At 65.3% G+C, this 104048-nt stretch carries 106 protein-coding genes and 1 pseudogene; 50 read left to right on the top strand and 57 right to left on the bottom strand.

Annotated features, from left to right (window positions below):
• Nucleotides 1-665 precede the first annotated feature (665 nt).
• The 6 genes from AB4118_RS28255 to AB4118_RS28230 form a co-directional block, all read right to left on the bottom strand.
• The gene (locus tag AB4118_RS28255) at nt 666-1508 is read right to left on the bottom strand and encodes an FkbM family methyltransferase (RefSeq protein WP_441492869.1); all 843 of its coding nucleotides are present in this window, start codon (nt 1506-1508) and stop codon (nt 666-668) included.
• Between the two features lie 95 nt (nt 1509-1603).
• Nucleotides 1604-1789: a hypothetical protein gene (locus AB4118_RS28250; RefSeq protein ID WP_441492868.1), complete on the bottom strand. Its 186-nt coding sequence runs from the start codon at nt 1787-1789 to the stop codon at nt 1604-1606.
• Nucleotides 1774-2211, bottom strand: coding sequence for a hypothetical protein (locus AB4118_RS28245; protein WP_441492867.1), 438 nt, complete (start codon nt 2209-2211; stop codon nt 1774-1776). Before AB4118_RS28245 ends, AB4118_RS28250 begins: the two co-directional genes overlap by 16 nt.
• Nucleotides 2208-3263, bottom strand: a complete 1056-nt coding sequence (locus AB4118_RS28240; protein WP_441492866.1) for a hypothetical protein — start codon at nt 3261-3263, stop codon at nt 2208-2210. Before AB4118_RS28240 ends, AB4118_RS28245 begins: the two co-directional genes overlap by 4 nt.
• Before the next feature lie 14 nt (nt 3264-3277).
• Nucleotides 3278-3622 (bottom strand): hypothetical protein, encoded by a 345-nt coding sequence (locus tag AB4118_RS28235; RefSeq protein ID WP_441492865.1) that lies wholly within the window; start codon nt 3620-3622, stop codon nt 3278-3280.
• A 10-nt stretch (nt 3623-3632) separates the two neighbouring features.
• Nucleotides 3633-4601 (bottom strand): hypothetical protein, encoded by a 969-nt coding sequence (locus AB4118_RS28230; RefSeq protein ID WP_441492864.1) that lies wholly within the window; start codon nt 4599-4601, stop codon nt 3633-3635.
• A 203-nt stretch (nt 4602-4804) separates the two neighbouring features.
• Here AB4118_RS28230 and AB4118_RS28225 point away from each other — a divergent pair.
• Together AB4118_RS28225 and AB4118_RS28220 are read left to right on the top strand one after the other, a co-directional pair.
• Nucleotides 4805-5014: pseudogene (locus tag AB4118_RS28225) on the top strand (helix-turn-helix domain-containing protein); the annotation flags it as partial.
• 130 nt (nt 5015-5144) lie between these two features.
• The gene (locus AB4118_RS28220) at nt 5145-5423 is read left to right on the top strand and encodes a hypothetical protein (protein WP_441492863.1); all 279 of its coding nucleotides are present in this window, start codon (nt 5145-5147) and stop codon (nt 5421-5423) included.
• Nucleotides 5424-5453: 30 nt separating this feature from the next.
• On the opposite strand, the gene AB4118_RS28215 is transcribed toward AB4118_RS28220, so the two are convergent.
• Nucleotides 5454-5834: an ACT domain-containing protein gene (locus tag AB4118_RS28215; protein WP_441492862.1), complete on the bottom strand. Its 381-nt coding sequence runs from the start codon at nt 5832-5834 to the stop codon at nt 5454-5456.
• Here AB4118_RS28215 and AB4118_RS28210 point away from each other — a divergent pair.
• Nucleotides 5833-5985: a hypothetical protein gene (locus tag AB4118_RS28210; RefSeq protein ID WP_441492861.1), complete on the top strand. Its 153-nt coding sequence runs from the start codon at nt 5833-5835 to the stop codon at nt 5983-5985. The genes AB4118_RS28215 and AB4118_RS28210 overlap by 2 nt on opposite strands.
• 335 nt (nt 5986-6320) lie before the next feature.
• Here AB4118_RS28210 and AB4118_RS28205 read toward each other — a convergent pair whose 3' ends face one another.
• From AB4118_RS28205 to AB4118_RS28160, 10 genes are all read right to left on the bottom strand, one after another.
• Nucleotides 6321-6473: a hypothetical protein gene (locus AB4118_RS28205; protein WP_441492860.1), complete on the bottom strand. Its 153-nt coding sequence runs from the start codon at nt 6471-6473 to the stop codon at nt 6321-6323.
• 558 nt (nt 6474-7031) lie between these two features.
• Nucleotides 7032-7496, bottom strand: coding sequence for a YaaW family protein (locus AB4118_RS28200; protein ID WP_441492859.1), 465 nt, complete (start codon nt 7494-7496; stop codon nt 7032-7034).
• Nucleotides 7484-8368 carry a hypothetical protein gene (locus tag AB4118_RS28195; protein WP_441492858.1) on the bottom strand — a complete coding sequence of 295 codons (885 nt, stop codon included), beginning with the start codon at nt 8366-8368 and terminating at the stop codon, nt 7484-7486. Before AB4118_RS28195 ends, AB4118_RS28200 begins: the two co-directional genes overlap by 13 nt.
• A complete protein-coding gene (locus tag AB4118_RS28190; RefSeq protein WP_441492857.1) occupies nt 8368-9540 on the bottom strand; it encodes a cell wall hydrolase in 1173 nt (390 codons plus the stop codon). Before AB4118_RS28190 ends, AB4118_RS28195 begins: the two co-directional genes overlap by 1 nt.
• Nucleotides 9541-9543: 3 nt before the next feature.
• Complete coding sequence (locus tag AB4118_RS28185) at nt 9544-10203, bottom strand: hypothetical protein (protein ID WP_441492856.1); 660 nt, start codon at nt 10201-10203, stop codon at nt 9544-9546.
• A gap of 45 nt (nt 10204-10248) precedes the next feature.
• Complete coding sequence (locus AB4118_RS28180) at nt 10249-10524, bottom strand: hypothetical protein (protein ID WP_113517398.1); 276 nt, start codon at nt 10522-10524, stop codon at nt 10249-10251.
• The gene (locus AB4118_RS28175; RefSeq protein ID WP_441492855.1) at nt 10524-11939 is read right to left on the bottom strand and encodes a hypothetical protein; all 1416 of its coding nucleotides are present in this window, start codon (nt 11937-11939) and stop codon (nt 10524-10526) included. The genes AB4118_RS28180 and AB4118_RS28175 overlap by 1 nt, the downstream gene beginning before the upstream one ends.
• Complete coding sequence (locus AB4118_RS28170) at nt 11939-12331, bottom strand: hypothetical protein (RefSeq protein ID WP_441492854.1); 393 nt, start codon at nt 12329-12331, stop codon at nt 11939-11941. Before AB4118_RS28170 ends, AB4118_RS28175 begins: the two co-directional genes overlap by 1 nt.
• A 73-nt stretch (nt 12332-12404) precedes the next feature.
• Nucleotides 12405-13664: a P22 phage major capsid protein family protein gene (locus tag AB4118_RS28165; protein ID WP_441492853.1), complete on the bottom strand. Its 1260-nt coding sequence runs from the start codon at nt 13662-13664 to the stop codon at nt 12405-12407.
• Nucleotides 13665-13676: 12 nt separating this feature from the next.
• Nucleotides 13677-14552, bottom strand: coding sequence for a hypothetical protein (locus AB4118_RS28160; protein ID WP_441492852.1), 876 nt, complete (start codon nt 14550-14552; stop codon nt 13677-13679).
• 231 nt (nt 14553-14783) lie between these two features.
• Between AB4118_RS28160 and AB4118_RS28155 the strand changes: the two genes are divergently transcribed.
• From AB4118_RS28155 to AB4118_RS28145, 3 genes are all read left to right on the top strand, one after another.
• Nucleotides 14784-15032: a hypothetical protein gene (locus tag AB4118_RS28155; RefSeq protein ID WP_441492851.1), complete on the top strand. Its 249-nt coding sequence runs from the start codon at nt 14784-14786 to the stop codon at nt 15030-15032.
• A gap of 194 nt (nt 15033-15226) precedes the next feature.
• Complete coding sequence (locus AB4118_RS28150; protein ID WP_441492850.1) at nt 15227-15658, top strand: hypothetical protein; 432 nt, start codon at nt 15227-15229, stop codon at nt 15656-15658.
• 149 nt (nt 15659-15807) lie between these two features.
• Entirely contained in the window at nt 15808-16506 is a 699-nt protein-coding gene (locus tag AB4118_RS28145; protein ID WP_441492849.1) for a DJ-1/PfpI family protein, read from the top strand.
• Between the two features lie 379 nt (nt 16507-16885).
• Here AB4118_RS28145 and AB4118_RS28140 read toward each other — a convergent pair whose 3' ends face one another.
• Entirely contained in the window at nt 16886-17350 is a 465-nt protein-coding gene (locus AB4118_RS28140; protein WP_441492848.1) for a GNAT family N-acetyltransferase, read from the bottom strand.
• A 283-nt stretch (nt 17351-17633) separates the two neighbouring features.
• Between AB4118_RS28140 and AB4118_RS28135 the strand changes: the two genes are divergently transcribed.
• A complete protein-coding gene (locus AB4118_RS28135; protein ID WP_441492847.1) occupies nt 17634-18131 on the top strand; it encodes a GNAT family N-acetyltransferase in 498 nt (165 codons plus the stop codon).
• Between the two features lie 341 nt (nt 18132-18472).
• On the opposite strand, the gene AB4118_RS28130 is transcribed toward AB4118_RS28135, so the two are convergent.
• From AB4118_RS28130 to AB4118_RS28085, 10 genes are all read right to left on the bottom strand, one after another.
• Nucleotides 18473-19051, bottom strand: coding sequence for a cytochrome P460 family protein (locus AB4118_RS28130; RefSeq protein WP_441492846.1), 579 nt, complete (start codon nt 19049-19051; stop codon nt 18473-18475).
• A gap of 868 nt (nt 19052-19919) precedes the next feature.
• Complete coding sequence (locus AB4118_RS28125) at nt 19920-20459, bottom strand: ATP-binding protein (RefSeq protein ID WP_441492845.1); 540 nt, start codon at nt 20457-20459, stop codon at nt 19920-19922.
• The gene (locus AB4118_RS28120) at nt 20456-21982 is read right to left on the bottom strand and encodes a GNAT family N-acetyltransferase (RefSeq protein WP_441492844.1); all 1527 of its coding nucleotides are present in this window, start codon (nt 21980-21982) and stop codon (nt 20456-20458) included. Before AB4118_RS28120 ends, AB4118_RS28125 begins: the two co-directional genes overlap by 4 nt.
• Entirely contained in the window at nt 21957-22748 is a 792-nt protein-coding gene (locus AB4118_RS28115) for a helix-turn-helix domain-containing protein (RefSeq protein WP_441492843.1), read from the bottom strand. Before AB4118_RS28115 ends, AB4118_RS28120 begins: the two co-directional genes overlap by 26 nt.
• Nucleotides 22749-23216: 468 nt before the next feature.
• Nucleotides 23217-23717, bottom strand: coding sequence for a hypothetical protein (locus AB4118_RS28110; protein WP_441492842.1), 501 nt, complete (start codon nt 23715-23717; stop codon nt 23217-23219).
• Between the two features lie 135 nt (nt 23718-23852).
• A complete protein-coding gene (locus AB4118_RS28105; protein ID WP_441492841.1) occupies nt 23853-26141 on the bottom strand; it encodes a portal protein in 2289 nt (762 codons plus the stop codon).
• Complete coding sequence (locus AB4118_RS28100; protein WP_441492840.1) at nt 26138-27448, bottom strand: PBSX family phage terminase large subunit; 1311 nt, start codon at nt 27446-27448, stop codon at nt 26138-26140. Before AB4118_RS28100 ends, AB4118_RS28105 begins: the two co-directional genes overlap by 4 nt.
• A complete protein-coding gene (locus AB4118_RS28095) occupies nt 27411-27881 on the bottom strand; it encodes a terminase small subunit-like protein (protein WP_441492839.1) in 471 nt (156 codons plus the stop codon). The genes AB4118_RS28100 and AB4118_RS28095 overlap by 38 nt, the downstream gene beginning before the upstream one ends.
• A gap of 662 nt (nt 27882-28543) precedes the next feature.
• Entirely contained in the window at nt 28544-28780 is a 237-nt protein-coding gene (locus tag AB4118_RS28090; protein ID WP_441492838.1) for a hypothetical protein, read from the bottom strand.
• Between the two features lie 236 nt (nt 28781-29016).
• The gene (locus AB4118_RS28085) at nt 29017-29319 is read right to left on the bottom strand and encodes a hypothetical protein (RefSeq protein WP_441492837.1); all 303 of its coding nucleotides are present in this window, start codon (nt 29317-29319) and stop codon (nt 29017-29019) included.
• Between the two features lie 263 nt (nt 29320-29582).
• Between AB4118_RS28085 and AB4118_RS28080 the strand changes: the two genes are divergently transcribed.
• From AB4118_RS28080 to AB4118_RS28070, 3 genes are all read left to right on the top strand, one after another.
• Nucleotides 29583-30680, top strand: coding sequence for a YeiH family protein (locus AB4118_RS28080; protein ID WP_441492836.1), 1098 nt, complete (start codon nt 29583-29585; stop codon nt 30678-30680).
• A 41-nt stretch (nt 30681-30721) separates the two neighbouring features.
• Nucleotides 30722-31435 carry a substrate-binding domain-containing protein gene (locus tag AB4118_RS28075; RefSeq protein WP_441492835.1) on the top strand — a complete coding sequence of 238 codons (714 nt, stop codon included), beginning with the start codon at nt 30722-30724 and terminating at the stop codon, nt 31433-31435.
• Between the two features lie 897 nt (nt 31436-32332).
• A complete protein-coding gene (locus tag AB4118_RS28070; protein WP_441492834.1) occupies nt 32333-35161 on the top strand; it encodes an autotransporter outer membrane beta-barrel domain-containing protein in 2829 nt (942 codons plus the stop codon).
• A 222-nt stretch (nt 35162-35383) separates the two neighbouring features.
• On the opposite strand, the gene AB4118_RS28065 is transcribed toward AB4118_RS28070, so the two are convergent.
• Entirely contained in the window at nt 35384-37075 is a 1692-nt protein-coding gene (locus AB4118_RS28065) for an FAD-dependent oxidoreductase (RefSeq protein ID WP_441492833.1), read from the bottom strand.
• Nucleotides 37076-37873: 798 nt separating this feature from the next.
• Nucleotides 37874-39064 carry a cupin domain-containing protein gene (locus AB4118_RS28060; protein WP_441492832.1) on the bottom strand — a complete coding sequence of 397 codons (1191 nt, stop codon included), beginning with the start codon at nt 39062-39064 and terminating at the stop codon, nt 37874-37876.
• A 201-nt stretch (nt 39065-39265) separates the two neighbouring features.
• On the opposite strand from AB4118_RS28060, the gene AB4118_RS28055 reads away from it, so the two are divergent.
• Complete coding sequence (locus AB4118_RS28055) at nt 39266-39421, top strand: hypothetical protein (RefSeq protein ID WP_441492831.1); 156 nt, start codon at nt 39266-39268, stop codon at nt 39419-39421.
• A gap of 148 nt (nt 39422-39569) precedes the next feature.
• Here the strand turns inward: AB4118_RS28055 and AB4118_RS28050 are convergent, their stop codons facing one another.
• The gene (locus tag AB4118_RS28050; protein WP_441492872.1) at nt 39570-40457 is read right to left on the bottom strand and encodes a LysR family transcriptional regulator; all 888 of its coding nucleotides are present in this window, start codon (nt 40455-40457) and stop codon (nt 39570-39572) included.
• Nucleotides 40458-40588: 131 nt separating this feature from the next.
• Between AB4118_RS28050 and AB4118_RS28045 the strand changes: the two genes are divergently transcribed.
• The 5 genes from AB4118_RS28045 to AB4118_RS28025 all read left to right on the top strand — a co-directional run bounded on the left by AB4118_RS28045 (nt 40589) and on the right by AB4118_RS28025 (nt 43441).
• The gene (locus tag AB4118_RS28045) at nt 40589-40942 is read left to right on the top strand and encodes an antibiotic biosynthesis monooxygenase (RefSeq protein ID WP_441492830.1); all 354 of its coding nucleotides are present in this window, start codon (nt 40589-40591) and stop codon (nt 40940-40942) included.
• Between the two features lie 465 nt (nt 40943-41407).
• Nucleotides 41408-42256, top strand: a complete 849-nt coding sequence (gene dapF / locus AB4118_RS28040) for a diaminopimelate epimerase (protein ID WP_441492829.1) — start codon at nt 41408-41410, stop codon at nt 42254-42256.
• Between the two features lie 204 nt (nt 42257-42460).
• On the top strand, nt 42461-42718 hold the full coding sequence (locus tag AB4118_RS28035) for a helix-turn-helix domain-containing protein (protein ID WP_441492828.1): 258 nt from the start codon (nt 42461-42463) through the stop codon (nt 42716-42718).
• A 147-nt stretch (nt 42719-42865) separates the two neighbouring features.
• A complete protein-coding gene (locus tag AB4118_RS28030; RefSeq protein WP_441492827.1) occupies nt 42866-43156 on the top strand; it encodes a type II toxin-antitoxin system RelE/ParE family toxin in 291 nt (96 codons plus the stop codon).
• Nucleotides 43157-43159: 3 nt separating this feature from the next.
• Nucleotides 43160-43441 carry an addiction module antidote protein gene (locus AB4118_RS28025; protein ID WP_441492826.1) on the top strand — a complete coding sequence of 94 codons (282 nt, stop codon included), beginning with the start codon at nt 43160-43162 and terminating at the stop codon, nt 43439-43441.
• A 183-nt stretch (nt 43442-43624) separates the two neighbouring features.
• On the opposite strand, the gene AB4118_RS28020 is transcribed toward AB4118_RS28025, so the two are convergent.
• The 4 genes from AB4118_RS28020 to AB4118_RS28005 form a co-directional block, all read right to left on the bottom strand.
• Nucleotides 43625-44152 carry a hypothetical protein gene (locus AB4118_RS28020; protein WP_441492825.1) on the bottom strand — a complete coding sequence of 176 codons (528 nt, stop codon included), beginning with the start codon at nt 44150-44152 and terminating at the stop codon, nt 43625-43627.
• Nucleotides 44153-44247: 95 nt separating this feature from the next.
• Nucleotides 44248-45123, bottom strand: a complete 876-nt coding sequence (locus AB4118_RS28015; protein WP_441492824.1) for a YdaU family protein — start codon at nt 45121-45123, stop codon at nt 44248-44250.
• Nucleotides 45120-45743, bottom strand: coding sequence for a helix-turn-helix domain-containing protein (locus AB4118_RS28010; protein WP_441492823.1), 624 nt, complete (start codon nt 45741-45743; stop codon nt 45120-45122). The genes AB4118_RS28015 and AB4118_RS28010 overlap by 4 nt, the downstream gene beginning before the upstream one ends.
• Nucleotides 45740-46111, bottom strand: coding sequence for a hypothetical protein (locus tag AB4118_RS28005; protein ID WP_441492822.1), 372 nt, complete (start codon nt 46109-46111; stop codon nt 45740-45742). Before AB4118_RS28005 ends, AB4118_RS28010 begins: the two co-directional genes overlap by 4 nt.
• A 130-nt stretch (nt 46112-46241) precedes the next feature.
• On the opposite strand from AB4118_RS28005, the gene AB4118_RS28000 reads away from it, so the two are divergent.
• Nucleotides 46242-46925, top strand: coding sequence for a helix-turn-helix domain-containing protein (locus tag AB4118_RS28000; RefSeq protein ID WP_441492821.1), 684 nt, complete (start codon nt 46242-46244; stop codon nt 46923-46925).
• Between the two features lie 156 nt (nt 46926-47081).
• Here AB4118_RS28000 and AB4118_RS27995 read toward each other — a convergent pair whose 3' ends face one another.
• Nucleotides 47082-47510 carry a peroxiredoxin gene (locus AB4118_RS27995; RefSeq protein WP_441492871.1) on the bottom strand — a complete coding sequence of 143 codons (429 nt, stop codon included), beginning with the start codon at nt 47508-47510 and terminating at the stop codon, nt 47082-47084.
• A 346-nt stretch (nt 47511-47856) separates the two neighbouring features.
• Complete coding sequence (locus AB4118_RS27990; protein WP_441492820.1) at nt 47857-49602, bottom strand: putative bifunctional diguanylate cyclase/phosphodiesterase; 1746 nt, start codon at nt 49600-49602, stop codon at nt 47857-47859.
• Nucleotides 49603-49714: 112 nt separating this feature from the next.
• Here AB4118_RS27990 and AB4118_RS27985 point away from each other — a divergent pair, with 112 nt between their 5' ends.
• Nucleotides 49715-50698 carry an AraC-like ligand-binding domain-containing protein gene (locus AB4118_RS27985; RefSeq protein ID WP_441492819.1) on the top strand — a complete coding sequence of 328 codons (984 nt, stop codon included), beginning with the start codon at nt 49715-49717 and terminating at the stop codon, nt 50696-50698.
• A gap of 587 nt (nt 50699-51285) precedes the next feature.
• Here AB4118_RS27985 and AB4118_RS27980 read toward each other — a convergent pair.
• The gene (locus AB4118_RS27980) at nt 51286-51960 is read right to left on the bottom strand and encodes a hypothetical protein (protein WP_441492818.1); all 675 of its coding nucleotides are present in this window, start codon (nt 51958-51960) and stop codon (nt 51286-51288) included.
• A gap of 277 nt (nt 51961-52237) precedes the next feature.
• On the opposite strand from AB4118_RS27980, the gene AB4118_RS27975 reads away from it, so the two are divergent.
• From AB4118_RS27975 to AB4118_RS27960, 4 genes are read left to right on the top strand one after another with little or no spacing between them, the layout of a single operon-like run.
• Nucleotides 52238-52855 carry a lysophospholipid acyltransferase family protein gene (locus AB4118_RS27975; RefSeq protein WP_441492817.1) on the top strand — a complete coding sequence of 206 codons (618 nt, stop codon included), beginning with the start codon at nt 52238-52240 and terminating at the stop codon, nt 52853-52855.
• Nucleotides 52852-53802 (top strand): phosphatidate cytidylyltransferase, encoded by a 951-nt coding sequence (locus AB4118_RS27970; protein ID WP_441492816.1) that lies wholly within the window; start codon nt 52852-52854, stop codon nt 53800-53802. Before AB4118_RS27975 ends, AB4118_RS27970 begins: the two co-directional genes overlap by 4 nt.
• Complete coding sequence (locus AB4118_RS27965) at nt 53799-54188, top strand: hypothetical protein (RefSeq protein WP_441492815.1); 390 nt, start codon at nt 53799-53801, stop codon at nt 54186-54188. The genes AB4118_RS27970 and AB4118_RS27965 overlap by 4 nt, the downstream gene beginning before the upstream one ends.
• Nucleotides 54189-54191: 3 nt before the next feature.
• Nucleotides 54192-54833, top strand: coding sequence for a CDP-alcohol phosphatidyltransferase family protein (locus AB4118_RS27960; RefSeq protein ID WP_441492814.1), 642 nt, complete (start codon nt 54192-54194; stop codon nt 54831-54833).
• A gap of 131 nt (nt 54834-54964) precedes the next feature.
• Here AB4118_RS27960 and AB4118_RS27955 read toward each other — a convergent pair whose 3' ends face one another.
• Both AB4118_RS27955 and AB4118_RS27950 read right to left on the bottom strand, forming a co-directional pair.
• Complete coding sequence (locus tag AB4118_RS27955; protein ID WP_441492813.1) at nt 54965-56170, bottom strand: ABC transporter substrate-binding protein; 1206 nt, start codon at nt 56168-56170, stop codon at nt 54965-54967.
• A gap of 52 nt (nt 56171-56222) precedes the next feature.
• On the bottom strand, nt 56223-57167 hold the full coding sequence (locus AB4118_RS27950) for an alpha/beta fold hydrolase (RefSeq protein WP_441492812.1): 945 nt from the start codon (nt 57165-57167) through the stop codon (nt 56223-56225).
• Nucleotides 57168-57262: 95 nt separating this feature from the next.
• Between AB4118_RS27950 and AB4118_RS27945 the strand changes: the two genes are divergently transcribed.
• From AB4118_RS27945 to AB4118_RS27925, 5 genes are all read left to right on the top strand, one after another.
• A complete protein-coding gene (locus tag AB4118_RS27945; protein WP_441492811.1) occupies nt 57263-57799 on the top strand; it encodes a MarR family winged helix-turn-helix transcriptional regulator in 537 nt (178 codons plus the stop codon).
• A gap of 137 nt (nt 57800-57936) precedes the next feature.
• Nucleotides 57937-58572, top strand: a complete 636-nt coding sequence (maiA, locus tag AB4118_RS27940) for a maleylacetoacetate isomerase (RefSeq protein WP_441492810.1) — start codon at nt 57937-57939, stop codon at nt 58570-58572.
• A 155-nt stretch (nt 58573-58727) separates the two neighbouring features.
• The gene (locus AB4118_RS27935) at nt 58728-58979 is read left to right on the top strand and encodes a hypothetical protein (RefSeq protein ID WP_441492809.1); all 252 of its coding nucleotides are present in this window, start codon (nt 58728-58730) and stop codon (nt 58977-58979) included.
• Nucleotides 58980-59168: 189 nt separating this feature from the next.
• Nucleotides 59169-59885 (top strand): response regulator, encoded by a 717-nt coding sequence (locus AB4118_RS27930; protein WP_465248504.1) that lies wholly within the window; start codon nt 59169-59171, stop codon nt 59883-59885.
• On the top strand, nt 59882-61225 hold the full coding sequence (locus AB4118_RS27925; protein WP_441492807.1) for an ATP-binding protein: 1344 nt from the start codon (nt 59882-59884) through the stop codon (nt 61223-61225). Before AB4118_RS27930 ends, AB4118_RS27925 begins: the two co-directional genes overlap by 4 nt.
• A gap of 83 nt (nt 61226-61308) precedes the next feature.
• Here AB4118_RS27925 and AB4118_RS27920 read toward each other — a convergent pair whose 3' ends face one another.
• Together AB4118_RS27920 and AB4118_RS27915 are read right to left on the bottom strand one after the other, a co-directional pair.
• The gene (locus AB4118_RS27920; RefSeq protein ID WP_441492806.1) at nt 61309-61641 is read right to left on the bottom strand and encodes a YciI family protein; all 333 of its coding nucleotides are present in this window, start codon (nt 61639-61641) and stop codon (nt 61309-61311) included.
• Between the two features lie 123 nt (nt 61642-61764).
• The gene (locus AB4118_RS27915; RefSeq protein WP_441492805.1) at nt 61765-61944 is read right to left on the bottom strand and encodes a hypothetical protein; all 180 of its coding nucleotides are present in this window, start codon (nt 61942-61944) and stop codon (nt 61765-61767) included.
• A gap of 618 nt (nt 61945-62562) precedes the next feature.
• Between AB4118_RS27915 and AB4118_RS27910 the strand changes: the two genes are divergently transcribed.
• From AB4118_RS27910 to AB4118_RS27895, 4 genes are all read left to right on the top strand, one after another.
• Nucleotides 62563-67167, top strand: a complete 4605-nt coding sequence (locus tag AB4118_RS27910; RefSeq protein WP_441492804.1) for an autotransporter-associated beta strand repeat-containing protein — start codon at nt 62563-62565, stop codon at nt 67165-67167.
• A gap of 245 nt (nt 67168-67412) precedes the next feature.
• Nucleotides 67413-67970 carry a dihydrofolate reductase family protein gene (locus AB4118_RS27905; protein ID WP_441492803.1) on the top strand — a complete coding sequence of 186 codons (558 nt, stop codon included), beginning with the start codon at nt 67413-67415 and terminating at the stop codon, nt 67968-67970.
• A gap of 280 nt (nt 67971-68250) precedes the next feature.
• Nucleotides 68251-69015 carry an alpha/beta fold hydrolase gene (locus AB4118_RS27900; RefSeq protein ID WP_441492802.1) on the top strand — a complete coding sequence of 255 codons (765 nt, stop codon included), beginning with the start codon at nt 68251-68253 and terminating at the stop codon, nt 69013-69015.
• A 197-nt stretch (nt 69016-69212) separates the two neighbouring features.
• Nucleotides 69213-69656 (top strand): SRPBCC family protein, encoded by a 444-nt coding sequence (locus AB4118_RS27895; RefSeq protein WP_441492801.1) that lies wholly within the window; start codon nt 69213-69215, stop codon nt 69654-69656.
• 410 nt (nt 69657-70066) lie between these two features.
• Here the strand turns inward: AB4118_RS27895 and AB4118_RS27890 are convergent, their stop codons facing one another.
• Nucleotides 70067-70708, bottom strand: coding sequence for a dihydrofolate reductase family protein (locus tag AB4118_RS27890; protein WP_043240173.1), 642 nt, complete (start codon nt 70706-70708; stop codon nt 70067-70069).
• A gap of 108 nt (nt 70709-70816) precedes the next feature.
• Between AB4118_RS27890 and AB4118_RS27885 the strand changes: the two genes are divergently transcribed.
• The 3 genes from AB4118_RS27885 to AB4118_RS27875 all read left to right on the top strand — a co-directional run bounded on the left by AB4118_RS27885 (nt 70817) and on the right by AB4118_RS27875 (nt 72267).
• Nucleotides 70817-71167 (top strand): ArsR/SmtB family transcription factor, encoded by a 351-nt coding sequence (locus tag AB4118_RS27885; protein WP_441480415.1) that lies wholly within the window; start codon nt 70817-70819, stop codon nt 71165-71167.
• Nucleotides 71151-71630 (top strand): SRPBCC family protein, encoded by a 480-nt coding sequence (locus tag AB4118_RS27880; RefSeq protein ID WP_441492800.1) that lies wholly within the window; start codon nt 71151-71153, stop codon nt 71628-71630. The genes AB4118_RS27885 and AB4118_RS27880 overlap by 17 nt, the downstream gene beginning before the upstream one ends.
• A 184-nt stretch (nt 71631-71814) precedes the next feature.
• On the top strand, nt 71815-72267 hold the full coding sequence (locus tag AB4118_RS27875) for a GNAT family N-acetyltransferase (RefSeq protein ID WP_441492799.1): 453 nt from the start codon (nt 71815-71817) through the stop codon (nt 72265-72267).
• A gap of 136 nt (nt 72268-72403) precedes the next feature.
• Here the strand turns inward: AB4118_RS27875 and AB4118_RS27870 are convergent, their stop codons facing one another.
• Nucleotides 72404-73273, bottom strand: a complete 870-nt coding sequence (locus AB4118_RS27870) for a dienelactone hydrolase family protein (RefSeq protein ID WP_441492798.1) — start codon at nt 73271-73273, stop codon at nt 72404-72406.
• Nucleotides 73274-74057: 784 nt separating this feature from the next.
• Here AB4118_RS27870 and AB4118_RS27865 point away from each other — a divergent pair.
• From AB4118_RS27865 to AB4118_RS27855, 3 genes are read left to right on the top strand one after another with little or no spacing between them, the layout of a single operon-like run.
• Entirely contained in the window at nt 74058-74798 is a 741-nt protein-coding gene (locus AB4118_RS27865; protein WP_441492797.1) for an ATP-binding cassette domain-containing protein, read from the top strand.
• Nucleotides 74799-74818: 20 nt separating this feature from the next.
• Nucleotides 74819-75844 (top strand): ABC transporter permease, encoded by a 1026-nt coding sequence (locus AB4118_RS27860; protein WP_441492796.1) that lies wholly within the window; start codon nt 74819-74821, stop codon nt 75842-75844.
• 39 nt (nt 75845-75883) lie between these two features.
• A complete protein-coding gene (locus AB4118_RS27855) occupies nt 75884-76897 on the top strand; it encodes a sugar-binding protein (RefSeq protein WP_441492795.1) in 1014 nt (337 codons plus the stop codon).
• Nucleotides 76898-77065: 168 nt separating this feature from the next.
• Here the strand turns inward: AB4118_RS27855 and AB4118_RS27850 are convergent, their stop codons facing one another.
• The 4 genes from AB4118_RS27850 to AB4118_RS27835 all read right to left on the bottom strand — a co-directional run bounded on the left by AB4118_RS27850 (nt 77066) and on the right by AB4118_RS27835 (nt 79914).
• The gene (locus AB4118_RS27850; RefSeq protein WP_441492794.1) at nt 77066-77788 is read right to left on the bottom strand and encodes a class I SAM-dependent methyltransferase; all 723 of its coding nucleotides are present in this window, start codon (nt 77786-77788) and stop codon (nt 77066-77068) included.
• A gap of 447 nt (nt 77789-78235) precedes the next feature.
• Nucleotides 78236-78433, bottom strand: coding sequence for a hypothetical protein (locus tag AB4118_RS27845; protein WP_441492793.1), 198 nt, complete (start codon nt 78431-78433; stop codon nt 78236-78238).
• Nucleotides 78434-78658: 225 nt separating this feature from the next.
• Complete coding sequence (locus AB4118_RS27840; RefSeq protein WP_441492792.1) at nt 78659-78814, bottom strand: manganese efflux pump; 156 nt, start codon at nt 78812-78814, stop codon at nt 78659-78661.
• 833 nt (nt 78815-79647) lie between these two features.
• The gene (locus AB4118_RS27835; RefSeq protein ID WP_441492791.1) at nt 79648-79914 is read right to left on the bottom strand and encodes a hypothetical protein; all 267 of its coding nucleotides are present in this window, start codon (nt 79912-79914) and stop codon (nt 79648-79650) included.
• A 159-nt stretch (nt 79915-80073) separates the two neighbouring features.
• Between AB4118_RS27835 and AB4118_RS27830 the strand changes: the two genes are divergently transcribed.
• On the top strand, nt 80074-80361 hold the full coding sequence (locus AB4118_RS27830) for a DUF6894 family protein (RefSeq protein WP_441492790.1): 288 nt from the start codon (nt 80074-80076) through the stop codon (nt 80359-80361).
• Nucleotides 80362-80479: 118 nt separating this feature from the next.
• Here the strand turns inward: AB4118_RS27830 and AB4118_RS27825 are convergent, their stop codons facing one another.
• The 8 genes from AB4118_RS27825 to AB4118_RS27790 form a co-directional block, all read right to left on the bottom strand.
• A complete protein-coding gene (locus AB4118_RS27825; protein ID WP_441492870.1) occupies nt 80480-80719 on the bottom strand; it encodes a DUF982 domain-containing protein in 240 nt (79 codons plus the stop codon).
• A 215-nt stretch (nt 80720-80934) separates the two neighbouring features.
• Entirely contained in the window at nt 80935-82779 is a 1845-nt protein-coding gene (edd, locus tag AB4118_RS27820; protein ID WP_441492789.1) for a phosphogluconate dehydratase, read from the bottom strand.
• Between the two features lie 498 nt (nt 82780-83277).
• Nucleotides 83278-84357, bottom strand: coding sequence for a hypothetical protein (locus AB4118_RS27815; protein WP_441492788.1), 1080 nt, complete (start codon nt 84355-84357; stop codon nt 83278-83280).
• A gap of 1 nt (nt 84358) precedes the next feature.
• Nucleotides 84359-85894, bottom strand: coding sequence for a class I adenylate-forming enzyme family protein (locus AB4118_RS27810; RefSeq protein ID WP_441492787.1), 1536 nt, complete (start codon nt 85892-85894; stop codon nt 84359-84361).
• Nucleotides 85895-85916: 22 nt separating this feature from the next.
• On the bottom strand, nt 85917-87671 hold the full coding sequence (locus tag AB4118_RS27805) for an ABC transporter permease subunit (RefSeq protein ID WP_441492786.1): 1755 nt from the start codon (nt 87669-87671) through the stop codon (nt 85917-85919).
• Nucleotides 87668-88726, bottom strand: coding sequence for an ABC transporter ATP-binding protein (locus AB4118_RS27800; RefSeq protein ID WP_441492785.1), 1059 nt, complete (start codon nt 88724-88726; stop codon nt 87668-87670). Before AB4118_RS27800 ends, AB4118_RS27805 begins: the two co-directional genes overlap by 4 nt.
• A 22-nt stretch (nt 88727-88748) precedes the next feature.
• Nucleotides 88749-89816: an ABC transporter substrate-binding protein gene (locus tag AB4118_RS27795; protein ID WP_441492784.1), complete on the bottom strand. Its 1068-nt coding sequence runs from the start codon at nt 89814-89816 to the stop codon at nt 88749-88751.
• An 88-nt stretch (nt 89817-89904) separates the two neighbouring features.
• Nucleotides 89905-90678 carry an enoyl-CoA hydratase/isomerase family protein gene (locus AB4118_RS27790; protein WP_441492783.1) on the bottom strand — a complete coding sequence of 258 codons (774 nt, stop codon included), beginning with the start codon at nt 90676-90678 and terminating at the stop codon, nt 89905-89907.
• A 121-nt stretch (nt 90679-90799) separates the two neighbouring features.
• On the opposite strand from AB4118_RS27790, the gene AB4118_RS27785 reads away from it, so the two are divergent.
• From AB4118_RS27785 to AB4118_RS27770, 4 genes are all read left to right on the top strand, one after another.
• On the top strand, nt 90800-91624 hold the full coding sequence (locus tag AB4118_RS27785) for an IclR family transcriptional regulator (RefSeq protein WP_441492782.1): 825 nt from the start codon (nt 90800-90802) through the stop codon (nt 91622-91624).
• An 88-nt stretch (nt 91625-91712) separates the two neighbouring features.
• On the top strand, nt 91713-92027 hold the full coding sequence (locus tag AB4118_RS27780; RefSeq protein ID WP_441492781.1) for a (2Fe-2S)-binding protein: 315 nt from the start codon (nt 91713-91715) through the stop codon (nt 92025-92027).
• The gene (locus AB4118_RS27775) at nt 92020-93384 is read left to right on the top strand and encodes an FAD/NAD(P)-dependent oxidoreductase (protein WP_441492780.1); all 1365 of its coding nucleotides are present in this window, start codon (nt 92020-92022) and stop codon (nt 93382-93384) included. The genes AB4118_RS27780 and AB4118_RS27775 overlap by 8 nt, the downstream gene beginning before the upstream one ends.
• The gene (locus tag AB4118_RS27770) at nt 93381-94535 is read left to right on the top strand and encodes an NAD(P)/FAD-dependent oxidoreductase (protein WP_441492779.1); all 1155 of its coding nucleotides are present in this window, start codon (nt 93381-93383) and stop codon (nt 94533-94535) included. The genes AB4118_RS27775 and AB4118_RS27770 overlap by 4 nt, the downstream gene beginning before the upstream one ends.
• 540 nt (nt 94536-95075) lie before the next feature.
• Here AB4118_RS27770 and AB4118_RS27765 read toward each other — a convergent pair.
• Nucleotides 95076-95792: a GntR family transcriptional regulator gene (locus tag AB4118_RS27765; RefSeq protein WP_441492778.1), complete on the bottom strand. Its 717-nt coding sequence runs from the start codon at nt 95790-95792 to the stop codon at nt 95076-95078.
• A 194-nt stretch (nt 95793-95986) separates the two neighbouring features.
• Between AB4118_RS27765 and AB4118_RS27760 the strand changes: the two genes are divergently transcribed.
• The 8 genes from AB4118_RS27760 (at nt 95987) to AB4118_RS27725 (ending at nt 103634) form a co-directional block, all read left to right on the top strand.
• Nucleotides 95987-96769, top strand: coding sequence for a citryl-CoA lyase (locus tag AB4118_RS27760; protein WP_441492777.1), 783 nt, complete (start codon nt 95987-95989; stop codon nt 96767-96769).
• 15 nt (nt 96770-96784) lie between these two features.
• Nucleotides 96785-98119, top strand: coding sequence for a phenylacetate--CoA ligase family protein (locus tag AB4118_RS27755; RefSeq protein WP_441492776.1), 1335 nt, complete (start codon nt 96785-96787; stop codon nt 98117-98119).
• Between the two features lie 27 nt (nt 98120-98146).
• On the top strand, nt 98147-99025 hold the full coding sequence (locus tag AB4118_RS27750; protein ID WP_441492775.1) for a branched-chain amino acid ABC transporter permease: 879 nt from the start codon (nt 98147-98149) through the stop codon (nt 99023-99025).
• Nucleotides 99022-99987, top strand: coding sequence for a branched-chain amino acid ABC transporter permease (locus tag AB4118_RS27745; protein WP_441492774.1), 966 nt, complete (start codon nt 99022-99024; stop codon nt 99985-99987). The genes AB4118_RS27750 and AB4118_RS27745 overlap by 4 nt, the downstream gene beginning before the upstream one ends.
• Nucleotides 99984-100712, top strand: a complete 729-nt coding sequence (locus AB4118_RS27740; protein ID WP_441492773.1) for an ABC transporter ATP-binding protein — start codon at nt 99984-99986, stop codon at nt 100710-100712. Before AB4118_RS27745 ends, AB4118_RS27740 begins: the two co-directional genes overlap by 4 nt.
• Entirely contained in the window at nt 100709-101431 is a 723-nt protein-coding gene (locus tag AB4118_RS27735; protein ID WP_441492772.1) for an ABC transporter ATP-binding protein, read from the top strand. The genes AB4118_RS27740 and AB4118_RS27735 overlap by 4 nt, the downstream gene beginning before the upstream one ends.
• Before the next feature lie 61 nt (nt 101432-101492).
• A complete protein-coding gene (locus AB4118_RS27730) occupies nt 101493-102680 on the top strand; it encodes an ABC transporter substrate-binding protein (RefSeq protein WP_441492771.1) in 1188 nt (395 codons plus the stop codon).
• 84 nt (nt 102681-102764) lie between these two features.
• Nucleotides 102765-103634, top strand: coding sequence for an isocitrate lyase/PEP mutase family protein (locus tag AB4118_RS27725; RefSeq protein ID WP_441492770.1), 870 nt, complete (start codon nt 102765-102767; stop codon nt 103632-103634).
• Nucleotides 103635-104048 lie beyond the last annotated feature (414 nt).

Here is a 104048-nt window from a genome sequence, read left to right as displayed (position 1 = left end):
GCCTTGCCGCATCCGCCGTCTTGCGAACGAACCCGGTCACGTCGTGGCTCTGTTTCGGGCAATGGAAACGCTCGATGAGCCTCCTGCCCACCGCGGCTAGATCCTCGCGAACGCCTGCGGAGAAGCTTGGATAAGCGCCCTCACATCCGGGTTGGAATTGAGGAACGCCACCAGCTTGTCGACGGGGTCAGCCTGCGGCGGCGGGGGTGGCGGCACATAGGCGGCCGGCGCACGGGGTCCATGCAGCAGCTCCAAAGAAAAAGGGCCGTCGGTTAGGGCGCCCCTGGCGGGGGGCGGTATGGTGTTTGACAGGGGCTCCACCCTGTGGTCGACGCTCCCAAGCGTCGATCGCGACGAGCTAACCGGATCAAGCGGATGTGGGTGAGCCGACTGGATCGCCTACGAGGGGTCGCAGCGCTCGCCGTTGTGTTTTCCCACCTCGCCGCGGGCTTCAGGCCTCGATTGTGGTTCGGGGCCTGATGCGCTTCGTGCGACACATGTAATAATTCAGAGATCGGAAGACTTTGAAGCCAATCCGAATGTCATAAACAAGGTTTCAGCAGAGATAGGTCATCGACTGGCAATGAGAAGTGGCTCTCGCAAGCTCGATAACGGCCCAGGAAATCATGTGATATTCAAGCGCGTTTCGCGATAGGAACGACAATCTAGACCCGGGCGACGATGTTTCGGCTCATTCCACGGGGCATACCCCCGACAATCTGCTTCAGGCTCTTTCCTATCGGTCGCCCAGACTCAGTGTAATAACTGTATCCGAGATTATCGAAGAATGACGTGTAGCGGTCGATATCACCGCCGCGCTCAATGAGCTCGAACGGCATCAATTCCATAATGAAGACAGGTTTGTGACGCTCAAGGAAACCATTGCTACCGTCAAGAACCTGCATCTCGAAGCCATCGACATCGAGCTTCACGACGTCCACTCTCTCAATTCCGTGCGCYTGTGCCGCCGAGCTTAGAGTGCTGCTAACAGCATCCTTGCTGGTCATTAGCTGGCCGAGATGCTGGTCATGTAGGCTCGTCGTTTCGTCAGCCACCAGGGGCCAGCTCGAGTAGATTTCCGTTGGCCGATCATCTGAGTCGTTCGCCGTCACAAACTGGTTAAGCGCAACAATTCGGCCGGCAAGATCAGGGTTGAGTTCTATATTAGCCATGAGCTTGCGGAACGCATAACTAGTCGGTTCGAAGGCGAACACTTTTCCAGAGGGGCCAGCAGCCTTGGCCAATGTGAGCGTATGCGCACCCACATTTGCGCCAATATCCAAAACCGTATCGCCCTCCTTGACAATCCGGGCGATCGCCTGGCGTGTCATAGGCTCGAAGCTTCTCAGAAGATAAATCGAAAAGTCGATCCCTTCGTTAAGGTTGAGCTGATAGCGAACTCCATGCCGTTCGCAAACGAGGTCGTCGCTCTTGCCAAGCATAGACCGAATTTTACTTACGGCCCGATAAGCATTACGAGCAAGGAAAATCTTATGGGCCGTCTTCATGCTTAGCGCCACCAATGCTACGGGAGTTCGAGACTGTCACCGACAGCCATGCTAGCGTAACGTGGTATGTACGCTCGCTCAGATTGTGTCCAGCATCAATTCGCCAGCGGGTTTTGACTCGATATTGGGGCCGCGATGTCCTGATTGGAGGCGAAGACGGCCGCCAGCTTCTCGACCGGCGATAGCGCCGGCACGACGACCGACTCCTGCCAGCCCTCCTCCGCCATGACGGCTTCGACGGCCGCGATCTGCGCCTCCGGCACGGTCAGGGCGCCGGCCATGCGATCGCTGGCAGTTCAAAAATGATGGCCGCGACGCTCGGCAGCGGACGCTGCCCGCCCTCTACCTTCGCGAGTTCGGTATAGGCGTGAGCCCATACGGCATCACGCCAGGCGACAAACGCGGCCGCCTGGGCCGCCCATTCGGGAACGGTTGAATTGACGTAGGATGCGCAGGTTATCCCGCTGTCGTAACTGCGCTGCTGCGCCGTCGCGTCAACATGCGCCTGGATCGCGGCGCGGTAGGTATCTACCGTTACAGGCGGTGGCTCGAACGCCAAGGGCTCTCCCCATTCATGAACCGCCACCCAAAGATCCGGAGTGTCGGCTTGGGACGTAAGAACAGCAGCGGCCTCCTCAGTCATGGCCACCGCCGCGGTGTGCTCTTGATTGGCGTACTGCGCGGATAGAATTGTGTACGTCATCCCTTGATCTCCTCAGCCACGAGAACGGCCGCCGACGTTCCGTTGAAGTACGGGGTGCCAACCGAGCCGTTTAGCGCGCAAGTACCGCCATTCGGGCCGACGCGAATTCGATAGGTGTGGGAGCTCGTATCGCCCGGCGTGTACTCGTAGACGAGCCCGGTGAACGTGAGCGAGTTAGCTACGTTGACGTAGACGCCGATAGCCCCGACCGCGTTCACGCCGCTGTCGATAAAGAGTGCGGCCGTTACGACTGTCGTCAAGACGGCACTGGAGACCTGGCCGTTCCACCGGATCCGGATTTTGCTTAACGCGGACGATGGCGTGATCGTCACCGTTTGGATTTCAGTCCCTTCGGTGTTTTGCGGGATCGTGTTGTCGATGGGGATCGTCCCAGTCACCGTCGCGTTTGAGGTGTAGGCCGAGGTCACGCTATTGATGATCGAGCCTGTCGATGCAACCGCGGACGACGAAAGCTGACCGCCCGAGAGCGTCAGGCCGGCGCCGATAGAGATCTCTTCGGTATCGCCGCTGCCTGCCGTCGTGCGCCCAAGCAACCGGGATGTGGCAATATTCTGCATCTTGGCGAAGGTGACGGCGTCGTTGGCGATGTCTGCGGTCGCGACACCGGTCGACACGATGGAACTCAGCCTGATGCTCATCGGCTGGTAGAACAGGTTGGCGTCGCCATAGGTGACGAGCGAGGTCGGCCCGCCGCCGCCAATGGTCCGCTTGACGAAGCTGTTCGCGTCAATCTGCTCGACGGCGCCCAGGGAGGTGTCGAGCGTCGCAAGCGAGTCGATCTTCTGCGGCCGGTTCCGGATGTTGGTCCAATCGGTCGAGCCGGTCGGAAGATCGGCAAGGAGCGTGCGGACGAAGGCGCCGGTCGTCTGGTTCTGCAGCACGATGGCGTAAGTCCCCAGCGCCGGGGCCGCTTCCGCTCCAACGGGCCGATAGTCGGCCGTGAACAGATAGGTTCCCGCCGTCTGCGTGACGGCGACAGGCGCGGTCGCCTGCACCTGGGCAGGGAAGCGGGGCAGGATGCGCAAGCGCATGGCGGGACGTGGCATTAGCGAAAGCCTCCCTCGAGCACGGGCAGATCAGCGATGACGGGCTCTCCGACGAAGCCCGTGACGCTGTCGGTGAAGCGGATATTGACGGTGTAGGAGCCGGCGCAGAGGCCGCGCATGGATGCCGCCGGGAATGCGAACTCGAAACCGGCCGGGGTCAGGGCAAGCTTGCCGTCTGAGGTCGAGCCAGACAGGCGCCGGCAGCCGTTCTCGTCGGCGACTTCCATTTCGATCAGATAGGTTGCGAGCGGCCAGGCGGTTCCGGTGTCGTCATCGGTGACGGAGATGGCTTCCGCCCAGTCCGCAGCGTTTGGCGCTGGCTCGAAGGTGCCGAGATAATTCATCGTGACGCCCTCACAGCTTCAGATGCCAGGTGACGAGCCCGAAGCCCGGCATGGTGTTGAAGGCAGCGCTCGATCCCAGCGGATTGCCTGTGAAGGTCAAAGGAGAGCTGAAGGTCACCGGGAGGCTCGCCGAAAACAGGCCTTGCGCCGCAGTGGTGCCAGCGCCACCCGGCGTGATGGAGATCGAGCCGGCGCCCACGACCGCCGTGATATTGTTGAGCGACCCTGAAACGGTGCCAGTCGGCGCCACCGCCGGCAGATTCGCCTGGACAAGGGTGTTGTAGGCGCGGCCGCCATAGGCGCCGGGCGTCGCCCCGTTGCCCTGGTCGAAGGTGGCGCCCGCCAGCCGGTTGGCTGTTGAATTGCCCATCGTGTCGAGGCCGAAGGGAGCGCGGCCGCGCCAGTCAGGCAGGCCGAGCGTCTTGCCCGCGGCATAGTCGACTGCGCCGCTGACCCCGCGCCCGCCAGCGACCGGGCAAACGATGTTGTCCAGCCGGCTCCACAGCCAGATATAGAGCGCCTCTGTGTCCGCATTCGCGCGCTCCGTCGCGCCTGACGCAGCATTGCCGATGGTCAGCGCATTGAGCCGAACGAAGCCCGAGATCTGCCCCGGCTCGAACGACCATTTCGGGTCGCCGGTCTTGAAGCGCTCGCTGTCGGGCACCGTGCCGCCGCCACCGGACGAGGCCGGCGCCGGGTTGGCGATGCCGTCATCATTCCAGAGCAGCACGCCGGCTGCGGAGCGCACCTCCTCCTTGTAGTTCCGATACGGGAGATAGACCCGCGGCCACCTGCCATAGGCATCCGAGGCGATGAAATCGGGAGAGGCCGGGAGAGGCACCGAGAGCGCATCGTCGGCATAGGCAATGAGCGGCGTGGTCGTGCCCGCGAGGAAGAAGCGCAATTGCGCGCCGGCGACCGCATTGCCGTTGAGATCGAGCACCGTCTGTCGCGACAGGGGCCATGAAAAGGCTGCCATTTGGCATGTCTCCAAAAGAAAAAGCCGCCCCGGGAAGGAGCGGCCTGCGTGTTGGTTGCGAGACGATCGCTCGGGATGAGGACCTGGTGTTCACGTGGCTGTCGTTGGCGGCCGGCCAGATCAACGAGGCCGGTTTGGCTGATTGGCTCCGCCCTCGGTTGGTCTACGAGACGACAGAGACCTCAGTCACCAGCGCCCCGTGAGCCCCCGACCCGATCGAAACGATCAAGCAATGGATGGCGATGAGGGGCCTGAGCCAGAAGGATCTGGCCGAGCTCATCGGGTCTCGGTCCCGGGCCTCGGAAATTCTCAATCGCAAGCGCGCATTGACCCTGGACATGGTCTTCACATTAAACCGGGAATGGCACATTCCGGCCGAGGCCCTGGTCGCCCCCTATCACCTTGCGGCCTGAGCAGCCCTGCTCGCCTGGCTCGCTGACTGCTCCAACACTCGTATGGTCAGCACACCATGCACGAACAGCCGCATTCCCGGCCAAGAAATGCCGTGGACGGACGACGCTCGATCCGGCAGTTTGCCGCGCGATGACAGAGATCACGCCACCAAGAATTCTCGAGCACGACCCGCACGAGAAGCGGCTGGAGCCAATAACGCCTGCGCGGCGGCTGCTGTGCGGCGTGGTGGGCGGCGCCCTGCTGATCGCGGCCGTCTCCATGCTCGGCCTTGCAGCTGCAGGCGCGCCCGCTCGGGGGTTTTTCTTCCTGGGTGGGGTGTGGTGTGGTTTTGGCGCAGCCGTGCTTCTCGGCTCGGCGCTGTTTCCGCGCTTCACGCTGGCCCGCAAACCAGTCGACAGCCGCGGATAGAACGCGCGCGACCCGCCACGCCGGGCGCCGTCAGAGCAAAGCATGCCCGGCGCGTAGCAGAAGCGTTCGCGCCCTGTCGCGATCCGCCCGCTTCACCAAGAGATGGTCGCCGTCGAAGGTCGAGACCACAAAGATGCCGACGCCCTCTGTCGAGAGCGGCGCGATGACCGAGAGGACGATGCCGGTCTGACCGAAGGCGAAGGGTCCGATGAACTTGAACGCGATCCAGCCCTCGTCGGTCTGCACCCCATCGGGAATGCGCTCGCGCAGGCAGGCAATCGACAGCTCGTCCTCCGTCCGGCTGATGCTGACGAAGCCCGCGCCATCCGCCCAGGCGGGAATGGCGCAGTCCTGGTGCAGGCGCGCGATCGCGTAATGGCCTGCGAGCTCTCTCAGCGAAATCGGTGTCATGATGGATCTTCCAGGCAACAAAAAACCTGCCGGGCAAAGGCTGGCAGGTCATGGCTCGCTTCGGGACGGGGTGATCGACCAGGTCAGGGTCGTCGTCGCCGGAGAGCCGCGCCATGCCGCGCAAGCGCAGCGCGTCGACGTCGCGAGATGAGTGTCGGGAATGAGCCAGCCATGGGCCCAGGCTGCCGCGAGCCGCATGGCCTGTCAATTGCGGGCATCGGATCCGACGCCGGCCGCCTTTGCCGTGGACTTGCGCATGCCCCTGCGGCAGGATCGGGAAAACCGGGGGGGTTAAATGACAGCTGGCAACACAGCCGAAAGGCACGCGCACAATCGCGCATTCGCGACACCGCGCCTTGTCCTGGACAGCGCGGGCGATTACGCCATGGCCCGTTCCCACCGATGAACCGAAGCGCACCGCTCACTCCTGTCGCCGACACCCCGACAACGACAATGCAGCCCAAGCCAAAGCCTCGGGCCAAGCGGTCATGGGCGAGAATCGGCTGCCTGCTCGGTTTTGTTCTTGGGGTCGTTTCGCTCGACAACAACATACTCGGAATGGCTGCGCTGTTCGCGCTCGGCACCGCCGACGATGTCGGGCTGGCGTGAGAGCGAGGGGAAAGCCGAAGGACTCGACATCCGTCAGACTTTCCGTGACTTCACAGGCAGCACCGCCATAGCGGCTCCGCATGCAGAAAGCCGGCCGTGAGGGGCGGCCTGGCGTGGAGGGAAGAAGCTCGATCAGCCGGATATCTGGCAGCGAATGCAGCAGGCGGCTACTCTGGCGTCAGGCAGGATTCGGCTGGAGGCTCGCAGGATGAAAGAACAGCCCGATTGGAGTCGGTATTCCGACCGACAGCTCCAAGAGGCGATCGCGTCGAACGTGTTTCTGACTGTCGCGTCGCTCAGATCCATCTACTATGGTCTGATAATGCTGAATACTGGCATATTTGGTCTGGCAGTGCGCCATTTTGGCTGGAGAGAATTTCTCTCCGCATCATGGCAGTGACACTCCTCATAAGGACGCCGGGCTAGAGATGAAGATTGCTTGGGCATTGACGGGGTATGACCGCGCCGCCGTCTGCAGGGCCATCGAGGTGAAGCGAGCGGACCCTGGCCAGCACCGGGCGCCGTGAGAGGGGCGATTGTCGGCCCCGGCCTGATCGGGCTCGGAATCGATCCCGAACGGGGCGAAGGCTAGATCACACCCTCTCTGATCCGCCGCAGCCAGAACTCTTCATTGCTTTCATTCTGGCCCTGGACCCCCAGTCGAAGAGCGGTTCCGGCTCCCAGTGCGGTCATCGCTTGCGAACCCAACATGCTGCTGGGTTGCCTGGGCGCCGCCGCCTTGGCTTCTGCATGGAGCGGGCTGCGCTGCCGCGTCGCCTCGTCGACCTTACCCACCGCTCGCCGGGAGAGAGCATTCTGCGCAACGCGCGCAAGGCCCCCAACGGCAGGCAAACCCGCCCCGAGGGCCGCACCGAGGGGCCCGCCGAGCGACGCGCCCTGGATAGCACCAACCACCGACACCCCAGCCGCATTACGGCCGCTCAGGAGATCGCTGACAGACCGCAGGCCGTTGCGAAGGCCGCGTCCCGATACGACTTGCTCCAGGAGTGCGATTTCGCCGGGTGTGAACGGCTTTTTCCTCATCGGGTCCATGAGGACATCGTAAATTCTCTGGCGGTTGACCACATCGAGGCTGGGACCGGACGTGTCGATGGCACTGCGAAGGTCGGGGCGCTCTTTGACGCCGGTAATGGCATCGGATCGCTTGTGAGCAGCCCTGTTCGCAAGGGCTGTCTCAAGTTCCTTTGCGGCGCGACCAGCAGGCCCGGACCTAACCCCTTCGGATCGGCCGCCATGATGTACTGGTCAATCTCATTGATCAGTTTGGAGGCTGCATCTTTCTCCTGCGCGTTGCGGGTCGCTGCGCGGCGCGCTGCTTTCTTTGCGGCTTCAAGGGCGGCAATCCCCACAAAGCTTCCTTCTGGCGGATAATCGAATTTCCGCAGAATGCCGTGGGTTATGGGAGCAGCTTCGGCAAAAAGGCCTTCCTCCTCCAGAGCCCCCCTGACGCGGCCGATCATCTTCGACACGGACGGCGTCGTGTAATCGACACCCATGTCTTCCACGGCCTTGAAGCCCTGATCCGCAGCTGCCCTCAACTTCTTCGACGTGGGTGCGCGCACTTTCGGCGGGGCAGATCCCAAACGGCCCGCCCGAATGCCCGGAGGGACCGGTGCGGCGAGGGTCGCCATCTCCAGAACCCGCTCAAACCCCTCCTCCGTGCTGAGGTCGAGTTTACCCGAAAGCGCATCGCCAGTCGTTGTGATTTGGCGCTTCAATCCACCAATGAGGCCCGCATTGCTATCGAATCTGAGGCGGCCGTCCTCGCCAGCGCTGAAGGGCAGGATTGCGCCGGTAAAAGCCTTCGAGGGCGCTCCAGCAGGCCTCGCCTGGAGGCTTCCCCCCTCTTCCGGGGCTGCTTGCTGCTGATCTTGCGAGCCGTATTTGTCCCAAGGTCCTGCCATCAGTCCACCCTCTCCCAGTTCTCGGGGCTAGACGGATCGCCGCCCCTGAAGCGATAGCCTTCCTGCAGATCCCCAGGATGAGGCACGGGCGGCGGCGCATTGCCACCACCGTGTCCGCGGCCGGCCAACTCCTCCCTGATCATGGTCCTGTAGCTGTCAGGCACGCGCGGATTGTTCAGGAAGGCTTGCAGCGTTTCCTCCGGCACACCCGCATAGACGCCGCCACCGCCGGTCGGCGCGGCTTGAACCGGCGGCCCCTCGCCCCCGCCCTGCGCGATGATGGTCGCCGCGCTTGGCGCTGGCGCCCCGCCGCCCGGCCCGTAGCCATGGGCGAAGAAGCGATGATTGCCGAGGTCGGTGCCGGTTCCGTCGTCCCAGCGCGGCACCGGGCGACGCAGAGCCGCCTGCGCCTTCGGGGCGTAGAAATGCGTCGCGCCGCCGGTCGGATCGAGCCCCTGCTCGATGACGGGCGCCACCGTGCCGGCGATCTGGTCGAAGCGCCGCTGCGGGATGGCCTCCATGCGCGCGCGGGCGTCCGGATCGCCCCAGGGCTCGAACTGCCAGTTGCGCCCGTCATTCTGCTGCGTGATCTGCTCGGGCGTGAACCCAGCCTGGTTGGCGCGGTTGCGGATGACGGCGGCGACCGCGCGTTGCCCCTCGGGGCTTTCGCGGTCCGCCTCGCCATAAACAGTCCTGACGATGGCGTCCCGGTCGGCGTCGGTCGTGACCATGCCGGTTGCGCGCTCGAGGCGGGCCTCATCCTCCGGGGTCAAGGCGACGTGGGCGCCCTGCCTCAGTGCCGGCCCCCGCGCCGTTGCAGCAACACCAGCGTTTGCATGGCTGCCGAGATAGGCGTTCGCCCTGCCCGCCACGCGCTGCGGGGCTTGCCTGACTTTCCCACCGAGGCCCATCACCGTGGCCCCGTCTGAAATCGCGCCAAGCGCCATAAGGCCCCTGCCGACCCTGTCATAGTCGGGATTATCCGCGGTGAGGCGCCCCAGCAGCTCCTGCTTCTTCGTCTCAACCTGCTGCTTTTGGGCCGTTTCCTGCAGCTTGCGGCCGGCCTCGAGCCCGCTGGTGAACTGCTCGCCGATTTTGCCCGCGAGCGTGCCGAGCTGCCCGTAATCGGTCTGGCGCTGGCTGATCTGGAGCGGCATGATCTGGAATGCCATGGCTCAGCCCTTCTTGGGGGAGAGGATGTTGGTGAACAGGCCGCCGGCGCCGAAGCCGCCGCCCAGCGCCGTGCCGGCGAGACCTGCGACGCTCCCGAGCGCTCCCAGCATCATCTGCTGGTTCGCCGCCTTGGCCTGGTCGCCGGCCTTGAACGCGTCGGTGCCCAGCCCGACGATGCTTTTCGTGGTGTTGTCCATGATGGAGCCGCGATTGCCGTAATAGTCGCTCGCGGCGGCGGCCTGCTGGCCGTACACGCCCGCCTGCCCGCCAATGCCCTGCTGGTACATGCCGAGATAGGGCCGCAGCGCCTGGCGCTCGGCGCCCAGCGTATTGCTGGCGAGCCCGCTGGCGAAGGACATGGCGTCCGTGTCGGTATTGCCCGAGTTCAGCATGCCTTGGGCCGCGCGCGTGCGCTGCAGCGCCTGCAGGCCCTGGTCCAGGTTGAACTGGTAGCCGCCCGAGCCCTCCAGCGCCTTCTTGATATCCGCCCCGCTGCCCAGCGTCAGGGCGTTGTAGCGCTCGAGCCCCTGCTGCCCCTGCCCCGTCATGCCCGCATAAACATTGCCGGCCTGCCCGAGATAGCCTTTTGCCGCGTCATAGCCCTTGTCCAACTCGCCCAGGACGCGCCCCTGGCCGTCGTTGAGCATATCGGCGCCCCACATCGCGGCGTTTCTTGCGCCTTTCGCAGATGCCATGGCGATTTCTCCTCAGTTCAGCAGAACGCTTTTCAGGGTCCCGCCATCGTTGACGTAGAGGCGCACGGTGCCGGCGCCGGTGTTCTTCCAGATGCGGATGTCGCCGGCCGGGATATCGGCTGCGCCCGGCGCGCCCGGGCTCGTCGTCAGGCTGGTCGCCGCGATGCGGTCGTTCAGCGCCGCGAGCAGCGCGGCGAGGAAAATGAAATAGAGCGGGTTCAGGACCGCGGTTCCGGGCTGCAGCACGGGCGTGTCGGAGCCCGGCAGCCCTTTCGTCGCTTGCGTCATCAGCTTGCTCCCGGCTGGACGGAAAGCTCGCCGCCAAACAGCGAGAACGCGACCGGGTCCGAGATCTCGACGGCGATCTGGATGCCCTTGGCGCTCGCCATGCCCAACCGGTTGACCGAGACGACGCGGGTGAACTGCCCCTGCCGGCCGATTTCGCGCCGCACCGGGCTGCCGAAGCTGACGCCGCCATCGCGGCTCCAGGCGATCGCGCAATGCGGGTTGGTGGCGATCGGGTCCGGCCCATCGGCCTCGCCGACGCCCGCCATGATGTCGAGCACCAGCCGCGAGGGAAACGCCCGGACCGGAAAGCCGCTCATCGTGGCGGAGACGACCCTGGCGACCAGCGGGTCGCCGAATTCGAGGTGATGATCGGGGTCGATCACCCCGAATTTTCCGGAGGCCGCGTCGCCGATCACCCATTTGCCGAAGCATTTGACGGAAGCGCAGGCGCGCCAGCGGCTCGCGCCATAGCTCGCCCGCTCCACCCATGAGCCCGTCGTGATGTCGCAGCACCAGGTCCAGTCCGGCGCACTCAGCGCCCAGACCGCGTGGCCCTCATGGGCGTAGACCATGGCGCGCAGCCTCGACATGTCCTCCAGTCGCTCGAGCGCCTTCTGGACGGAGGGCGTCGAGACCGCCTCGGCCACGAGCCCGTTGATGCGGTAGATGACGTTGTCGTTGCCGGCGAAGACGATGGTGTTCGACCATTCGCTTTCATGGCCCGCGACCGCGTCCGCACTGGCGAGTCCACGCGGGATGGTTTCCAGCTTCGAGAACGGAAAACCCACCGGATTGCCGTTGTTCTGCCAGGCCTCGATCGTCTGGGACCCGAAGGCGAACAGATAGCGGCCAATCGAAATGACCCTCAGCAGGCCATCGGGCTTGCTCTCCGCGAAGGCGGTATCGAGCGTGTTGATCGCGGTGTCGTTCAGGCCCGTCGTCCGCATCCGGGCATTGCCGTAACTGAAGCAGAAATAGCCATCGAACGACGTCACCGAATTCGGCGAGCCGATATCCGCATCGGGATAGGAGGAGGCGCCGGTCGTCATGCTGATGACGAAGGCGGTCGAATCCGTGACCGCAACGATATCGGGCGTCGGCGCCTTGTTATTCCTGGCGAAATAGACCGTCTTGGAGCCCGCGAAGGCCCCGATATCGCGGATGATATAGGCGCCGCCCGACCGGGTGATGGTGTAGAGCCGGTCGTCCAGCGCAGCCAGCACCACGCCGTTGATCTCGATCATGCCGCGGCAATGAGAATGCGCCGTCGTCTCGATGATGGCGCGGATGCCGGCGGCGCCGCTGATCCTGGTGCGGCCATCGCCCAGCGTCTCCACGGAGGCGTTGATCAGCCGGCCGCCGCTTTCGGCAAGCCGGCCTGGCGCCGAACTGCGGGGGAACGGAACGGCGACCATCAGCCGGACATCCGCGTCAGCGCGCCGGTGCGGCGCGGGCGGAACAGGCTGTCGAGACGCAAGCCCCGCGACGGGCTGCGGTTGACCCGGCCGATCAGGCGCAGCCTGTCCTCGGCCTCGTCGGCGCCGGCCTTGATCGCGCCGTCGCTGCCTAAGCCGAAGCGCGGCGCAATCCGGCGCGCCAGCACGCAGGCGAGATGGTCAAAGATCTCGTCATCGATCTCCTCGCCGACCGGCTGGAGAATGACATTGCGCGCCAGCAGCTCGGCAAAGGCCGTGTCCATGCGCGCGAGCACGGTCTGGCGATCCTCCGCCGATGGCGGCTCGTTGACGCCGACGCGCTGGATCTCCTCCAGCACCGCCTGCACCAGCTCATCGCGGCTCTTGCTCATGATCTGCGGCCCTCCATGGAAAAAGGGGCGGCCCGGAGAGCCGCCCCTGTGATTGTCGCGATACGCCCGTGGCTTACGCGGTGCCGTTCAGGCGGACTGCGAGGTTCGGACTCACCGGGGTCACGCCGTAGAGCACGTCGAAACGCCAGGTGCTGATATCGTCGGTGATGCCGTAGCCGGAGACGACGCGCACCGAGATGCCATCCTCGTTGATCCGCGCCTTGAAGGCCGCGCCCTCCGGCATCTCCATCGGGACGACCGCGAGATGGAAGGCGTCCTTGTGAAAGATCATCGGCTGGCGATAACCGGTGCCGCCGGTTCCCACGACGGTGATCGGGGCATTGTCGGCGGGCGCCGCGCTCACCGTCTTGTAGGGGCCCGACGTGATGATCGGCGGCGAGATCGTCAGCGCCGCCGGGCCGGTCGAGGCGCCGGAATCGGCATCGGCCCGCACCACGAACTGACGCAGGAAGGGCAGGACGTCGCCATCGACCGGGTTGACCGCAAAAACCCCGGCAATGGTGATGATGTCGCCCGCCTTGAGGATGCCGGTGGTGGAGTTGGTCCAGCCATCGGTGTTCAGGGTCTGGGTATAGCTCGCCTTTGAGGCCGCGTAGCTCACGGCCTGGCCGGCGCCCTGGACCAGCGGCGTGCCGGTCGCGACCCCGACCAGATGCGTCTTGACGTTCTGCGACATGTAGACGTCGGACCCATCCAGCATCGGCAGCCGCGCCTTCTGCAGGGCGTTCCGCGAGACGGCGGTGTCGTAGTAGTTGTTGAAGGCGCCCTTCAGCCCGGCATCATCGGCGGGGCTGAGCAGGCCGTAGCGCGCATCCATCGGCACTGCGAGCTCGTTCAGGCGCTCGGTGCCCTTGAGATAGTCCGGGTAGCTGTCGATCGTCAGGCCCGGCGTGCCGACATGGTTCGGGACATGGCGATAGAGCCCTGCGAGATCGGAATCGATCCGGTTGGCGAAGGCATGCATCAGCGGCTTGATCTTCTCCTCGCCGATGCGCCTGGCGCCCTTCGGGCCCGACAGGAACAGGGTCAGCTCCTTCGAGGTGAAGGACAGGCCCTTGTTCAGCTGGGTGTCGACGACGACATCCATCGTCGCCTCCTCGGCCTCGGCGACCGAGAGCGTCGCGCCCTCGCCCGGAATGAAGTTTTCCGGCCGCTTGACGCGCACCTTGTCGCCCTTCTTCCAGCCGTCGACATCGGAGGCGAACTCGCCCTCATGGACGCGAGAAACGAGATTGCCGAGCACCAGCGCATTCTTGAGCTGGTACTGCGCTTCCCGGACGATGATGTCCTGGACCTTCAGATCATTGGCCATTGCGGCTTTTCCTTATGAATTGCGCCAGCGCTCGTAGTCGCTCATCGACCTGCCGAGGCGGGCTGCGGGGGACGCGCTGCCCCGGACCGCCGAGAGCGGGGGGCCAGCGCGGGTGGCATTGGTTTTGGGGAGCAGAACCCGGCCCTCGATGCGGCCGATCTCGCGTGCCGCCGCGAGCGGCGACATCGCGTTGATCCGGCCGCACAGCTTGGGGTTCTGGGCGAGGTTATAGGCGACCAGCGGGGCCTTTTCGCCGGCATCCAGGATGAGACGCTTGACCAGGTCGGTGGTCACAAAGGAGGGCTGGGTCACCACCGCCTTGAAGTCGGGGATGGTCCTGGCGACCTCCTCGCACTGCTCGACATAGTCGTCGAGCCTCTCGGAGATGCGCGCCTGTTCCGTGTGGTGGTGCTGCTCGACGCTCTCCAGCACCTGGCGCGAAACCTGCCGCCTGTCGGCCTCATAGGCGGTCATGGCGCGCTCATAGGCGAACCAGTCCCCGCCATAATCGGCCTCGCGCGGCGGCTCCCCGACCTTTCGGGCGACCGCGGCCTCAAAGCCGGCCTGATCCTGCACGGCTGCAGCAGCCGACCCGGATTTCAGCACGGCAAGCTCGGCCTGCAAGCGCTCGTTCTGCCGTCTCAGGCGTTCGGACCGCGATTTTTTGCGCGGCCGGTTCTCGGTATCGTTCTCCTGGGCGTTCTCCTGGCCTTCCTCGCCGTTCCCTTGGCCCTCGTCGTCATCACCCTCGCCCGCCTCGCCATCCGGCAGGGCGGCTTCAGACGATTGCGCCTCGGGCCCCGCCCCTGGACGGGCGGCCTTGTCCCAGGTCTCCGACAGCGCGCTATCCGCGGCCTCCGGGGCAGCCTGGTTGAAATCCTCGCTCATGCTCTGCTCATGAAAAATGCCGCCCGGTCAGGGGCGGCGCGGTCATCGCGGCGGCCTCCGCATCATGCGAAGACCTGCCCGAAGCTTCGGGAACGGCGGGGGGCTGCCCTGCGGTTCAGGAATGGAAAGGCCGCCGGCCATACGAGATGAGGCGAAGCCGTCTCATCCACTCGGTCGTTGCGGCAGGTTCCTCAAAGTGTTCAGCTGATCACTCACGAGGGAGACGGAGCGATGCACGAAGATGACGCTGACGTCCTGGCAGACCTGAGCAGCAGCCAGATCCTGATCGTCACAACCCTGATCGACCTGTTGATCGACAAGGGTCTTGTTCAACGCGGCGAGGTCGTGGCCCGCTACGACCAGCTCCTGGCGAATAGCAAGGGCAACGCGGCCAGCATCTCGGTGCTCCAGCCCATCGTCAGCGTGCTGAGCTATCTCGCCCATGACGACACGCGAGGGCTCTCGAAACCGTCCCATTGAGCAACGCGCGCGAACTGCGGCAGTTCTGGTCTCCCCGGCGAGGTGCCAGAGACCCGGCGGGACAATCAGCTCGCGCCCCAGCGCGGGCATTGGGCAGCCAAGCCGTCACCCCTCGGATTTTTGGGGCTTTTGTGTAGTCTGCAACCATGGCTCGTAGTGAACAGACCGCCTCGCTTGCTCGAACGATTCCTGTCTTGGCCTTCCTGGGCAGTGCTCTCGTTTTTGTCTTCGCGTTGAACCTGTTCCTTGAAGAGGCTCGATGGCGGCGGAATTCCAAAAGCCTGCCCCAGATCGAAGCGCGTGTCCTGGCGATACGTTCGGCAAGATTCGGTGCCTATGCCGACCTGCAATATGAAGTGCAAAATGGGCAGGGGCGGCAATCTTGCCGTGCGGAGGTTCGCTTAGGTCCCGAAGCTTGGCGGGTTCGAGCGGGGCGCAAGGTCGGCATTGTCACGAGAACCGATCCGTGCGCCGCGCCCATTGTTGTTAAGGCACCCGCTCCGATCCTGGGCGAATTCCTGTTCTGCCTTGCGGCATTCGTTCTGCTGGTCCGGCAGGCTGGCAAGTGGATGCTTTTCGAACGAAAAAGGCGCGACTGGTCCAACCCTGGCGTCAATGTCAGCTAGCCGCTTTCTCGGGCATTCGCAGCATGGCGCACCTTGCCCTCCGCCGCCCAAGAGAGCAGCTGCCCGCGTGGCGGGTCAGCTCGCGGCCCATGGCACGCGGCGCGCCACACGCTATAAGTGCGGCCCAGTTCGCCAGCGGGGATCACGAGATGCAGATTGGTTTGGTTCTCTTTCCAAAATTGACGCAGCTCGACCTGACGGGCCCGGCCGAAGTGTTTTTCCGCATGCCCGGGGCCAAGGTTCATCTGCTTTGGAAAACCCTGGAGCCGGTTACCTCCGACCGCGGCCTGTCCATTCTGCCGACGATGCGCTTTGACGATTGCACCGCGCTCGATCTGATTTGCGTGCCCGGCGGCCCCGGCCAGATCGAGCTGATGAGCGACGATGAGACCCTTGGCTTTCTCAGGCGGATCGCAGCCGGCTGTCAGCTGGTGACCTCAGTCTGCACCGGTTCGCTGGTGCTCGGCGCGGCCGGCCTGCTCGCTGGCTATCGGGCAACCTCGCACTGGTCCTCGATCGACCAGCTTGCCTTGCTGGGGGCCATCCCGGTCGCGGAGCGTGTCGTGAAGGACCGGAACCGCATCACCGGCGCGGGCGTCACGTCGGGAATCGATTTTGCGCTCACCGTCGTGGCCGATCTCCTGGGAGAGGACATCGCCCGGGAGATCCAGCTGCAGATGGAATATGACCCAAAGCCTCCCTTCGACGGCGGCTCGCCGCGTTCGGCCTCAGCCGCGCTGGTCGAGGCGACGCGCCAGAAGATCGCGCCCTTCATCGACCGGCGGCGGGTCGCGACCGAACACGCCGCCGCGCGCCTGCGCGAGAGAGCGGAGGGTTCGGTCCGCTGACCACGGGACATAAGCTGCGGCGGGCGCCTCGTTTCCTACGCCAGGGAGAGATCTCCTCCCCGTCTGGAACCTTGCCCCGCCTCAGCGCCCCCGTCGCGCAATCTCCCGGGCCACATCCAGCCACAGCTTCGTGGCCCGTTTGTCACCGCGCTGACGGGCAAGCAGTGCGATCTGCTGTGCGGTCTCGAAGGCAGAAGGGCCTGCCCGCTTGATCAGCGCGCCGGCTTCCTGCCTGACCAGTTTATGGCGATCGGCGAAAATCGCAGAGCCTGGGCGAGGAGAAGTGCCTCAAGGGGCCATATTCCGGTGAGGCCTGCAAGGGCATCCGATGAACCACGATCACGCGAACGGGCTCCATTTGCGTGTCCTTTAAGCCGGCTTATGACCCATCCCGATCCTGCGGCTCCGTCAGGCTCCGCTCCATGACGATCGTGCGTTCCTCGCCATGATAGCTGTCGCGAACCGCCGTGAAGCCGAGCCTGGCATAGAACGGCTCGGCTGTGACGGAGGACGGAACGGCCAGGACTGCGACGCCCCTGTAGCGGGCGGTCCGTTCGATCTCTTCGATCAAACGCTTACCGACCCCCTGGCCCTGAACGTCCGGGCGCACGAAGACGCTCCGCACGACCCGCCCATCCAGGCTCGCCGTGCCGACGAGCTGCTCTGCGGCCATGGCAACAAACATCGTTCGCCTGGCCATCAACTCCGACACGGCAGCGGGGCTGAAGCTTTTCTCCACCCGTTCAATGATGTCCGGGGAATAATCCCTGGCATTGGTCTCGCGCAGCGCGGCGAGGATCACGGCGCTGATTGCGCCGGCATCGTCGGCTCGCGCAGAACGCACCTGGATTCTCATCACTCGCCTCAGCCGAACACGGGAGGGCCAGACCTAGCAGCCGATCCGGCAGACGCCAACGGCTGCCTTCGCCACGACCGAGACACTCACAGCGCCGGACTGCTTGTCTCCTGCCAATCGAGAAGCCGGAATACGGGCGTGCGGTCATCGTGGCGGCATCTCCGCCATCGGTCGCGGCGGACACAGGCTCGCCCCTCCCCACCCTTCCCTCTGGTCGTCGCTTACGGCTCTACTCTGCCCGAGACATGCTGGCCTGAGGCTGAGGACTGAGATGAGTGTCGAATTACGCGATGCCGCCGCGAGCGATCTCGCCGGCTGTCACCGCTGCCTTGATGACGTCGCCCGCGAGGGCCGCTGGCTCTCGCGCCTGAGCGCGCCGCCGATCGAGCGCTACGCGGATTTCATCGCCGGCCTGCGCGAGGCCAACGCGCCTCAGCTCGTGGCGGTCGATGACGACGTGGTCGGCTGGTGCGACATTGCCCCGGACGCCTCGCCCGTTCGCGCCCATGTCGGCAGCCTCGGCATGGGCCTGCTCGCCAGCCATCGCGGCTTTGGCCTCGGCCGGCGCCTGCTCACGCTCGCGCTCGACCGGGCGCGGCAGCGCGGGCTGGAGCGCGTCACACTGTCGGTGCTCCACGACAACGAGCCGGCGCGCGCCCTCTATGAGCGGCTTGGCTTCCAGATCGAAGGACGGCGCCGACGCGACTGGAAACGCGACGGCGTCTATCGCGACAGCATCCTGATGGCGCTGGATCTCGGGGCGCCCTAAAGCATCGGCCCGAAAAGTGGATTGCGGTTTTCGGAAAAGCCGATGCAATCACAAAAGGTTAGATCATCGGACCGGATACGATTTCCTGTCCGATGATCTAGTGGCCGCTCTCCCCTTGTGTTCCTGTGACGCCGCCTCATGAAGGAGCAGACATCGAACCAGGCCCTGGTAAGCAACCGGCCCGGACAAGCTCTGCCCGGTTCCGACCTCCGCCGACGCCCGCCGCTGCGCCGGTCGTCACCGCTGCCTGGCGACATGGCCCGGAAGGCAGCCACGGCGCGCATGATCCCGCGTCCTCGGCTATCGCTGAGCCTGATCGGGCCCATTCACCCTTCCGCCCCTCACCGCTTGCCGTAGTTCGTGAAAACGTAATCCCGTGCTTTCACGCCCGTGTGGCAGGAGAAGCCGCACTTGGCGTCGTTCCCCTGCGGCGGCTGGTCGGTCAGGGTGCCCGGCGTGAACGTGTTGGCCGCGGCGTCATGGTTGAACACGGCCCATCCCCATCCGCCGCTATCTGAAAACCTGGTGCTGTCCTTCACCATGAAGTCGACGTCATGGAGGGCGCCCGGCACCGTCGTGTCCGGGAAATACTGGTTCTTTGCCGGGTTCCAGTGAATCTTCGCCATCTTGGCGCCATCGGGGAAAGCTTTGCCGTTCCCGGGAATGCCGGCCAGGTAGGCCTCGATCATTACGGGATTGGCGAGGATCACGGCGACCAGCCTGTCATTCTGACTGGTGGCGACGACCTGCCAGCTTTCGTATCCCCTGAACTCGGAGAACGCGAGCCCACCCGGCACGCTCAGCGTGTACTTGTCCTGTTGGGCGAGCGCCATGCCACCCAGGACGGCGAGCGCCACGCCAAAGGCGATGGCGCAAGCGGCCGGCAGTTTGCGGGAAGGCGAGCGAGGCTGTTCAGACATGGCTCCCTCCTGATGAAGGCGCTCGGAGCGATGCGCCCGTCGCACCATACCATGCCTGCCGTCATCAGCTTGCCTCGACCCGGCCGCGCCTCGGCCGCCGCCCGCTGGACCGAGGCCCGACTCGCGGCAGCGCGCCCTCTACGAACGGCTCGGCGTCCAGATCAAAGGACGGCACCGGCGCGACTGGCAGCGCCATGGCGTCTGCCGTGAGGGCATCCTGATGGCGCTGAATCTCGGGGCTGCCCAGCAACCGGGTCTGCCCCCCTGACCGTTGGATAGACCGATCTGTGTTGCGCCCTCTATGATTGGCAACTCAGTGCCGCCGAGGGCTCATCGTGCACGTCCAAGCCTCCCAATGGCGGGCCTCGTTCATCCTCACCGCCCTGGCTTTTATTGGGCTGTTCCTCATACTCGTGGGGAGCGCAGCCATTGTATTTTCGGAGATGGCGCCTGCGTGGCGGCGCCTGGCGGCTCCGTTCGGCGGCGTCCTGAAATTCGGAAGCTTATCCGTGTCGCTGCTGCGGGATATTCCCCTCCTGACGGCGAGGCGGAGGCGAGCACCAGGGGCACGGAGAAGCATGGGCGTGCTCTACGCCGCCACTGCAGCGGTAAGCGGCCTGAATGTCGTGTTCGGTTGGCTCCTGCTCTAGGCGGGGCCTATCGAACAACACGATGCCTGCGCGAAGCGGACAGAACTGCAGGGCCCGCCCTGCGGTTTCTCCGGTTGACGATGCCGCCCACCTGCTTTCGAGGGGCAAGTTCAAACCGACCTTCGCCGCATGGCCCGCTCCAATGCAAACCTATAGGACAATTGCCCGTTCCGCCGCTTCCAGCCGAATGCTAATCGCACCTGAAAGCCGCTGCGATTTTAACTGACCAGGTCTATCAGGTGGTCGGCGGCCCCATCAGCGATGATAGCGAAGGAGCAGGCAATTTCGCTGGCTATGCGCTGTGCAACGGCCTGCGCGAATATTTGATGAGCCTCCAGGGTTTTGACATCTCGAGCCGGACGCTCCCTTGCCAGGTCTTCTTGCCGCCGCTCAACAATCGATTGGGGATCGGCAACGAGATAGCAGATCGCATCCAGGCCGAGCGACGCAAACACGAAGGCGGGAATCTCGACGAGTCCGTCGCGACCATCGATGACGCTGTGCCCGTCGAAGACAATTGGAAGCGTGGTGGCCTCCGCCTCTCGCCGGAAGGCCGCAATCATCAGCGCCTGGTTGTCGATCACCGCTCCCGTGCGCAGGGTCTCCGAGCTGTCGGGGCACCGCTCGCGATGCGCCTGCTCGGCCTTGATCAGAGCACTCGCTTGAAGATGGAGTAGCGGCACGCTCTCGCGCACCTTAGCGATAAGCGTGGACTTGCCGGCTCCTGATAAACCGAGAAGCGCGATGCGGCAGCTCATGTCGCAAAACCAAATGAGCCCTGCCCGAGTACTGACAGCTGCTGGACGGGTTTCAAGCTCTTGATCGACTGCGGCGGATGGCTTGCGAAAACCTTGCTGCGCTGAAGCGCGGCGAGCGGCATGGGGGGCTCAAGATGCGCTGCGAGCAGGAAGTTGATCACCTTCACGGGTCGCATTTCGGTCGCGTGCATCCCTCTGAGCTGCGTGTCGCTGTAGACGGAACGCCCGCCGGCGAGGCGGCGCAGCTCCTGTGTCGAATGCGCAAGCTTCATCTCCTCAAACACGCCGACCGTGGTGATAGCTTGAGAAGGGAGCGCATCAGACTTGCCCTTATAGAAGAATAGCAACGCTCCCGGCTGGGAGATGTGCGCCGCCGCTCGGCACAGATACACCTTGCGGATCGTGTTACCGGGTGTGAGGAAGCCGGTATCGTTGAACAGGCTTAACTGACTGCGATCAGCCAACTCCGGGAAGAGTATCTCGTGGAACTCCTCCTGGATTGGGATCGCGTAAGCGGCAACTCCGTTGCCGGTCGCGAAGCGGGGATAGTGATTGCGGGCGAGATCGAACAACGAGACCCCGTCGGCAGGCTCTAGGCGGCCGCGGCCCAGCTCCTTTTCGTACACCATCTCGCCGTTCGCGTTGTCGTGAGTATGACGGAAGCCATAATATCCGAGCAGAGAGATGAGTGTCTCTTGTGTAGAGAAGGTCGTCAGATAGACCACGTCGTGCTTGTTCGACTGTGCATACCAAAGCACCTGCTTGAGCAGCAGCTCGCCTAATTTCACGCCCCGACTCTCGGGACGGACCTTGAACGTACAAATCTTGAGGATCTTATCTCCGGGGAGCGATGCGTCCGTGTCACCCGGCTTCTCGTCCTTCCGCACGACGAGGCCCGCGACCCGGTTCTCGTCCATGACGACCCAGCACTTCCGCATCGGCTTGACGCACTTCTCGCGCCACCAGGCATCGAAGCCAGGATAGTCGCTGCGCAGGCTCGCGAAAATTGGATCGTCCTGCGAAATGGTGTTGGCTTCCATCTCCACGACCGCCGGGAAGACGACGGCGACCGCCTCGTAGGTGGTGCGCAGGAACGAGACCGCGTCAGCGACATAGAGGACTCGTGCGCCGAATGTAGACGAGATCCGCTCGGCACGTTCGTGCAGACCTTGGTCCTCGGTGACTAGGAAGTCCGCGACGCCGATCTCGAGGGCGTGGAGCAGCGTGGCGTCGACGAGGTCATTCGGGCGGCGAATTCGCCCGAACTTGGCCTCCAGGACCGCCTGCTCAATGCCTGCCATTTTCTTGATAACGGGAAATTTTTGAATTTTGCTCAGCGAGACGCGGCGCCGGCCTTCGTTCTTGTCCCGCTTGATGTCGTCTATCGCAGCCGCATGCACATAGATGCCGACGCTGTGCCGCGCCGCCAGTTGCTGCAGGGAGGCGAAGTCCGGGGCTACTTCAGCATGATCCTCAAGTCCGATGAAGACATTTGTATCAATGAGAAACCTCGGCGCACTCATAACGGAGGGCATCCCGCATCTTTGGCGTCGCGTAGAGGAAGGACTGTGGCGGCTCGAAGCTAAATCGATCTCGCAACTCGCTGAGCTCCAAAAGGCGCCGTAGAGGGCGGGCGTGCCTCAGTTCGATCGCGTACCCAACCTCGCTGCCCGCAAAATAAGCATCAAATTCCTTTTGGGCAATGCAGGCCCGCTCGGCAAATATCTGCCAGATGTCCTGCGGGGTCCGGCGATGCACCACGCCGATCTCGGCGATGCCGGACAGCGCGCGGGTCGGACTTGTCTCATAGATGAGCGCGGTAGTTCCGGCGGGAACGGACATCGGAAAACGCCGGCGCAACTCGACAGTCTTCTCGCCGCTGATGATCTTCCGGCTGTACTCTGGCTTGATGCTGAAAACGACGTCGCGATGAGGCGGGAGCCGGTCCTCGTAAAAAATGGGGAGCACCAGCTGATTCTCGTCGATCTGCTCGAAGCAGAAATCAGCCTCGCGCAGATTGGTCACCATTGCAGCGGCGTCGGAGAAGTGGGCATCGATCCGCAGCGTCGCCCCCATAGCGCCGAGATATTCGCGCAGTGTCGAGACGTGGAGATCCTTGCGGCCCTCGAGCCGAGTGATAGCGGACTGTCCGACCTTAAGACGCTCAGCAACCTGTGCTTGGGTGAGGCCGGCAAGCTTGCGAATCTGTCGCAGGCGCTGACCGATGTGCGCATCCACGGTGTCGGAGCGGTCTGGAAGCGGTTCGAACACTTTGCCAACAACTTTCATCCTGCCCTCGTACTCCCGCGGAGCTTCCGATTGTAATATGACACTGAGATCATATTCCTCCAAGGAATTTGTGCACTGCGGGAGGGGCGCGACCGAGGCGACCCATGTCGATTGACCGCTTGAACTATCTCGTACCTAAGCTAACCGACAGCGCCCCTGATCTATTCCTCATTCCCCTATGGTCGACGACATCTCGGCGCATCTCCAATGAGGCGACAGGAACACTCGCTCTTTGGACTGGCCCCAATGTCTACCCCTGGTACGATCAGGACCCAAACGCGACTTTGGGAGTCACTACCGTCGCATCCACGTTGCGCCAACGCCTGCCTGATGCGGCTAGAATCGCGGGCCAAGCCCCTGCAGTTCCGCCATTGAAGAGCCCGCTTCGCCGGGCGACGGCTGGTTGATCGGCATCAGTACCGCCATCGGTTCAGAACCCGGTTCATTTTCAGCTGCTTTGACGCCCACCTAGACCGCCACTCCCGTCACCGAGCGAGCGGGAACAACCCTCGCACTGACGATAATGGCATCGACAACCGCTGTGGTACCAGGCTCGCTCGTGCCGGCTGCTTTCATGTACTTTTGCTGGAAATCCAGCAAAATCCAGCCCCCCAGGAACATCCCCATAGACCGCCCAGCAACGCGAAACGCGACATCGCCCGGCATATCGGAGAATTTGGCGTAACCTGTGAGCGGACTTTCGCTAGCTCGCTTGTAGTCAGCATCCCAGTCGTAACTTCGATCGAACCGAATTGCCCCAACGCTGATCTTGGGCCCGCCGGACGCAAAGCACATGAGCAAATTTACACCGAAAATCAGGTCGGCCTCCGCATGTCCGCGGGCAACCATTTCTGCCGCCGCCTCTTGAGCAAGCTCATCGGCAGCGTCTGCTATCCACTGGTGTTCCGCACGCTTGTACGGGCGCCCGAACTGCCGCCTTACCTCATGAACATCCTGCAGCGCAGCCATTGCACAACCCCTTGGCACTCCTGTCATCCATCCACTCGATCAGCAGGGCAGTCCAGGGCTGGATGATGGGTCTTCGCCGCCGCCTTTGCTGCGGCCCAACGGGCTTGATACGTATACAGAAGCCGCCCGAAGCGGTCAGACCTGCGGTGAACCCTGCGCTTCAGCCATTGACGACACCGCCTCGGCGGGCGGCGGTCGGTCCATCGGCATCACGTCCGCCATCGGCTCGGTAAAGGGCTCAGGCTCCGGCCCAGCCATCGACCCACCAAAACCCTGCGCCTCCCCCGGCCCCGCCTGCAGCGCCTGCACGATCTCCCCAACCACGCCCTGCAGCTCGACGATCGCCTGCGCCATACCCGCAAGCGCCGGGTCAGGCTGCGGCTCAGCCGCCTGCTCCCTCGCCCCACGCGCCAGCATCTGCGCGACCTGCGCAGCTTCCAGCGCGAGCTCGGCCTTGCCGGCTTCAGCCTGCTTGCGGCGGGCTTCGGCCTGCTTGGCCACCAGCTCCGCCTCCAACCTCGCCATTTCCATCTGCCGGGCCGCCTCTTGCCCGGGGTCGGGCGGTGGCGGCGTCATCGCTTGCGGCGCCGGCTTGCCCGCCTTCTGCGCCTTCAGCGCGCGGATCTCGGGTGGCAGCACGGTTTCCAGGCGCTCGCCGATCTCGTCGGCGAGATGCCAGTCCTGAGCTTTGGCGACGAGGTCGAGGATCAGCGGCGCGGTCTGCGGCGCCGCCTGGATGAAGGCCGTCATGCCGTCGCGGACCTCCTCGCGCTTGGTCGCATAGCTCGGCCCCATCTGCAGCGCGACATCATAGGCCCCGGTCGTCACATCGTTCGAGAGCCGCGGCGTCATGCCGTCGGCCGCGACGCCGCCGAGCTGGTTGATCCGGATCTCCTGCGTCTTGCCATCCTCACCGATGATCCGCAGCACGCGGGCCGTGTCGTAGATCTTGGGTATCAGGTCGACCAGGATCTTGCCGGTATGGCGGATCGCGCGGGCCCAGTTGTCGATATAGACGTAAGTGCCCGTGTCGCCCTCGCGCTGGCGCGCCAGGATCGCCCTGCCGCTGGTCTCGTTGGAGCGCGCGCCGAGCGAAGAATTGTAGATGCCGATGACCGACTGCATGTCGCGCGCCGCCCGCTCGATGCCCTCGGCAATGCCCTGCGACGACACCGCCGGCTGCACGCGCTGCGGCGGGATGCTGCCATTGGCGCCATCGGGCGTATAGGGCAGATAGGCGTGGTTGCGGCGGTTCGCCGTCTCCCAGACATCCTGGTACTGCTCAAAATTCTTCTCGGTGCCGATGAAGGGCGCCTTGGGCTGCAGCGCCGTCACCTCGGTCTGCGCCGAAGACAGGTAATTGTAGCTGCGCTGCGGGTCCTTTGCGAAACGCACCACGCCATGGCGCATGATGCGCCGGCCGATGCGGACCTCCTCGCCGATCACCGGGACGATCGGGATATGCGAGCCCGGCCAGAGCTCCGGCCCCTCGACCACCTCATGGGCGGTGACGAGCGAGCGATGGAGCCTGTAAGACTCGCGCTTCTCGACGCGAACGCCACTCGCCTTCAAGGCCTCGGCGCGGGCCACGTCCCCGGAGACATCCTCGATCGCGCCGTCGTCGAGCAGCGCCAGCGTCTTCCTGACCGGCGTCTTGCACCAGTATTCGCCGACGCGGATCGTATCAGTTGCGATCCAGTCGCCGCGCGTCGCACCTCCCGCCCCTGACGGCGCGAAATCGGTGATCGTTGCGTCGGGGTAAAGCGCCTTGAATTTTTCGCGCGACATGTCGAAGGGCACGAGGCATTTCACCGCGTCCTCGCGCGTCGGCAGCACGGCGTCGATATCGAACATCACGCCGAGCGCATCCTCGATCGGCGCGATGCGGATTTCCTGGTTGAAGGTGCTCTCGCCGGCATATTCTGTCTTCACGCGCCAGGCGCCGATGCCGCAGGTGACCTGGCTGTCGGCGCCTTGAAAATAGACGCCGGGCGCATCGGAGCGGTTCTCGATATAGCGGATCACGCCCGCGAGCGCGTCGGCCTTCTCCTCGTCGCCATGGTCGTCTACCGGGATGACCTTGATCGCCGGCCGCATCTGCCGCATGTCGCCGGTGACCTGGCGGACATATTGCGGGATCTGGTTGATGGTCTGGACCGGACGGCCTTCCTCGATGCGCGCGGCCTCGATCTCGGGAGGCCACTGGTTGCCGGCGCGGAACTCGAGATCGTCATAGCCGGCCTCGATATTGGCCCGCTCGCGCTCCATCCAGTCGTCATAGACCTTTAGCGCATCGCGCACGATTTTGGCCTTGTCGTCGGCTGCCGTCAGCTCGGCGCCCTTGTCGTCGATGGCCATCGCGTCGCCGTCTTGCTGATCACTGTCCCGGCCGATCCCGGCCTCATTCCTGGCTGTCATGTTCATGCTGCCATCCATCCGCCGGGCTTGCCGGCGAGCCTGAGCTTGCGCTCGCGTTTCGCCATCCGCGGCTCCTCGTAGACGACGCAGGCGAGCCCAAAAGCGTCGGCCGCGTGCGAGGCCCAGTCATGTTCGGGGCCGAGATCGATATCGCGCGCCTCGTGCTTGCGGGCGTGATAGGCGCCGAGCGCCTCGAGCCCGGCCGTGGTCGTCGCCTCGTTGATCCAGATCACCGGAAACAGGCGCCGTGCCGCCTCGATGCGCTGCATCGCTGCCCCCTTGCCCTGGTTCGGCACGACGGTGACCTCGAAGCCGGCTTCCCTGAGCGCGCTTTCGTAGGAGACGTCGTAGACCTTGTCGTTGCTCGCCCCGTCATGGGGCAGGATGCAGAGCGCGCTGCCGTAACCATTCGCGCGCAGCCAGGTGACATGGCTGGCGAGCGGCTGGCCCTGCGCCTCGTAATAGTTCAGCACGCGGATTTCGCGGCCGACGAATTGCATGATCCAGATGGCGCAGGCATCGGCCTTGGCGCCGGTGCCGCCAATGTCCCAGATCGCGCGGATCGTCATCAGCGGGTCGGGGCCGACCGCGCCGAGCCTGCCCTGGCTGCGCATCTCGGCGAGCTGCGTCGCGTAATAGGCTCCGACCGAGATGCTGGCATAGCCGCCCTCCCAGATATGGTCGTATTGCTCGGCATTGTCGCGGCGGCAGTCCTGCCGTTCCCGTTCAAGCACGCTCGGAAACCATGGGTTGTGCCTCCAATTGGCCTGGACGACGACGGCGCCGGTCGGCGGGCTCGCGCCGCGCAACAGTTGGTCGATCGGGTCCTGGCGCCGGCGCGGGTTCCAGCCGCACCAGATCTCGGAGTCTTCCGCACGGAGCGTCGGGCGCAGCAGGCTCAGCGACCGGGCCGAGATCGTCTGCGCCTCCTCGATCCAGGCGCGCTTAAAACCTTCCAGCGATTTGATCGATTCCGCCGTGTGGTCCTGCATGCCCTGGAAGATGATGGCGCCGTCGCCCGGCGTCTGGATCGTGTCGCGAAAGATTTTGAAGCCCTCGGCCGGCCCGAGCCCGAATTCCGCGAGTTTGGTCTCGATCAGGCGTTTTGCGCTCTGTTTCAGCGTCTTCTGCACCTCGCGGATGCAGACTGAAAGCAGCCCGCGCTCGCGCAAGCTGTCCTCGACCAGCAGGCCGGCGAAGAAATGCGATTTGCCGGAGCCGCGCCCGCCATGGGCGCCCTTGTAGCGCGCCGGCTCCAGCAGCGGGGCAAAGACCCTAGCTGTCGGAATCTCCAGTTGGGTCGACGATGACACGGCGAATGGCCTCGATGCGGGCGCCCTCCGCGCCGGGGGCAGCGGCGGGCGGCGGCTTGTCGCTGTATTTCTGCGGCTGGAGCCTTGCGGCCATCCATTTGCGGGTTTCGATCTGCAGCTTGCGCTGGTCGGCGCTCTTGACGGCCTCAGAGCCTGCCTTGCCGGCCTTCACCGCCTCGGCCTCGGCCGGCATGTCGGAAATCTCGAGGATCTCGTCGAACAGCGTATCGGCCCGGAACTCGCGCGCCCTGGCATATTGCCCGCGAAAACCCTCATGGGCCTCCAGCCAGCGGAAGACCGTGCCGGTTGCCGGCATGCCGGCCTCCGCGCAGATCGCGCGCAGGCTCTGGCCATCGGCAATGCGCTCGCAGATCAGGTCCGCAAGCTTTTGGGTGAACAGGCAGGAGCGCGCCATCGCAGCGGGTCCGGACATGAAAAACCCCGCTCGGGGCGCGGGGCGGGAGCCTTACGAGCCGGCTGGCGGCGCGAGCGCCTGCGTGGATATTCACATGGCGTTGTTGTCGAGCGGCCTGGCCAAGAGTGAATATATGTCTGTGCGCCACTTTGCTGTGGATGCCGTAGAGAGATACTCGACTCGTACTTGAGTGACGTAAGAGGATGCCTTGTCGCAGATTGCGGTAGGGGAACGATATGGGATTTAGATACGAAGACCTCGATGAGGAAACTCGACGGTTTATGGTCGAGGAAATCGAGATGGATATCGCGACCGATAAGATTTACCGCAGCTCGCATCTCGGCCAGCGGGCACAAGGGAGTTGGCCCGACTACATAACCGAAGCAGCACGATCGGGTTCGGACGTTTCATTGGCGCGACAATTGCGCGTACCGGGCACTTTGAATCAGACAACGCAGCGGAAACTTGCCACGGGTAGGATCATTCCCGCCAAAGTCCCCCATAACGCTGCAGAAGTTCTGGCCGAAAGCGAGTTCAATCGGTACTTTGCACGTGGGCTCAGCCGCAGAGCGATTGAAAGCGGAATCCCCCGCCTACAAGTCTATCGCGCGAAAGAGGTGGCGAGTCCCCGCCGCGAGTCCGAGGAGAAGATCGGCCTTCTAGTTGAGCCAGGGACCTTGTTAATCGACTTGCGTGGCAGCAATGGCGTCGAGCCTGCGCTCGGCATCCCACCCGGTCCTGGCTCCGGCATCAGCGTAAGAATTCCCAAGAATTAACGTGCTATCGCCGGCCAGCGAGTAGTCGAACGCGAAATCATCGAACTCCATCCGGTAAATCTGCGGTTCCCCTGCAAACGCGAAGCCATAGCGCCGACCGAGCGAAGACAAATCGCGCAAGAAGGCATCAATCTCCGACATTGGACTCTCCAGCAGGAAGAACATCGGCGGGCCCTTCAATCGGACCGAGCAGCTCGTCGAGCGCAACTTGGCAAAGAGGATTGAATCAAAAGCGCCCGGCCATCTCTGGCCCGGGCGCAAATCACCACCTTGAATAAAGGCATAGCATGCACAAAAAACGCATGTAAACCCCCTATGTGCGATTTTTGTGTATAGCCTTCGACCTGAGCCAACGGAGCGCTGCCGGGCGCCTCCACTCACGCCGGCGGCGTGGCGTAGCCGCGCCTGGCCATGCAGTCGTCATAGACCGCCTTCACGGCGTCGCTCCGGCGGGCGGTCGCCTGGTCTGCGCCGGCGCCCCTCGCCCCACTGACCGGTTTCGCCGCCGCCGTGTTGGATTCGCGGATGCAGGCGGCGGCGTCCCTGTTCGCCAGCGCCTCGAGCGTCGCATTGCCGGCGCCCGGCCGGACAGCGGTGCGCTGCGGCCCCGGCGAAGCGTCGCTCGCGGCCTGGCACCCGGCGAGTGCGAGCGAGACGATGATTGCGGCATGGCGAAGCATGAAACCCTTCCTCCTGCGCCGGTCAGAGCATAGGCCGCAGAGGCTTTCAACCGGCGCCCTGGTTCGCTGGCCTCGTCATCCCTGCGGCTGCGCGCGCTATTGCGGCGGGCGCGTCTCCGAGAAGCGCGCGGATGGCCTGCGCGGCCCGAAAGGAGCCCGCGGTAGGAATGATCGATCGGATCGATCGAAACAAGACAAACAACATGTTGGATTGCTTTAATGAAAAAGCCCAGACACGGCGCATCGAACTGCCAGGTGCCGCCATGACGCTGCAAATCCACGATCAAACGAGCTCAACCGGCCGGATCCCCGGCAGCCTGAAGCGCCTTGGACCTGGCCTTCTGCTCTGCCTGGCCGTGTCGGGGGCTGCTCTCGCCGTCGAGCATCTGGAGACCGCCTTCTTCCAGCGCGCCTGGCTCGAGGCGCTCGTCCTGGCCATTCTCTTGGGAACCCTGGTCCGGTCGCTCTGGAGCCCCGCCAGAAGCTGGCGCGCCGGCATCTCGTTCTCGGCGAAGACGCTGCTGGAGGTCGCGGTCGTGCTGCTCGGGGCTTCGCTGAGCGCCGCCACGATCGCCACCGCCGGCGCACCGCTTCTGCTTGGCATCGCCGCCGTGGTCTTCGTCGCGATCGGGCTGAGCTACGGCATCGGCCGCCTGCTCGGACTGCCGCAGCGCATGGCCATCCTCGTCGCCTGCGGCAATTCGATCTGCGGAAATTCAGCCATCGCGGCCACCGCGCCGGTCATCGGCGCCGATGGCGAGGATGTCGCCGCCTCGATTGCGTTTACCGCGGTGCTCGGGGTCGCCGTCGTGCTGTGCCTGCCGCTCCTGATCCCGGCGCTCGGCCTCAGCGTCCACCAGTTCGGAATCCTGTCGGGCCTGACGGTCTATGCCGTGCCCCAGGTCATTGCGGCGACGGCGCCAGCCGGCCAGGCGGCAATCCAGATCGGGACCCTGGTCAAGCTGGTGCGCGTGCTGATGCTCGGCCCCGTCATCCTCGTACTCTCGCTGCTGTCTGGCCGGCTGCGCGCGGAAACGGACGCGCCGGCACCTCACGTGACGGCTGGCGATCGCCCTGCCCCGCACAGGATCGCGCCGCATCATATCGTGCCCTGGTTCATCCTCGGCTTCCTGGTGCTGGCGGCGCTGCGCTCGGCCGGGCTGATTCCGGCGGTCCTGCTTGCGCCACTCGCCACCATCGCGAACCTGCTAACCATTGTCTCGATGGCGGCGCTCGGGCTCGGCGTAGACATCCGCTCCGTCGCCAGGGCCGGCCCCCGCGTCGCAGCCGCCGTCATCCTCTCGCTGCTGGCGCTCGCGGCGATCTCGCTTGGCCTCATCCACCTGATCGGGGTGCCGTGAGGCGCCGGTTCTCGGGCCCCGACCATGGAAAGGACTGCCCCATGACCAGCCTCAGCCGCCGCGACATGGCCCTGATGACAGCCGCGCTCGCGCTTTCGCTCGCCACCCCCGCCCGTGCCGCCGCCGCGTTCGGCAAGGCCGAGGGCGTCGCGGTGCAGGTCGAATCCGGGCTGCTTCCAGCCTGGAAGGAGCAGGCCGCGAAGGACGCCGACATGATCTTCAGCGGCTCCGAGGTGATGATGTCGGATTTCATCGAAGCCCTGCCGGATATCGACGCCGCCACCGTGCAGCCGCTTTATCTGCGCCCGTCGGCGATCCTGGTGCGGCCCGGCAATCCCAGGGGGATCGGCGGCGTCAGGGACCTGCTCACCCCCGGGCACCGCATCCTCGTCGTCAACGGCGCCGGCCAGCAGGGGCTGTTGGAGGATGTCGCCGGCCGGCTCGGACGCATCGCCGATGTCAGGGCCCTCCGGGCGAATATCGCCCGCGTCGCGAAGAACAGCGCCGACGCCAGGACATCCTGGAGTGACGACGCCTCGCTCGACGCCTGGCTGATCTGGTCGATCTGGCAGGTGGCGAACCCGGCGCTGGCCGATATCGTCGCGGTCGAACGGGAGCTGCGCATCTCCCGCGACACCGGCATCGCGCTGACGAAGCGCGGACAAGCGCGCCCCGAAACCAGGCGCTTCGCCGCGTTTCTTGCCTCGACCGAGGGCGAACGCATCTTCTCCAGATGGGGCTGGATGCAGGCGTAGATCACGCTGCGTTTGGATGAAATCGCCCAAACGCAGAAAACGTGATCGGCTCTCATAGTCTGGAGCATGCTCGATGCGAAAAACCGTTGCCACTTTTTCGCGGCATACTCCGGGGCGCCAGGGCCGAGCGTCGGACAGCGTTCCCCAGGGATCTGCAACCTGCCAACCCGCACCACAGCCCGGGCGCCGCCCGAGTCAAGCCGGGCCCAGGCGCTCCGCGCGTTTTCGCTACCTGGCTCATCGCCCGCTGCAGGCATTCCGGCAAGATCTGCGCGGTGCCCGGCCTCGACCCAACCGAGGCATTCGAAGGCATCTGGCGACCGGAGCTGGCCCCTTGCTGACATCTAGAGTGTCTGCTTCCGGGCAGTTCGCTGAGGCCCGCGATCGAGCTGCCGATGCTGTCCTTATCTGCCGTTCGGAATGACGGTTTATGGCCGGCGCCGGGATCCAAATCCAGCCGCAGCCTGCGCCGTACCAACATCTCCAAACCCCGCCCGCCAGGGCGCGGAAGGAAGCGAGCTGGGTTGGCCGGCGGCGCGGAGGCGAGCGATGGCAAAATCCGTGAAGGCTCTGATCACGGGCCGCATGTACCGCACTGATGGATAGACCAGGAAAGCTCCTGCCGACTTGATGCTGTAGCCGGGCAGCAAGCGAACCAGACGCCCTGCGACGGAGGCGGACCTCAGTCACGGCCGCCCGACACCCGATAGGGCTCGTCACCAGGGCCCTCCCGCTGACGGGCTCGCCCCATCGCCAATAGACAAGTTCATTGCCGAATCGTTGGCCGCAATGGCTTACTCTGGGTCATCCGCATCAATCCGGACTATGGGGCTGACTATCTCTATGCTTGCCGACCTGACTGTCCCGACGCCGAGCCCGTCGCCCCTTCGCTGCGCTTTGACACGCTCCACCGCTCTCGTCGCGGTCTCGTCTCTCGTCTTGATGCTGGCGGCCGGGCCCGGCTGGGCCGACGGTGGCGCTGGTGGGATCGGTGGTGCGGGCGGCACGGACTCTCTTACCAGCGCCGGCGGAGCTGGCGGCGACAATAATAGTGGCCAAGGTGGCGGTGGCGGTGGCGGTGGGGCCGGCCTGACGACCGGTGGCTCAGGCGGCAGTTCGGCCTTCGGCGGCGCTGGTGGCGGCGGCGGCACCCATGGGTATCTTGGCCCCGGCCTGGTAAGCTCAAGCTGGGGCGTCCATGGCGGGCAAGGTCAGGCTTCGCCCTGGATCCACGGCGGCGGCGGTGGCGGCGGCGCGGGCGGCACAGCCGCAATCGTCACCGGCAGCGGGACGTGGACCCAATCGAACACCGGCACTCTCATAGGCGGCAATGGCGGTGCGGGTGGTCGGTCCACGAATGGGTACGGCGGTGCTGGAGGCAGCGGCGGTGCCGCGCTCTACTTCACATCCACCGGCGCCAAAACCATTTTCATTGGCTCCTCTGCCGTGGTGACCGGAGGCAATGGCGGGATTGGCGGCCTTGGGGGAACGGCTAATGGCTCGCACGGCGTGGGCGGCGCCGCCATCGTCGGCAGCAATCTGTCCATCATCCTTGGCTCCAATTCTAATGTTAGTGGCGGCCTCAATGGTTCCGGCACCGTGCGCGCCAACGCTATCACCTTCACCGGCGGCACAAACGCTCTGACCCTGAACAGCTCAACGACGTTGAGAGGCGATATCGAACTCGCGGGCTCGCTTGTCCTCGACAGCCCCACCGACGTCACCCTATCCAGCGCCATCAAGGGCTCAGGCAGTGTCTCCAAGGTCGGCACGTCCGTACTCACGCTGACCGGCGCCAACACCTATACCGGCGGCACGACGGTCGAGGCCGGCACGTTGCGATGGGACAGATTTAGTCGCGGCCCCGTCCAATCCACGGCCTATACCGTGAACGGCGGCACGCTCGATCTCGGCGGCCATGGCCTGACAGCCTCCTCGTTCTCCGGCACGGGGGGCACTGTCGCCCTGGGCAGCGGCAGGCTGACCGTCGACCAGTCGATCAACACCAGCTACGCGGGCGTCATCTCAGGCACCGGTGACCTGATGAAGACCGGCAGCGGCACGCTGACGCTCTCGGGCGCCCACACCTACTCAGGCGGAACCGGGGTCTACGGCGGCAGGCTGGAGGTAAACGGCTCGCTCGCCAATGCGGTGATCGTGTCAGGCGGGGAGCTTGGAGGCACCGGCACGGTCGGCCAGACCATCATCAGCGGCGGCACGCTCGCGCCCGGCAACCCGATCGGCACGCTCAACGTCAACGGCGTCCTGAGGCTCGGCTCGCGCTCGACCTATGCGGTGGAAGTCTCGTCATCTGACGCAAGCCGGGTCAATGTTTCCGCCTCGGCCCATCTCGACGGCGGCAAGGTCAACGCGCGCTTCGCTCCCGGCACCTATGTCTCGAAGCAGTACACCATCCTCCAGTCGAGCGGCGGTATCTATGGCCAATTCGTCAGCCAGACCAACACTAACCTGCCCGCCGGCTTCAAGGCGGCCCTGAGCTATGGCTCTCAAAACGTCTATCTCAATCTGACGTTGGCCATGGCGCCACCACCCGGCACCAGCTTCACTTCCAACCAAAGTGGCGTCGCCAACGCAGTCGAGAGCTATTTTGACAGCAACGGCAGTATCCCGCTGGAACTCGGCGGCCTGACGCCTGAGGGGCTGACGCACGCGTCGGGCGAGCCGGCGACCGGAACGCAGACCGCCACGAATGGCGCGATGACCCAGTTCATGGGCACGCTGGTCGATGCCTCGCCCGAAGGCCGCGGCGTCTCGATCGCGCCCGCGCCCGGCAGCTTCGCCTCCTATGCCGCCTATGGCTCCGGCAAGGCCGCCGCTAGCAAGGACACCGACCTGCCGACGCGCAAGCTCGCGCTGACCGCCGATCCCGATGCCTGGCGCTGGAGCGTCTGGGGCAGCGGCTTCGGCGGCGCCCAGTTCACCGGCGCCGATGCGAGCGCCGGCACCGCCGCCAACACCAACCGCGTCTATGGCGCCGCCGTCGGCGCCGACTACAAGCTGACGCCCTCGACCATCGCCGGCTTCGCGCTGGCCGGCGGCGCCACCAGCTTCAACACCTATGGGCTCGGCTCCGGCAAATCCGACCTGTTCCAGGCCGGCCTTTTCCTGCGCCAGCATTTCGGGCAGGGCTATCTCTCGGCTGCTCTGGCCTATGGCTGGCAGGACGTCACCACCGATCGCAGCGTCGGCGGCGATCGTCTCGAGGCCAAGTTCGACGTCAACAGCTGGTCGGGCCGGCTCGAGGCCGGACATCGCTTCGCGCTCGGCCCCACGGCGCTGACCCCTTACGCCGCGGCGCAGTTCACCATGATCGCGCTGCCGAACTATGCCGAGACGGCGCCGGCCGGCACCAGCCTCTTCGCGCTGTCCTACGCGTCCCGCGACGTCACCTCGACGCGCAGCGAGCTCGGCCTGCGGGCGGATGCCAGCTTCAGCCTCGTCGGGCTACCGTTGGCGCTGCGCGGCGCGCTCGCCTGGGTCCACAACTTCGATACCGCCACCACCGCCATCGCCAGCTTCCAATCGCTGCCGGGCGCGACCTTCCTGGTCAGCGGCGCGGCGCTCGACCGCAACGCCCTGCGCACCAGCGCCACCGCCGAGCTCGACCTCAGGAACGGCCTCTCCATCGCCGCCACCTTCGACGGCGAGTTCGGCGAGAACAGCAGGAGCCTCGGCGGCAAGGGCGCGATCCGATACAGGTGGTAAGCGGGGCCGCAGGACCAGACCGGAAAGCGGAAATTCCAGCCCGCCAGGGACGGGACGCCGGCCGTCATGCACGGCGCTCCGTAGGTCTGTTTTTTCGGCAATCAGCCAATGTCCGCTTCTGGCGCACTTCAGTCCCGCCCCTCGAAGGCTTTCAAGATTCCGCTGAACGGAGCATGCACCTCAGCGTAGCTGGCCCTGGGGTGTTGTAGAGGTCACGTTCCATCAAGCTTGCGGCACCGCATTCAATGCGGGTCCGACGTTCCGTGTCAGGACGGAATGGATCTGCGCGATGACGGCGGCACCTTCGCCAACGGCGGCGGCGACCCGCTTGGTCGAGCCGGCACGCACGTCTCCGACGGCAAAGATGCCTGGGCAACTGGTTTCGAGCGGCAGCCGCCCGCCGTCACCGGCGCGCTCCCCCGTGAGGACGAAGCCCGTTCCGTCGAGCGCCACACAGCCGTCGAGCCAGTGCGTATTGGGATCGGCACCGATGAACAGGAAGAGGTGGCGCGACGTGCACTCCCGGATCGCACCAGTCCGGCTGTCCCGAAACGTCGTCCCGGTCAGGCCTGTCGCCCGGTCGCCGTGCAAATCGGCAATCTCGCTGCCCACATGCAGCTCGACATTGGGCAACGCCGCGATTCGATCGATCAGGTACCGGGACATGGTCTGCTCAAGGGGGCGGCGCACCACCAAGTGCAGATGCCTGACCTGCGGTGCGAGATAGGCAACCGCCTGGCCCGCGGAGTTTCCTCCGCCGACGAGGACGACGTCCTCGCCGGCACAAAGTCGCGCCTCGACGGGCGATGCCCAGTAGGAAACGCCGGCCCCCTCCAGCTCGTCGATATTGGGAATGTCGGGCTGCCGGTAGCGCGCTCCCGAAGCGATCACGATGGTGCGCGACCGCGCAGTGCCACCGTTGCTGAGCTCGAGGGTGAACGGGGCTTCCGCACCCGCTCCGTTACAGCGGAGCAATTCGACGGTCAGCGGAATGGCGAGCTCGGCGCCGAACTTCGCCGCCTGATTGAAGGCCCGCCCCGCGAGGGCCTGTCCGGAGATGCCGGTCGGAAAGCCGAGATAGTTTTCGATCCGGGCGGATGCGCCCGCCTGGCCGCCGAAGGCGCGGCTGTCCAGGACCAGGACAGACAACCCTTCGGATGCGCCATAGACGGCAGTGGCAAGCCCGGCCGGCCCGGCCCCGATGACCGCCACGTCATGGACAATCTTCGGATCGAGATCAGGTGTGATGCCGAGACAGGACGCGGCATCCGCATTGCTCGGGCTTCTGAGCAATGTGCCGTTCGGGCAGATCATCAGCGGCAGATCTTCGGGGGCGACGCCGAGCCGTTCGACCAGTTCGCGACCCTCTGCCTCGCATGCGGCAATGACCGTGTGAGGGTAGCCGTTGCGGGTGAGAAACCCCGACAACCCGACGATGTCGGGATCATCCCGGCGTCCGATCAGGATCGACCCTGCGCCGCCGGTCTGCCCCTCCTCGATCAGCATGACGCGCCGGAGGATAAAGGCGCGCATGATCGTTTCACCGACATCCGCCGATCCAATGACAAGCGCACGGAGATGCGGCGCATCAAAGGGTATCGCGACCGCGCCAGTGTCACCCGCCACGACCGACATGAGGGATGGACGACCCGAGAGCTGATTGGTCTCGCCGGTGAACTGACCGGGACCGTAGGTGGTGACCACCGACGACTGGCCGGCTGCGCTACGCCGGATCGCGTCAGCCGAGCCATCGAGGATCAGCCAAGAGGGGGCGTTGCGGGCGCCGATTTCATAGACGACGTCACGAGGGTCGAAGCGGCGCGGTGCACCGCTCGCGAAGCGACGCGCCGTCGCGATCTGAAGGGCGGACAGTGTCGGAAAAATCTGCTCTCGCCGAGCCTCGCCGATTGCCATGGGGTGACCTCCGTATCGGGCCTTTGCCACTTCTCGTGCGCGACACCATCCGACCAGATTAGGAGCTTGACCGCAATCACGCGGGCGCGAGCTGAGGCGCCTTCGGAAACGTTGACGGAAAGGGAATTTGCTCAGCTACGAAGTATCATGAGGCGCCTCTCAGAGGGCGGCCCGCGCGCGCTGAAACTCGCGAAATACTATGCAGGCAAGGATCGGCGAAGCGCGCCAAGGTCCGCTTTCCGGCAGAAGGCCAGAGTCCGCTCTTGGGGCGATGAAGACACCTGGGCAGCGCTCCATGAACACCCACTTTCCACCCAGGTCAGCCGGTCAGCTCAGGCGGCTGTTTCGCGGCGGCGGCGCGCCAAGAACAGGCCTTCGTCCCGCTCCAGAATCCGGCATTCCAGCCAACCAGCGCCCCGCGAAGCGGACGTCCCAGACGTCAGCCATGGGGCTGCAGCCCTCGGTCGCTGATCGGCACGGCGCCGGGACGGCGCGCCGGGCAACGCCCGCGAAAGGGAAAAGCCGATAAAAGGAAAGGCTTCTTACAGATGGTGCTGGAACTGGTTTAACGCCGGAACCGAGCGTGCGAACGCGAAAGGTGTTTCCGTCAGGGTGGCTTCGGAGCCGGACGCGTCAGACGGGAGGCGAAGAGCGGCCTGCCCCTGCCCTGCCCGGGGGCGGCGCTGGTTCGCTGTCTCGTGACCCCTGTCGTGGCTCTCGCTCCTGGGGGCCGGCGAGCGCGAGCCATGATCGGCAGCTTGCGGGTTCAGGACCCTCGCGGCGGGAGCGCCGCGCCGCTCAGCGCTGCGTCAGCCTTGTGATCGTTGCCGCGGGAACCCCGGGGAAGTTGTTGGCCAGGAGATAACGCGGGCTGGACTGCACCCATTTGTCGAGGTCGATCTCCTCGAATTTGCCATTGTCCCAGGTCTGCACGATCTCGAGATCGTCGTCGCCGACATTCTTGACCGCGTGCCCGAAGCCCTGCGGGATATAGGCGACGTCGCCCGGTTTGAACTCGGCCACCTTGCCGCGCCCGCCCGAGCCGAAGAGCGCCACCTGGCCCTTGCCGCGCAGGTAGTAGTGCCACTCGTTCGCGTTCACGTTCCAGTGCAGCTTGCGCATGGCGCCCGGCTTGATGGTCATCACGCCGCCGGACATGGCCTTCGAGACGGGCCATTCGTCGACCGTCGCAAGACGGAAGGTGCCACCGTCGAAGTCGCGCACCGCCCGGTTGTCGTGCAGCAGGGCGAACTTATGCGTCGAATCCTTCGGCCAGGGAGCATCGAGCGCCTCCGACGCCGGCAGCACGGCGCCCGCCTGGATATAGGTCTCGCCCTTGGGAAAGGCGTCGAACGCATCCTTCGGCACGCCGAAATTGAGCGCCAGAAAATCCTTGGGCGTCACGTCGATCCAGTCCGTGATCGAGAAGGTGCCGTGCTCGGAAAAGGCGCCATTGTCGAAGGACAGGATGAAGTGGCAGGGCTTGTCGCCGATGGTCTGGATCGCGTGGCCATGGCCCTTCGGGAAGAACCAGAGGTCGCCCGGCCCGAAATTATTGATCTCGCTCGCTCCCGACGGGTCGAGAACCACCGTCTGGCAGCGGCCATCGATGACATAGGCCCATTCGGCGGCGATCGCGTGCCAGTGCAGCTCGCGCGAGGCGCCGGGCTCGAGGAACATGTGCACGCCGGCAATCCCCTTGCTGATCGGGAACTGGTGGACGGTTGCCTCCTTCGCCCAGCCACCGGACGTCACCTTGGGCGTGTTGCCGTCGAGCGAGAAGCGGAAATCGGGCATCTCGCTGATGTCCTTGGGATCGTGATAGGCGACCTTGTCGCCCGGAGGCAGCTCGACGGCCTGCCGCCCATATCCTCCATCCCCCGCTTTGAACGACGTCAGGCGAGCCTGCGCCTCCGCAGCGATCGTTGTCGTCAGGAGCCCTCCCGCAGCGGTCGCTGCGAGCATCTGTCGACGTGAAATGGAATCCATGACGTCTCTCCTGTGGTTCCAGCGGGCTGTCCGCCGGCCGGCCTGTTCCCCCCCGTTTCCGCGCCGTTCCGCGCCCCGAAATTCTATCATGCCGGCGGCTTCCGGCATCATCTCTCCGGATGATGCGGGCTCATCCAGGCCGGCCGGGAGCGGCCCGGCACAGGGGCCTCGGACGCCGGTGCGGGCCTCTGCGTCACGGCCATGGCCCAGCCAAGCCGCGGCGGCGCGGCAGGATCGCGGGCGGCGGATGAAGACGATGCGGCGCTGGTCGGGGGCGGTGGCCATGCGATGCCCTGGCATTGGCAGGATTGCCTGATGTTCATGCTGCCGAGCCGGGGAACCATCACGTTCAGGTGAGCGCTAGCCCAGTCGCTCCCGATTGATGAATTCGCGGCCTGACGCATCAACTCAGCCGCAGCCGAAGCTGATCCCCGCGGCACGTGCCCTCGCCTGCTGGCGCCTGTGCCGGTCTCCGTCGCACTCGCATCAGGTTCGGAGATTGCCGTCAGGGGCGAAACAGATTCTCCGCCATGAAGGTGACGAGCGCCTGAATTTTTGGGGAGAGCTGGCGGCTGGAGGGCCACAGGATGCGGAACTCACCGATATCCTCGACATGCTCGGCCAGGACGGAAACGAGTTTTCCCTCGGCGATCTGCTTCCCCACCGTGAAGAGCGGCAGGCAGGCCACGCCGAGCCCGGCCTCGGCCATGCTGATCAGGGGCTCCAGCGTGCTGGCCATGGATGAGATCGGCAGATCGAGTTTTGCCGCATCCGCGTCGTCGCGCAACGGCCAGCGCTCCAGCTTGCCGGATGAGGGATATTTGTGGTGCAGGCAGGTATGCGCCGACAGGTCCTGCGGCTTTAGCGGGGTGCCGAAGCGGGCGAAATAGTCGCTCGATCCAACGATGCGATGCGAGAATTTGCCGAGCGTCCGCATCATCAGGCGGCTATCGCTGATCTCGCCCGTGCGCACCACCACGTCAAACCCCTCCTCGATCACATCGACCAGGCGATCGGTGAAATCGAGGTCGATCGTGACCTCCGGAAAGGCCTGCATGAACTTTGTGATCGTCGGCATGAAGAGCATGCCGGCGAGCGGCAGGCTGACCCGAAGCCTGCCGCGGGGGGCCGCCATGCTCTGCGACAGCTCCTGCTCCGCCGCCTCCAGCTCACCAAAGATCCGCCGGCAGCGCTCCAGGAACATGGCGCCCTCGGCCGTGATCGCGATGCTGCGGGTGTTGCGGTGAAAGAGACGGACGCCGAGGCGCTTCTCCAGACGGGCGATCGTCTTGCCGATGGCCGAGGCCGACACGCCCAGCGCCTCTCCGGCGCGGACGAAGCTGCGCGTCTCGGCGGTGACGACGAACGCATTCAACGCACCGATGGTCTCCACGATCGCCGCCTCCATTGCGGACATCGATGTCCGTTATCTCCGGAGGCATAGCCCATTTTTTCCGCTCTGTGTCGCCGTCTATCTCGGGCGTCGGCGGGATAGTCCGCCGGCCCTTCCCGATCGGAGATCCCATGACCGATACCCCAAAGGCCGAATTCGCCATCGCTCCGCAGCCCACCGTCTTCGTCGTCAACGTCATCCACGCGCATCCCGGCAAGCAGGAGGAGGCCTTCAGGATCATCCAGGATGTCGTGCACTATGTCGCAGAGCGAAAGGAGGGGTTCCTCTGGAGCAACCTGTCGAAGAGCACGGACGGCAAGACCGTCGTGAACATCGAGGCGATCCGCGACGAGAACAATGTCGGCGAATTCTTTTCCGATCCGGTCTTCGCCGAAAAATTCAAGCAGCTGGACACCGTCTCGAAGAGCGAATTTCACATCTACAGGGTTTCCGACCTTGTGCTTCCCGGTCAGCCCGTTGGCTAAAATGACCGGGGCTCTTCCGATCAGGGCTCCCTGGTCGGAAGATGTTCACCCGCGACGGAGCATTGAAAGCCGAGATCGGTGAATGGAGACCGGCGCATCGCGCATGGGAGACTTCAGGCGGGGTTGCAGAGTTGCGAGACCGGAACGCGGAAGCGCCCGCTCATTCCTGGCGCGGGCGCAAATCACCCGCGCCGGTCCAACGTCCTGGGCCTCGTCGCCGGCGGTTATCTTGTGCGGGTCGGCAGCCACGCCCGCGCTCTGCCGGCAGCAAAGGAGAGACCAGCGCCCATTCATCCTGCGCCAAACCGATCCGCTCGCCCAAGGCTTCCGCCAGGACGACGCGTTGAATCGACATGTCAGCCGTGCGTCAAGACGCGCCGTTATTGCCTTGGGCAGGCAGCCCACGTTCAATGCCGGGGTCTGGGCAGCGCATGGCTGCACCGTCGGATTTGACTGGGAAAGCGCATGACTCTCAGCTTCGTCAAGATGCATGCCAACGGTGATGACTTTGTCGTCGTCGATGCACGCACGAGCCCCAATCCGGTTGATGCCGATATCGCGAGATTCCTTGGCGACCGGAACCGCGGCGTCGGCTTCAACCAACTGGCGGTGGTGCTTCCCTGCGACGATGCCGCCGCGCGTCTCATCTTCTGGAATCCAGACGGCACGACCTTGGGTGCGTGTGGCAGTGCAACGCGCGGCGTCGCTCACCTGATGATGAAGGAGGCCGCGAGCCAGGAAACGACCTTGCGCACCGAGCGAGGCGTGTTGCGCTGCCTGTCGACACAGGACGGGCCTATCAGCGTCGATATGGGCGCACCTCAGCTCGATTGGCGCGACATTCCCCTCGCCGAGCCTTGCGACACATTGCGGTTGCCGCTCGATGGCGAGCCTGCCGCTTGCAGCATGGGCAATCCGCACTGCACGTTTTTCGTTGATGATCTCTCGGCGATCGACCCTTGGTCGGCAGGGCCGCAGATCGAACACCACCCTCTGTTTCCTGAAAAAACCAACGTCCATTTCGTTCAAGTGCTGGACCGGAAGCGCATAAGGCTGCGCATTTGGGAGCGAGGCGGAGGCGTGCCGGCGGGATCAGGATCTTGCTCGTGCGGCGCGGCCGTGGCGGCCATCCGCCGTGGACTTGTCGACGAGGAAGTCGAGGTCATCTGTGATGGTGGAAGCGTGGGTGTTTCCTGGAAGGCTGGAAGCGGCGTGTGGCTGACGGGCAGGGTCGCGACCGTTTTCCGTGGCGAAATCGCGCTCCCAGGCAAATCCATGCATCGTCAGGACGGCAGCTTTGTCGACAAGGCCTAGCTCAGGCTGCGTTCGGGCGAGATCGTCCGAACGCAGAAAACCTGCTCGACTCCGATAGTTTAGAGCGTCTTCGTCGAAACAGGACGCAAGGCACGTTTGATCGCCTGACCGGTCGCCGGTTTTTTCGTATGCTCCTTCAGCCGGGCGGTCGCCTCCCCGGCTGCAGCGCTGCCCGGAATCTGCCGCCCCAAGCGAGGTTGCCCGATGACCCGTGCCGAGTTCGCCGCTCTTCGCCAGGCCTGCGGGTTGAGCCAGGACGACCTTGCCCTGGAGTTCGGCCTGAGCCCGGAAGCCGTGCAGGAGATCGAGACGGGGGCCGATGGGGAGGAGGTCAACACCCTTCACGCCCTGGCGATGGAACGCGTTTCGCTCCAATGCGCCGTCTGCAGGGAAAACCCCACGGTGGCGGCCGCCTCGGTGCGCTCCGACGCGCTCGACCTCGCCTGGATGATCCGGGGCTGAACCGCGAAAGCGCCCGGCCATCGCTGGTCCGGGCGCAGCTCGCCGCCGCCATGATCCTGTCGGGTCGCTCGCCTCGCTCGCGGCGGGACTGCAGGCTCTGTTTCCCGATCCGTTGACGCTCATCGCTTCGTAACTTATAAGTTACGAATGTTCGAAGTCCGCCAGACCAGGATCTTCTCCAGCTGGCTCGGGGCCTTGCGCGACACCAACACTCAGCTGCGAATTGCGACGCGCATCCAACGGATGGAGGACGGCAATTTTGGCGACGTCAAGCCGGTCGGCGAAGGCGTCAGCGAAATGCGGATCAGCTATGGGCCGGGGTACCGCGTCTATTTCATCCAGCAGGGCAGGACGATCGTTGTCCTGCTGTGCGGCGGCGACAAGAGCAGCCAATCGGCGGATATCGCCAAGGCAAAGCGCATGGCACAGGAGGCCTGAGACATGCCCCTAGAAACGACCCGCTTCGACATCCAGGAGCATCTCAAGACCCCTGAGCAGCAGCTCGCCTATATCGAGGCCGCCCTCGAGGAGGATGACCCCGCGTTTCTTGCCAAGGCCCTTGGCGAGGTCGCGAGGGCGCGCGGCATGACCCAGGTGGCGAAGGATGCGGGCGTGACGCGCGAAGCCCTGTATCGCGCGCTCAGCGAGAAGGGAGACCCTCGCCTTTCAACCCTGATGGGCGTGATGAAGGCGCTCGGGTTGAAGCTGCGGGTTGCAGCGTGAACGGAACCGGCAAGGCCGGCGCGATGCCGGCTTGCCCCGTAAACCTGTCGGGGATGGTTGTGGGCTGAAGCAGACGCCAGCGGGACGCGTCTGCGAGGGGCGGCAGCATCCTCGTTGTACCTGAAACGAAGAAGCGCCCGGCCATCGCTGGTCCGGGCGCTATCGCCATCACAAATTACGGCATCAGCTCAAGCGCAGCCGATGCGCGATCACGTTCAGCGCGCAGCGGAAAATGCCCATGGTCGCGTGGTCGGTGATGTCGCGGTCGAGCACGCAGACCCGCATCAGGATGGCGTTGCCGTCATGGTGCAGGCCGGAATCGGCCAGCGCGTCCTGCAGCTCGCGATACTCCGAGCGGATTTTGGCGACTGTCTCGACGTCGAGTTCAGGCCCCTCGCCTGTCGTGCCCGCGACCAGCTCGGCGACCATGCTCGGCAGCTTTGGGAGGCTGTCGGTGATGTGGCGATGATAGCGCACGAAGCGGCGCGTCACCGTCTCGGCCGCCTCGAACTGGCGCCGGTCGATCATCCCGCCCAGAAACATCCGGCCAAAGGCATAGCCGGCCATCGGCGAGGCATTCCCCTTGCGGTGCGGCTGCGCCAGCGCCACCGCCATGATCTTCTCGGGGCGCTCGCCCCGCTCGGCATTCCTGATCCGGCCATTGCGGTAGCGGCCGACATCCGTGCGGGGTTTGCGTCCTGCGCGTGCCATCGTCTCGTCTTTCTCTGCTGGGGTTTGCTCTGCTGGGGTTTGGGGGCTTGGTGCGGCCCGTGCGGCGACGCCCGCCGGCGGGTTTTGTGTCTCGGTCATGCTGTTGGCTCGCTTGCTTGCGGGGTGGTCGGGGGAAGCCGGCTGGGCACGGTCCAGCAGCCGGTCCTGTCGGTCGGAAGCGGCCTGCCGCCCCTCGCCTGCCGCCAGGCATCCCAGGCCTCGGGATCGTCGATCGGCGAGATCCGGACGCCGGCCCCGGCATCGCTCCCGGACTGGCCCGGCTGGGCTGCAAGCGCGAGCCCGGCATTGACGCCCCATTCCGGCGCAAAACCCTGCCAGCCCCGCAGGATCATCAGGTCGGCGGCCCGGTCCGGCTCGGCGGCCAGGGCGAGCTGGCTCGCCAGCAGCTTGGCCGCATGCAGCGTCAGCGGCTTTTTCAGCGTCCGGCGATGGGCGATGACGGCCTGAGCCTGCTCCGGCGAGAGCACGGCGCCGAACGCAGCCTCGATCTCCCGGTGCTCAGGGAGCGCCCTGGCGCGCCCAGTCCTCTTGGGGACTGGGGGTGATTGTTTATGTGATTGTGATTGTGATTGTGATTGGCATGCCTCCGGCATATGCCCCGGCAGTGCTCCGGCATCTGCCCCGGCATCTGCCGCAGCATGGACCTGCCAGCGCTTGACGGCCTTGGCCCGTGCCTTCCCGCTGACATCGGCGGCGGCCTTCAGCTCCGCATCGATGCGCTTATGGACCCAGCCCTCGGCGAAGAGGTCGGCCAGCGTGTCACAGCTCGCGCCCCATTCCGCCGGAGACATCCGGGCGATGCGGGCAAGCCGGCGGTCCTCGGTGGGGAGCCCGCCATTTTGCCAGTAATGCATGATCAGCAGGAGATAGCCGCCATGCTCGGCCGCGCTGAGATGGCCGGTATCGGCGAGATAATCGGCGACATAGAGCGGCATCCAGGCCCGGCTCATCGCCTACCTCCGCGCTCGGGCGCCCGCTTCACAGGTTTCTTGCCCTCGGTCCGAGCAACGGGAACCCCGCCATAGCCCCGCACATCCGCGCCGCGGCGCTGATTGGTGACGCGAATGGCGTGAAGAATGGTGGTGTGGTCGCGGTGGAACAGCCGCCCGATCTCGGAGAGCGACAATTCGGTCTCATCAGCCACCCGCCAGATCGCGAGCCGTCGCGCCCCGGCAATGCGGGCGACGCGCTGCTCGCCTTTGAGCGCATCGATGGCGATGCCGGTCTCGGCAGCGACGGCCGCGATGATCGCGCCGGCCTGCATCTTCCCGCGCAGCGGCGTGCTGGCATGGTGCAGACGGTATTGCTTGCGCACCACGGCCCAGGGCACGGCGCCGGGCCGGGCCTCGTCCTGCGACTTACCCGCCTCGCTGGTGACGGCCTCGCAGGCGCCTGTCGTGGGCTTTGCGCGGGTTTCGCGCTCCGGCCGTGCGGCCACCACGACCGGCGCCGGCTCCTCCGGCTTGGCCGCCTGTTTCCACGGCAGGGCCTGCCTGGCGCGATAGGCTGCCAGCATCTCTTCGGCGCTGCCATACTCCCTGGCATAGCCCTTGATCGGGAGAGCGGTCATCGGTGCCCCCTGTCCAGCGGGAAAGCCAGTTGCGCCTCGCATGGCGGGCGAAACCGGGCGATGCGGCCAGGCTGCGCACGGGTGCAGGGCGCCGCGGGCTCCGGCGGCGTAGAGGGCACGCCGTCGGCCGGCCAGAGATCGGGCCGCCAATGCTGGCGCGAAACGCCGGTCGCGGCCTCGAGCCGAAGCGCCATCCAGGGCGAGACTGAAGCGGCGCGCTTGGCCTTGTTAATCGCCACCTGCGAACAGCCGACGGCAGCCGCGAGCCTGGCTTCGGAACCGGCCCGGTCGATCTCACGACGCAGGAGATCGCGCGGCGGGATGAGATCGGCAGGCGTGGTGGAGACGACGGGCGTCGCTGGCGCCACCGGCGTGGCTGGGAGGGTTGAGGTTGGGTGAGCGGCTGGGTTCATGCCGCATATTGATAACTTAAGTTATGATTAGTCAATCACAAAAGTTATCGAGACGTTCTCGATATCCTAAGTTATTGATTGCCCTATGGAACTCGGCCCGCTCATCAAGGATGCCCGCAATTCGCTTGGCTGGTCCCAGGCCGAGCTGGCGCGGCGCATCGGCGTCTCCCAGGTCGCGATCAAGAAGATCGAGGACGGCCAGACGCGGCGCTCGAAGCATCTGACCAGCGTGCTGGCGGCCGTCGGGCTGAAGCACCTGATCCTGGACGGCGCCCTGATGGCGGGCGATGACGAGCCCGAGCCCAATGCCGCGATCGCCGGCCAGCCGGAGCTTTTGAAGCCGCTCGGCGGCGCGCGCGACCTGCCCGTGATGGGCACGGCGGTCGGCGGCAGCGAGGAGGACGGCGATTTCCGGCTGAACGGCGATGTGCTGGAGCGCACGACGCGGCCGCCGGCGCTGGCCGGGCGCAAGCGCGCCTTCGCGGTCAACCTGATCACCAACAGCATGTACCCGCTCTACCGCGCGGGAAAGAAGATCTATGCCGACGAGGACGGCCGCCGCCCCGAGATCGGCGACGAGGTTTTGCTCGAGCTCTATTCCGACGAGGATGGCGAGCCGGGCCCCGTCTACGTCAAGACCCTGGTCTCCCGCGGCGCAAAGACGATCGTCGTCTCCCAATACAACCCGCCGAAGGAACTCCGCTTCGACGCCATGCGGGTGAAGCAGATGCTGCGGATCATTCCCTATGACGAGCTGCTGGGGGTTTAGGTTCGGGTGGCCCTGCAGCCGGAGCGACGTGGCTTCCTGCTCCTGGCCTTTGCCGTTGGAGTGTTCCCGATCGCGCAACAAGCGGCCCCATGCAAGACCCGGAAGCAGACGTTGCCAAAGGTCTCGCCTGACTTCGGTTCCCGCCCCAAAGCGAAACTAAACCTGATGCTCTGACAGCCATTCAAGCGTGTCTTCCGCACTCTTTTCGGGCCTGGTTACCGGATGCAAGACGTGTTCGATCGCTCCGTCCTTGACGACCAAGGTCAACCGCTCAATGAGGCGCATTCCGTCCGCGACGAAAGTTGGAAGCGACAGCGCATCCGTCAACTGGAAGTCCTCATCGCTCAGCACTTCAAAGGGTAGGTGCAGACGTGTCGCCATCTCTTGCTGATAGGAGGTTGCTTGGGTGCTGAGACCGAACACGGTCGCTCCAGCGCGAGCCATATCGTCATGATGGTCACGAAATGCGCAGGCCTGCGGGGTACAGCCTCGAGCGCCGGGAATGACATCCCAGCCAGTAGGCGCAGGCGTCCCCGGTTCACTCGTCCGAGGGTAACAATAGATCACCGTGCGTCCTCCAGGCAGTTACGCCAGATCGACCTTTCGTCCCGTTGTTGAACGCAGAGCGACCGCGGGCATCCGAATGCCGACCAGACGAGAGCTTAGGGACATTGATTGCCTCGGTCAGATTTTGATCCTGGCCGATTCCATCGCATGCCGGATGTCCGATTCCCACCGAGACATAGGCGGCGCGTCATCGCTATTTCCGGAGTCGACCCAATACGGACATTCGCGGCGCACTGTCCGAAAGTCGAGGTGTGGCCACCAGAATGTCCGCTTCCGGGCGGTCGGTTTGGGCGCGAGGCCAACGCGAAGGGCTGGCCCTTCTCGGACTCTGCCCTCTGGCAGCTCGGCTCGAATCGAGTTGCGCTCATGCCACCGTTTGCGCGACGACTTCCGCGAAGGCCTCCGGATCGATCGCCTTGCCGAACAGGAAACCCTGGCCAAAGTGGCATCCCAAATCTCTCAGCCGCGCGCATTCCTCGTGCGTCTCTATGCCTTCTGCGACGATCTGGAAGCCCAGTTCATCGGAGAGACGAACAATCGCTTCGACGATAATCGTTTTCGATCGGCTTTGCCCAAGGCTGCGGATGAAGCTGCGATCGATTTTGAGTTCGGTGATGGGAAACTCCTCCAAATAGCGCAGATTGGCGTAGCCGGTTCCGAAATCATCGATCGAGAGGCCAACGCCGAGCTTTCGCAGTCGGGTCATGATGGCTATCATCGCGGGCGAGGTCTCCGCCATCTTGCTTTCCGTGAGTTCAAGCGTGATCCAGCGAGGATCGACGCCGCTCGCCGAAATAATCTCGTTCACGAATGAAGGCATATCGCGATGTCTGAACTCGATGGCTGACACATTGATTGAGAGATTGAGCGCACGGCTACGCCCCTGATTTATCCGGGCGGCGAAGTCTGCCGCAGCGCGTAGCCCGCGCCTGCTGATCTCGAGGATAAGCCCCGTGTCCTCGGCATGGGCGATGAAGCTACCCGGCAGTTGCGTGCCGAACAGGCCGTGACGCCAGCGTAGCAAGGCCTCGGCCCCCGCAATGGCCCCTGTCGAGAGATCAATCTTGGGTTGATATTGAAATCCGAACTCGTCGTTTGCCAGCGCCTGTTGCATCTCGCTAGTCATCCGGATGCGATTGCGGCTGCGCATCTCATCCTCGGCTTTGAACTCGGACACCTCAAGAAAATTGCTGGACTTGGAACGTCGCAGGGCTAAGTCGGCCTGGTGCATCAACTTCGTCGTGTCCAAAGTCGAAACGCCGACGACGAAGCCAATGGCAAAGCGAATGTTGATTGTCGCTCCCGACACGAGAAAGTCTGACGCCAAAGCGGAGCGGATCAAATTGATCGTCTCTAGCGTGTTATTCGGGTGCCCTAGCGGCTGCGCGATCGCGAATTCATTGCATCCCGTTCGTGAAATGATGGCGAAGCCCACGCTCCGTATGCGTTCGGCAATCTGCGCCAACACCTCATCGCCGGCATCGTAACCATAGCCCGAGTTGATGTCATGAAATCCCGCAACATCGAGCTTGGTGACAAGGATCGGCTCGGATTTCTCTCTTGCGAGGCGAGTAAGTTCGTCCGCGAATGCATCGCGGTTGAGCGCGCCGGTCAAAAGATCGATGCGTGCACTGTGCTCGACGCGATCCAACGCGCGCTTACGCACTGTTACGTCGCGCATCAACCCTAGGTAATGGGTTGGTTGACCATTATAAAAATTGATTGGCGTAAGCCTAAGTTCATTCCAGAACATTTCTCCATCTTTGCGATAATTACGAAATGTTGCGCAAACACTAATACGATTATCGATCGCCGTACGCAGATATTCGATTTCTGCCTGGAGGCGGTCTCCTCCTTGAAGGTAGCGACAATTTTTCCCAATTACTTCGTTCTTTGTATACCCAGTTATGCGCTCAAACGCTGGGTCAACATATATCAGTGGGCAATCCCTATCGGTCAGATCGCCAACGAGTATCCCATCTCTCGACAGGTCGAGGAGGCTATTTAGATCCACTTTGTAGGTGAGTTGATCATGCTCACCGTCGCGCTGGTCACGCGACAATACCGGAAGTATTAGATCGCCAAAATCGGATTTGTAGATTTTATCCATATTGGAGCCATCGCCATGTTTGTGATTTCATGAACCTTATTCGACTCATGCGTCTGGTGATCGGCTGGGTGGGCACTGATGATCGGCCGTGCTTCCAGGCTGGGAGGCTGAAATGAAGTTGGTATTCTCGACGGCGGACGTTCCGCGTCGCGACCGGTTCGACTACTGGCACAGCGTCGCCTGCCAGAACGTGACCCATCACGATTCCAGGCCGCGCTGCCGGCCGGAATTTCATGCGGAGCTTCGGTCGGGCGCCCTCGCCGACCTCGGCTTCGTCGAATTCAGCAATGCGGCGATGGCCGTGGTTCACAGTGCCGCCCACGCCGCGAATGCGAATTCTGATGAGATCCTGATCTGTCGCCAAGCAGCAGGTCGGTTGATGCTGGAGCAAGAGGGTAGGGATGCCTTGCTTGACCCAGGTGACATGACGCTCCTCGATCCATGCTTGCCCTATACGGGGGAGTTCTCTGCCGGCTCTCAACTGCTGGTGGTCAAAGTACCGAGGCAGCAGTTGGAAGCGCGCATAGGCCCCATACGGGCGGCGGCTGCCCGCACCCTTCGGCCGGTTGAGGCTGAGATCGGATTGACCTCGGCATTTTTGGCAGCGCTGCCGACGTTCCTTGACCGCCTAAGCCCAGTGGCGGAAGAAACCGTCAGGAGCCAGACACTGGATTTGATCGCGCTGTCGCTGGGAAAAGTCGGCGGAGAACAAGCGCAGCGCGCTTCGTCGGCTCGTTCGCTGGTCCGCCTGAAAGTACGCGCCGCGATTGAAGCGCGCCTGCATGAACCGCAGATCGATCTGGGATCGGTCGCAGCTGCGGCCGGTGTGAGCTTGCGCTACGCCAATGCCGCGCTGGCAGATGAAAACACGTCGATCTCGCGGGTCGTCCAGGAGAGGCGGCTGGCGCGCTGTAGGAAAGCCCTCGAAGACCCTGCACAATCACACCGGACAGTGAGTGATATCGCTTACAGCTGGGGGTTCTCGGACATGACCCATTTCGGCCGGAAATTCAGGGCAGCGTTTGGCCGGTTGCCGAGCGAATATCGCCGCTCGTTGAGCGAGGCACGTCAGTCGAAGACAACCGACGTTACGTGATGCGCGCCATCGCCCCCTGCGAAAAACCGGCCGCTGTTCTGGAAAACGGTGCAACCGCGTTTTTGCACGGCCTCTGTCGTGAGGGGCCCTGTCGTTGACGCTTGGACGATGTCAGGTTTTGGGCAGGCACCGCATGTCCGAAGTTGGGCGCAATGACGACACTCGATCGGCTCCCCATCAACTTCAGCAAACCACCCATCTCGGTCGTTGCGCTCGCATCGCAGCGGCCCGTCAACCTCGCGCCAGCTACGGACGCCGGATGATCATCCGGAAGCGGAGGCTCGCCGCTCCATGCTGAGCCCGCACGGTTCGGGCCATCTCCGATTCATTGGGAACGCGCGGCCTGAGCCGACACCAGCCACTGCGCAAACGCCAGGTCGACGAAGGAGGCTGGCAGAGCCGCGATGCCATTTCGACGTCCCACCTTGCCTTCGTTCTCATGGCGTGGCCGTGGCTCGGGCCTGGCTTGCGCCGCCGAGGAGCGGCCGCTCGGCTGGTCAGCCTGTCGCCATCAGCCCGCGCGAGGCCGGCCGCAACGTCGGAGCGATCCGATCGCCTCGCCAGGCTGGCGGCCCTCCGAGCGCCACTCAACCTGCCAGCATGCAATCCGCCAGGCTGTAGCAGTGGCTCGCCTGGTAGGCGTTCCGACCTCGGTTCATGTGCGTCACATTGAAGGTTCGAATGGCAGCCAGGACGCGGCGCGCCGCAAGGAAACTGCGGATCGAGGCGGAGCCCCGCACATTGATGCCGAACATGTCCGCGCCACGCGGGACGAAATAGCTGACATCGTCTGGCGTCGTGACGCAGTGTTCGAGGAAAAATTCGTCCACATGGCCCTGTGCGGGAGATTGGTCCGTGGCGAAATCCGAAAGATGCACCAAAAATCTCGCACGGATGCCCTCGCCGTCCGCATAGAGCGTGAAAAGCTCCATCCAGCTCGCGTTGACGCGGACCAGCGGCTTGTCGGATGTCGACGGCAGACAAGACACCGACCAGTAGCGACGCTCGGTCTTGCGCGGGATGGGGATGCAGTTCTGGCCGTAGAGCCTGAGAATCTCCAGAACGTCCTGTGCCTGCGGGCGACGAAGCAGCTTTTGAAATCGCGTGACGTGCTTGAACCGCAGTTCGAGGGAATCCGAGCGCTCGTCGGCGTCGCGCAAGTCGGCCGTGCCCTCGATCCAATTGCGCTGCTCCTCGAGATCCAGAAACTGGCGCAGACCCGTGGTGCCGCGGCGAGGAGTCTTGCTCACGTCAGGTGCCATGCGGGATCCATCCGTGCCGGCATTGCAGGGGATTTTGCCAGATCATGGATCAGGCTCCGGACAATCCATGACGGTAGCCGACGTCGGCACGAATCCCGAAGCAATCGCGCGGCTTCCTGATTGCGCCCAACCCTGTGGTGAGATGTCCCTTCGCGGGCCTTGGCGAGCGCGCGGCAGCTCCGCCCGATCGAAGCCGGCCGTCGACAGGGGCGCGATTGAGCGCTACGTCAGCACGAAGACGTGGTTGGGAATTGAGATGCGCGGAGCTGGGATAAGCTTGGCAGGCACGCTCATTCTGCTGTTTGCCCGCTTCCTGACCGCGGTCCGCGGACAATGGCACGGCGTGGCGCCGACCGACGAGCAGCGGATCTACTTCGCCAACCACGCGAGCCATGGCGATTTCGTCCTGATCTGGACGGTGCTGCCGCGCCGCCTGCGCCTGGCGAGCCGGCCGGTCGCCGGGAGCGACTACTGGCTGAAAAGCCGCCTTCGGCGCTTCATCGGCTGCGATGTCTTCAACGCCGTCCTGATCGACCGCGAGCGTCCGAGCCGGACGAACGACCCGATCAGCCAGATGACGGATGCGCTCGATGCCGGCTCCTCCCTGATCGTCTTCCCGGAAGGCACGCGCAACAGCACCCCTGCCCCGCTCCTGCCCTTCAAGAGCGGGCTCTTCCACCTGGCGCGCGCCCGGCCGGAGATCGTCCTCGTGCCGGTATGGATCGACAATCTCAACCGCGTCATGCCGAAGGGCGAGTTCGTGCCGATACCCCTGATCTGCACGGTCACCTTCGGGGCCGCGCTCCAGATCGCCCAGGGCGAGACCAAAAGGGATTTTTTGGCGCGGGCGGAAACGGCCCTGCTCGCCCTCTCTCCGAAGGCCGGCGCGCCATGACGATGCCGCATCCCGATCTGGTGGCCGTGCTCGCCGGCCTGCTCTGCGTGCTCGTCGTCGCCTCGGCGATCGGCTACGTGCTGGAGCGCAGGCTGTCGCCCGATGGCTCGCATGCCGTGATCGAGAACCTGAACCACCGGATCCGTGCCTGGTGGGTCATGATCGTGCTGATGGGGCTGGCGCTGATCGGCGGCAAGGCCGGCGTGACCTTGCTCTTCGCCTTCTGTTCTTTCGCGGCCTTCCGTGAATTCATCACGCTGACCACCACGCACCGCGCCGACCACTGGGCGCTGGCCGTTGCCTTCTTCGTCGTGCTGCCGCTGCAATATTATCTCATCTGGATCGACTGGTACGGCCTCTTCTCGATCCTGATCCCGGTCTACGCCTTCCTGCTGATGCCGATTATCGCCGCGCTGCGCGGTGATACCGACGATTTTCTCGTGCGCATCGCCGAAGTGCAGTGGGCGCTGATGATCTGCGTCTTCTGCACGTCGCATGTGCCGGCGCTGCTGAGCCTCGACATTCCCGGCTTCGAGGAGCGCAACGTGCTCCTGATCGCCTATCTCGTCATCGTCGTGCAGATGAGCGATGTCCTGCAATATGTCTGGGGCAAACTTCTCGGCCGCACCAGGATCGCGCCGAACCTGTCGCCTTCGAAGACGGTCGAGGGTTTTGTTGGCGGCGGGCTCAGCGCGGTGGCCGTGGGCGCGGCCCTGTCCTGGATGACACCGTTCACGCTGCTCCAGGCGGCGTTCCTGTCGCTCGTCATCGTCCTGATGGGCTTCTTCGGCGGGCTCGTCATGTCGGCGATCAAGCGCGATCGCGGCGTCAAGGATTGGGGCCACCTGATCGCCGGCCATGGCGGGTTCATCGACCGGCTCGATTCCGTGGTGTTCTCGGCTCCGATCTTCTTTCATCTGGTCCGCTGGGGGTGGTCGACCACATGACCCTCCCCGTCACCAGCCTGATGCGAAGCAGCCTCGTGCATATCGCCTTCGCCTTCGTCGCGATGGGGAGCTGGGCGGCTTTCGCCAACCGCGCCCATCCGATGCCGGCGCCGCTCCAGGCCGGGTTGATCCAGGGCGCGCTGTCGGCGCTCATCACGCTGCTCCTGAAACGCGGCATCGAGGAACTGGCCAGGCGCTTCTCCGGCCTCGCGGCCCTCCTGGCGCCGCCCCTGATCGCCGGGCTTGTCTCCGCGAGCCTGCTCACCGTGATCCATACGCTTGGTGGCACGCCGGAAATCGCCAGGACGATCGCGGTGCCGTGGACCGTCGCGACCAGCTATGCGGCGCTCTACAATGTCTCGCTCTGGCGCAGCAGGAAGGCCTGAACCGTGGCGCAGGACGATAATCGCCGCCCGCTCGCGAGCCGGGATTCGGGCTGGGCCCGCTCGATCGCGCGCAGGCTGAGCGCGGCTGCGATCACGCCGAACCAGATCTCGATGGCGAGCATGGCGATGGCGGCCTTTGCCGGCGCCGGCTTCTGGCGTGCGGGCCTGGCGGATACCGGGTTGCGCGCAGCCCTGCTCCTGGCGGCTGCCCTGTTCTGCCAGCTCAGGCTGCTCTGCAACCTCTTCGACGGCATGGTGGCGATCGAAGGCGGCAAGCAGGCCCCCGACGGACCGTTCTGGAACGAGTTCCCGGATCGCGTCGCCGATATCCTCATTCTCGTCGGCGCCGGCTACGGGGCCGGCGTACCGGCCCTGGGCTGGGCGGCGGCCGCCCTCGCGGTGCTGACCGCCTACACGCGCGAGCTCGGTCGCGCGTGTAGGCTGCCGGCCGATTTCTCGGGCCCGATGGCCAAGCAGCACCGCATGGCGGTGATCACCGCGGCGGCCGTGCTGTCCCTGCTCGAGCCGCTTTGGCGCGGCCATAACGAGGTCCTGGTCTTCGCTCTCTGGCTCATCGCGGCTGGCGCTGCCGTGACCACGCTGCGGCGGGCTGCAAATGTGGTCCGGGCCTTGCGCGCGCGCTGAGCGCGCTCAGGATCTCGCTCGACGCCCTCCCCGACATTCCCCGACGACCGAAGCGGGACGATACCGGCTGGTAAGGCCCGTGCATCGTCTCCATTACAATGGAGGTACCTTCAGTCGCCGGGCCGCCGCAGCTATTTCGGAAGCAGCGGGCACTTGCTCTGGGAGAGCGGCCAGACGGTTTCTTCCGGCGCAATCGTTCGCACGATCTCGAAATAATCCCACGGCCCCTTGGAATCCGCCGGCTTCTTGACACGGGCGAGATACATCTCGCGCAGCACGCGGCCATCTGCGCGGATCGTCGCCCCCTTCGTGAAAGCGTCGTTGATCGGCATCGCCTTCATCGCGGCGGCGACCTTGTCGGGATCGTCGGTGCCGGCCTCGTTGATGGCCTTGAGGTAATGCCGGACGGAGCCGTAGACGCCGGCATGCAGCATCGAGGGCATCATCCCGGTCCGCTCCATGAACTGCTTCGACCAGGCGCGCGAGGCGTCATCGATGTCCCAGTAGGACGCCGTGGTCAGATACGTGCCCTGCGTCGCCTTCAGCCCCAGGCTGTGGACGTCCTGCAGGAAAAAGATCAATGCCGCGAGAGACTGGCCTTGCTCGGCCAGACCGAACTCGCCGGCCTGCTTGATGGCATTGACCGTGTCGTTGCCGGCGTTGGCGATGCCGATCACCTTCGCGCCGGAGGCCTGGGCCCGGAGCAGGAACGAGGAGAAATCGGCATTGTTCAGGGGATGACGAACCGCGCCGAGCACCTTGCCGCCATTGGCCTCGACCACGTCGGTCGCGTCCTTCTGCAGCTGATGACCGAAGGCGTAGTCGGAGGCCAGCATGAACCAGGTGTTGCCCCCGGCCTTGACGACCGCCGACGCAGTGCCGCGCGAGACGGCATAGGTGTCATAGGTCCAGTGGAAACCGTAAGGCGAGCATTGCTCGTTGGTCAGCGCCGTCGTCCCGGCACCCGAATACATCACGATGCGCTTCTTCTCCCGTGCCAGCGATTGCACCGCCAGCGCCACCGCCGAGTTCGGCACGTCGACGATCGCATCGACCTTGTCGATGTCGAACCACTGCCGCGCGACCGTGGTGCCGACATCCGCCTTGTGCTGATGGTCGGCCGTGACGATCTGGATCGGCTTGCCGAGGACGGTTCCGCCGAACTCCTTGACCGCCATCTCGGCCGCGACGACCGAGCCTTTGCCGGTGATATCGGCCGTCACTCCGGCCATGTCGGTCAGGACGCCGATCTTGACGACATCGTCGCTCACCTGCGCCTCGGCGGCGGTCGTGCAGGCGAATGCGGTCAGGGCTCCGGCCAGTAGCAGCGTCTTCATGAGTGTCCTCCCAGGACTGGTCCGCTTGCTGCGGTTCGCTTGAAACAGGGGTTCAGAGTTCCCGGCCGGCCAGCCAGAGAAGCAGCCGGTCCGCGATGGCGTCGCTGTTGTCCTCGATCATCGGCATGTGGCCGTTGCCGGAGATGCCCTCGTCCGGCAGCCACAGGAACTCCGCCCCCAGATAGCGGGCGGTCGCCTCGTCGATCGCGCGCGGATGGCGTGGATCGTGATCACCGGTGACGATCAGGATCGGCGTCCGGGCCAGCGCGGCCGGGTCCGCGATCTGCAAGCCGCGCCCGCCGATGTTGAAGCGCTCGTTGAACAGCCGCGCGCTCTCCGGGACAATCGAGAGCCGATACTGCTCGAAGGCCTGACGCGGAAAGCGCGGAGCGTTGGCCCAGAAGCTCCGCATGAACGCCTCGCCGACCACGACCGGCCTGTCCTCGGGCAGCATCACAGGGCAGCCCAGGCTGACATCGTCCCTGAGCTTCGCAATCGCTTCCGGGTCGTCGGGCAGCACGGGGAGGATGTTGGCCGGCGCGCCCGGCGCAACGCCGATCACGGCCGCGACCGCGCCAGGGGCCCGCTCCGCGATCCACCACGCCATCGGCCCGCTGGCGGAGTGGACCAGGAGGACGGCCGGCCCCACCATCTCCACAAGGGCGAGAATGGATTGCGCGATCTCGCGGGTCGACAGGGTCGCCAGATTCCCGCACGCCGGCGAGCGGCCGTGGCCGGGCCAGTCCACCACGAAAACGTCGCGCCCCACTGCCGCGAAGCGGGTCGCCCAGCCCTGGCGCCCGTCCGGCGTCGCGAGATAGCACTGGCCGGTGTGACAGCCGCCATGGACCATGACGACGGGCAAGCGCCTGGGCCCGGCTATCGCGGCGATATGGTCGACATAGATCGGCAGCGATCCGGTTGCAGCGAAGAATGCTCGCCCGAACGACACGCCTGTCGCGGTGGGGCGAGCGCTGGCGGGAACCGGGATATCCATGCGATCCTCCCCCGGGACTGGGCGGCATCGCCAAGTCCTCTCATTGCCCGGAATGCTACGACTGCGATGTCATGACAGCAACAAAAAAGTCTCATATGAGACGAAATTCAGAAGCGACGGACCTGGAAGCGACGGACCTGGACGTGGCCGGGGTGGGTAGCGAGGAGGGCCTGCGCGCGATGCTCGGAGGCACCGAGATACCAACGGCCTACAGGATCGGTTACATCCTGAACTTCTACCGCGAGCCGTCATTCCGGCGGATCGAGGCCGAATTCGGCCTGACGCGCCCCGAGATCGTGATCCTGCTGGCGCTGCATTCCCGCGAAGGCATCACCGCTGCCGAGTTCTGCGAATTCTCGGGTCATCTCAAGGCGGGCGTCAGCCGTGCGGCCATCGCGCTGGAGAAGAAGGGGCTGATCCGACGTCTGACCGATGAAGCCGACAGCCGACGTCAGCGGCTCTTCCTGACCGATCCCGGCCGAGCCCTGTATCAGCGCTACATTCCGGCGTTGAAACTTCGCGAGGCGGCGATGCTGTCCTGCCTGTCCAAACCAGAACGAAGACAACTCGATCAGCTGCTCGACAAGCTCGCCGCCCATGTGCCGGACTGGGGTTCGCTTTCGGAGCTATAGCGTCCCCCGTTACCGCCAGCTTTTGCGACGATCGCAACGCGGTCATCCTCAAAGTCCTGGGCAGGCACAGCGGGCTCGCATCACTTGGGTTTCAATGGCGGCCCGGCCGTCGTAGTTCCGCGTCGAGGGGAGGCAGGATGAAACTCTATACCTATTGGCGGTCCACCTCGTCATACCGCGTTCGCATTGCGCTCGCGCTCAAGGGGCTGGAGGTCACGCCGCGCTTCGTTCATCTCGTCCGGAACGGCGGAGAGCAACATGGCGCGAGCTATCGCGCGCTCAACCCGCAAGGCCGGTTGCCGGCACTGGAACTCGACGACGGCACCATCCTGACCCAATCGCCCGCCATCATCGAATATCTCGAGGAGACCTGTCCGGCTCCGGCGCTCCTCCCGCGCGACCCGGTCTTGCGTGCGAAGGTCCGGGCCGTCGCAGCGATCATCGGCTGTGACATTCATCCCCTCCACAACGTCGCGCCGCTGTCCTATCTCAGGCAGAATCTTGGGCAGGCCGAACCGGAGGTTGCGGCCTGGATCGCCACCTGGATCGGACAGGGGCTCGGCGCCGTCGAGGCGCTGATTGGCGACGAGGGTTATTGCTTCGGCCCCCTGCCCGGCCTGGCGGATATCTACCTGCTGCCCCAGCTCTACGCAGCGCGGCGTTTCCAGGTGCCGATCGACCATTGCACGCGCATCCTGCGGGTCGAGCGATTGTGCAACGAGCACCCTGCCTTCAGGAGTGCCCACCCGTCGATGCAGGGCGATGCCGAGTAGCTGGCCCGACATATCGTCAAGGCGCCAGTTCCGCCCTGCGCCAGATGCGGAGGATGCGCTCAGGGATACAAACGGAAACACTCCAGCAACATCCGTTCGGCACTGGGGCCACAAACGCGACCTATCCGGCAGGCTCACGCAACGTCGGAGCGCCTATGCCGGATATCCCTTCACCCTTGCGGCCGGGCTCGTCGCTGAGGCGCGCCCTGGGGGTCCTCGCCGCAGCAGCCATGTGGATCAGCGTGGTGCTCTTGCGCATCTTCGGGGCCGACACCGCCGACACTGCCTCGGCCTGCAGTCGCATGGTCTATCGCGATCCGGTGACGGGGCGGGAGCAAGCGATCGGCGCAGTCCGGATCGCTGCGGACGGCACGATCAGATGTCGCGATCTCGCCTATCGGCCTTAGATCATCGGTCCGGATATCGTATCCGGTCCGATGATCTAACCAACCGTGATTGCATCGGCTTTGCCCCGAAAACCGCAATCCACTTTTCCGGCCGATGCTTCGGCCCTGCCGACGCTTTAGCCACGATGACGGCTGCATGGGCCCCGCGCCTCCGATATGCTCGCAGCGGTTGAAACCTGGAAACCTGACGTGAGCGCATCGGCGCATATCCTGATCGTCGAGGACGATCGCGAGATCAGCACGCTGGTCGCGCGCTACCTCGCGCAGAACGGCATGCGGACCTCGACCGCGCGCGACGGGCGCGAGATGGACCGGATTCTGCGGGACGGCAGGTTCGACCTGATCGTGCTCGATCTCAATCTGCCCGGTGAGGACGGGTTCTCGATCTGCCGGCGGCTATGCCTGACGACGCAGCTGCCGATCATCATGCTCACCGCCCGCAGCGAGGATATCGACAGGATCATCGGCCTCGAAATGGGGGCCGACGATTATCTCGGCAAACCGTTCAACCCGCGCGAGCTCCTGGCCCGCATCCGGGCGGTGCTGCGACGACGGGGCGGCGGACAGGCCGATCCGGACGAGCTTCCCGGCTCGTTTGCCTTCGCGGGCTGGACGCTGAACGCCAATAACCGCGAGCTGACCAATCCCGACAATGTCCGAGTCGCTGTCACCGGCGCCGAGTTCGATCTGCTGCGGGTGTTCTGCGAGCGGCCCGGGCGCGTGCTCGCGCGCGATGCCCTGCTCGATCTGACGCAGGGGCGCCCCGCCACCCCGTTCGAGCGCAGCATCGATATCCTGATCAGCCGCCTGCGCCAGAAGATCGAGCGCGAGCCGCGCGAGCCCGAGCTGATCAAGACGATCCGCTCGGGCGGATATCTCTTCACGCCCGCCGTCGCCCGGCAATGATCCGCCCGTTTCGCCTGCCCGCGCGGATCGGCAGCCAGATCGCGCTGCTCGTGATCGGCGTCATCGGCCTGCTCTATTTCGTTCTCTCCGTCGCCCTGGTCTGGCAGGCGCCCCGCGGCAGACCGGGCCCGCCCGCCTATGAGAGCGTGGCGACGATCGCGAAGCTGCTGGCCCGGACGCCGCCTGAGCTGCGCCAGATGGTCGTCGAGACCGCGAACACGGCCGACCGGCGCTACCGGTTCACGCTATCGGCCAAGGACCCCGCCCCCTTGCCAGCGCAGCCGCATCCCTTCGCCGCGGAGGGCATGGCGCAGCGCCTGGGCGAGGGTTTTGCGGTGCAGCCGAACCCGGTGCCTGACGGGGACAGGCCGCCGCAAGGCTATGCGATCCGGCTTCCCGACGGCACGGGCCTCGATGTCGAGATCGCGCCCGGTGGAATGGGGACACCGCCACCGCGCCCCATCTCCATTCTGGTGGTCGCCACGATCATCGTGCTCGGGCTCAATATCGGCGCGCTGACGCTCTGGGCCTCGCGGGGCATCACGGCGCCGCTCGCGCGCTTCGCCTCGGCTGCCGAGGAGTTTTCGATCGACCGCGATCCCTCGCCGCTGCCTGAGGAAGGGCCCCTCGAAGTCCGCACCGCCGCGCGCGCCCTCAACCGCTTGAGGGACCGTATCCATGCGCTGTTTGCCGACCGCACGCGCATGCTGGCGGCGATAAGCCACGACCTCAGGACGCCGATCACGCGCATGCGCCTGCGCGTCGAGTTCATCGAGGACCACGTCCTGCGCGCTCAGTTCACCCGCGATCTGGAGCATATGGGCACCATGGTGCAGGGCGCGCTGTCCTATCTGCGCGATGTCGACCGGCGCCAGAAGCGCGGTGCTGTCGACCTTTCGAGCCTGCTCCAGACCGTCGCGGACGAGTTCAGCGATATCGGCAAATCGACGCGCTATGAGGGGCCGCGACGGCTCGTCGCGACAGGCGATGCCCAGCAGCTGGAGCGCGCCGTGACCAATCTCGTCGAGAACGCGGTGCGCCATGGCACGCAGGTGATCATCCGCCTTCGCGACGAACCCGATGCCCTCCTGATCGAGGTGGCCGACGATGGCCCCGGTATTCCGGAAGCCGATCGATTGCGCCTGCTCGAACCCTTCATGCGCGGCGACGAAGCCCGCGGGCGGATCGATTCAGAAGGGTTTGGCCTCGGCCTCGCCATCACCCGGTCGATCGCGGCCGCCCATGATGGCGAGCTCAGCCTGCACGACAACCAGCCGCGCGGCCTCTTGGCCCGGATCAGCCTGCCGCGCCAGGCCACTGCGGCTCCTGAGAGCGCCTGAGCGCTTACACCTTTGCCCGGCCGTGCCGCGACTATCCCGTGGAACCGAACGGGACAGTCATGGCTGCAGCGCGACGTGCCGTTTCATGAGCGCTGCTCGAGCGGCCACACCTCAACGACACCATGGGCCACGGCGCAGGGCGTTCGTGAAACCATAGCGATGGCCTCGGCCAGATCGGCGGCTTCGATGATGGCAAACCCCGCCACCGGCAATGACGACGTCATGAATGGGCCATTGGCCGTTTCAACCTGGGCAGCGTCGGGATTGCGCACCTGCACGGGAGCGCCCGCGATACCCATCAACACTCCGCCCTTCCGCAGCGTCGCATCATGGGCGTGGGCGGCGTCTCGAACGGCCACCGGGGTACGGTCGTAGCCCTCACGGTCTCCATACCCGATCGTCACGAATGTCGGCACGGGTCGCCTCCTCCAACGGGCCAAAGCATCGGCCGCAAGAGCGGATTGCGGATCTCGGGGGAAAGCCGATGCAAGCAGGAAGGGTTGGATCACCGGACGCGATACGATGTCCGGTCCGCTGGTCTAGCGGAGCTTGGCGATCCCGATGCCATCCTGTTTCGCGCGGTCCTTGATGGATTCTTCGCTGCGCGTCATCGCCTTCGAAATCGCCTTCAGGGCCATGCCCTTCCTGGCGAGCAGCTTCAGCTTCTCCAGTTCCTCATGGGTCCAGGGTTGGCGATGCCGTTCAAATCTCTCGGCCACGATCTGCTCCTGCTTCGCCGGGACATCTCCCGTATTCGCGCCCACTATAGCAGTGATGGCGAGGAATTTGGCCCCACGTGTCGATGGAAGCCGAGCCCATCCGGCCGCTCGGCGTTAGAAGTTGGGTCTCCGCCCGAAAGCAGACCTCTGCGCCGCCGCGCGTCACTGCCGGAAGCGACCCATCTGAAACATTCGCGATGTCTGCTTCCGAGCACGCCGGCACACTGTATGGCTGCGCGGGCGACTAGACGCATGGGGTTCTGCAATGGCTGCTTTTCTGGGAGGCGTGATAGCTGAGGGTTCGTCCGTCCTCGTTGCTGAATCGCCGCGGGGCGCGACAATGCCGCAAGGTCAGAAAGCAGGTGCATCACGATCTTAAATCGCTAAACTGCACGGGTTGCGTCGCGGGCTAATGGCGACGGCCTATGCCTACCGTGAGAGCCTATGATCTCCTGCCTACGCCGCGCCCTGCGCGAGACGACATCCTTCACCGCCCCATCCGTGCTCGCAACCGGCGTCATCGCTGCGGGGCTGTGGCATAAAATGATGCCTTCGAGGAGCCGTGACGTCGCCGCCAATACGCTATCGCGTTGGCGGGGTGCGCTGGTGGACACAACGATGGTGAGCGGTCTGGCGCTCGCCGTCGCTGCCACGCCTGTGATGGCCCCCGGCACGGCGCATGCGGCGGACTGGCTGGGCAGCAGCGGAAACTTCAACCTCGGTTCGAACTGGGCTGGCGGTACCGTGCCTACGGATACGGCGACCTTCACGAACAGCCCGACGGCAGAGCGAAATGTCACCGCGTCCGGCGGTTCGCTCACGCTGCTCGAGTACAACAACAACGCGCTCGCCTACACGCTGTCGACAGCCCCCGGCTCGGCTCTGTATGTCACCAACGTCACCAATAATTCGACCTTCGAGCAGACGCTGTTTGCAGGAGCGGCGGGCGGGTTCATCATCTCGGGCACGGTTACCGGCCCGATGGCGCTCATTGCGGATTCAGACGGCGCGATGCAGTTCGGCGCCGGGAGCTCGGCGGCGGGCTCGCGATTTATTGGCCAGGGCGGATTTCTGAATTTGGCCATGGGCGCCGGTGATACGCTGTCGATCGGTTCGATCGAAGGCACCGGGATCATACGACCCGGGGGGGCGGCACCAACTCTGTCGGTTGGCGGCCTGAATTCGGACACCGCCTATGCCGGCGTGATCCAGGGTCCGGTCAGCCTCACCAAGGTCGGTACCGGCGGCCTGACCCTGTCCGGTGCGAACATCTATACGGGTTTGACGACGGTTTCGGCGGGCACGCTCACGGTCTCCAACGCCAGTGGCCTCGGCGCGGTTTCCGGCGGAACGACGGTCGCCTCGGGTGCGACGCTCGCCTTGACGGGCGGTATCACCGTCGGCGCCGAGGCTCTGACGCTTTCGGGGACTGGCGTGTCGGGGGGCGGCGCTCTCACCAGCTTGAATTCTGGCGCGAACGCCTTCCAGGGCGCGATCTCCCTTGCGGCATCCAGCAGCATCAATGTCCAGAACCTGAGCTCGCTGAATCTTTCGGGCGGCATCACTGGATCCAACACGGATCTGACGCTTGGCGGCTCCAGCAACAATGGCGGCACCATCCGTGGCGTGATCGCCATCGGCTCCGGCTCGATCACGAAGTCCGGCTCCCAATGGACCCTGGCAGGCGCCAACACCTATTCCGGCCTCACTACCGTGAATTCGGGCAGCCTGTTCGTGACAAACAGTCTCGGTCTCGGCTCGACGGCGAACGGAACGGTGGTGGCATCGGGCGCGTCCCTTATACTCGGCGGCAGCGTCAACATCGTCGGGGAGGCGCTCACGCTCTCGGGCAGCGGCACAGGTGGTTTCGGCGCCCTGCAAGCGGGCGGTGGTACGAACACCTATGGCGGAGACATCACTCTCGCCGCCGACAGCCAGATCAACGCCGGCCTTTTGACCTTTCCAAGTACGTTGACCGTCTCCGGCGGCATTACCGGCTCGGGCCAAAACCTGACCCTCGCCGGCCCGGGGACAGGGACCGCATCCGGGGTGATCGCTACGGGGACAGGCGGGCTGACGAAGATAGATGCAGGCACCTGGACGCTCACCGGCGCCAACACCTATACCGGCGCAACCACGATCAACGGGGGCACGCTGATCGTGAACGGCTCGCTGGCTTCGTCCAGCGTGAGCGTCGGCAGCGGCACGACGCTTGGCGGTTCGGGTTCGATCGCGGGAGCGGTGACGGTCGCCTCCGGTGGAACGCTGTCGGCCGGCAACAGCCCGGGCACGCTCACGGTAGGATCGCTGGCGCTGAATGCCGGCTCGAACACCGTGTTCGAACTCGGCACCCCTGGAGTCGCGGGCGGCGCGACCAACGACCACATCATCATCAACGGCAGCGGGGCGGCCGGCAACCTGACGCTCGGCGGCACGCTCACGGCCAATGTCGCTTCGGCCGGCTATTATCGCCTGTTCGACGTCACCGGCGGCGGCACGATCAGCGGCAGCTTCTCGTCGCTTGCCCTGACCGCGCCCAGCGTCGCGGGCGCGACCGGGACGGTCTACAGCATGCCTGCCGGCCTGCCGCCGCAAGTCAATCTTGCCGTGCTCGGGGCCGGCCAGATCCTGCAGTTCTGGGACGGCGCCGACCAGACCGGCAACGGTGCCGTCGATGGCGGCACGGGCACCTGGAACGGCGGCAACACCAACTGGGCGGTGGCGCCGGGCGAGGTGGGCTTCAATGCCCCGTGGCTGAGCTCGGTCGGCGTGTTCCAGGGCATAGCCGGCACGGTGACGGTGTCCGGCACGCAAAACTTCGACACGCTGCAGTTCACCAGCGACGGCTATCTGCTGACCGGAGGTTCTCTCGGCCTCGGCGTCGCCGGTGGCGGCACGATCAACACGGCAGCCGGCGTCACCGCTTCGATCGGCTCGGCCATCATCGATGGCGTCGGGACCAGCCTGACCAAGGTCGGTGCCGGCACGCTGGCGCTGTCCGGCGCCAACAGCTATTCCGGCGGCACGCTGCTCAACGCCGGCACCCTCGCCGTCGGATCGGCGAGCGCGCTCGGCACAGGCACGCTGCAGATGGCGAGCGGGACGACGCTTCGTGCCAACGCCCCTGCTCTCACGCTGGCCAACGCCGTGGCGTTGTCGAGCGGCACCGCCTTCGTCGATACCGGTTCGTTGGATTTTGGCCTGGCCGGCGTCATCAGCGGCGGGGGCACGCTCTCCAAGACGGGCGCCGGGGTCCTGACGCTGTCGGGGACCAACACCTACTCCGGCGCCACCTGGATCCAGCAAGGCACGCTACGGATGGGCGGGGTGGGCGTCCTGCCGAACCAGACGGCGGTGCAGATTTCGGCCGGGGCGGTCTTCGATCTCAACGGCATCGCCCAGACGGTCGGCTCGCTGTCCGGCACGGGCGACGTGCTCCTGGGTGGCACGACGCTGACCGCCGGAGGCAACAACAGCAGCACGACCTTCTCCGGCACGATCTCGGGCGCGGGCTCGCTGCTCAAGACCGGTACCGGCACGCTGACGCTGAACGGAACCAACACCTACACGAGCGTGACCCAGGTGTTCGGTGGCAGCCTCGTCGTCGACGGCTCGGTCGCGACGCCGGTGATCGTGCATGCGGGTGCGACGCTCGCTGGCTCCGGCTCGGTCGGCGCGACCACGATCGGCGGCACGCTTTCGCCGGGCAATTCGCCGGGGACGCTGACCGTCAACGGCAGCCTCGTGATGGGCGTCGCCTCGACCTATATCGCCGAGGTGCAAGGCACTGTCGCGGACCGGGTCAACGTCACCGGCACGGCCTCGCTGGCGGGTACGCTGCGGATCGTGCCGCTCGGCGGCGCCTACAGCTTCTCCGCACCCTACACGCTGCTCTCGGCAGCGGGCGGGCTCGGCGGCACGCGCTTCGGCCCGGTCGACACGACCGGCTCCTTCGGCGACGGTGTCACCACTGCGGTGAGCTACACCGGCAACGACGTGCTGCTGACGCTGACGCCGAAGCCGCTGGCGCCAATCGTGACGCCGACGCTCGGCGTCACAGCGCCGCGCAACGCCGCCTCGGTCGCTTCGGCCATCGACAGTGCCGTGGCCAATGGCGTCGACCCGTCCGCGCTGTTCGGGATCTACAACCTGCCGGCGGCGGCGATCCCGGCGGCTGTGAACTCGCTCTCGGGCGAGGTCCATACGGCGGCGCCCGCGATGGCGCATGTCGCTTCAGACCAATTCCTGCGCACCATGCTGGACGGCTCGGGCAGCGGCCGGCTCTCAGGAGCGCCCGGCGGCCCTGCCGGCGTGGCCGGCTTCACAGCCGACCTGCCATCGAGGCAGGATGGGCCGGGACGCCCGACCTTCGATCCGGCGCGCTTCACGCTCTGGGGCGCGACTTTCGGCTCGACCGGACGAACCGACGGCGACCGGGTCGTGGGTTCGGCCAACCGCAACCTCTCCGATGCGCATGTCGCGGTCGGCGCCGACATCCGGCTGGGCTCCAGCACGGTCATGGGCGCCGCAGTCGCGGGTGGCCAGTCGCGTGCCTCGCTCTCGGGCGGGCTCGGCAAGGCGCAGGCCGATGTCTTCCAGGCGGGTCTCTACGGCCGCACCACGCTTGGCTCCGTCAACCTCGCCGGCGCGCTCGGCTATGCCCGGCTCGACACCGACACCAGCCGCGCCATCCCGGCGCTGGGCCGCACCGGCGTGGCCGCCTCCTATGCGACGCAGGCCTGGTCCGGCCGGATCGAGGCGAGCCTGCCGGTGGCCGGCTGGGGTGGCCTGACGCTCTCGCCGCTCGCCGCCTTCCAGGCGGTGCGGGCGAACAGTCCGGCTGCGGTCGAGCGCGACGGGATGGGCGCGACCGCCGGCATGCTGACGCTGCCGCGGCGCACCGACATCACCAGCCGCAGCGAGCTCGGCCTGCAGCTCGACGCCAACCTGATCGCGGGCGCATCTCCCGTCACCGGCTTCGTCCGCGCCGCCTGGGCGCATTACTACCAGCGCGACGCCGACCTCACCGCCGCGCTCAACGGCCTGCCCGGCGCGAGCTTCGCGGTGAGCGGTGCCAGGCCCGACCGCAATGCGGCGCTGCTCGCGGCGGGAGCCGATATCAAGCTCAGCCAAACCGTCAGCCTCGGCATGCGCGTCGACTCGGAGCTGTCCGGGAACACGCAACGTGTCGGCGGCACTGCCCAGCTCAGGATGAATTTCTAAGAAACCCGCGACGGCGCCAGCGCCGATCGAGCGGCCGAGACGCGGCCGCTCGATGGTGTCCAGATGATCGCTTCGACGCCACGCAATGTCAGCTATCGGCACGTCGCCGAACGGCCGCTCCCCACCCATCTCAGACGTTGCTGGCGGGCCGCCGCCACTACCGGAATCGCCCTATAGCGGAAGTTCACCATCAACCGCGAGCAATAGCCCTACGTCTTTTCGAGCGGATGGCTTAGGCTCGTCGCATGGGACTCTTGACCTTCAGCATCAACGTCACCCTGGACGGCTGCGTCGACCACCAGGAGGGAATTGCCGACGACGAGACGCACGCCTTCTTCACCCGCCTTATGGACGAGGGCGGGGCGATGCTGTGGGGCCGCGTCACCTACGAGATGATGGAGAGCCACTGGCCGGCGGTCGCCCGCGGCGACGTGGAGGCGCCGCCGGCGATACGCGAGTGGGCGGTCAAGCTGGACGCTAAGCCGAAATACGTGGTGTCGTCGACGCGAAAGGCCTTCCCGTGGACCAACAGCCACCACATCGCCGGCGACCTGCGCACGGGCGTGCAGAGGCTCAAGGACGCGACCCCGGCCGGCGTGCTCCTCTGTAGCGGCAAGCTCGCGACCGAGCTGGACCGGCTGGATCTGATCGACGAGTACAAGGTCCTCGTCCATCCCAGGATCGCCGGCCACGGCCCAACCCTCTACCAGAGCGGGCTGCCCAGCACGCGACGGCTCGAGCTGATCTCGGCCACGCCGCTCCGCAGCGGCGCCGTCGCTATGCACTATCGGCGCGAGCGCTGACTCAGAGCAGCCTCTAGGCGCCCATATACGTCCGCAGTTGATCTCCAACCTGGGCCATTGTCGTCGGCTTGATCCGGCCCAGCTTCTCCGCGTGGCCTGCCTCGATCGTCGCGATTTTGCATGGGCGAATGACCGATGGGGCCGGCAACCCGACCTCGCCATAAGTCAGGCCCAGCGACACGTCCCGGGCACCCCTTCCGTCGGGTTTCCAGATCATGCTGACATGGTGCGGCGGCGCAGCGGGTTAGCGGAGCTGCCCTGGCATGTGATGGAGCGGGCGGTGAAGGCTTTCTGGGCGAAGATGGCGTCCGCCAATATCCTGTATCAGGACATTCCGGGGGCCGGCACGCCCCTGGTATTCATCCACGGTCTCGGCTGCGCTTCATCCTGTGACTATCCGCGCGTGATCGCGGATACGGCCTTGGCCGGGCGCCGGGCGATACTCGTCGATCTGCTCGGCTCCGGCTTCAGCGAAAGGCCGGCAGACTTCTGCTATTCCATCGAAGGCCATGCTCGCTCGGTTGCCGGGCTCATAGGGAGCGTCTGCGAGGGGCCGGTCAGCCTCTTCGGTCACAGCATGGGAGGGGCAGTGGCCATCACCCTGGCTGCATTGCTCGGGGCGAGGGTCGAAGCGCTCGTGCTTGGCGAACCGAATCTGGAGCCGGGCGGCGGCGTCTTCAGCAAGGCAATCGCCGAGATGTCCGAGGTCGAATTCGCCGCGCGCGGCCATGCGGCGACCGTCGCGGCTGCAAGGGCGGTCGGCAATACGGTCTGGGCTGCCTCATTGGCCATCAGCGCCCCGTTCGCGGCCCACCGGGAAGCAGCATCGCTGATCGCCGGATGCAAGCCGACATGGCGCGAGATGCTCGCCAGCCTGACCATGCGAAAAACACTCCTCGTCGGAGAGCACTCGCTGCCGGCCCCCGAATTTGATGGCTTGGCGGATGAGGGATGCGGCGTCGCGATCGTGCCCCAGGCGGGCCATTCGATGGCGTGGGACAATCCGGGCGGGCTCGCCGAGGCGATCGGCAAGGCGACAGGCTGAGCCTTCATTCGCCGGGCAGCGCGGCGACCTTCGGAAAGGTCTTCGCAAAGGGCTTGCAGGCATCCCGGTGCTCTGGATTTTTCTAAGATGCGCTGTCGAATTCTCACCAGCCCGTTCGTCGTAGATGTGTCGAGCGTGAAGGACCGCCCGCCAGGAGAGAACCGAGCACCTTAAGACCGAACCAGAAGGAGAGATCCATGCCGAGCACCATCCGACTGCACCGCGTCATCGCCGCCAGGCCCGAGAAGCTCTACCGCGCGTTCCTCGAACCGGACGCGATTGCGAGCTGGCTTCCCCCTTACGGCTTCACCTGCACCGTCCATGAGCTCGATGCGAACGTCGGTGGCAACCACCGGATGTCGTTCCGGAATTTTACCACGGGGCACAGCCACGCCTTCGGCGGAACCTATCTGGAGCTCGTTCCCGGTCAGCGCCTCGTCTACACCGACAGGTTCGACGACCCGAACCTGCCGGGCGAGATGAAGGTCACGGTGATCTTGAAGGCCGTGTCCGTCGGCACCGAGGTGAGTATCGAGCAAGAGGGCGTGCCGGACGTGATCCCCACTGAAGCCTGCTATCTCGGCTGGCAGGAATCCCTGCGCAAGCTCGCGAAACTCGCCGAGCCCGAGATCAACCAGTAGCAAACGCGGTGCCGGAACGGCTCCGGGACGATCGCTCGCCCTGCGCCCGATCCGGCCTCGCCGCAGCGAGCGTCGGATGGTTCGGCCCCCCTGCCCCCGCGAACGGTATCGGTGCGCCGCTACGAGCGCGCCCTCCCAGGCGAACTGATCCATCTCGAGATCAGGACGTTCAATCGGTTCACCCCACCCTTTGAAGCGGAATGAGGTAGCAAAGACCACCATCCGCTCCTGGCCCGCCGGGCCACTGCCAATGACCGGACGTTCCGAAGGTCGCAGGAGGGTGGAAACCGGTCGGTCTGCTTTCGGTTATGGAACCAGGAAAAGTGGACATTGGGCGAGGGCAGAAACGGGAAGGCAGTCATCGACCAAGTTTGGACAGTCCATGATGGCCGTAAGCCACAGGCTGGCGGCTAGCGCTGGAACGTGAGGTGGACAGTGCCGCTCTCGGCCGTTTCCGACTTGACGGTGTAGCCGGCTTCCAACCCGCGTAACTCGTCCCAGAGGCGTATGCCCCGCCCCAGCAGAATTGGGGTAATGGCTACATGCAGGCGGTCGACAAGCCCGGCCTTCAGATAGTCGCGAACCATGGTTGGTCCGCCACCTATCCGCACATCCTTGCCGTTTGCGGCTGTCACGGCCTGCTGCAGCGCATCAACCGGGTCCGCCGCGAGGAAGTGGAACGTGGTGCCTCCAGCCATCTCGATGGAGGGCCGTCGCTTGTGCGTCAGGACGAAGACCGGGCAGCCGAATGGCGGCTCATCGCCCCACCACCCCTTCCAGTTCGGATCGTCGGGAAAGTTGTGCAGCCCGAACTTGCCGGCGCCCATGATTTCCGCGCCGATGTTGTCGAAGTAGTCCTTTGCATACGCATCGTCCATGCCGGTGGTGCCTTTGCCGCTGGTGTCCTTGAACACACGTTCCCGGAACGTCCTCGTCGCGACATAAGCGCCGACCAGGCGCGACCAGTCCTGGCCGAACGGATTGTCTGGCGTCTGGTCCGTCGTTGTTGCGAAGCCATCGAGCGAGATAACAAGGTCGACACGAACTGCCATTGGTGCACTCCCAAACACTAAGGTACTCACCTTCGTATTCGCAGCCAAACACTAAGGCAAGTGCCTTTTTATTATTGACCGGCACGGCCGGCCGCCTTACCGAGCTATATGCCCTACCACTCGACCCCCCTCGACCTCGCCTTTCACGCCCTCAGCGACCCGACCCGCCGCGCGGTGGTGTCGCGGCTGGTCGAGGGCGAGCTGCCGGTGACCGCACTGGCCGAGCCTTTCGACATGGCGCTGCCCTCCTTCGCCCAGCATCTCAAGGTGTTGGAGGATTGCGGATTGATCGCCAGCGAGAAGCGCGGGCGCAGCCGCTGGTGCCGGCTGGAGCGGGCGCGCTTCGCCGAGGCGGCAGACTGGATGGAAGCGGAGCGCCGACGCTGGGCCGAGCGGCTCGACCGGCTGGAAACTTATTTGGACAAGGCGGAAGAGAACGACGATGGAAAAGCTGTTTGAGACCTGGTCGCTCGACCGTGAGATCGTGCTGGTCAAGGTGCTGAAGCACCCGCGCAATAAGGTCTTCGCCGCCTGGATGGACCCGGAAGCGCTGGCGCAGTGGTACGGCCCGGCTGGCCTCAACATCGAGAACCACAAGGCCGATATCCGCGAAGGCGGGGAATGGCGCTTCGACATGGTGGGCGTGTTCGAGGGCCMAAAGCAGCGCTTCCCCAATCTCATGCGCTTCCTGAAGATCGTGCCGAACGAGCTGATCGTGGTGGACTATGGTACCCCGGACGCCAACGACCCGGAGCGCTTCTACATGACGGTTACCTTCGATGAGCAGACCGACGGCAAGACCGTGCTGACCATGCGCCAGCTTCACCCAAGCCGCGAACGTCGCCAGGTGGTCGTCGGTTTCGGCGCGGTGGAGTATGGGCTGCAGACGCTGGACGGTCTCGCCACGTGGCTGGATGGTTGAACGCTGATCATCTGGAGGGTTGGCGGTCGCCGCGCCATAGTGCCCATAAACGACCGCTTCCAGGACTTTGCGGTCCACTGCGAACGTCCGCAACGGGTCGAATTTGCCCCTTCGGTCTTGTTTAGGAAGCTGACATTCGATCAGGCGAGATGGGAAGCGGTAGTCCACATGCTAATCTTGTTCGATGGACGACGCCCTCATTCGCGTTGCCAGCGATGCTGACTGGCGAGTCTACCACGCTATCCGCGGCGCGGTTCTGTGGGAGGAACGGGGTCTAAGCGGCTACGACGATGCCCGCCCGGAAGAGCGACTGCCCCATCACCATCCCCTGCTGCTGAAGTTCAAGGGGCAGGGAGCCGGTACAACAAGGCTCGATGATCTACGCGATGGAACGGGTATCGTCAGGCTCGTTGCCATCACTGCCGCCATTCGCGGACAGGGCCACGGTCGAATCTTGAACGCGATGGTGGAAGGATACGCGCACAGGCTCGGAATAAGTGTCCTGTTCGTAAACGCGGCTTCGGATGCTGAAGGGTTCTATGCCGCGACGGGGTGGAAACGCTTCGAGGGCCATCCACCGCGGCTGCTTGAACACGCCAACAACTGCGTCCCAATGCAGAAGACGATCATCCGCTAAGGGGCAAAATCGACCCAAGCCGGGCTCGCTGGTTTTTGCGACCGAAGACCGCTTTGAAGGAGGCGATCCAAAGCATCGGCCCGAAAAGTGGATTGCGGTTTTCGGGACGAAGCCGATGCAAACACAGAAGGCTGGATCATCGGACCGGATCCGATATCCGGTCCGATGATCCAGCCAATTCCTGCTCGAGAAATTCGCGAAGTTCAGATGTCGCGCGCCTGCTCGCCGCCTCGTCGAATTTGCTCCAGTGCCCGTAGATCTGACGCGGCTCTGCGAAAATCGGGAAATTGAATGAGTGGTACACGCCGGGGAACACGGTGAGGCTCAGTCCGGCGGGCCCCCCGACCTGGCGCCGGGCGGCGGCTTCACAGTCAGATGCGAGGGTCCAATCGTCCCTGTCGCCGATGAGAATGAGTGTCGGGATGACCAAGGGCTCGGTCAGGATCTCGCAAGGCGGGTAATAGGTTGCAGCCGCCTTGAACCTGAGTTCGTCGGGCATCTCATAGAGCGTCTTATGCGTTTGCATCGCAATCCTGAGCGCGACCCCGCCTCCATGCGAATAGCCCAGGACGGCGATCCGCGCTGGATCAACGAAGGGAAGCCTTGAGAGGTAGAACAGCGCACCAAACGCATCTTCGACCCGGGGCGCCCTATCGCGCCTTTCGGGCACGCAGGCGTCTTCAATGCCTCGTGGGGTGAAACTGTCCGGCACCAGCACGACATAACCCCAATCGCGGATTGCTTCGGCCTCCCGTCGATGGGACGTGCTCAATCCGCCGCAGCCATGCAGCAAAACAACCGCCGGGTGCCGGCCTTCCCCGATAGGTTTGGAAAGATATCCGCTGATCACGACCGCAGGATCATTCTCGCCGCTGTCTCCGCGAGCTTTGGCACGCGCTTTCTGGAAATCGCTCAGGCGATAGGTCATCGAGGGGAATTGAACGACCTGTTCAGCGTGCGAATGTGTCGTCAGCCCAAGAAGGAGCATCGCCAGGGTGGAGAGCATGGCTCGCTTTGGCGACGAAGGCATTTGCGAACCTCCCAGCGTTCAACCTGTCACGTCGAAAGAGATGCAACGATAGCCGATCGGCGTCACCGTCGCCCGTCATGACCGACCACGGCTCCAGCTCCAAAGCCCATGCCTGCCGCGATCTCGGCCTGCGCCAGATTCCTCCGGCTTCCGCGAGCGCCTGAGCGCATATAACCTTCAACCTGCGCGCGCCCCCTACCCCTCTGAATGGCCCGGCGAAGGGTTGTCGCGACGATGACGACCAGCTCCAAACCCGGCTCCGGCTCGACCGGGAATCCGACACGCTCCGCGAGGATGAGCCAAAGATCGGAAGGGCGGCCGCGCGTGAATGACGAAGCCGTTTATTGAGCGTAGGATCGTGTTCGAAGCCTTCCGCCGAGAACGCGTTTCGAGGAAAAGGGCATGGGGCACGGCAGACGTCCTCGTTGGCGCGCTTATGACAATAGCGGCGCAGGCGGATCTCTGCGCGATCAGCGCAGTGCGCGCCGACATCTACCTCTTTCGAATATTCGGACCCGCGAATTCGGCATCGGTCCGGAAATGCAATCAATTTTCGAATTAAATTGTTGCAACGACACGCCAACCACTGACCTGAGACGCATCATCAAGTTTTAAATTCCTTATTGATACATAATATCTGTCCTTGGTGGAATTTTGACCATCATAAATTGCAGCAGCTGAAACAAAGGACTTGAGTGACTGCAGCTTGAGCCAGTGCCCGAAGCAGAGGCACGCCTCGAAACAAGGGTGGAATCGACCTATGCCGCTTCTGGAGCTTCACGGCATCTCAAAGCATTTCGGTGCGATCGAAGCCCTCAAGGGCATCGATCTGGCGATCGATGCCGGGGAGGTCGTCGGTCTGATGGGCGACAATGGTGCCGGCAAATCGACTTTGGTGAAGATCGTCGCCGGCAATTTTCTCCCCTCCGAGGGCGAGCTTCGCCTTGACGGCATCGTCAAGCACTTTCGTAGGCCGGTCGACGCCCGGACTGACGGTATCGAGGTCGTCTATCAGGACCTCGCCCTGTGCGATAATCTGACTGCGGCCGCCAATGTCTTCCTCGGGCGCGAATTGAAGCGCCGCTTCGGTCCGCTGGTCATCCTTGACTACAAGGCGATGTATGCCCGCGCCGCAGAGCTGTTCAAGGAACTCAAGTCGGAGACCCGCCCCCGCGATCTCGTGAAACTGATGTCCGGCGGCCAGCGCCAGGCTGTGGCGATCGCGCGGACACGCCTTGCCAACGCGAAGATGGTGCTGATGGACGAGCCGACGGCGGCGATCAGCGTTCGCCAGGTCGCCGAGGTGCTGGATCTGATCCACCGGCTCAAGGATCGCGGCATCGCCGTCGTTCTGATCAGTCACCGCATGCCGGACGTGTTTTCCGTCTGTGACCGGGTGGTCGTGATGAGGCGAGGACGCAAGGTCGCGGACAAGGCGATTGCATCGAGTTCTCCTGAAGAGGTGACCGGACTGATCACCGGCGCCATCCAGGCCGCCTGATGCTGCGCAAGGAGCCCTCCATGTCGAGCGACACATTCCGCCCGATCCCGAGCAGTGTCGCCATCGAGGACGTCACGGGCCTGCGGGAACGGAGTCTCCTGCAGAAGCTGCTCGCGAGCCAGCCCTTCTGGGTGACGATCGCGCTCATCGCCATGATCCTCGTGATGACATGGGATCAACCGGAGGCCTTTGCCTCGGCCGACAACTTCTTCAACATCACGCGGAACTTCGCCTTCATCGGCATCATGGCCATCGGCATGACCGCCGTCATCCTCACCGGCGGCATCGATTTGTCGGTTGGGTCGATCATGGGGCTCGCCGGCGTCGTCAGCGGGCTCGTCCTCCAGGCCGAGGGGCATTGGCTGCTCGCGATCCTCGCCGGTCTTCTCACCGGCGCTGCTGTCGGGGTCGTGAACGGCGTGCTGATTTCCTATGTCGGCCTGCCGGCCTTCGTCGTCACGCTCGGGATGCTGTCGGGCGCCCGCTCGCTTGCCATCGTCCTGTCCGAAAACAAGATGATCTACGAATTCGGCCCTTGGGGAGACACCTTCAACGCCATCGGCGGCGGGGCGATCTTCGGCCTTGCCAACCCGGTCTGGGTGCTGCTCGCGCTGGCCATCATCTTCAGCATCATCCTGAACTTCACCGGCTGGGGCAATTATCTCTACGCCATCGGCAGCAACGAGAACGCCGCCCGCCTGACCGGCGTGCCGGTCCGGCGGATCAAGCTGCAGGCCTATATCGTCTCAGGCCTGACCGCCGCCCTGAGCGCCGTTCTCATCGTCGGCTGGCAAGGCTCCGCCATCAATGCGCTCGGACAGGGCTATGAATTGCGGGTGATCGCTTCGACCGTAATCGGCGGTGCCGATCTGATGGGTGGCCAGGGCGGAGCCTACGGCGCCGTGATCGGGGCCGCCCTCATCGAGGTGATCCGCAATTCCCTGCTCATGGCGGGTGTCGATTCCAACTGGCAGGGCGCCTTCGTCGGCCTGTTCATCGTATTGGCGGTTCTGCTGCAGCGGATCCGCGGCAAGGGTTCGGCATGAGGAAGACCGGACGACAATAACCACCAGGAGGAGAGGCTCATGAAAACGCTGACTTTAGGTGTCGCCGCGCTCGCACTGCTCGCCGTTGGAGGAGAAGCCCAGTCTCAGGGCAAGAAATACGTCTTCGCCCTGGTGCCCAAGAACATGAACAATCCCTTCTTCGACCAGGCCCGCGACGGCTGCAAGAAGGCCGAGAAGGAACTCAACGGCGCGATCGAGTGCCTCTATATCGGGCCTGGCGAACATGGCGGCGGCGATGAACAGGTCCAGGTCATCAACGATCTCATTGCCAAGAAGGTCGATGGCATCGCCGTCTCGCCGTCGAATGCCGCCGCGATGGGCAAGGCGCTCGAGGGCGCCAAAAAAGCGGGAATTCCGGTTCTGACCTGGGATTCCGACCTGCTTGCGAAGGACAAGGGCCTGCGCAGCGCCTATGTCGGCACCTATAACTACGACATCGGCGTCAATCTCGCGAAACTCGTCCAGCAGATCAAGCCGAAGGGCGGCACGATCTGCATCCAGTCGGGTGGTGCGGCGGCTGCAAACCATAACGAGCGCATGCAAGGGATCCGCGATACGCTTGCCGGCGCGAAATCGGCCTCCGCGCCTGGTGCCAAGCTCACCGGCCAGCATGGCTGGACCGAGGCCGCGGGTTGCCCGCTCTACACCAACGACGACTTCCCGCTCTCGGTGCAGCAGATGGAAGATACGCTCGGCAAGAACCCCAAGCTCGATGCCTTCGTGCCAACCGGCGGCTTCCCGCAATTCATCCCGCAAGCGTATCGCAAGGTCGCCGAGAAGTATAAGGCCCGGATCGATGACGGCTCGCTTGCGCTGGTCGTCGCAGATACGCTGCCCGTCCAGATGGATCTTCTGAAGGCAGGCCTGTCCAAGGGGCAAGTCGGTCAGCGCCCCTTCGAGATGGGCTACAAGACCATGTTCTTCCTGAAGGAGATGAAGGACGGCAAGCCCGCCCCGAAGGACCCCACCTATACCGGCCTCGATGTCTGCACGCCGCAGAATGCCGCGACCTGCGTCGGCGCCGGGAGCTAAAGCACCGGCCCGAAAACTGGATTGCGGGTTTCGGGAAAGCCGATGCAATCACAGATGGTTAGTTCATCGGACCGGATACGATATCCGGCCCGATGATCTGGAGCCGGATGAAACCAGCCAGGGTGGGATGTCATCCCGCTCTGCCGCTGACTTCGCCCGGGCTCGCAGTCAGCCGCGATACCGAGCCAGGCAGGCGCCCCAGAACAGGCTCGAAAAGTACCATGTTGGCGGCCCGAACCCGGCAGCCTCCAGCAAGGCAGCGACCTCGTTCTCCGAGGCAGGCGGATCGGCGCCCTGCAATATCTTGGCGCGCTTCGCCTCGACTTCGTCGGGCCTGGCACCGTGCATGCGCCAGCGCTCGGCCCAGGCCGCCAGCAGCAGAGGTTCGGCAGCGTAGGCAAACCGATTGCCGGCAAGAATGAGAGGAGCGCCGGGTTTCAGCCGTGACGCAATGGCGTAAAGAAGGTCGCCCTTGGCCTTTCTTCCCTGGAGATGATGCAGCACGCCGATCAAGGTCGCGGCGTCGAAATCGCGCCGGGCGGGAAGCTCTTCGACATAGCCGATCGCGATCTCCGTCCGCTCGAAGAATCCGAGCTCCTGCAACCGCCCCGCCGTAACATCCATCATCTGCGCGGACGGGTCGACGGCAACAAATCTCCAGTCCGGTTCAAGAGATGCAGCGCTGACAATCTCCTGTCCGCCGCCGCCAGCCCCAACGGCGAGCACACGAGCTGCGCTGCCCGGACCGAGCGTCGCCGCCAGCATGCAGGCCGAAAGCTCATGGCACGCGTCGTAACCTGCCAGCGCAATGCGGCTCTGGACGAGGTACTCAGCGGCGCGGTCGGCGTCGAATTTTGCGACAGAGATGGACGTGGTTTCAGCCGAGGCCATGGCTACCTAGCGGAGCTTTTCGAATGCAGGCGCGCTGTGGGGGGCGACCCGATGCGCGAGCCTTCAATCGCTCATTCAGTCCGCCACGGCAAGATTTCGACAGCCAGGGGCGGGGCGCTTTTGTGCATGGCGCGTCGGCCCGAGAGCGGACGCCGGTAAGGCCCGAGACGGGTGGGGAGCGGACCTAAAGAGCCCCGCGTTTTCGCCCACGTTGCTCGATGAGGCTTTGTGATGTCAGCAGCGCTGCATGGTCGAGCGGTTCGCCGCAATGCCCAATGCGAGCCGCTTTTTGAAGCTGATCCATGTCGCTAAACTTAGCCCCTGGACGGTGAGGGCTCAAACCGCGCGACAGTTCGCGCTGGCTTGCGCGGGTTGGTGCCGATCCTGATTGCGGAGACAAAACAGGGTCCGGATCGCCGCGGCCAAGAAGCCCGCTGGAGCATCACTTCAGCTTGTTCGTTTGGCGGTACGGCCGCGAGGGCCTTCATCGCTGCGGATTGCTACCCGCACGGGAGAAGTTGTGGTCATGCCGAAAGGATCGAATAGGGCCGAGATTTGCCGTGCACCAACCCGGTCCTGTGCCTTCGAATATTCTTCAGTTTGTTCACGGATAGAGTCGGTGATGAGTTTGAAGAGATCGAACATCGTCGTTGCTCCGGTGCCGCGTGCGAGCGGCTTTAGATCGAGAGTCAGAAGGTACGGACGCTGTGCAGGCGCCACTACTCGCCAAGGTCCAAGCTTTTTCACGCTGTTGGTCTCGGGGAACTAAGGGGAGCCACCGACCAAAGTCCGCGATGCGGACTTTTGATCTCGGTGATTGCGTCCCGGCATAGGGGTGCGCTCCTCGCCCCCGCAGAAGGGGGCTGGACTTCACACGCGGCGGTCAGGCCGATAGGGCCCGAACTGCGCCCCGATGAAGCGGCCAGCCGACATGCCGCCAGTTGACATCAGGAACGTCGCTGCACCGATCGCGAGCGGGATGACCATGATGTTGACATCGAGAAAGGCAAGCGAGACGCCATACATGCGCCAACTCCGGTCGCCAGTCCCCGATCTTCAAACGTCTCAGATGGGTCGACTCCGGACGTGGCGGCGGCCCGCCGGCTAATTCTGAGATGGGTTCCGCGAGGACTGAGATGCGGTCGCTTCACCGGTGGGCGGCTTGATCGCAAGCGTGGCGAGGCACGGCTCGATGCGGGCGGGGGCGGAGCGTCGACGAGGTAAGCCTGGCGCGGAACTTTACGCCGCGAACTGACGGCGTCTATCAGCGCCTCGGCGCCGGAACGGGATCGCAGAAAACGGTGCGCGCACGCAGCAGCTTCTCCATCACGTCTGGAGAACGCCGAGCCCGGAGGAATCGTTCCTTGACGGGAACCGGTGGCCAGCCTCACGTTAAGCCCAAGCAGGATGCGGTGCCTGCGTCGACGAACGCATTGCGATCGACCGGTCTGGGGGCAACCCTGGAGGTTCACCGTGCCCGGGTCCTCCCCTCGCGTTGTCTGGTCCCATCTCTTCGGCCGAGAGGTTCTCTCGGATTCCGGGGAGTGGCGGCACGAATGCGAGGTGGAATACCTGCTCCCTGCCCGAGGCGAAGCGTGCCGAAATACCGGACGGCGTCCCCGGCGCCCCTGACCGCGAAAGCAAGGCATCAGGGGCATTCGCGGCGCGGCCGCCGTTGCCGCGCTGAAAGTTCAGATCAAGCGGCTTCGCCTCATCAAGACGAAGGGCTAACAGGAGGCCTCGCTGATCCGGCGGGAGCAGCGGGGCCCTTAAGCCGTGACGACGCCGGATGTGGACGACGCCCCCGCGATAGCGAACCCATCGCGAAGCGCCGAGTTCCGTCCAGCATCACCAATGTGTCAGGGTTTGTTCGGGATGACCGTCTGGCGTTCGAGAGCGTCAGCCATAGCGGTCTCATCGAACCGTAGTACAGCGAGTTTGGCCAGATCGATCGTTTCGCCCGCCGACCACAATCCGGCGACGATGTAGCCAAGGCGCTCACGCTGGCCGGCGGCCTTCAATACGTCGAACGATCCTCGCGCATCGATCTCGCTCCAAGCGTTCTCGAACGCGGCCACAATCAGGGCGAGCTCTTCCGGTGTGGCCACAATGGAACGAAACGGCATCGCATTCTCCCCTGCGACGCTTACAGTTTAAAACATTTAAAAAGAACACAAGCGCGGAAAGCTACGGCCCGAGCGGTCGTGCGCAATCGTGGTCATAATGCAACGAATTGAACGCGCGGAGGGCCGGGAACCAGCCGACGTTGGCGCGGTTGAGTCTGCATGGCTCAGTATTTTTTCGACATCGAGATCAACACCGAACTGGTGGCGGACGACGAAGGGATTGACCTGGAAGATCACGCGGCCGCACGCCTTTCCGCACTTTCCAGCCTCGGGGACATCATCGCAGAGAATATCCAGATCAGTGACAATCTCAGCGTCGAGATGAGAATCCGTTACGCCGATGGAACCCCTATTTTCGCGGCGAAACTGACCCTCGACAGTCAGTGGCTCACGCCAGTTCTCCCCTCGCAGCTCAGCAATTCCATCGCGCGGCCTAAGGACGAGTGAGAGGGGGCAACGGCTGGAGCAGCGGACCAGTGTTCACGTGAGATACAGAGCTCGAAAGGTTCCCGCGGCCTCCATTGGATCCGCTTCGTGGGGCAGCCAGCTCCGCCACGCAGCCTGACTACCCGATAAGGCGGCCACACTCCCGCGCTGCCTCCTCGAACGTCTCCCGAGCATGACCAACAGTCCCGGCACCGTTGAGCACTGCGGTGCAGGCGCGCACAGCGTCCTGCCACTTCGGACCCGCACCTATCGCTTTCCAGGCAAGCAGGAACTCTGCAGCTCGTTCGACATGGGTGACCGAATAGGTCACTTCAGGCCGGTCGGCTTGAACGACAACGGGTGGGGTGAACCAGTGCATCGGCATGGCACATTCCCGTGCTCCTGATTGCCAAAACGCAAAGGGCGGCCGGCAGTTCCCTGAGGAGCCGGCGGGCAAAGTGTTCACGGGCAACGACGCCCGCGTCCTGCCCCGCTCAGGCATCGGCCCGAAAACTGGATTGCGGTTTTCGGGACAGCCGACGCAAAGACAAAGAGTTAGCTCATCAAACCGGACATGCTCTCCGGTCCGATGATCTACACCCCCGAAAAGATCGTCGCCCCCGTATCGGCTGTTCCCACGGCGGCGCGAAACGACGCGAACAGGTCGCGCCCGACGCCCCAATGCGACGCTTCGAGATCGGCTTCAGCCGGCTTGCGCGCGGCCCATTCCGCTTCATCGACCAGCACGGTCAGCGTTCCCGCCACCGCATCCACCCGGATCAGATCGCCCTCGCGGATCCGCGCGATCGGCCCGCCTTCGACGGCTTCGGGCGTGACATGGATGGCGGCGGGAACCTTGCCGGAGGCACCCGACAGCCGTCCGTCGGTGACCAGCGCCACCTTGAACCCGCGATCCTGGAGCACGCCGAGCGGCGGCATCAGCTTGTGCAGTTCGGGCATGCCATTGGCCCGCGGCCCCTGGAAACGCACGACTGCGACGAGGTCGCCCGTGAGCTCGCCAGCCTTGAAGGCGGCCTGCAGCGCCTCCTGGCTGTGGAAGATCCGGGCCGGGGCCTCGATGACATGGCGCTCCCTGGCAATGGCCGAGGTCTTGATCACGGCCCGGCCCAGATCGCCGGTCAGAACCGTGAGCCCGCCGGTCGGCTGGAACGGAGCTTTGGTGCCGCGCAGCACCGTCTCGTCCCCGCTGCTTTCGGCGCCGTCGCGCCAGGTCAGCGCACCGTTGGCGCCGAGCGCGGGCTCCTGGACATAGGCGTCGAGCCCGCTGCCCCAGACCGTCTCGACATCGCGATGCAGCAGCCCTGCCCCGAGCAATTCGCGAATGACGAAGCCCATGCCGCCGGCAGCATGAAAATGGTTCACGTCGGCCTTGCCGTTTGGATAGATCCGGGTCAGCAGCGGCGTCGTCTGGGCGAGGTCGGAGAAATCATCCCAGCTCAGCTGGATGCCCGCCGCCGCCGCCATCGCGACGAGATGCATGGTGTGGTTGGTCGAGCCGCCGGTGGCATGCAGGCCGACGACGCCATTCACGAAGGCGCGTTCGTCCAGCATCCGCCCGACCGGAGTATAGTCGTTGCCGAGCGCGGTGATCGCCATCGCCCGCTCGGTCGCCGCCCGGGTCAGGGCATCGCGGAGCGGCGTGTTGGGATTGACGAAGGAGGCGCCCGGCAGGTGCAGCCCCATGATCTCCATCACCATCTGGTTGGTGTTGGCGGTGCCGTAGAAGGTGCAGGTGCCGGGGCCGTGATAGGATTGCGCCTCGGCCTCGAGCAGGGCTTCGCGGCCGACCTTGCCCTCGGCGAAGAGCTGGCGCGCCTTCGACTTGTCGTCATTGGAGAGGCCGGACGTCATCGGGCCGGCCGGAATGAACACCGCGGGCAGGTGGCCGAAGGACAGCGCGCCGATGATCAGGCCAGGGACGATCTTGTCGCAGATGCCGAGGAACACGGCCGCATCGAAGCTCTGGTGCGACAGCGCAACCGCGGTCGACAGCGCAATGACGTCGCGCGAGAACAGCGACAGCTCCATGCCTGCCTCGCCCTGGGTGATGCCGTCGCACATGGCGGGTACGCCGCCGGCGACCTGCGCGACCCCGCCTGCCGCCCGCGCCGTGGCGCGGATCAGCTCGGGGAAGCGCTCATAGGGCTGATGCGCCGAGAGCATGTCGTTATAGGCGGTGACGATGGCGAGATTTGCGCCCGCGCCGGAGCGCAGCATCGCCTTGTCGCCGGGCGCACAGGCGGCAAAGCCATGCGCCTGGTTGGCGCAGCCGAGCCGCTGGCGGCGCGGTCCGGCTTCCGCGGCCGCGGCCAGCCGGTCGAGATAGCGCCGGCGTGTGTCGCGGGAGCGCCGGACAATGCGCTCCGTCACCTCGCCGAGGCGGGCATCGAGGCTCGGGTCGCTGGCTTGGCCGGTCATCGGGACCTCCTGGCTGGGTTATGAATGGGCGACGAACACGGCATGGTCAGGGCATTCGCGTTCTCATGCGTCGCCCTCCGCCGGAGCATGTTGCAAAAAGATGGCCATCCCGACATCGGCGCCATGCCCGAGCTTGATCGCTGCTGCTCGCGCTCTCTTCCGCTGGAGATGGCGAGCCGGGCCAAGCCTCAATCAACACCCTGATCGCGCGCAGTGCAAAGACCATCCTCGTCTCGCAAGTCACCCCCGCCCAGGGAGTTGCTCCTCGACGCCGTGCGGGGAATGCTGCGGTTCATTCCCAGGATTAGGTGCTGGGGGTCCAGGTCGAGGCGGTGCCGGGCGGAGCTGGCGCGTCGACGCCACATGCAAGGAGCGGCGCGCGATCCTCGATCGAGGCAGGCTCGATCACGCTGCGTTTGGACGGAAGCGGCTAACGCATGAAACGTCATCTAATCCAATAGTTTAGATAACACCGTTGCCCCATTTTAGCAGCATGTTCTAGGCCTGCATCAGGGCGGAGCGCAGCTGGAGCAGCTCCTCGCAAACCGCTTCCAGCTCCCGGACGGGGAAGCCCTTGCGAAGGGCCGGAACATGTTCGGCGAGCCTGTCGCCGAGGATGCCGGTGAAGCTGACATGGCCTTGCGGCGAGACGACGAGACCGTTCTCTTTCTCGAATGAGGCGTTCCAGGCAATCGCCTCGGCCTCGGCAAGAGCGTTGGGAAGGTCGAGTTCGAGCGCCCCGTCGCTCAGCCGCACGGGATAGCCGCCCGGCAGCCCGTTCGGGCCGGGCACATGGCCGCGCCACGGCCTGCTCGCCGCCATGGCGAGCAGCATGGGAACGCCGCTCGCCCCCGAGATTTCGATGACCGGCTCGGGGGTGAGCTGGATATCGGCGAAACGCCCGTAGACATCCGCGACCTCGGCGCCGTCGAGCCAGACGCGTGGCGCCCGCCCGCCACGCTCCTCGGGCCGGCGGCGCCAGGCGGCCAGATTCTGATAATGCGCGAGGACCTTGAGATCGGCCCCTGGTGATGTGGCGGCCGAGCCGGCGAAGACGTTGGAGAGGATCGCGACATTGCCCATGCCGCAGGCGACGGCGTGGCCGAGCGCGACGATGATGCCGTTGACGACATCGGGAAAGCTGCAATTGACCAGCGTGACCGGCTTGCCGCGGGCGGTGATGGCGGCTGCGACGCGCGCGCTGATCAGGGCCTGGAAGACGGCGGTCGCGCTCAGGCCGCCTTCGGCGACAAGCTGCGTCCAGGCGTTGCCGCTCTGGGCGATGACCTGCGAGGTCTGGATCGAGGCCGCCTGCACGACGATGCGGGGGTCAGTCGCCGCCAGCAGCGCGTCCGAGGCATCGGGCGCCAGGAGATCGATGGCGTGGGTCGCGAAGCGCGCCTTCTTGCCAAACAGCGCGGCACGGGCATTCGCGGCGGTGCGTAGCCAGTTCAGCCGCTCGCGATTGCGCCCGGCGATGATGACCTCGACAGCGTCGTCGGCCGTCGCGGCGATGTCGAACGCGATGCGCGCAGCGAAGCCGCCAGTGCCCGAGATCAGGATATCGCAGCCGGCCATGTCAGTGTCTCGTCGCGGTGGCAGCCCGGTCCCAGCAGTCGTCGAGCCGGGGCGAGAGCTTGTGCTTCATGATGCGCTGGCTCGCCGTGCGTTCGAACTCGTCGACGACGGCGATGTAGCGCGGGTTCTGGTAGGGGGCGAGGCGCTGGCCGAGCCAGCTGGACAGCGCCTGGAGATCGATGACCCTGCCGTCGCGCGGCTTGACGAAGAGCTTGATGTCCTGCTCGCCGACATCCGCCGCCACGCCGATCATCGCGCAATCCTCGACCGCCTCATGCTCGGCGGCGACATGCTCGACCTCCCAGGCCGAGACGTTCTCGCCCCTGCAGCGCACGCTGTCCGTCATCCGGCCGTGGAAATAGAGGTTGCCGTCGGCATCGAACGAACCGAGGTCCCCGGTATGGAAACCGTCCTCGCGCAACGCCTTCGCCGTCGCCTCGGGATTGTCGAGATAGCCAGGAAAGATCGCGCCCGGGATGCTGGTCTCGACCACGATCTCGCCGCGCTCGCCGGGCGCGACCGGCCTGCCCTCCCCGTCCAGCAGCTTCACCGTGAACCAGGGCATCGGCCGGCCGACTGAGCCGGGTACGCCGGTGACGTTGCAGGTCGTGAGGCTCGAGGCCTCGGTCATGCCGTAGCATTCGCGGATCCCGATGCCGAAGCGGTCTTGGAATTGCGGCCAGATCTCGGGTGGGCAGCCGCCGCCCCAGGCGATCCGCACGCCATGCTCGCGATCGAGCGGCGAAGGCGGCTGCTTGAGCAGGATCTGCAGGATGCCGCCGAGATAGTGGATATGGCTTGCGCCCTCCTCACGGACCTGGGCCCAGAAGCGGCTGGCGCTGAAGCGCTCGACCATGGCGAGCGTGATGCCGCGGATCATCGGCAGCGGCAGGAGCTGCGCGCCGCCGATATGGTAGAGCGGCTCCCAGACGAAGAAGACCTCGCCCGGCCTTGCGTCGGACAGGCGGCCGACGCTTTCCGCCGCCAGCCGCAGCATGCGATGCGAGACGACGACGCCCTTCGGCCGTCCCGTCGTCCCGGATGTGTACATGATGGCAAAGACGGCATCGGCGGAGGGCGCCGGCTCGTCGAAGCGTTCGTTGCGGGCCAGGACGGCGTCGAGTTCGCCGCCGGGCGCGTGCTGGAGCTGCGGCAGCACCGCTTCCGAGGCCATCGCCTCGGCGATCTGCGGCGCCAGCTCTGCATCGGCGACGACGAGGCGCGGCTGCGAATGGGTCAGTAGATAGCGCAGCCCCTCGCCGCGTTGCTGAGCGTTGACCGGCACCCAGGCGACACCGGCCCTGGCCAGGCCGAAGACCACGGCGATCGTCGCGATCGAGTTGCGCATCATCACGGCGACCCGGTCGCCGGGCCTGATGCCGCGCGCCCTGAGATGCGCCGCGAAGGCGGCGGAGCGCTGCTCGATCCCGGCATAGCTCACCGGCTCGCCGCAGAAGCGCGCATAGACAAGGTCCGGCTCGGCCGCGGCACGCGCGGTCAGAAGGCCCACAAAGCCGTCATCATCGAAGGAGGTCATGCTCGGTCGCTGGTTCGGTCGATCAGGAAGGGGAGCGGAAGCGTTCCGCGATGAGCAGCATCGTCGTCACCACGATGAAGACGACCACGGAGACCGCTGCCAGCGTCGGGTTGAGCTGCAGGATCATGTCGTCCCACATCTGCTTCGGAAGCGTCGTCTTGACCCCGCCCGAGACGAAGATCGCGATGGTCAGCTCGTCGAAGGAGGTGATGAAGGCGAACAGGAAGGCGGCGACGAGACCACCCTTGACCAGCGGGATGGTGACGCCGGTCAGGGTGCGCAGCCGGTTGGCGCCGAGCGTCGCGGCCGCCTGGTCGAGGCGCTGGTCATAGGTCTTGAGCACGGCGGCGATGGTGACCAGCGTGAACGGGATCGCCAGCACGGTATGGCCGATGACGAGGCCGAGATCGGTCGCGATCAATCCCAGCCGCGCAAAGAGATAGAACAGCCCGACCGCGACGACGATGCGCGGCACGATCATCGGCGCCAGGAAGAGCGCGAAGATCAGCCCGCCCCAGCGCGTGCGGCTGTTCGCCAGCGCCAGAGCCGCGAAGCCGCCGATCGCGGTCGCCGCGAGCGCGGTGACGAAGGCAACCGCAAAGGACCGGATCGTCGCCTGGATCCAGAGCGGCGAACTGAAATAGGTCTGGAACCAGCTCAGGCCATAACCGGGCGGCGGAAATTCGAGGAACTGCGACGAGGTGAAGGCGAGCGGGATGACGAGCAGCGTCGGCAGCACCAGAAAAGCGATGACGAGCCAGCAGAAGCCGGGCAGCAGCCCGGCGCAGACGCGCTTGCCGAGCAGGGTTTGCGCCAGCCTGGCGAGATGGCCCGACAGGGTGGCGACGGCCGAGAGGATCGCAAGGCCGAGGTCGCGGATACGACCGGTGCTGACCTGGGCCGAACCGCCGGCGATGGTCGAGAGCCCGAAGAGCCGATCGTAGATCAGGCAGGAGACCAGGGCTGCCACCAGCATCATCGCCGACAATGCCCCGGCGAAGGACCAGTTCAGCAGCTCCTGCACCTGCGTGATGATGAGCTGCGCGAGCATCGTCTCCTGCCGCCCGCCGAGGAAGGCCGGCACGATGAAGAAGCCGAGCGAGGAAATGAAGACGAGCAGGCCGGCCGCGGCCCCGCCCGGCAGCGAGAGCTTGAAATAGACCAGCCAGAAGGCGCGCGCCGGCGCGGCCCCGAGCGTCTGCGCCGCCTGGACGAGGCGCCGGTCGATTCCGGCCATCACCGGGAGCATGGTCATCACCGCCAGCGGCACCATGGCGTGCACCATGCCGACCATGACGCCGAACTGGTTGTGCAGCAGGGGCAAGGGCTCGTCGACGATGCCGGAGCCGGTCACCAGCGAATTGATGATGCCGTTGCGCCCGAGCACGATCATCCAGGCGAAGGTCTTGACGAGATAGCTCGTCCAGAACGGCACCATGACGAAGAGCAGCATGCGGCCGCGAAACATGTTCGGCAGGCGCGCGATCCAGTAGGCGAGCGGGTATCCGATCAGCAGCGACCACAGCGCCGTCCAGCCGGCGATGCGGAAGGTGATGCCGAGCACGCGCAGATAGACATCCGTCGCGGCGATCCGCTGATAGGCGCCGGCCGAGAAGGCCCCGCTCTCCGGATCGACGATGCTCAGGCCGAGCAGTTGCGCAACCGGATAGACGAAGAACACGGCCAGGAACAACAGGCCGGGTACCGCCAGCCAGAGCGCACTGAGGCGCAGCCTGGCCGGGCGCGCGGGCGCGCTGCTGAGGGTCACCGCACTCATGCGACCAGTACCGCCTTGTCGCGCGCCCAGCCGGCGACGATCCTCTCGTCGATCCCGGGCACCACGTCGTCTGGCCCCAGGCGCAGCACGAGCGGGCTGCCGTCGTCGAGCGCGGCGATGACGCGGGTCTCGGAGCCCGCATAGACCACCTCGCGGACGCAGCCGTTCACGGCGTTGCCGTCCTGGGCGCCGAGATGCAGGTTTTCCGGGCGGATGACGAGGGCGGCGTCCTGGCTCTGGCAGCGCGCGCCGCTCGGCAGGGCGAAGCGCCCATGCACCGTCTCGATCGTGCCATTGCCGTCCCAGCGGCCGCGGAAGATGTTGGAGATGCCGATGAAATCGGCCGCGAATGCCGTGCGCGGGCGCTCATAGATGTCGCGCGGCGTGCCGAGCTGCTCGATCTTCGCATGGTTCATCAGGCAGATGCGATCGGACATCGCGAGCGCCTCTTCCTGATCATGCGTGACATAGACGATCGTGGCGCCGCTCTCGCGGTGCAGCCGCTTGATCTCGATCTGCATATGCTCGCGCAGCTTCTTGTCGAGTGCGCCGAGCGGTTCGTCCATCAGGATGATCGAGGGTTGGTAGACGAAGCAGCGCGCCAGCGCGACGCGCTGCTGCTGGCCGCCGGACAGTTCGCGCGGGAAGCGCCCGGCGAGATGGCCGAGATGCACCATGTCCAGCGTCGCCGCGACACGGCTTGCGACCTCTGCGCTCGCGCATCCCCGCATCTTGAGCGGGAAGGCGATGTTCTCGGCCACGGTCAGGTGCGGGAACAGCGCATAATGCTGGAAGACGAGCCCGATATCCCGCTGGTGAACCGGTGTGGCCGACTGGTCGCGGCCGTCGATCACGACCCGCCCCTCGCTCGCCTCGACCAGCCCGCAGATGAGCTGCAGCAGGGTGGTCTTGCCGGAGCCCGAAGGCCCCAGCAAGGTGAGGAACTCGCCCTCGGCGACGCTGAGCGAACTCGGCTCGAGGGCGGTGGTCGCGCCGTAGCGCTTGCACAGGCCCTCGACGACGAGCTTGGCCGTCTTCGGTTGGGTCACGGTCATGCCGGCGCTCGTCGCCATCGGATCAGGCCAGGAGCCAGGAGTTGAAGCGTTCGGTGACCTTGGAGCGATTGGCGCTCCACCAATCCTCGTTGGCGATGGCCATCAGCTTCAGATTCTCCGGCGAGGTCGGCAGGACCTTGGCGCGCTCGGCGGGAATGGTCTGATAGGCGTCGAGATTGGTCGGGCCGTAGGCGAGAACCTCGGTGAAGACGGCCTGCGCCTTGGGGTCCGAGCAGAAGCGGATGAACTGGCGGGCGACATCGGCCTTGGGTCCGCCCTTCGGCAGGCCCCAGCCCTCGATCGAATAGAGCCCCTGGTTCCAGACGATCTTGGCGGGCGTGCCGCCGTCGATCGCGGCCTGCAGGCGCGCGTTCCAGCCCGGCAGCATGTCGACCTCGCCGCTTTGCAGCAGCTGTGTCGACTGCGCGCCGCCTGTCCACCAGACCGCGACATGCGGCTTGATCTTGTCGAGCATCTTGAAGGCGCGCTCGATATCGAGCGGGTAGAGCTTGTCGAGCGGCACACCGTCGGCAAGCAGCGCCTGTTCGATCGTGTCGATCGGGTTCTTGCGCAGGGCGCGGCGGCCCGGGAACTTCTCGACATTGAAGAAATCGGCCCAGCTCGCCGGGGCATTCTTCACCCGGTCGGTGCGGTAGGCGAAGATCGTCGAATAGACATCCGTACCCATGAACTCGGGCGAGATCGCTTCCGGCATCAGCCGGGGCACATCGGCATGCGCGAAGCCGATCGGATCGAGCAAGCCCTGCGTCTTCAGGATATCGCGCGCCGAGAGCGTCAGCGTGCAGACATCCCAGGTATAGGACTTGGTCTCGACCATCGCCTTGAACTGGGCGGTGGGCTCGGCTTCGCGGGCGACATTGACGACCTTGTTGCCGGTCGCCTTCTCGAAGGGGTCGTAGAAGGCCTTGCGGAAAGCCGGCCCGAACGGCCCACCGGGATCGGCGACCGTGATCTGCGTGGCGGCACGCGCCGTGCCGGTGAGATAAGGTGCCGCAAGCGCGCCCGCGGCCGCGCCGCCCGCCAGTTGCAGCAAGGTGCGCCGCGTCGGCTTCGTCATCGTGTTCGTCATCTTCCTCTCCCCTTTTCAGCGGTTTTCCGCATGTCCCCGTGGGTGGTCAGCTCGTCAGGCGCGCCGTCCCGTCAGGCGCGTCGTTTCCTCAGGCGCTTTTGCGCGCAGCCCGGATCGCCAGGAACTGCTCCATCATCCGGGCCGGCTCGCCCGTGGCGTAGGCCTCGCGCTGGTTGCGGATGCCGGCAACCAGGCACTCGCGGAAGCCTTCCTCGGTGACTTCGCGGAAGCGGGCCTTGTTGAGGCGCATGGCGACGGGCGGCTTGCCGGCCAGCTCCTGCGCCAGCGCAAGGGTCGCCTCCATCACCTTGTCCTTCGCCACGATCCGGTTGATCAGGCCGATCCGGAAGCATTCGTCGGCATCCATCATCCGCCCGGTCAGGGTCAGGTCGATGGTGCGGGCGATCCCGATCATCTCGCGCATGATCCAGGGGCCGGTCACCGAGGCGATGCCGGAATTGATCTCCGGCTGGCCCATCGTGACGCCCGCATGGCCGATGCGCAGATCGCAGAGCAGCGCGACCTGGAAGGCCGACCCCGCCGCCACGCCGTTCAGCGCCGCAATGAGCGGCTTCGAGAGCGAGCGGATCCGGTCGTAGAGCCGCTCCCACTCGCCCATCCACAATTCCGCGCGGTCGGGATCGAAGGTCTTGGTCTCGTTGAGATCCTGGCCGGCCCCGAAGGCGCGGTCGCCGGCGCCGGTGAGGATGATGGCGCGCACTGCCTCGTTCGCTTCGAGCTCGTCGAGCCCCTCGACGAGGCGCGACCGCATCGGCGCGTTCCAGGCGTTGAGTATCTCCGGGCGATTGAGGGTCAGGATGCCGACGGCGCCACGCAGTTCGACCAGAACAGAGTCCTTCATACCGCTCTCCGATGAATGTTTATTGTTATGCGATAACTTCTATTGAATAATCTGCGCGAAAGGCTCACCTTGTCAAGGCCGTTGGCCACGGCCATTGATTGAGCCAGGAGAACAGCCCCCGATGACGATGCCGGAAGCGACACAGAACGGCCGCAGGAAAGCGGCGGCACCAGCCGATCAGGCCGGGCGCAAGGACGATGCGCTGATGGTCAACTCGGTCGAGAAGGCCTTCCGGGTGCTGTCCGCCTTCGGCCGCCAGCACCAGACGCTCAACCTGTCACAGGTCGCCTCAGAGACGGGGATGGATGTCAGCGCCGCGCAGCGCTTCACCCACACGCTGACCAGGCTCGGCTATCTCCGCAAGGATGCGCAGACAAAGCGCTTCGAGCTGACCGCGAAGACGCTCGATCTCGGCTATCATTTCGTGCGCAGCAGCCGTCTTCTCGACCGGGCGATGCCCTATCTCATGCATCTGAGCAAGGAGACGGAGGAGACGGTCAATCTCACCGTGCGCGAGGGAACCGAGATCATCTTCGTCTCGCGCTTTCTCAGTCGCCATGTGCTGAACACCGACGTCATCATCGGCACGCGGATGCCGGCCTATTGCACCGCGCCGGGCATCGCCATGCTCTCGCGCCTGCCGGAGGACGAGGCGATGGCGATCATCGACGCCTCCGACCTCCAGGCCCACACGCCCTCGACGACCTGGCAGCGCGATGCCCTGCAAGCGAAGCTGCGCCAGGCGGCGGCGCAGGGCTACGCCACCGCCTTCGAGGAGGTCTATCTCGGCGACGCCTCGATCGCCGCGGTGATCGTCGATCATCACGGCCGTCCGGAGGCCGCCGTGAACATCGCCACCTCGACCTCGCGCTATAGCCATGCGGAGGTCGTCTCCCGGTTTTCCTCCCTGGTCATCGCCACCGCGCACGCGATCTCGCGCGTGTGAACCGCAAGCACGAGGCGCTTGACGGTCGACGCGTGTTTTATCAATATTCGAAAACTATTATCGCATTGAAATAACTCCTGGACCCCGCATGGACGCTCCGAAGGCCCAGTTCCGCCGCGTGGCAGCCCGTACCGGGCCCCCCGCGACGCTCAGCTTCGACGGCACGACCATCCGGGCGACGAGTGGCGACAGCGTCCTCGCCGCGCTGCTGGCGAACGGCGCGCTGCTCCGCCGGCTGGAATTCGGCGGCGAGCCGCGGGCCGGCTTCTGCCTGATGGGGGCCTGCCAGGATTGCTGGGTCTGGAGCGCTGAAGGCGGCAGGCTCAGGGCCTGCACCACAAAGGTCGCCGACGGCATGGTGCTGTTTGCCGAACCGCAGCCTGTGGCTGGCGCCCATGGCTGACATCGTCATCATCGGCGCTGGCCCGGCCGGCATCAGCGCAGCCGAGGTGCTTTGCGCACAGGGGCTGCGGCCCATCCTGATCGACGAGGGCGCGCGGGCGGGCGGGCAAGGCTATCGCCGGCCGGCCGATGATCTCGCGCTCGACATGACCAGGCTGATGGGTTCGGAGGCCGGGAAATACGTTACGTTGCATCGCCGCTTCGCGGCCTTGCGCCCGAAGATCGATTACCGCCCGCGGACGCTGGTCTGGGCCATCGACGGCAACCAGCTGCATCTGCTGTGCGACGAGCGGGCCGAGACGCTCGCTTTCGACAGGCTGCTGATCGCCAGCGGCGCGATGGACCGGGTGGCGCCCCTGCCCGGCTGGACCCTGCCCGGCGTGTTCACGCTCGGCGGCGCCCAGGTCGCGCTGAAGGATCAGGGCTGCCTGATCGGAAGCCGCGTCGCCTTCCTCGGCTCGTCGCCCCTGCTGGCGCTGGCGGCGAAGCAGTATCGCGACATGGGCGCGCAGATCGCCGTGATCGCCGATACGACGCCCTTCGCCGCCAAGGCCGCCACGATCCCGGCCCTGCTGCGAGCGCCCCGGACGCTGCTGCGGGGCATCTGGTACATGGGCGCGTCCCTCCGCGCCGGCACCGAGATGCTGCACGGCGTGACGCCGATCGCCGTCGAGGGCGCGGACCGCGTCGAGGCTCTGGTGCTGGCCGATGCGCGTGGCCGCGAACGCCGCTTCGCCTGCGATGCCGTCGCGCTCGGCTACGGCCTGAAGCCCGAGACGCAACTGGCCGACCTGGCGCGGGCCGAGTTCGCCTATGACCCGGATTTCCGGCTGCACCTGCCCAGGATCGACAGCCTGGGCCGGGCGAGGCCGGGCCTCTACCTCGCCGGAGACGGGGTGCGGATCGGCGGCGCCGACGCGGCCGAAGCGAGCGGCGCGCTCGCCGCCCACGCGATTCTCGCTGATCTCGGCCATCCGCAGGATAGCGAGGCGGTGCGGCGGCTGGCACGGCAGGTCGAGCGCCTGCGTGCTTTCCAGCGCGGGCTGGCGCGCGCCTTCGCCTGGCCGGCGGCGCAGATCGCCGTCCTGCCGGATTCCGTGACGCTGTGCCGCTGCGAGAACGTGACGGTCGGCGAGGTGCGCGCGGCGATGGAGAAGGAGCTCGGGCCGATCGAGGTCAACCGGGTCAAGGCGATGACGCGCTGTGGAATGGGCCGCTGCCAGGGCCGGGTCTGCGGCCCTGCCCTGCAAGAGATCGTGGCGGCGAAGAGCGGGCAGGATGGCGCTTGCGCCGGGCGGCTGCGCGGCCAGGCCCCGGTCAAGCCGATTGCGCTCGCGGCAGCCGGGGATGCGGCATGAGCGAGCGCACGAGCGATGTCGCGATCGTCGGCGGCGGGCTGATCGGCGCCTGGACCGCCTTCTTCCTGGCGCGGCGCGGGCACAGCGTGACCGTGATCGAGAAAGGCCTGGTCGGCGCCCAGTCGAGCGGCGTCAACTTCGGAAACCTGCGGCTTCAGGGCCGCTTTCCCGGGCAGTACCCGCTGTCCCTGCGCTCCCAGGCCCTCTGGGAGGATTTCGATGCCCTGATCGGCGAGGAGTGCGAGTTCGAGCAAACCGGCCATCTCTATCTCGCCTATGACGAGGCGGAGCAGGCCAAGCTCGAGGGCTATGCCGGGGTCTCGGAATCCTACGGGCTGGCGATCGAGCGGGTCGGACCTGCCGAGCTCCGGCGGCGCTGGCCCTGGCTCGGCGAACGGGCCGTCGCCGCCACGTTTTCGGCACGCGACGCCACGGCCAATCCCAGGATCGCGACGCCGGCCGTGGCGCGGGCCGCGGCCAGGCTCGGCGCCATCATCCGCGAGAACACCCGCGTCACCGCCGTGGATCGCGCGGGCGACGGCTTCGCGCTGACGCTTGCCGATGGCGCGCGGCTGAGCTGCGGCGCGCTCGTCAACTGCGCCGGCGCCTGGGCGCTCGACATCGCGGAGCGGTTCGGCGAGACCGCGCCGGTCTTTCCGGCCGGCCCGCCGCAATTCGTGACGGAGCCCTTCCCCTACGCGATCGGGCCGTCCGTCCAGGCGATCGACGGGTCGGTGATCTTCCGGCAGATCCCGCGCGGCAACATCATCCTGGCCGGCTATCCGCGCACGGCGGCCGATCCGGAGGCGAACCGGGCCCCCGTCCCTCCCGCCAAGACGCTGGCGGCGATGCGGGCGCTGGCGCGGGTCGCGCCGATGCTCGCGCATTGCCATGTCATCCGCGTCTGGTCCGGCATCGAGGCCTATCTGCCCGACATGATCCCGGTGATCGGGCCAAGCGAGACGACCGCCGGGCTGTTCCATGCCTTCGGCTTCTGCGGCCACGGCTTCCAGATCGGCCCCGGCGTCGGATTATGCCTCAGCGAGATGATCGTGGACGGCGCGACGCAGACGCCGCTGGAGCCCTTCTCGATCGGGCGCTTCCGCCAGGCAGCCACCGTCAGCGAGAAATTCCGCAAGGAGTTCGACTGACGCCCTCAAGGCGCACTGCCGATCCTGCGGAAGCCCGCCAACGGCCAGCACGGGCTGGCGGTTTTCCGGGATCATGGGCATGACCGGGATCGGCCGGGAGCTGCCCATCGCGGCCGCCGCGCGGCCGAGATCGCCGGGGATCTTGCCAGTCGATGTTCCCTCGGATCTTGCCCTTGTATCCAAGCGACAGGGACAGGCGCGGTTCCGTCGCGGCACGGATGATCGCCTTCGTCGCCTCGCTCGCCCGCCCCCTGGGAGAGCCATCGGAGCCTCTATTCGTCGGGGCGCAGCTATGTTGCGGCTCTGGTAGCGGGTCTTGCGCGAGCGTGCGCGCAGCGCCTTCCGGCGCCACGCGAAGCCACGCGTCTCTCAGATCGCCGGTCGAAAAACAGCGAGCAGGATGGGGCTCGCCGCCGAAGACGTGCCGCTGCGATGCGTTAAAGGATCGGCCCGAAAAGTGGATTGCGGTTTTCGGGGCAAAGCCGATGCTAACACAAAGGGTTAGATCATCGGGCCGGATACGATGTCCGGTCCGATGAGCTAGCGAGCGAAAACCCGGTGTGGCATGGCCTGCGCGAGGCCCATGGCGCGCTGCAGATGGTCCTTCACATGCACTTCGGCCAGTGCGGCGTCGCCGGCGAGGATGGCGCGCGCGATGGCGCGATGTTCGGCCAGGGAAGCGGCAATGTTCTCGGCCTTCAGCGTTCCCGCCAGCTGATACATCAGGACAGGGAGCCGAAGCTGCCGCGTCAGCTTGAGCAATTGCTCGTTGCCGCTCGCCGCGACGACCGCATCATGAAACTGATGGTTTTCGTCGATATATTCAGCGCCCGGAGGGCGTGGGTGCTCGTCCCAGATCGCCTCGATCTCCCGCTCGAACCGCGCTTTCGTCACCGGATCGGCCATTGCTTCCGCAGCCAGCCGGGCAGCGAGGGTCTCCAGGCCGAGCCTGATCTGGAACAGCTCCTTCATCTCGCGCAACGTCAGGCGGCGCACGAGGGCGCCGCGATGCGGCACGATCTCGAGAATGCCCTCCGCGGAGAGGCGTCGAAAGGCCTCGCGTAGCGGCCCCCTGCTGACCCGCAGATCGCGCGTCAGGTCGGCTTCGATCAGGCGTTGGCCCGGCGCATAGCGCCCCTGGAGCACACCGGCGCGCAAATGATCAAGGACGTATTCGACGGTTCCGCCGCGCGCCGGGCCTTCGGCGTTCTCGGGCTCAGGCAGAGCGCTGGCGAGGTGGGTGTCGAGTGTCGTCATGACGATCTGCCTACCAGCAGGAAACCCGGTTGACAACGTTTCGACCTGCAATATTGTCCTACAAACTTAAAAGACAAAACAAGCCGAAAGCGGCGAAGAGGAAACGCCTGTCCCCCATCCGGGACTGATCGCACGGCTCTCGCCGCTGCGCGGCTTTCGCTTCGCCTCGTGCTGGCTGCGGCAGGAGGAGCGACATGTTGATTGGCAAGGCCGGCCCGGCCATCACGGGCATCTGTACGTCCACTCCGGACCGGATCGAGATCCGGGGCAAGGACTTCGCCAGCGAGATCATGGGCCATTATGGCTTCACCGATTTCTTCTTCTTCCTGGTGACCGGCGAAAAGCCGTCGGAGCAGCAGCGCTATTTCCTCGATCTTCTCCTCGTCGCGATCGCCGAGCATGGGCTGACCCCGACGGCGCAGGCCGCCCGCATGACGCTGGCCGCAGCGCCCGACAGCCTGCAATGCGCCGTTGCCGCCGGAATTCTCGGCTGCGGCACGGTGGTTCTCGGCACAGCCGAGCTGTGCGCCAAGGTGCTCGCCGAAGCCGCTGCCCGGGTCGATGCCGGCGAGGATCCCGATGCCGTCGTCAACGACATCGCCGCCAGGACACGGCGCGAGGGCGGCAAGATGCCGGGCTTCGGCCACCCGATCCATCATCCCGTCGATCCGCGAACCGAGCGGATCTTCGCTCTGGTCGAGGAACGCGGCATTGCCGGTCGCCATCTCGACCTGCTGAAGCGTATGCGCGGCGCTGTCGCCACGGCATGGGGCCGCCAGATGCCGCTCAACGTCTCCGGTCCGATCGCTGCCGTGCTGATGGACCTCGATTTCCCGCACACGATGATCAAGGCCGTGCCGATCCTGGCCCGCACCGCGGGACTTCTCGGGCATCTCGCCGAGGAACAGAAGCGACCGATCGGCTTCATTCTCGCGCATCACGCCGAGGAAGCGATCGCCTACGACCCCACGATGTAAGCGAAGGACCGGGACATGCTCCAAGAGCCCGATATCGAGACACTTCCCTGGCCCGAGCAGCGCGCGCTTGACGACCGCCTCTATCGCGAACAGGTCGGCTATCTCTTCGAACGCTCGCGCTTCTTTCGCGACAAGCTGCAGGCGAACGGCTTCGCGAAGCCTGAATCGGTCGGCGGGCTCGACGACATCGAAGCCCTGCCCCTGACCGAGAAGGATGAATTGCGGCAGAGCCGCAGCGAGGCCCATCCGATCGGGACGCATCTCGCAGCCCCCCTGGAGGAGGTGGTGCGCATCTTCTCCACCAGCGGCACGACCGGGATTCCGAGCTATATTCCGCTGACCGCGGGCGATCTAGAAAACTGGGTCCGAACCTCCGCCCGTAGCTACGGCGCGAGCGGCCTGAACAAGGGCGAGCGCGTCATCTCGACCTATAATGCCGGGCCGTTCGTCGCCGGCGCCGCACTCGATTCCTTCCCCCGCCTCGGCCTCTGCCACATCCCGGTCGGGACCGGAAATACCGAGCGACTGCTCGCCGCCGTGAAACTGCTCAAGCCGCAGATTCTCGCCTGCACCCCGTCCTATGCGCTGCATCTCGCCGAGATCGGCGAGGCGCGCGGGCTCGACCTGCCCAATAGCAGCATCAGGCGGATCATGGTGGCCGGCGAACCCGGCGGCGGCGAGCCGGCCATGCGCGAGAAGCTCGAACAGGCCTGGAATGCCAAGGTCACCGAGGCGATGGGGATCGGCGATATTTCCGTCTCGCTCTGGGGCGAGTGCGAGCAGCAGCAGGGCATGCACTTTTCCGGCCGCGGCTTCGTGCATTTCGAGCTGATCGATCCCGAGACCGGCAAGCAGGTTCCGCAGACCGACGGCGCGACCGGCGAACTCGTCTACACCCATCTCAGGCATCGCGGCGCGCCGCTGCTGCGCTTTCGCAGCCGCGACCATGTCGTCCTGCGCACGGGGGCCTGTTCCTGCGGCCGCACGTCGCCGCGGGTGCGCTGCATCGGCCGGACCGACGACATGCTGATCGTCCGCGGCGTGAACGTGTTTCCCTCGGCGATCCGCGAGGTCGTCAACCGGTTCGCGCCCGCCGTCACCGGCGTCGTCTCGGTCCGCCCCTCCGCGAAGGGCGTCAAGCAGGCACCGCCGCTCAAGGTCGTCGTCGAGCTTGCCGAAGGCGAGACCGCCTCGGATGGTCTGCGCGAGAAGATCGAGAGCGATATCCGCGCCACGCTGGTCGTGACCACCACCGTGCACCTCGCCCCGGCCGGCACGCTGCCGCGCAGCGAGTACAAGTCGCGACTGCTCGATTTCTCCGAAGCGTCGACGGAGACGGTCGATGACTGAGGCGCTCTGCGTGGAGGACAGGCGGACATGACCGCGTCGATCGTCCAGGCGGTTCTGCTGTCGCTCTGCGTGGCCGGCCTCTACGCGGCCGTGGCGGCCGGGCTCACGCTCACGGTCGGCGTGACGCGCATCATCAATTTCGCGCATGGCGAATTCGTCATGCTCGGCGCCTTCCTGACCTATTGGCTCTATACCGGCTACGGCCTGTCGCCCTGGCTGGGCATGCTGGCCTCGGGCGTCGCGCTCGGCCTGTTCTCCATCCTGGTCTATCGCGGCTTCCTGGCCCGCGTGCTGAAGCAGGACGAGCACAATCAGCTTCTGGCGACGCTCGGCCTGTCCATCCTGATCCTCAATATCGCGATCATTCTGTGGTCGCCGGATGCGCGGGTGATGCAGGCGCCGGCGCTGTTGCCCTCGCTCCAGTTCGCAGGCGTGACCATTCCCGGCAACAATATCGTCGTCGCGCTGGTCGGCCTGCTGCTCTTCCTGGTCATGCTCGGCATCAAGAACCACACCCGCTACGGCACGCAGATGCGCTTCGCCAGCGACGACCCCGTGCTCGCCATGCATGCTGGCATCAATGTCGACCGCGTCTTCGAGCTGTCATTCGCGATCGGCGGTGCGGCCGCCGGCATCTCCGGCGGGCTCGTCGCGCTCGTGCTTTACGTTCAGCCGACGGTCGGCGTCGACCTCGTCATCCGCGCCTTCGCGATCATCGCGCTCGGCGGCCTCGGCAATATCCCCGGCGCGCTGATCGGGGCGGCCATCCTCGCCCTGATCGAAGGCCTGATCAGCACATTCGTATCGGGAGGCGGCAGTTGGGGCTTCGGCGTCTCCTTCCTGGTTCTGCTGCTCGTCCTCCTGGTGCGCCCGAGCGGCCTGTTCGGCAAGCAGGTGCAGGCATGAGTTCCGGTCTTCCCGCACGGCTCGCCCTCTATGCGGCGATTGCGGCGCCACTCCTGCTGATCGCGGCCGCGGATCGGCCCTTTCTGGTTCAGGTCGCGATCGGCACGGCGATCTCGGCCATCCTCGCATTGGCCTGGGATATCCTGTCCCGCACCGGCCAGGTCTCGCTCGGCCACGCCGCCTTCTTCGGCATCGGTGGCTATGGCTCGGCCTTGCTGACGCCCGTGCTCGGCCCCGTGCTCGGCTGGACCGTTGGCATCCTGCTCTGCGGCGTGGTCGCCTTGCTGCTGGGCGCAGTGACGTTGCGCCTGCGGCGGCTCTATTTCACCATCGCGACCCTGTCCTTCAGCCTGTCGATCCATGTCGTGATCTTGGTCACGCCGGGGCTGACGGGCGGCTCGACCGGCATCATGCCGCCGGTCATCGCGGGTGGATCGCCGCCGCTGCAGCTCCTGTTCATCACCGGCTGCCTGGTCGCGGCCGCCATCGTCAGCGACATTTTCCTCGGCAGGCGCTTTCGTCCGGCCTTCTTCATGATCAGGAACAATCCCGATCTCGCGGCTGCCTCGGGTGTGCCTGTCACGCGGCTGAAAATCCTGGCCTTCGTCGTCTCCGGGATGGTCGCGGGCCTCGCCGGTGCCTGCTATTGCGGCCTCTACGGATACGTCATTCCCGACGATGTCTTCACCACCAACTGGAACGTCCTGCCGCTCGCCGTGACCATCCTCGGCGGCATGGACACGACGCTCGGCCCGCTGGTCGGCGCCGTGGTGCTGCGTCTGCTCGAAGAGGTCGCGCGTCATGTCGTCGGCGGCGTCGGCTATCAGGTCGTCTATGGCGCCGTCATCATCCTGTTCATCGTCGGCATGCCGGAGGGGCTGGTGGGCTTCGTCCGGCACCGGCTGCGGCGGCGTCGGCCCAGGTCAGGGCAGGCGCAGACCAAGCCGAGGCTCGCATCATGACAGCGATCAGCGTCGAGACATGCACCGTCGCCTTTGGCGGCCTCAAGGCGATCGACGAGGTGACGCTGGACGTGCCCGGCCAGGCGATCACGGCGCTGATCGGGCCGAACGGGTCGGGCAAGAGCACTTTCGTCAACATGGTCTCCGGGCAGATCCCGCCGCGCACAGGCAAGATCAGCCTCGGCGGCGAGCCGATCAACGGGCTGCGTCCCGACCTGATCGTCCATCGCGGCTTGGCGCGGACCTATCAGGTTCCGCGCGTACCGAAGGAACTGACCATCGAGGAGGTGATCTCGGTCCCGCTGACCTATGCGCGTTCCGGCCGCGCCCTGCCCGGCGGCGCGCGCAGCGCCGGCGATCTCGCCCGCTATTGCGGCCTGCGTCCCGCGGTCGGCACGCGCTGCGGCCAGCTCTCGGTCTCGGATCTGCGAAGGCTGGAGATCGCCCGTGCCCTCGCCTGCCGCCCCACGGTTCTCCTGCTCGACGAGGCCATGGCCGGGCTGAGCCTGGAGGATACCGACCAGGTGATCGGCCTGGTTCGCGAGATCCATGCCTCTGGCGTCACGGTCGTGGTGATCGAGCACGTCATGCGCATCATCGCGCGTCTGTGCGGCCATGCCATCGTCCTCAATCAGGGCCGGCTGCTCGCACAGGGCAAGCCCCAGGACGTGCTGCAGGATGCCAGTGTCCGGGAAGCCTATCTGGGCAAGGGGTTCTCGCTGTGAACCGGTTCGAAGTCTCCATCGAGAAGGCGGGTTACGGTGAGCTCGTCGTCCTGCCCGGCCTGTCGCTCGCGGTCTCGGGCGGCGAGCTCCTGGTCCTGCTCGGTCCCAACGGGGCCGGCAAGACGACCGCGCTGCGCGCGCTCATCGGCACGGTCGAGACGGGGCGGCGCAGCCTCAGGCTTGACGGCCAGGATCTTTCCGGGCTGTCGCCCTGGCAACTCGCGCGCGCCCGCGTCGCCTTCGTTCCCGACGGCGCACGCTGCTTCGCCAATGCCACGGTCGAGGAAAACCTGCGCGGCGCCTTCGAGGCCCTCTCGCCGCGAGCGGCCGCTGGCAAGCGCGAGCGTCTCTTCGAGACCATCTTCGCGCTCTTTCCCATCCTGCGCGAGCGCGCCGGGCAACTCGCCGGTTCGATGAGCGGCGGGCAGCGCCAGATGCTGGCGATCGGGCGCGCGCTGATGATCGAGCCCCGCGTGCTGGTGCTGGACGAGCCCTCGGCCGGGCTGGCGCCCAAGCTGGTCGAGGAATTGTTCGAGGCGCTCGGGCGCGTCAAGGCGGCGAGTGGCTGCGCCATGGTGATGGCGGAGCAGAACTTCGCCGCCGCCATGAGCGTCGCAGATACGTGCCTCGTGCTCGACGAGGGGCAGGTCGCCCTGACCGGGACGATGCAGGACATGGCCGGCAACGAGAAACTCAGGATCGCCTATCTCGGATTTTAGCCTGAGAACCCAAGCGAAGACCTGCCGTCTGCGAGCAGGCGAATTCAGGGAGGAAAGCACGATGTGGACCAAGTTGAGAGGCCTCGTGGCGGGCGCAATGCTCGCAGGGACGGCAATCGCCGCGCCCGCACTCGCACAACAGGCGCCGATCAAGATCGGCGTGCCGCTGCCGCTGACCGGTGCGCTCGCCGGTGGCGGCACCCAGATCCTCTGGGGCATTCAATACGCCGCCGACGAGATCAACGAGGCGGGCGGGCTGTTCGGCCGCAAGATCGAGCTCGTCATCGAGGATACCAAGGGCGAGCCCAATACCTCGGCCAGCATCGCGGCGAAGCTCGCGACGCAGGACAAGGTCGACGCCTTCGTCGGCGGCTTCGGCAGCACCTCGGATTTTGCGCTGCTCAGCGCCGTGCAGCGCTACGAGCCGATCTTCATCCATCCAGGCTCGTCCTCCGTCCGGCTGGAGGAGACCTTCGGCAAGAACGATTGGTACCACCACGTCTACATCTGGGACTATCATCGCCAGAAGGCTGCGGTGAACTTCTTCAAGAGCATTCCGGGCGTAAAGACGCTGGCCATCGCCTATGAGGACAAGCTCTACGGCACCGACGGCGCCAAGTTCACCCAGCAATACGCCAAGGAAGCCGGGCTGGAGGTGGTGATGAACGAGCCCTTCCGTGCTGGGACGCCGGATTTCTCGCCGATCCTCAACCGGGCCAAGGGCCTCAACCCAGACATCCTCTTCCTGATCGGCTATTCCGGGGACAATCTCCAGATCGCCCGGCAGGCCTTGCAGCTCGGCATCAAGCCGAAGCTGCTCGTCACTCAGGGCGCCGGCGAGAAGCGCTCCGATTTCGGCCCAGCCGGCGACAATGTCGTCGTCGTCGATCTCTGGTCGGCCAAGCAGACGACGCCGGGCCTGGCAGAATGGGTCAAGAAAGCCGAGGCGAAGCGTGGCGGCGAAGTCGTGTCGAGCGCGGTGCAGGGCTACGTCGCCATGCAGACCTTGCGCGATGCAGCCAAGGCGGCCGGTTCCTGGGACCGGGCCAAGATCCTGGCCAATCTCGGCTCCACGACCTTCGACACGCCCTATGGCAAGGTCGCCTACACGGCCTCGGAGATGGGGGGCAAGCACCAGCTCATCACCGACGCGAGCATGATCGCCGTGCAATACAAGCCCGACGGGGGCCAGGAGGTCGTCTGGCCGGCCGAGAAGGCCGCGGCCAAGATCACCTACCCCGCGCAATAGGGCCCGGCGCAAGAAGAGCCCAGCCAATGCCATCGTCCCGGCCGCCGTCGCGGGCGGCCGGCCACGCGTCAGCAGGAATCACCCATGCCCGAGACATTTTCCGAACGCCTGAGCCGGCCCGGGCTGATCGTCGCGCCGGGCGTCTATGACCTGGTTTCGGCCAAGCTCGCCGACCAGGCCGAATTCGACGCGCTCTACATGACAGGCTTCGGCGTCGTCGCCTCCCATCTCGGCTATCCCGATGCCGGTCTGGCGACCTATACCGACATGGTCGGGCGCGTCCGCCAGATCGCCGAAGGCACCGCGACGCCGCTCATAGCCGATGGCGACACCGGCTATGGCGGCCTGCTCAATGTCGACCATACCGTTCGCGGCTACGAGGCGAGCGGCGCCCAGGCGATCCAGCTCGAAGACCAGGAATTCCCCAAGAAATGCGGCCATACACCGAGCCGCCGGGTGATTCCGCTCGAGGATGCCGTCCGCAAGATCAGGGTCGCGGCCGATGCGCGCTCGTCGCCCGCGTTCAAGATCATCGCCCGGACCGATGCCCGCACGGCGCTCGGCCTGGACGAGGCACTGCGCCGAGGAGAGGCCTTCCTGAAGGCCGGCGCCGATATCCTGTTCATCGAATCGCCCGAAAGCGTCGAGGAAATGGAGCGGATCGGCCGGACCTTCGACGCCCCGCTGGTGGCAAACATGGTCGAGGGTGGCCGCACGCCGATCCTGAGCCGCGCGGAGTTGGAGGGGCTCGGATACAGGATCGCGATCTACCCGGTTGCCGGACTGCTCGCCGCCGCGAGCACGCTGCAGGCGGTTTTCGCGCATCTCAAGTCGACCGGCTCGACGCGAAATTGGGATGGCCAGCTCTACCCGTTCACTGAATTCGTCCACATGATCGGCTTCGAGCGCGTCTGGGCGTTCGAACGAGCGTACGCAGAAGACGGGGAGAGCTGACGTCAGAGATCGAAGCCACCGATCGCTCGCCATCTTTGCGTGCCGGATACGCCAGAACCTGACCTTGGCTCAGCGATGTCAGCTATGGGCCCCGTGCCCTCGCGCATCGTTCTCTCCTGCCCCCGCGTCCGCGACGCGTCCCAGCGCTCGATCTGGACGGAGAGGCTGAAGTCAAGCGCGCCGGAGCAGCGGCCACTCAGGGTGATCCTCGTTTCCCCCTGGTCGTGGCTGAAGCGGCAGGTGAGGGATTGGCTGAACCCGGGGCGTTGATCCTGCGCCCAGGCTGGCGATGTCGCGGCCAGGACCAGGGCCACCGCAAATGCCTTGTCGGTCAGGGTGTGTCGCATCGGTCTGTCCTCCCGTCGGCCAAACGTGGGAGTGCGCCCTCCCGTCGGCCAAACGTGGGAGTGCGCC

Origin of the sequence: Allobosea sp. 2RAB26 (genome assembly GCF_052115465.1) — a bacterium.
In the GTDB taxonomy this organism is placed as follows: Bacteria; Pseudomonadota; Alphaproteobacteria; order Rhizobiales; family Beijerinckiaceae; genus Allobosea.
This window is presented reverse-complemented; position numbering and strand designations above follow the sequence as displayed.

Bases quoted from the DNA above. Each gene is read 5' to 3' on its own strand.
- AB4118_RS28185 (WP_441492856.1), bottom strand. From the start codon at position 10,203: ATGTGGGGCGCCGATATGCTCAACGACGGCCAGGGGCGCGTCCTGGGC.
- AB4118_RS28045 (WP_441492830.1), top strand. From the start codon at position 40,589: ATGACCGATACCCCAAAGGCCGAATTCGCCATCGCTCCGCAGCCCACC.
- AB4118_RS28075 (WP_441492835.1), top strand. From the start codon at position 30,722: ATGACCAGCCTCAGCCGCCGCGACATGGCCCTGATGACAGCCGCGCTC.
- AB4118_RS27865 (WP_441492797.1), top strand. From the start codon at position 74,058: ATGCCGCTTCTGGAGCTTCACGGCATCTCAAAGCATTTCGGTGCGATC.
- AB4118_RS28095 (WP_441492839.1), bottom strand. From the start codon at position 27,881: ATGTCCGGACCCGCTGCGATGGCGCGCTCCTGCCTGTTCACCCAAAAG.
- AB4118_RS27980 (WP_441492818.1), bottom strand. From the start codon at position 51,960: ATGGCACCTGACGTGAGCAAGACTCCTCGCCGCGGCACCACGGGTCTG.
- AB4118_RS27905 (WP_441492803.1), top strand. From the start codon at position 67,413: ATGGGACTCTTGACCTTCAGCATCAACGTCACCCTGGACGGCTGCGTC.
- AB4118_RS27755 (WP_441492776.1), top strand. From the start codon at position 96,785: ATGCTCCAAGAGCCCGATATCGAGACACTTCCCTGGCCCGAGCAGCGC.
- AB4118_RS27935 (WP_441492809.1), top strand. From the start codon at position 58,728: ATGCCGGATATCCCTTCACCCTTGCGGCCGGGCTCGTCGCTGAGGCGC.
- AB4118_RS28060 (WP_441492832.1), bottom strand. From the start codon at position 39,064: ATGGATTCCATTTCACGTCGACAGATGCTCGCAGCGACCGCTGCGGGA.
- AB4118_RS28015 (WP_441492824.1), bottom strand. From the start codon at position 45,123: ATGAGCCGGGCCTGGATGCCGCTCTATGTCGCCGATTATCTCGCCGAT.
- AB4118_RS28055 (WP_441492831.1), top strand. From the start codon at position 39,266: ATGGCCCAGCCAAGCCGCGGCGGCGCGGCAGGATCGCGGGCGGCGGAT.
- dapF (WP_441492829.1), top strand. From the start codon at position 41,408: ATGACTCTCAGCTTCGTCAAGATGCATGCCAACGGTGATGACTTTGTC.
- AB4118_RS28170 (WP_441492854.1), bottom strand. From the start codon at position 12,331: ATGAGCAAGAGCCGCGATGAGCTGGTGCAGGCGGTGCTGGAGGAGATC.
- AB4118_RS28090 (WP_441492838.1), bottom strand. From the start codon at position 28,780: ATGTCGGAGATTGATGCCTTCTTGCGCGATTTGTCTTCGCTCGGTCGG.
- maiA (WP_441492810.1), top strand. From the start codon at position 57,937: ATGAAACTCTATACCTATTGGCGGTCCACCTCGTCATACCGCGTTCGC.
- AB4118_RS27895 (WP_441492801.1), top strand. From the start codon at position 69,213: ATGCCGAGCACCATCCGACTGCACCGCGTCATCGCCGCCAGGCCCGAG.
- AB4118_RS28195 (WP_441492858.1), bottom strand. From the start codon at position 8,368: ATGGCAGGACCTTGGGACAAATACGGCTCGCAAGATCAGCAGCAAGCA.
- AB4118_RS27885 (WP_441480415.1), top strand. From the start codon at position 70,817: ATGCCCTACCACTCGACCCCCCTCGACCTCGCCTTTCACGCCCTCAGC.
- AB4118_RS28160 (WP_441492852.1), bottom strand. From the start codon at position 14,552: ATGAGCGAGGATTTCAACCAGGCTGCCCCGGAGGCCGCGGATAGCGCG.
- AB4118_RS27730 (WP_441492771.1), top strand. From the start codon at position 101,493: ATGTGGACCAAGTTGAGAGGCCTCGTGGCGGGCGCAATGCTCGCAGGG.
- AB4118_RS27875 (WP_441492799.1), top strand. From the start codon at position 71,815: ATGGACGACGCCCTCATTCGCGTTGCCAGCGATGCTGACTGGCGAGTC.
- AB4118_RS27780 (WP_441492781.1), top strand. From the start codon at position 91,713: ATGGACGCTCCGAAGGCCCAGTTCCGCCGCGTGGCAGCCCGTACCGGG.
- AB4118_RS28180 (WP_113517398.1), bottom strand. From the start codon at position 10,524: ATGACGCAAGCGACGAAAGGGCTGCCGGGCTCCGACACGCCCGTGCTG.
- AB4118_RS28110 (WP_441492842.1), bottom strand. From the start codon at position 23,717: ATGGCTGCGCTGCAGGATGTTCATGAGGTAAGGCGGCAGTTCGGGCGC.
- AB4118_RS28010 (WP_441492823.1), bottom strand. From the start codon at position 45,743: ATGACCGCTCTCCCGATCAAGGGCTATGCCAGGGAGTATGGCAGCGCC.
- AB4118_RS28135 (WP_441492847.1), top strand. From the start codon at position 17,634: ATGAGTGTCGAATTACGCGATGCCGCCGCGAGCGATCTCGCCGGCTGT.
- AB4118_RS27745 (WP_441492774.1), top strand. From the start codon at position 99,022: ATGAGTTCCGGTCTTCCCGCACGGCTCGCCCTCTATGCGGCGATTGCG.
- AB4118_RS27775 (WP_441492780.1), top strand. From the start codon at position 92,020: ATGGCTGACATCGTCATCATCGGCGCTGGCCCGGCCGGCATCAGCGCA.
- AB4118_RS28125 (WP_441492845.1), bottom strand. From the start codon at position 20,459: ATGAGCTGCCGCATCGCGCTTCTCGGTTTATCAGGAGCCGGCAAGTCC.
- AB4118_RS27950 (WP_441492812.1), bottom strand. From the start codon at position 57,167: ATGGATATCCCGGTTCCCGCCAGCGCTCGCCCCACCGCGACAGGCGTG.
- AB4118_RS28230 (WP_441492864.1), bottom strand. From the start codon at position 4,601: ATGGCAGCCTTTTCATGGCCCCTGTCGCGACAGACGGTGCTCGATCTC.
- AB4118_RS28175 (WP_441492855.1), bottom strand. From the start codon at position 11,939: ATGGTCGCCGTTCCGTTCCCCCGCAGTTCGGCGCCAGGCCGGCTTGCC.
- AB4118_RS27785 (WP_441492782.1), top strand. From the start codon at position 90,800: ATGACGATGCCGGAAGCGACACAGAACGGCCGCAGGAAAGCGGCGGCA.
- AB4118_RS28190 (WP_441492857.1), bottom strand. From the start codon at position 9,540: ATGGCATTCCAGATCATGCCGCTCCAGATCAGCCAGCGCCAGACCGAT.
- AB4118_RS28210 (WP_441492861.1), top strand. From the start codon at position 5,833: ATGATGGATCTTCCAGGCAACAAAAAACCTGCCGGGCAAAGGCTGGCA.
- AB4118_RS28155 (WP_441492851.1), top strand. From the start codon at position 14,784: ATGCACGAAGATGACGCTGACGTCCTGGCAGACCTGAGCAGCAGCCAG.
- AB4118_RS28200 (WP_441492859.1), bottom strand. From the start codon at position 7,496: ATGGACCCGATGAGGAAAAAGCCGTTCACACCCGGCGAAATCGCACTC.
- AB4118_RS28145 (WP_441492849.1), top strand. From the start codon at position 15,808: ATGCAGATTGGTTTGGTTCTCTTTCCAAAATTGACGCAGCTCGACCTG.
- AB4118_RS27840 (WP_441492792.1), bottom strand. From the start codon at position 78,814: ATGTATGGCGTCTCGCTTGCCTTTCTCGATGTCAACATCATGGTCATC.
- AB4118_RS27740 (WP_441492773.1), top strand. From the start codon at position 99,984: ATGACAGCGATCAGCGTCGAGACATGCACCGTCGCCTTTGGCGGCCTC.
- AB4118_RS27945 (WP_441492811.1), top strand. From the start codon at position 57,263: ATGAGACGAAATTCAGAAGCGACGGACCTGGAAGCGACGGACCTGGAC.
- AB4118_RS28240 (WP_441492866.1), bottom strand. From the start codon at position 3,263: ATGCGCTTGCGCATCCTGCCCCGCTTCCCTGCCCAGGTGCAGGCGACC.
- AB4118_RS28085 (WP_441492837.1), bottom strand. From the start codon at position 29,319: ATGCTTCGCCATGCCGCAATCATCGTCTCGCTCGCACTCGCCGGGTGC.
- AB4118_RS28130 (WP_441492846.1), bottom strand. From the start codon at position 19,051: ATGTCTGAACAGCCTCGCTCGCCTTCCCGCAAACTGCCGGCCGCTTGC.
- AB4118_RS27810 (WP_441492787.1), bottom strand. From the start codon at position 85,894: ATGACCTCCTTCGATGATGACGGCTTTGTGGGCCTTCTGACCGCGCGT.
- AB4118_RS28205 (WP_441492860.1), bottom strand. From the start codon at position 6,473: ATGTCGAGTCCTTCGGCTTTCCCCTCGCTCTCACGCCAGCCCGACATC.
- AB4118_RS28245 (WP_441492867.1), bottom strand. From the start codon at position 2,211: ATGACGTACACAATTCTATCCGCGCAGTACGCCAATCAAGAGCACACC.
- AB4118_RS28080 (WP_441492836.1), top strand. From the start codon at position 29,583: ATGACGCTGCAAATCCACGATCAAACGAGCTCAACCGGCCGGATCCCC.
- AB4118_RS27890 (WP_043240173.1), bottom strand. From the start codon at position 70,708: ATGGCAGTTCGTGTCGACCTTGTTATCTCGCTCGATGGCTTCGCAACA.
- AB4118_RS27805 (WP_441492786.1), bottom strand. From the start codon at position 87,671: ATGAGTGCGGTGACCCTCAGCAGCGCGCCCGCGCGCCCGGCCAGGCTG.
- AB4118_RS28235 (WP_441492865.1), bottom strand. From the start codon at position 3,622: ATGAATTATCTCGGCACCTTCGAGCCAGCGCCAAACGCTGCGGACTGG.
- AB4118_RS27835 (WP_441492791.1), bottom strand. From the start codon at position 79,914: ATGCCGTTTCGTTCCATTGTGGCCACACCGGAAGAGCTCGCCCTGATT.
- AB4118_RS27925 (WP_441492807.1), top strand. From the start codon at position 59,882: ATGATCCGCCCGTTTCGCCTGCCCGCGCGGATCGGCAGCCAGATCGCG.
- AB4118_RS27955 (WP_441492813.1), bottom strand. From the start codon at position 56,170: ATGAAGACGCTGCTACTGGCCGGAGCCCTGACCGCATTCGCCTGCACG.
- AB4118_RS27990 (WP_441492820.1), bottom strand. From the start codon at position 49,602: ATGGATAAAATCTACAAATCCGATTTTGGCGATCTAATACTTCCGGTA.
- AB4118_RS27815 (WP_441492788.1), bottom strand. From the start codon at position 84,357: ATGGCCGGCTGCGATATCCTGATCTCGGGCACTGGCGGCTTCGCTGCG.
- AB4118_RS27795 (WP_441492784.1), bottom strand. From the start codon at position 89,816: ATGACGAACACGATGACGAAGCCGACGCGGCGCACCTTGCTGCAACTG.
- AB4118_RS27765 (WP_441492778.1), bottom strand. From the start codon at position 95,792: ATGACGACACTCGACACCCACCTCGCCAGCGCTCTGCCTGAGCCCGAG.
- edd (WP_441492789.1), bottom strand. From the start codon at position 82,779: ATGACCGGCCAAGCCAGCGACCCGAGCCTCGATGCCCGCCTCGGCGAG.
- AB4118_RS28165 (WP_441492853.1), bottom strand. From the start codon at position 13,664: ATGGCCAATGATCTGAAGGTCCAGGACATCATCGTCCGGGAAGCGCAG.
- AB4118_RS28120 (WP_441492844.1), bottom strand. From the start codon at position 21,982: ATGAGTGCGCCGAGGTTTCTCATTGATACAAATGTCTTCATCGGACTT.
- AB4118_RS27855 (WP_441492795.1), top strand. From the start codon at position 75,884: ATGAAAACGCTGACTTTAGGTGTCGCCGCGCTCGCACTGCTCGCCGTT.
- AB4118_RS27985 (WP_441492819.1), top strand. From the start codon at position 49,715: ATGAAGTTGGTATTCTCGACGGCGGACGTTCCGCGTCGCGACCGGTTC.
- AB4118_RS27860 (WP_441492796.1), top strand. From the start codon at position 74,819: ATGTCGAGCGACACATTCCGCCCGATCCCGAGCAGTGTCGCCATCGAG.
- AB4118_RS28000 (WP_441492821.1), top strand. From the start codon at position 46,242: ATGGAACTCGGCCCGCTCATCAAGGATGCCCGCAATTCGCTTGGCTGG.
- AB4118_RS27760 (WP_441492777.1), top strand. From the start codon at position 95,987: ATGTTGATTGGCAAGGCCGGCCCGGCCATCACGGGCATCTGTACGTCC.
- AB4118_RS27825 (WP_441492870.1), bottom strand. From the start codon at position 80,719: ATGCACTGGTTCACCCCACCCGTTGTCGTTCAAGCCGACCGGCCTGAA.
- AB4118_RS28215 (WP_441492862.1), bottom strand. From the start codon at position 5,834: ATGACACCGATTTCGCTGAGAGAGCTCGCAGGCCATTACGCGATCGCG.
- AB4118_RS27790 (WP_441492783.1), bottom strand. From the start codon at position 90,678: ATGAAGGACTCTGTTCTGGTCGAACTGCGTGGCGCCGTCGGCATCCTG.
- AB4118_RS27770 (WP_441492779.1), top strand. From the start codon at position 93,381: ATGAGCGAGCGCACGAGCGATGTCGCGATCGTCGGCGGCGGGCTGATC.
- AB4118_RS28030 (WP_441492827.1), top strand. From the start codon at position 42,866: ATGTTCGAAGTCCGCCAGACCAGGATCTTCTCCAGCTGGCTCGGGGCC.
- AB4118_RS27965 (WP_441492815.1), top strand. From the start codon at position 53,799: ATGACCCTCCCCGTCACCAGCCTGATGCGAAGCAGCCTCGTGCATATC.
- AB4118_RS27970 (WP_441492816.1), top strand. From the start codon at position 52,852: ATGACGATGCCGCATCCCGATCTGGTGGCCGTGCTCGCCGGCCTGCTC.
- AB4118_RS27870 (WP_441492798.1), bottom strand. From the start codon at position 73,273: ATGCTCTCCACCCTGGCGATGCTCCTTCTTGGGCTGACGACACATTCG.
- AB4118_RS28105 (WP_441492841.1), bottom strand. From the start codon at position 26,141: ATGAACATGACAGCCAGGAATGAGGCCGGGATCGGCCGGGACAGTGAT.
- AB4118_RS28250 (WP_441492868.1), bottom strand. From the start codon at position 1,789: ATGGCCGGCGCCCTGACCGTGCCGGAGGCGCAGATCGCGGCCGTCGAA.
- AB4118_RS27800 (WP_441492785.1), bottom strand. From the start codon at position 88,726: ATGACCGTGACCCAACCGAAGACGGCCAAGCTCGTCGTCGAGGGCCTG.
- AB4118_RS28035 (WP_441492828.1), top strand. From the start codon at position 42,461: ATGACCCGTGCCGAGTTCGCCGCTCTTCGCCAGGCCTGCGGGTTGAGC.
- AB4118_RS28020 (WP_441492825.1), bottom strand. From the start codon at position 44,152: ATGGCACGCGCAGGACGCAAACCCCGCACGGATGTCGGCCGCTACCGC.
- AB4118_RS27750 (WP_441492775.1), top strand. From the start codon at position 98,147: ATGACCGCGTCGATCGTCCAGGCGGTTCTGCTGTCGCTCTGCGTGGCC.
- AB4118_RS27845 (WP_441492793.1), bottom strand. From the start codon at position 78,433: ATGTTCGATCTCTTCAAACTCATCACCGACTCTATCCGTGAACAAACT.
- AB4118_RS27850 (WP_441492794.1), bottom strand. From the start codon at position 77,788: ATGGCCTCGGCTGAAACCACGTCCATCTCTGTCGCAAAATTCGACGCC.
- AB4118_RS28025 (WP_441492826.1), top strand. From the start codon at position 43,160: ATGCCCCTAGAAACGACCCGCTTCGACATCCAGGAGCATCTCAAGACC.
- AB4118_RS27910 (WP_441492804.1), top strand. From the start codon at position 62,563: ATGGTGAGCGGTCTGGCGCTCGCCGTCGCTGCCACGCCTGTGATGGCC.
- AB4118_RS27725 (WP_441492770.1), top strand. From the start codon at position 102,765: ATGCCCGAGACATTTTCCGAACGCCTGAGCCGGCCCGGGCTGATCGTC.
- AB4118_RS28065 (WP_441492833.1), bottom strand. From the start codon at position 37,075: ATGGCAATCGGCGAGGCTCGGCGAGAGCAGATTTTTCCGACACTGTCC.
- AB4118_RS28220 (WP_441492863.1), top strand. From the start codon at position 5,145: ATGACAGAGATCACGCCACCAAGAATTCTCGAGCACGACCCGCACGAG.
- AB4118_RS28115 (WP_441492843.1), bottom strand. From the start codon at position 22,748: ATGAAAGTTGTTGGCAAAGTGTTCGAACCGCTTCCAGACCGCTCCGAC.
- AB4118_RS27830 (WP_441492790.1), top strand. From the start codon at position 80,074: ATGGCTCAGTATTTTTTCGACATCGAGATCAACACCGAACTGGTGGCG.